At 44.5% G+C, this 90160-nt stretch carries 71 protein-coding genes; 67 read left to right on the top strand and 4 right to left on the bottom strand.

All coding sequences use genetic code 11. From position 1 onward, the window contains the following. From LKD42_RS02960 to LKD42_RS03090, 27 genes are all read left to right on the top strand, one after another. Nucleotides 1-1314, top strand: a 1314-nt coding sequence (locus LKD42_RS02960) for an ATP-binding protein (RefSeq protein WP_248834785.1), incomplete at its 5' end; no start/stop codon positions are given. Further along, complete coding sequence (locus tag LKD42_RS02965; protein ID WP_117628731.1) at nt 1314-3509, top strand: CD3337/EF1877 family mobilome membrane protein; 2196 nt, start codon at nt 1314-1316, stop codon at nt 3507-3509. The genes LKD42_RS02960 and LKD42_RS02965, both read left to right, overlap by 1 nt. Continuing rightward, nucleotides 3506-4513, top strand: a complete 1008-nt coding sequence (locus tag LKD42_RS02970) for a bifunctional lytic transglycosylase/C40 family peptidase (RefSeq protein ID WP_117628732.1) — start codon at nt 3506-3508, stop codon at nt 4511-4513. Before LKD42_RS02965 ends, LKD42_RS02970 begins: the two co-directional genes overlap by 4 nt. 16 nt (nt 4514-4529) lie before the next feature. After that, complete coding sequence (locus tag LKD42_RS02975) at nt 4530-5432, top strand: conjugal transfer protein (protein WP_117628733.1); 903 nt, start codon at nt 4530-4532, stop codon at nt 5430-5432. Nucleotides 5433-5576: 144 nt separating this feature from the next. Next, nucleotides 5577-5891 (top strand): DUF6442 family protein, encoded by a 315-nt coding sequence (locus LKD42_RS02980; protein ID WP_055267761.1) that lies wholly within the window; start codon nt 5577-5579, stop codon nt 5889-5891. A gap of 1 nt (nt 5892) precedes the next feature. Beyond that, nucleotides 5893-6102 carry a helix-turn-helix transcriptional regulator gene (locus LKD42_RS02985; RefSeq protein WP_005342572.1) on the top strand — a complete coding sequence of 70 codons (210 nt, stop codon included), beginning with the start codon at nt 5893-5895 and terminating at the stop codon, nt 6100-6102. Nucleotides 6103-6116: 14 nt separating this feature from the next. Beyond that, nucleotides 6117-6446 carry a DUF3784 domain-containing protein gene (locus LKD42_RS02990; protein WP_003061243.1) on the top strand — a complete coding sequence of 110 codons (330 nt, stop codon included), beginning with the start codon at nt 6117-6119 and terminating at the stop codon, nt 6444-6446. Between the two features lie 15 nt (nt 6447-6461). Continuing rightward, a complete protein-coding gene (locus LKD42_RS02995) occupies nt 6462-6692 on the top strand; it encodes a hypothetical protein (RefSeq protein ID WP_117628734.1) in 231 nt (76 codons plus the stop codon). Nucleotides 6693-6858: 166 nt separating this feature from the next. Next, on the top strand, nt 6859-7629 hold the full coding sequence (locus LKD42_RS03000; protein WP_117628735.1) for an ABC transporter ATP-binding protein: 771 nt from the start codon (nt 6859-6861) through the stop codon (nt 7627-7629). Then, nucleotides 7619-9586, top strand: a complete 1968-nt coding sequence (locus LKD42_RS03005; protein WP_117628736.1) for an ABC transporter permease — start codon at nt 7619-7621, stop codon at nt 9584-9586. Before LKD42_RS03000 ends, LKD42_RS03005 begins: the two co-directional genes overlap by 11 nt. 58 nt (nt 9587-9644) lie before the next feature. Then, a complete protein-coding gene (locus LKD42_RS03010; protein WP_117628737.1) occupies nt 9645-10304 on the top strand; it encodes a response regulator transcription factor in 660 nt (219 codons plus the stop codon). Then, the gene (locus LKD42_RS03015; RefSeq protein ID WP_117628743.1) at nt 10301-11305 is read left to right on the top strand and encodes a sensor histidine kinase; all 1005 of its coding nucleotides are present in this window, start codon (nt 10301-10303) and stop codon (nt 11303-11305) included. Before LKD42_RS03010 ends, LKD42_RS03015 begins: the two co-directional genes overlap by 4 nt. Nucleotides 11306-11598: 293 nt before the next feature. Next, complete coding sequence (locus tag LKD42_RS03020; protein WP_117628738.1) at nt 11599-12018, top strand: RNA polymerase sigma factor; 420 nt, start codon at nt 11599-11601, stop codon at nt 12016-12018. Nucleotide 12019: 1 nt separating this feature from the next. Next, nucleotides 12020-12268, top strand: coding sequence for a helix-turn-helix domain-containing protein (locus LKD42_RS03025; protein WP_004613734.1), 249 nt, complete (start codon nt 12020-12022; stop codon nt 12266-12268). A 434-nt stretch (nt 12269-12702) separates the two neighbouring features. After that, nucleotides 12703-12897 carry a hypothetical protein gene (locus LKD42_RS03030; protein WP_055168632.1) on the top strand — a complete coding sequence of 65 codons (195 nt, stop codon included), beginning with the start codon at nt 12703-12705 and terminating at the stop codon, nt 12895-12897. Nucleotides 12898-13001: 104 nt separating this feature from the next. Beyond that, the gene (locus LKD42_RS03035) at nt 13002-14222 is read left to right on the top strand and encodes a tyrosine-type recombinase/integrase (protein WP_117628744.1); all 1221 of its coding nucleotides are present in this window, start codon (nt 13002-13004) and stop codon (nt 14220-14222) included. 214 nt (nt 14223-14436) lie between these two features. Beyond that, nucleotides 14437-17028, top strand: coding sequence for an ATP-dependent chaperone ClpB (gene clpB, locus LKD42_RS03040; RefSeq protein ID WP_248834786.1), 2592 nt, complete (start codon nt 14437-14439; stop codon nt 17026-17028). Nucleotides 17029-17115: 87 nt separating this feature from the next. After that, nucleotides 17116-17289, top strand: coding sequence for a DUF4250 domain-containing protein (locus LKD42_RS03045; RefSeq protein WP_022118947.1), 174 nt, complete (start codon nt 17116-17118; stop codon nt 17287-17289). Beyond that, the gene (locus LKD42_RS03050; protein WP_248834787.1) at nt 17264-18169 is read left to right on the top strand and encodes a DMT family transporter; all 906 of its coding nucleotides are present in this window, start codon (nt 17264-17266) and stop codon (nt 18167-18169) included. Before LKD42_RS03045 ends, LKD42_RS03050 begins: the two co-directional genes overlap by 26 nt. Nucleotides 18170-18404: 235 nt before the next feature. Then, nucleotides 18405-19406: a fibronectin type III domain-containing protein gene (locus LKD42_RS03055; protein WP_173866319.1), complete on the top strand. Its 1002-nt coding sequence runs from the start codon at nt 18405-18407 to the stop codon at nt 19404-19406. Between the two features lie 139 nt (nt 19407-19545). Further along, the gene (gene metG / locus LKD42_RS03060) at nt 19546-21495 is read left to right on the top strand and encodes a methionine--tRNA ligase (RefSeq protein ID WP_248834788.1); all 1950 of its coding nucleotides are present in this window, start codon (nt 19546-19548) and stop codon (nt 21493-21495) included. A 14-nt stretch (nt 21496-21509) separates the two neighbouring features. After that, nucleotides 21510-22280 carry a TatD family hydrolase gene (locus LKD42_RS03065; protein ID WP_248834789.1) on the top strand — a complete coding sequence of 257 codons (771 nt, stop codon included), beginning with the start codon at nt 21510-21512 and terminating at the stop codon, nt 22278-22280. A gap of 13 nt (nt 22281-22293) precedes the next feature. Beyond that, nucleotides 22294-23157 (top strand): 16S rRNA (adenine(1518)-N(6)/adenine(1519)-N(6))-dimethyltransferase RsmA, encoded by an 864-nt coding sequence (gene rsmA / locus LKD42_RS03070; protein ID WP_248834790.1) that lies wholly within the window; start codon nt 22294-22296, stop codon nt 23155-23157. A gap of 155 nt (nt 23158-23312) precedes the next feature. Beyond that, complete coding sequence (locus LKD42_RS03075; RefSeq protein WP_173897143.1) at nt 23313-24209, top strand: DUF1002 domain-containing protein; 897 nt, start codon at nt 23313-23315, stop codon at nt 24207-24209. Nucleotides 24210-24250: 41 nt separating this feature from the next. Then, entirely contained in the window at nt 24251-29089 is a 4839-nt protein-coding gene (locus tag LKD42_RS03080) for an alpha-N-acetylglucosaminidase TIM-barrel domain-containing protein (protein WP_248834791.1), read from the top strand. Nucleotides 29090-29156: 67 nt separating this feature from the next. Beyond that, complete coding sequence (locus LKD42_RS03085) at nt 29157-29849, top strand: polysaccharide deacetylase family protein (protein WP_248834792.1); 693 nt, start codon at nt 29157-29159, stop codon at nt 29847-29849. An 88-nt stretch (nt 29850-29937) separates the two neighbouring features. After that, entirely contained in the window at nt 29938-31254 is a 1317-nt protein-coding gene (locus LKD42_RS03090) for a replication-associated recombination protein A (RefSeq protein WP_022118957.1), read from the top strand. Nucleotides 31255-31304: 50 nt separating this feature from the next. Here LKD42_RS03090 and LKD42_RS03095 read toward each other — a convergent pair whose 3' ends face one another. Together LKD42_RS03095 and LKD42_RS03100 are read right to left on the bottom strand one after the other, a co-directional pair. Next, on the bottom strand, nt 31305-31817 hold the full coding sequence (locus LKD42_RS03095) for a DUF4364 family protein (RefSeq protein ID WP_022118958.1): 513 nt from the start codon (nt 31815-31817) through the stop codon (nt 31305-31307). Between the two features lie 67 nt (nt 31818-31884). Continuing rightward, entirely contained in the window at nt 31885-32823 is a 939-nt protein-coding gene (locus tag LKD42_RS03100) for a tRNA modification radical SAM protein MnmL/YtqA (RefSeq protein ID WP_248834817.1), read from the bottom strand. Between the two features lie 194 nt (nt 32824-33017). Here LKD42_RS03100 and LKD42_RS03105 point away from each other — a divergent pair, with 194 nt between their 5' ends. The 14 genes from LKD42_RS03105 to LKD42_RS03170 all read left to right on the top strand — a co-directional run bounded on the left by LKD42_RS03105 (nt 33018) and on the right by LKD42_RS03170 (nt 45551). After that, on the top strand, nt 33018-34301 hold the full coding sequence (locus tag LKD42_RS03105; protein WP_248834793.1) for a dihydroorotase: 1284 nt from the start codon (nt 33018-33020) through the stop codon (nt 34299-34301). Between the two features lie 69 nt (nt 34302-34370). Beyond that, entirely contained in the window at nt 34371-35300 is a 930-nt protein-coding gene (pyrF, locus tag LKD42_RS03110) for an orotidine-5'-phosphate decarboxylase (protein WP_248834794.1), read from the top strand. Nucleotides 35301-35394: 94 nt separating this feature from the next. Then, nucleotides 35395-36174 carry a dihydroorotate dehydrogenase electron transfer subunit gene (locus LKD42_RS03115; protein ID WP_248834795.1) on the top strand — a complete coding sequence of 260 codons (780 nt, stop codon included), beginning with the start codon at nt 35395-35397 and terminating at the stop codon, nt 36172-36174. 8 nt (nt 36175-36182) lie between these two features. Then, nucleotides 36183-37085, top strand: coding sequence for a dihydroorotate dehydrogenase (locus LKD42_RS03120; protein ID WP_248834818.1), 903 nt, complete (start codon nt 36183-36185; stop codon nt 37083-37085). Between the two features lie 11 nt (nt 37086-37096). Beyond that, on the top strand, nt 37097-37777 hold the full coding sequence (gene pyrE / locus LKD42_RS03125) for an orotate phosphoribosyltransferase (RefSeq protein ID WP_248834796.1): 681 nt from the start codon (nt 37097-37099) through the stop codon (nt 37775-37777). Between the two features lie 22 nt (nt 37778-37799). Beyond that, nucleotides 37800-37952 carry a hypothetical protein gene (locus tag LKD42_RS03130; RefSeq protein ID WP_022118965.1) on the top strand — a complete coding sequence of 51 codons (153 nt, stop codon included), beginning with the start codon at nt 37800-37802 and terminating at the stop codon, nt 37950-37952. Nucleotides 37953-37956: 4 nt separating this feature from the next. Beyond that, a complete protein-coding gene (locus tag LKD42_RS03135) occupies nt 37957-38418 on the top strand; it encodes a VanZ family protein (protein WP_248834797.1) in 462 nt (153 codons plus the stop codon). Continuing rightward, entirely contained in the window at nt 38411-38725 is a 315-nt protein-coding gene (locus LKD42_RS03140; RefSeq protein ID WP_022118967.1) for a DUF6142 family protein, read from the top strand. Before LKD42_RS03135 ends, LKD42_RS03140 begins: the two co-directional genes overlap by 8 nt. Nucleotides 38726-38819: 94 nt before the next feature. After that, nucleotides 38820-40868 (top strand): aminopeptidase, encoded by a 2049-nt coding sequence (locus tag LKD42_RS03145; protein WP_248834798.1) that lies wholly within the window; start codon nt 38820-38822, stop codon nt 40866-40868. Between the two features lie 86 nt (nt 40869-40954). After that, on the top strand, nt 40955-41461 hold the full coding sequence (purE, locus tag LKD42_RS03150) for a 5-(carboxyamino)imidazole ribonucleotide mutase (protein WP_248834799.1): 507 nt from the start codon (nt 40955-40957) through the stop codon (nt 41459-41461). Nucleotides 41462-41489: 28 nt separating this feature from the next. Then, nucleotides 41490-42515 carry a phosphoribosylformylglycinamidine cyclo-ligase gene (gene purM / locus LKD42_RS03155; RefSeq protein ID WP_022118970.1) on the top strand — a complete coding sequence of 342 codons (1026 nt, stop codon included), beginning with the start codon at nt 41490-41492 and terminating at the stop codon, nt 42513-42515. Beyond that, the gene (gene purN / locus LKD42_RS03160; RefSeq protein WP_248834800.1) at nt 42509-43135 is read left to right on the top strand and encodes a phosphoribosylglycinamide formyltransferase; all 627 of its coding nucleotides are present in this window, start codon (nt 42509-42511) and stop codon (nt 43133-43135) included. The genes purM and purN overlap by 7 nt, the downstream gene beginning before the upstream one ends. Before the next feature lie 85 nt (nt 43136-43220). After that, entirely contained in the window at nt 43221-44492 is a 1272-nt protein-coding gene (gene purD / locus LKD42_RS03165) for a phosphoribosylamine--glycine ligase (RefSeq protein WP_248834801.1), read from the top strand. Between the two features lie 21 nt (nt 44493-44513). Then, nucleotides 44514-45551 carry a cadherin-like beta sandwich domain-containing protein gene (locus LKD42_RS03170; protein WP_147631041.1) on the top strand — a complete coding sequence of 346 codons (1038 nt, stop codon included), beginning with the start codon at nt 44514-44516 and terminating at the stop codon, nt 45549-45551. A 97-nt stretch (nt 45552-45648) separates the two neighbouring features. Here the strand turns inward: LKD42_RS03170 and LKD42_RS03175 are convergent, their stop codons facing one another. After that, nucleotides 45649-46815 carry an FprA family A-type flavoprotein gene (locus LKD42_RS03175; RefSeq protein ID WP_248834802.1) on the bottom strand — a complete coding sequence of 389 codons (1167 nt, stop codon included), beginning with the start codon at nt 46813-46815 and terminating at the stop codon, nt 45649-45651. A 481-nt stretch (nt 46816-47296) separates the two neighbouring features. Here LKD42_RS03175 and LKD42_RS03180 point away from each other — a divergent pair, with 481 nt between their 5' ends. From LKD42_RS03180 to LKD42_RS03290, 23 genes are all read left to right on the top strand, one after another. Next, nucleotides 47297-47824: a nitroreductase family protein gene (locus LKD42_RS03180; protein ID WP_248834803.1), complete on the top strand. Its 528-nt coding sequence runs from the start codon at nt 47297-47299 to the stop codon at nt 47822-47824. 3 nt (nt 47825-47827) lie between these two features. Further along, on the top strand, nt 47828-48331 hold the full coding sequence (gene greA / locus LKD42_RS03185; RefSeq protein WP_022118976.1) for a transcription elongation factor GreA: 504 nt from the start codon (nt 47828-47830) through the stop codon (nt 48329-48331). A gap of 208 nt (nt 48332-48539) precedes the next feature. Next, nucleotides 48540-49454: a diacylglycerol/lipid kinase family protein gene (locus LKD42_RS03190; protein WP_248834804.1), complete on the top strand. Its 915-nt coding sequence runs from the start codon at nt 48540-48542 to the stop codon at nt 49452-49454. Between the two features lie 110 nt (nt 49455-49564). Beyond that, the gene (gene fba / locus LKD42_RS03195) at nt 49565-50428 is read left to right on the top strand and encodes a class II fructose-1,6-bisphosphate aldolase (protein WP_147631044.1); all 864 of its coding nucleotides are present in this window, start codon (nt 49565-49567) and stop codon (nt 50426-50428) included. A gap of 226 nt (nt 50429-50654) precedes the next feature. Beyond that, nucleotides 50655-52766: a glutamine synthetase III family protein gene (locus tag LKD42_RS03200; RefSeq protein ID WP_248834805.1), complete on the top strand. Its 2112-nt coding sequence runs from the start codon at nt 50655-50657 to the stop codon at nt 52764-52766. A gap of 264 nt (nt 52767-53030) precedes the next feature. Further along, on the top strand, nt 53031-55154 hold the full coding sequence (locus tag LKD42_RS03205; protein ID WP_022118980.1) for a glutamine synthetase III family protein: 2124 nt from the start codon (nt 53031-53033) through the stop codon (nt 55152-55154). Between the two features lie 894 nt (nt 55155-56048). Then, nucleotides 56049-62252: a beta-N-acetylglucosaminidase domain-containing protein gene (locus LKD42_RS03210; protein ID WP_248834806.1), complete on the top strand. Its 6204-nt coding sequence runs from the start codon at nt 56049-56051 to the stop codon at nt 62250-62252. Between the two features lie 207 nt (nt 62253-62459). Then, entirely contained in the window at nt 62460-63548 is a 1089-nt protein-coding gene (locus tag LKD42_RS03215) for a PucR family transcriptional regulator (protein ID WP_022118983.1), read from the top strand. Nucleotides 63549-63694: 146 nt separating this feature from the next. After that, the gene (locus LKD42_RS03220; RefSeq protein WP_022118984.1) at nt 63695-64960 is read left to right on the top strand and encodes a S41 family peptidase; all 1266 of its coding nucleotides are present in this window, start codon (nt 63695-63697) and stop codon (nt 64958-64960) included. Then, a complete protein-coding gene (locus LKD42_RS03225) occupies nt 64950-65783 on the top strand; it encodes a sigma factor (RefSeq protein WP_248834807.1) in 834 nt (277 codons plus the stop codon). The genes LKD42_RS03220 and LKD42_RS03225 overlap by 11 nt, the downstream gene beginning before the upstream one ends. Before the next feature lie 213 nt (nt 65784-65996). Further along, complete coding sequence (locus LKD42_RS03230; protein ID WP_248834808.1) at nt 65997-66371, top strand: TIGR04086 family membrane protein; 375 nt, start codon at nt 65997-65999, stop codon at nt 66369-66371. 109 nt (nt 66372-66480) lie between these two features. Beyond that, nucleotides 66481-67890, top strand: coding sequence for a transcription termination factor Rho (gene rho, locus LKD42_RS03235; RefSeq protein WP_248834819.1), 1410 nt, complete (start codon nt 66481-66483; stop codon nt 67888-67890). Between the two features lie 182 nt (nt 67891-68072). After that, the gene (gene rpmE / locus LKD42_RS03240) at nt 68073-68273 is read left to right on the top strand and encodes a 50S ribosomal protein L31 (protein WP_022118988.1); all 201 of its coding nucleotides are present in this window, start codon (nt 68073-68075) and stop codon (nt 68271-68273) included. Nucleotides 68274-68481: 208 nt separating this feature from the next. Continuing rightward, nucleotides 68482-69393, top strand: a complete 912-nt coding sequence (locus LKD42_RS03245) for a DUF1385 domain-containing protein (protein ID WP_022118989.1) — start codon at nt 68482-68484, stop codon at nt 69391-69393. Continuing rightward, the gene (gene prmC / locus LKD42_RS03250; RefSeq protein ID WP_248834809.1) at nt 69390-70274 is read left to right on the top strand and encodes a peptide chain release factor N(5)-glutamine methyltransferase; all 885 of its coding nucleotides are present in this window, start codon (nt 69390-69392) and stop codon (nt 70272-70274) included. Before LKD42_RS03245 ends, prmC begins: the two co-directional genes overlap by 4 nt. Beyond that, nucleotides 70267-71340 carry a peptide chain release factor 1 gene (gene prfA, locus LKD42_RS03255; RefSeq protein WP_022118991.1) on the top strand — a complete coding sequence of 358 codons (1074 nt, stop codon included), beginning with the start codon at nt 70267-70269 and terminating at the stop codon, nt 71338-71340. The genes prmC and prfA overlap by 8 nt, the downstream gene beginning before the upstream one ends. A gap of 39 nt (nt 71341-71379) precedes the next feature. Next, a complete protein-coding gene (gene glmM / locus LKD42_RS03260; RefSeq protein WP_022118992.1) occupies nt 71380-72726 on the top strand; it encodes a phosphoglucosamine mutase in 1347 nt (448 codons plus the stop codon). A gap of 67 nt (nt 72727-72793) precedes the next feature. Next, nucleotides 72794-73693 carry a DUF2156 domain-containing protein gene (locus tag LKD42_RS03265; RefSeq protein WP_248834810.1) on the top strand — a complete coding sequence of 300 codons (900 nt, stop codon included), beginning with the start codon at nt 72794-72796 and terminating at the stop codon, nt 73691-73693. 4 nt (nt 73694-73697) lie between these two features. Further along, nucleotides 73698-74882: a pyridoxal phosphate-dependent aminotransferase gene (locus LKD42_RS03270; protein ID WP_147631055.1), complete on the top strand. Its 1185-nt coding sequence runs from the start codon at nt 73698-73700 to the stop codon at nt 74880-74882. Nucleotides 74883-74907: 25 nt separating this feature from the next. Further along, the gene (gene hisC / locus LKD42_RS03275; RefSeq protein ID WP_248834811.1) at nt 74908-75972 is read left to right on the top strand and encodes a histidinol-phosphate transaminase; all 1065 of its coding nucleotides are present in this window, start codon (nt 74908-74910) and stop codon (nt 75970-75972) included. 16 nt (nt 75973-75988) lie between these two features. Further along, nucleotides 75989-76780 carry a class I SAM-dependent DNA methyltransferase gene (locus LKD42_RS03280; protein WP_248834812.1) on the top strand — a complete coding sequence of 264 codons (792 nt, stop codon included), beginning with the start codon at nt 75989-75991 and terminating at the stop codon, nt 76778-76780. Continuing rightward, the gene (gene hslO, locus LKD42_RS03285) at nt 76777-77661 is read left to right on the top strand and encodes an Hsp33 family molecular chaperone HslO (RefSeq protein WP_022118997.1); all 885 of its coding nucleotides are present in this window, start codon (nt 76777-76779) and stop codon (nt 77659-77661) included. Before LKD42_RS03280 ends, hslO begins: the two co-directional genes overlap by 4 nt. A 27-nt stretch (nt 77662-77688) precedes the next feature. Next, nucleotides 77689-79608, top strand: coding sequence for an NAD(+) synthase (locus LKD42_RS03290; RefSeq protein WP_248834813.1), 1920 nt, complete (start codon nt 77689-77691; stop codon nt 79606-79608). Nucleotides 79609-79728: 120 nt separating this feature from the next. On the opposite strand, the gene LKD42_RS03295 is transcribed toward LKD42_RS03290, so the two are convergent. Further along, nucleotides 79729-80166: an FMN-binding protein gene (locus LKD42_RS03295; RefSeq protein ID WP_248834814.1), complete on the bottom strand. Its 438-nt coding sequence runs from the start codon at nt 80164-80166 to the stop codon at nt 79729-79731. A 218-nt stretch (nt 80167-80384) separates the two neighbouring features. On the opposite strand from LKD42_RS03295, the gene LKD42_RS03300 reads away from it, so the two are divergent. The 3 genes from LKD42_RS03300 to LKD42_RS03310 all read left to right on the top strand — a co-directional run. Further along, on the top strand, nt 80385-89462 hold the full coding sequence (locus tag LKD42_RS03300) for an MSCRAMM family protein (RefSeq protein WP_248834815.1): 9078 nt from the start codon (nt 80385-80387) through the stop codon (nt 89460-89462). Nucleotides 89463-89607: 145 nt separating this feature from the next. Further along, the gene (gene tnpA, locus LKD42_RS03305) at nt 89608-90012 is read left to right on the top strand and encodes an IS200/IS605 family transposase (protein WP_248834816.1); all 405 of its coding nucleotides are present in this window, start codon (nt 89608-89610) and stop codon (nt 90010-90012) included. 14 nt (nt 90013-90026) lie between these two features. Further along, nucleotides 90027-90160: helix-turn-helix domain-containing protein (locus LKD42_RS03310; RefSeq protein ID WP_248834820.1), on the top strand; the 134-nt coding region annotated here is incomplete at its 3' end.

Consider the following 90160-nt stretch of genomic DNA (forward strand, 5'->3'; position numbering starts at 1 on the left):
GTAAAGCTGGTGCGTCCTGCTGGGGATATGCTGGGGCTTCATTCTGAATTTCTTCCTGCCAGCAAGCGATATATCAATGATTATGTGCAGTATGTAAAATCAGACTTCTTGGCAGGGCTTGGGTTTGGTGCTACCCAGCAGTTAGGGGAAAACACGGGTATCTATATGGGTTATTCCGTTGATACGGGAAGAAATGTGTATCTGCAACCGTCCCTTGCCAGTCAAGGTGTAAAAGGTACAGTAACAAACGCCCTTGCTTCTGCTTTTGTCGGTTCGCTTGGCGGTGGGAAGTCGTTCTGCAACAATCTTCTGGTGTATTACTCCGTTCTCTTTGGGGGACAAGCGGTTATTTTAGACCCAAAATCAGAGCGTGGCAACTGGAAAGAAACACTCCCAGAAATCGCCCATGAAATCAATATCGTAAACCTTACCAGCGACAAGGACAATGCAGGACTTCTTGACCCATTCGTGATTATGAAGAATGTAAAAGACGCTGAAAGTCTGGCAATCGACATCTTGACATTCCTTACGGGTATTTCTTCTAGGGACGGCGAAAAATTTCCCGTACTTCGTAAGGCGGTGCGTTCCGTTACCCAAAGCGAAAAAGGAGGACTGTTACACGTCATTGAAGAATTGCGAAAAGAAGATACACCAGTATCAAGAAATATCGCAGACCATATCGACAGTTTTACGGACTATGATTTTGCACACCTGCTGTTTTCGGACGGTACGGTAGAAAATGCTATCAGTCTGGATAATCAGCTCAATATCATTCAAGTAGCCGACCTTGTACTGCCAGATAAAGATACCACTTTTGAGGAATACACGACCATTGAATTATTGTCGGTGTCTATGCTGATTGTGATTAGTACCTTTGCCCTTGATTTTATCCATTCGGACAGAAGCATTTTTAAGATTGTAGACCTTGATGAAGCGTGGGCGTTCTTAAATGTGGCACAAGGAGAAACGCTCTCTAACAAGCTGGTTCGTGCTGGACGAGCTATGCAGGCAGGCGTTTATTTTGTTACCCAGTCTGCCTATGACGTGTCAAAGGAAAGTCTGAAAAACAATATCGGCTTGAAGTTTGCATTTCGTAGTACCGACTTGGGCGAGATAAAACAGACCTTAGAATTTTTCGGTATCGACAAGGACGACGAGAACAACCAGAAACGGCTTCGTGATTTGGAGAACGGACAATGCTTATTGCAGGACTTATACGGGCGTGTCGGTGTGGTGCAGATACACCCAGTCTTTGAAGAACTGCTACACGCCTTTGATACCAGACCGCCCGTACAGAGAAATGAGGTGGAGTGATGAAAGAAAGGATAAAAGGTGCGTTCACAAAAAAGAAGATTTTCCACTTTCTCAAAATGGCTCTGTTCGTGGTGGCACTCTCCCTTATCCTGCTTTCACTTCTGGGGACGGTGGCTCATGCGACGGGGCTTGTGGACGATACCATAAACGCAGAAAATCTTTACTCAAAATATCCCCTTTCCAACTACCAGCTTGATTTTTATGTGGATAATAGCTGGTCGTGGCTTCCGTGGAACTGGCTGGACGGTATCGGAAAATCGGTGCAATACGGGCTTTACTGCATTACCAACTTTGTCTGGACGATAAGCCTTTATTTAAGCAATGCTACGGGCTATGTGGTGCAGGAAGCCTACAAACTTGATTTTATTAACGATATGGCAGACAGTATCGGAAAAAGCATACAGACCCTTGCAGGTGTAACACAGAACGGCTTTTCTTCTACGGGCTTCTATATCGGTTTTCTGCTTCTCATTATCTTAGTGGTGGGACTTTATGTTGCCTATACGGGACTGATAAAAAGAGAAACCAGCAAGGCACTTCACGCCGTTATCAACTTTGTGGTGGTATTCGTGTTGTCTGCTTCATTTATTGCCTATGCTCCCGATTACATCAAAAAGATAAATGAGTTTTCATCAGACATCAGTACCGCTTCACTTGACTTGGGAACAAAAATCATGCTCCCCAACTCTGACAGTGAGGGCAAGGACAGCGTGGACTTGATACGGGACAGCTTATTTTCCATTCAAGTGGAACAGCCGTGGTTACTCTTACAATTCGGGAACAGCAACGCAGAGGAAATCGGGACAGACCGTGTGGAAGCTCTCGTATCGGCAAGCCCAGAGGACGAGGACGGCAAGACCAGAGAGGAAGTCGTGAAAACAGAAATCGAGGACAACGACAACAACAATCTGACGATACCGCAGGTCGTGAACCGTTTAGGCATGGTGTTCTTCCTATTGTTTTTTAACCTAGGGATAACGATATTTGTATTCTTGCTTACGGGCATGATGTTATTTAGCCAGATACTTTTTATTATCTTCGCTATGTTTCTGCCTATCAGTTTTCTACTCTCCATGATACCGAGTTATGAAAGCATGGCAAAGCAGGCAATCGTAAGGGTGTTTAATACCATAATGACACGGGCAGGAATAACGCTCATTGTAACGGTGGCGTTCAGCATTTCCAGTATGTTTTATAACATATCTACGGACTATCCGTTTTTCATGGTGGCGTTCTTGCAGATAGTGTGTTTCGCTGGTATCTACATGAAGCTGGGCGACTTAATGAGTATGTTCTCTTTGAATGCTAACGACAGTCAAAGCATGGGACGAAGAATTTTCCGCAGACCATATCTATACTTGGCACATAGGGCTAGACGTATGGAAAGACGGCTTGCTGGTGCGGTTACTGCTGGCGGTGTCGCTGGTGCGGTGGCAGGTAGCACGATTTCAAACAGAAAACCGACAAGGAACACAGCTACAAAAGACAGTCGGGGCAATACCACTTCCAGCATGGGACAGCGTGCAGGCTCAAAGGTGGGTGCTGTCTTAGATACGAAAAATAAAGTGAAAGACAAGGCAAATGCTGTCAAAGAAAATATCAAGGATATGCCGACACAGACCGCTTATGCGGTGTATTCCGCAAAGGAAAAGGCAAAGTCCAGCGTGTCCGACTTCAAGCGTGGCATGGTGCAGGAACAGCAGTCCAGACAGACGGGACGATTGGAAAAGCAGGAACAGCATAGACAAAATATCGCTGACAAGCGTATGGAGCTTCAAAAGGCACAAGAAACAAGGCAGGCACAGCGAAAGGCTGACGGATCAGCGACAACGGGAGCTACCCGTCCCCATGAGCGACCAGCCACAGCTTCAACCATTCCAAAGCCGAGTGTTGAAAAAACGCAGGAAGTCAAACGTCCTGCCACAGCGACCACTTCAAAAGCAAGCGAGCCAGTCAAGACAAATGTTATCAAAGAGCGTCCATTATCTTCTGGTGCTTCTGATAGGAAAGCGACCCAGTCTGCACAGCCAGTACATAGGCAGAATGTAGAAAAAGTGGTATCGCAGGAAACACGCCAGAATTACACAAAAGACCGTAGGACAAAGGTTCAGCAGACGCAAACCGTCCAAAAGAACCAGCAGACAACAGAGAAAACTCGTAACCTTGTGATGAAGAAAGGACAGAAGAAAAAATGAAACTGAAACATATCGCTATCATTGGCAGTCTGTTTCCTATCCTCTTTTCTATGGTGCTTTTCTTTGGTGTGTTGATTAGTGCGGACAGCGACGACGAGAACAGCAACTTTTCTTCTGGCATTACGGGTATGAATTTGTCCGCAGAAGTCTTGAAACATCAGCCTATGGTAGAAAAATACGCCAGAGAATACGGCATTTCCGAGTATGTCAATGTGCTATTGGCTATCATTCAAGTAGAAAGTGGCGGTACGGCAGAAGATGTTATGCAGAGTTCGGAAAGTCTTGGCTTACCGCCCAACTCTTTAGATACGGAAAGCTCAATCAAGCAGGGGTGTAAATATTTTGCGTCCCTGCTTTCTTCCTGCAAAAATCAAGGTATCGACGATTTGAATGTAGCGATACAGTCCTATAATTACGGCGGTGGCTATGTGGGATATGTGGCTGGAAACGGGAAAAAGCATACCTTTAATCTTGCAGAAAATTTTGCCCGTGAGAAGTCGGGCGGTAAAAAAGTAACCTACACCAACCCGATAGCCGTTGCGAAGAACGGGGGCTGGCGGTATGGCTATGGAAATATGTTCTATGTGGAATTAGTCAATCAATATTTGACTGTGGCACACTTTGATAATGCGACAGCACAAGCGATTATGAATGAAGCGTTGAAATATCAAGGCTGGAAGTATGTGTATGGTGGCAGTAACCCGAACACTTCCTTTGATTGTAGCGGACTTGTGCAATGGTGCTATGGAAAAGTTGGTATCTCCTTACCGAGAACCGCACAAGCACAGTATGACGCTACCCAACATCTTCCGCTTTCGCAGGCAAAGGCTGGGGACTTGGTGTTTTTTCATTCTACCTATAACGCTGGTTCGTATGTAACCCATGTGGGAATATATGTGGGAAATAACAAAATGTACCATGCAGGCGACCCGATAGGATATGCAGACCTAAGTAGTAGTTACTGGCAACAGCACTTAATCGGTGCAGGACGAGTAAAACAATAGAAAGGACTTGAAAAATATGTTTAAGAAGAATAAGAAACAGACAGAAAATGTCAAAGAAAAAAAGGTGCGTACTGTCAAGGTAGGCATATATAAGAAAACCGTGATTGCGTTATGGGTGGTGCTTATCGCAAGCGTGAGCTTTGGGGTATATAAGAATTTTACCGCTATCGACCAGCACACGACCCACGAAAAAGAAATCATTGAGCTTCGCTTGCAGGACACCAACGGGATTGAAAATTTTGTGAAGAACTTCGCAAAGTCCTATTACATATGGAATAACAGCAAAGAAGCGATTGAAGCAAGGACGCAGGCAATCAGCGGTTATCTGACAAAGGAATTGCAGGACTTGAATGGTGATACAATCAGAACGGATATACCGACCAGCTCCACAGTTACAGATGTGATTGTGTGGAGTATCGAACAGTTGGGAACGGACACTTTTTCTGCTACCTACGAAGTAGATCAGCAGATAAAAGAGGGAGAACAGACAAGCAATGTGAAAGCAACCTATACCGTAAAAGTCCATATAGACGCTGACGGGGATATGGTAATCGTTCAGAACCCTACCCTTGCACCAGCAATCGAAAAATCAGACTATGAGCCTAAGACATCAGAAGCAGACGCAAGTGTAGACGCTGATACTGTAAACGACGCTACCGCATTTCTGGAAACATTCTTTAAGCTGTACCCAACAGCGACGGAAAAAGAGCTTGCTTACTATGTATTGGGAAATGTGATTGAACCTATCGGCAGGGACTACATTTATTCTGAACTGGTAAACCCTATCTTTATAAAGGACGGCGACAATGTGAAAGTCAAGGTTGCGGTAAAATTCATTGATAATCAGACAAAAGCGACGCAGGTATCGCAGTATGAGCTTGTGCTACATAAGGATAGTAACTGGAAGATTGTAGGATAAATGATATAGCGTGCATTTCCTATCAGATTTGCACGCTTTTACAAAACGACAAGAAAACTGTGCAAAAATATTGACTTGTAATGACCGAATGCTATAATATAAATGACAAGTGTACTTGGTATTATTTGAAAGGAGCGTTATATAATGGATAAAGAAAAAATACTATCACAAAACAAAAAAGAGAATCTATATCTTGATGAATACGAAAAACATATTAAACTTCAAGGGAAATCTTTTGGCTTAATGTTTGTTTTATTTATCTGCATTTTAATTCTTTTCATTAAAGCAGTTTGTAAAGAACCTTACTATGACATAATGACAATTATTGGGTCTGTGGCATTTGGCTCTATGGGTTATGAAGCACATATTTCAAAAAATAAATCCAAATTTGTTATTGCTTTATTCTTTCTTCTATTTATGGGGTATTACTTTTATAAATTTTTAATGATAGGTTTATAGAATGGACGAACATTTAATTTTGCGAAACAGATTAAAAACTGTACGAAAAGAAAAAAAATTATCACAAACAGAATTAGCTGAACTAGTCGGGGTTTCTCGGAATACAATTAGTTCTATTGAAACTGGACAATTTAATCCAACAGCAAAATTGGCATTAGTGCTTTGTATAGCTTTAGATAAAAAATTTGAAGAATTATTTTATTTTGATTAAAGGAGAGAACGATTATGGAATTAGAGGAATTGATTGTTGAAATAGTTATAGGATTGTTTTTACTTTTTACATCTTATCAAATAGGAATAAAAGAGAATATTACTTTATTACATGGTTATCATTATACACAACTTGACCCTAAAGATAAAAAGGTGTTTACAAAAAAAATAGGAATAGGCACTTTACTGGTTAGTATTGGTATTCTTGTTATGCCGATTATCAATTTAATCTCTCATTCTGAATTAGGCTATTACATAGGTCTTATTTTGATTGTTGTAGGAGTGTTTTATATCATATTCATCATTGTAAAATACAACGGAAAACTTATTAGCTTTAAAAAGTAGAATTGAGGTATGAATATGATAGGACTGAACAAAAGAGATATAAAAAAGGCCTTGAAAGCAGGAGCAAAAGCTGGCGGTGTATCATTGGCTGATGTTCGGGCGGATATTGAAGCAACGATTGATGAAGCTATGAACAGCACCGACCCAGAAGTGCAGGCAAATTTCAAAAAGTATTTTGGAAATAAACGCCCTACACCAGAGGAATACATTTATACCATTACGAAAAAGACAAAGGTAAAATTATAATAAAAGGGTCGTGGAAATGCTTCACAGAATTGTGATCTGCATTATCACGGCTCTTTTACTCTCTGTTTACTTTCAAAACTGTAAGTGTAATTGAATACTGCCCTTGCTATAATTTAATTGTATTCCAAAACAAATAAATGTGGCAGGAAGAAAGGAGCGATTTTTAATGGAACACATTTTAAATTTAGAGCAAGTAAAAAAATACTATGGGGGTAACTCTGGAAATATCACAAAGGCAGTAGACGGTATTTCTATGTATGTAGATAAGGGCGAATTTGTCGCAATCATGGGAGCTAGTGGTTCTGGAAAGACTACCCTATTAAACTGTATCTCTACGATTGATACTGTAACCAGCGGACACATTACAGTCAATAATCAAGATATTACCAAAATCAAGGATAAAGATTTTGCTGATTTCAGACGTGAAAATCTAGGGTTCATTTTTCAAGACTTCAACCTTTTAGATACATTAACGATTGAAGAAAACATTTCTTTGTCATTGGTTATCAACAAACAGAACTCTGCTGATATTGAGAAACGGGTTCATGCTATCGCTGATAAATTAGGTATTCGAGAAATTTTATCAAAATTTCCTTATGAAGTTTCTGGCGGACAAAAACAGCGTTGTGCTTGTGCTAGAGCCTTAATCAATGAACCGAAACTGATTTTAGCTGATGAACCGACGGGAGCTTTGGACTCAAAAGCTTCCAGATTATTACTGGAAACAATGTCTGAAATCAACAAGAAAATGCAGGCTACTATTTTAATGGTAACACATGACCCGTTTAGTGCGTCTTTCTGTGAACGTATTTTGTTCTTGAAAGACGGTAAAATATTCAATGAAATTTTCAGAGGGGAAAAAAGCAGAAAAGATTTCTTCAATGAAATACTGGATATATTAACCTTGCTCGGAGGTGAAGTGGGAAATGTTAGGTAAGTTAGCGTATAGAAATACAAAAAGAAATATTAAAGATTATTTGATTTATCTGATAACCGTTACTGCATCCTTTTCTCTTATATTTGCTTTTAATTTGGTGGCAAATTCTGATGAAATTGTAAAGTTATGTTCCAGTATGGATGCATTTAAGAATTCATTGTTCGCTGTAAATATTCTTATTATTTTTGTGATATGCTTTTTGATCAACTATACAACGAAATTTATGTTTGAAAAAAGAAGTAAAGAATTAGGAACATATATGCTTCTTGGCATTAAGAAAAAAGAAATTGCCTACTTAGTTGTAATTGAAAATATACTGTTGGGAATTTTAGCAATTGTATTAGCTATTCCTATTGGCTTTTTATTCAGCCAGTTTGTGTCGTTAGTAATTGTAAACTTACTGGGTATTCCAAAAACTCTCTTTATTTCTTTGAATTTTGTTTCTATTGGACTATTGATAATTTATTTTTTAACTATTTATGTTTTGGTTTTACTTAATCTATTAAGAAGAATAAGTAAAATGACGATACGTGATTTTCTTTACTTTGATAAACAAAATGAAAAGAAAATGTTCCGTGACAGTAAAAAAAGAAATGTCATTTTTGTTTTAAGTATTATTCTTGGTGCGATTTCTCTTTTTCTCTGGAATTCACGTTGTACTATGGATAATTTTAATAAGCAAGAAACACTTACTTATTTGATGGTAAGCGTAATCATGTTGATTATCAGCATTTATGGTATATCTACAACTTGTGCAGATATGTTCTTGACTGTTTTGTTAAAGAATAAAAAAATGAAATATCAAAATGATAATCTGTTTGTAGCAAGAACATTTGCTTCTAAAGCAAGAACAATGAGCTTCACATTTGGTACATTGTCTATGTTGATTTTAATTTCACTGCTGGCTCTGAATTATTCTAGTATCAACAAAGCTTCGTATGATATCAGCGTGAATTTAAATGCACCATATGATGTACAACTCTTTGATGATAAGCAGGTATTTGATGAATATATTCGAGTAATTGAAGAAGAATATACGATTGATAATACCATTGAGTATGACATTTATAAAGAACCGAATCATCAGGTACAAAATTTTTTCCAATCAGAATATTATGATTTTGACCCAGTCTTGAAGTTAAGTGATTATAATAGGTTACTAGAATTAAGAAAGATGCCGTTGCTTTCTTTAAATGATAACGAATACTATATAGTTACAAATAGCAAGTTTGCATATGAGGTTGAAGATAACAAAGACATTGAAACCATAACAGTAGCAAATAAAAATTTGAAATTAAAAGGATATGACACTAAGTCTTATTGGAACTCTATAACTAATACTGGCAGATTTGTTGTTGTACTTCCAGATAAATATGTTCAAGGACTTGAAGTATCAGAAAATCATTTGATTATAGATACAAAAGAAGATACAGACGCAGAATTAGAAAATAAGATAAAAGAAGATATGCAACATCAATTAGTAAAGGTTGATGAAAATGGAGAAATAAATGATGAGTCGTATAGAGTAAACGTAAGAGGTGCAGAAATAGAACAACAAAAAGCAATGGTTGCAATAGTAGCCAGTCTGTTTATGTACATTGCATTTATTTTGATTTCCGCAGTAGGAACAATTTTGGCAGTTCAATCATTGAGCGACTCTACTAAATACAAATATCGCTACTTGACCTTGCGAAGATTAGGAATAAATGATAAGTCGCTATTTAAGACAATCAGAAAACAATTATTGATATTATTTTGTGTCCCTGCAATATCAGCAATATTATGTTCTTTTGTGATGATGTCGTCATTGAATAATGTGTATCAACAAATTTTGGGAGATAAACACCTTTATCTAATGTACTTTGGCTTGAATTTAATTATCTTCTTCCTAATTTATAGTATTTACTGGATAGCAACGTATATCGGTTTCAAACGAAATATCAATGAGGAGAGTTAGATTTTTCTAGCTCTCCTGCTGTGAAATTATTATAATGGTAAATCAAGGGGGTGTTGAAATGAGAATAGCAATTATCGAAGATGATGAAATCACTCGTTTGGAGCTTTCTAAATTATTGAACACACAAGGATATGAAACAGTTTTATTGATTGACTTTGGAAACCTGACAGATGAATTAAAGCAATATTCCATAGAACTGGTTCTGCTTGATATTAACCTGCCGTATGAGAATGGCTATGAAGTATGCAGGAAAATAAAACAAGTCATGCCAGTACCGATTATCTTTGTAACAAGCAGAGATACAAATGCTGACGAATTGAAAAGTATTCAAGTGGGTGGGATTGACTTCATCACAAAGCCGTATGACACGCTTATTCTTCTTGAGAAGATCAAGCGTGCATTGCAGTTGTCAAACCCGAATAATTTCCGTGAGCTTGTCAAAAAAGATTGTACCCTTGATTTACATTTATCCATTTTGAAGTATCAAGAGCAAAGCATTGAACTGACAAGAAATGAATTTCGTATTTTGTACTACTTCTTTATGAACGAAGATAAAGTTATTAGCAAAGAAGAACTACTGGAAAAGCTGTGGAACGACAAATATTATATAGACGAAAATGTATTATTGGTTAATATGACCCGTCTAAAAAAGAAAATGAAAGAAATCGGTATTGTTCATTTATTGGAAAATATACGAGGAAAGGGTTGGAAACTGTGAGTTTTTTTACATTCTTAGAAGAAAAAATAACAGAGATATTGTTTCAGCTTTTCTTTCTTGCCGTAGTAGCATTTCTCTTGATTTTCTACGGTGTAGATACGCTGTTTGTTGTATCGCTGGTAATTCTGTTCATCAGCATACAAGGGCTTTTTCAATGGTGTTTGTATCGGAAGAAACGTAACGCTTCACAACATATTATTGATTTAGTAGACGGACTGGAAGAAAACTATTATATTGCAGACGTTTTACCAAAGCCAAAAGAATTTCAAAATAAAGCCTATTGCTACGCACTAAAAAAAGCCTGCAAATCTATGAATGATGAAATCGGCAAAATCACAGAGGAAAAGCAGGACTATCAAGAATATGTGGAAAGTTTCGTCCATGAAATTAAAATACCGATAGGAGCATTGTCTTTGACGTTTGACAATACAAAAAATTACACATTAAAAAAAGAAACAGACAAAATATTTCAGTTAGTGGAACAAATGCTCTACTATGCAAGAAGCGAAAATACGGAAAAAGACTATTTTGTAAAACAGTTGCAGTTAGACGAAGTGATACATAATGTCATTCTGAAATTCCGTCATTCGCTTATGGAAAGAAAAGCAATTATCAATATCCATGACATAGAAAATGTCATTTATACTGATGAAAAATGGCTGACATTCATTCTATCTCAAATCGTGCAAAATGCGATTAAGTATTTTGATAAGCAAGAAAATAAGCTGACGATATACAGTCAAGACAATGGTACAAATATATTGCTTGTGATTGAAGATAATGGTTGTGGAATAAAAGCGTCTGATTTATCCCGTGTATTTGAAAAAGGTTTTACGGGTTCAAATAGAAACAAGGCAAATGCAACGGGTATGGGACTGTATCTATCGAAAAAATTATGCGATAGGTTGGGCTTGAAATTGGATATTGCTTCTACGGAAAAAGAATATACAAGACTGACCATTACATTTCCAAAAGGAACAGTTCATAATTTTTCAGAGTAATTTGAAAATCATGCCAACATTGATACGGTGCTTTAAGGGGGCTTGCATTATGGAAAGCTTTAAGTACAATTCTTTGCAATCAAATTCCACCTAATAGCACACTATTAAAAATTGAATATGTTTTAGCTTTAAAGGCTCGTACAGACTATATGTTTTGTGCGGGCTTTTTTCATACCCGAAAAAAATTTAAAAATTTTTCAAAAGAGGTCATTAAATCACACCTTTCATTCCCTATATGGTGCGGAAAGAGGGATAAACACTTTTCAAATCATAGTGGAAAGGGGGTGAGATTGATGAAACCGTCTGACTTCCAGAAAACAGTTCAATGTCGCTTTGAAGGTTGTTTGAAGAAAGTTGTCCGTCATATTGTAAAGGACTACCAACAAGGATTGAAACGACGAAAAGATAAAGAAATTCCATTCTGTGAACTTCCAGAAATTTTCGTTGAAAATTTTGCTGTGTGGGATGACTACGAAACAGATTATACAATCTTTTCAGTATGTGGCATTGATATTCGTGTCCTTGATGATGAGCTGGCAGAAGCCTTGAAAAAACTTCCAGAAAGAAAGAGAAATACTCTGTTAATGTATTACTTCTTGGAAATGACAGAAAGTGAAATTGCCAACTTACAAAAGATTACGCAAAGCGGTGTATTTAGAAACCGACATCATGCTTTGGAAACTATGAAAAAAATACTAAAGGAGAAGCAGTAAAATGAAGCAAACATTTAAGAAGCCGTCCTACTATTTGCTTTCGCAAGCAATGGACGGGGACGAAAAAGCGATTGAAAAAATACTGGCATTTTATGACCCGTACATATCAAAGTGCTGTTTGCGCCCACTCTATGATGAATACGGCAATGTCTATATTGTTGTAGATATGGAGTTAAAGGGACTTATCCGAGAAGCACTTATCAAAATGATTTTAGGGTTTGATATTGCCTTAGAAATCGAAGAAGAATAAGCAGTTTTTAGCAGAGCATGGTTTAATGTCCCCCTCTTTCCTGCTCTGCCCTGCTTTTACATGAAAGCAACACGCTTTCGCCACAGCTCTTTGACAACTGAATAAAGCAGACAGATACGTTTGTGAGATAGCGAGCCACGGGGACTGTACGCCACGACCTTTCCAAAAGAAAGCGAGCGACTCACGCAGTGATCCGAGAGCGACTGTTGGAAAAGTCGTTTTGCCATGACCTATCCTCACAGAATAATGATACGTCCGCATGGTGCGGTTCTGCCCACAAGAATGGGAATAGTTGAGATACTAATGGAGCTTTCCAAAGCCGTCTGTCTGCTTATGTAACTTATAAATAGACACACAGTAAAGGGGGTGTTACATTATGTTAAATACTGATGTGTTAAATGATGTGATGTTCCAGCGAGGTAAGGTGTTGGAATATGAATAAAACGAAGATAAGAGCAACGGAACAGCCGATTGCTGTTGATATAGAGGGACTGTCTGCTAGGTTATCTTGTGGTCGTGCTACTGCAAGAAAGATTGGCGAGCAGGCAGGAGCAAAAATTGTGATAGGTCGCAGGGTTCTTTATTCCATAGAAAAAGTCAAGAAATACTTGTTATATTTGGAAGAATAGAGCGATTTTCTATTTATGTTCTCTGGCGTGTGTAGTATAATAAGAAAGGACAAAGCACGCTGTGAGAACAAGAAAAGAGGCTTTTTCAGAAAGGAATGGTTCTCATGGCAATTAGTAGAAAAGACCCAAAAGGAAGAAAATTAAGAGAGGGCGAAAACTGGCGTAATGATGGAAGATACAGTTATCGTTATACAGATGTAAGAACAGGCAAGAGATTGACAGTCTATGCACAAGATTTACCAGAGCTTCGAGAAAAAGAGAAGCAGATTGCAAAAGATATGGAAGATAATATATTGACAGACGGAGCAATCAAAAAAATGACGCTTAACACGTTGTTTGAGCGTTATATGGCAACTCGTGAGCTGGCTGATACTACAAGAGTTAGTTATGTTCGTGCTTGGGAAAACAGAGTAAAAGACGAGATTGGAAATATTAAAGTTGTTCAGCTTTTACCCTCACATATTAAAGCGTATTATGCGAAACTTTCCAAAGCTGGATATGCTTATTCTACAATCAAGTATATTCACAACCTGCTTTATCCTGCATTAGAAATGGCTGTTGATGATGATATTATCCGAAAGAACCCTGCAAAAAGTTCCATTAGTGATTATGGAAAACCAGCAGAGGAAAAAGAAGCCTTAACAGTTTCTCAACAAGAAAAGTTTATGGAGTTTGTAAAACAGAGCAATGTCTATAACACATATTATCCTATGTTTACCATAATGATTGGTACGGGGTTAAGATGTGGGGAGCTTATTGGTCTTACATGGAAAGATATAAACATCAAGGCAAAAACGGTTAATGTAGACCACCAGCTCATTTATAAGAATTTAGGCGACGGTTGCAAGTTCCATATCTCAACACCAAAAACGTCGTCGGGTATTCGTATTATACCTATGACACAAGAAGTTGCAAAAGCCTTTGAGGAACAAAGGAAAATCAATTTCATGCTTGCAAAGGATAAGAGCATTGAGGTGGACGGGTATTCGGGGTTTGTCTTTACAGCGAAATCGGGCAGACCGCTTATGCCGAATGGCGTAAATAGTGTTTTATATAACATTGTAGACGCATATAACAAAACCGAAGTAGAGAGAGCAAAAAAAGAGCATAGGAAAGCAGAGCTGTTACCAAAGTTTTCAGCTCATGTAATGCGTCATACAGCTTGTACCAGAATGGCAGAGTGCCGTATGGACGTAAAAGTTCTTCAATATATTATGGGACACGCTCATATAGATGTAACAATGGAAGTGTATAACCATATTGGAGAGCTGACAAGGATTGAAAATGAGATTGCAAGACTAGATAGTATGGTGTTAAATGCTTGACACCACAAAAAGAGAAATTGGTGTCAAATTGGTGTCAAAACAGAAAAAATCACAATTTCAAAAGAAATAAGATACTGCAAACCATTGATTTTAAAGGGTTTGCAAAAAAAATCTCAAAAAATTAGCACTCACCTCTTGACAGTGCTAATAATTGGTGTTATATTCTCAATATAACAAAGAAATATATAACATCTGGCAAACAGGAGGTGTTTTTATGAATATCAGTAAATTTACACAGAAGTCCATCGAGGCAGTGAACAGCCTTGAGAAACTGGCATATGAATATGGCAATCAGGAGATCGAGCAGGAGCATCTGCTTTATGCCCTGTTAAAACAGGAAGACAGTCTCATCCTCAAGATGATCGAGAAGATGGAGATTGATAAAACGTATTTTACCGAGGCGGTAGAATCTGCACTTGAGAAACGTACCAAGGTTTCCGGCGGACAGGTTTATATCGGTCAGTATTTAAATAAAGTACTTGTTCAGGCAGAGGACGAGGCAAAAGCTATGGGAGATGAATATGTTTCCGTAGAGCATCTGTTCCTGTCGATGATAAAAAATCCAAGTCCGGAGATCAAAAAGCTTTTCCAGGAGTTTGGCATTACAAGAGAACGCTTCCTGCAGGCACTTTCCACCGTACGCGGCAATCAGCGTGTGACGACGGACAATCCGGAGGCAACCTATGATACGTTAAATAAATATGGCCAGGATCTGGTGGAAAAAGCAAGAAATCAGAAACTGGATCCGGTGATCGGACGAGATGCGGAAATCCGCAATGTGATCCGTATTCTTTCCAGAAAAACGAAAAACAATCCGGTGCTGATAGGTGAACCTGGTGTTGGTAAAACGGCAGCTGTAGAGGGGCTGGCACAGCGTATTGTCCGAGGTGATGTGCCGGAAGGACTGAAAGATAAAAAAATTTTCTCACTGGATATGGGAGCACTGGTAGCAGGTGCCAAATACCGCGGCGAGTTTGAAGAACGACTGAAAGCTGTTCTGGAAGAGGTCAAAAAGAGCGAAGGTCAGATCATCCTCTTTATCGATGAGCTGCATCTGATCGTCGGGGCCGGAAAGACAGACGGAGCGATGGATGCCGGCAATATGTTAAAACCAATGCTGGCACGAGGTGAGCTGCACTGCATCGGTGCGACAACACTGGATGAGTACCGTCAGTACATTGAAAAGGATGCCGCACTGGAGCGGAGATTCCAGCCGGTTATGGTAGATGAACCGAGCGTGGAAGATACGATTTCCATTCTGCGTGGATTGAAAGACCGTTATGAAGTTTATCATGGTGTAAAGATCACAGACAGTGCACTGGTAGCAGCAGCAACCCTTTCCCATCGTTATATTTCCGACCGTTTCCTGCCGGATAAAGCCATTGACCTGGTGGATGAAGCATGTGCCCTGATTAAGACCGAGCTGGATTCCATGCCAACGGAGCTGGATGAACAGCGAAGAAAAATCATGCAGATGGAGATTGAGGAAGCAGCACTGAAAAAGGAAACCGATAAATTAAGTGCGGAGCGTCTGGAAAATCTGCAGAAAGAGCTGGCAGAGCAGAGAGAATCTTTTGCGGGCAAAAAAGCTCAGTGGGACAATGAAAAACATTCTGTAGAGAATCTGTCCGTGCTGCGTGAAAAGATTGAAAATATGAACAAAGAGATCGAAAAAGCACAGAGAAGCTATGATCTGAACAAAGCAGCAGAACTGCAGTACGGCGAACTGCCGAAACTTCAGAAACAGCTGGAGATTGAAGAAGAAAAGGTAAAAAGCAAAGATCTGTCGCTGGTACATGACCGTGTAACCGATGAAGAGATTGCAAGGATCATTTCCAGATGGACCGGCATCCCGGTCGCAAAACTGACCGAAGGTGAGCGTACCAAGATCCTGCATTTGGATGATGAGCTGCACAAACGTGTCATTGGACAGGAAGATGGTGTCAGAAAAGTGACCGATGCGATCATCCGTTCCAAAGCCGGTATCAAAGATCCGACCAAGCCGATCGGTTCGTTCATTTTCCTTGGTCCTACCGGCGTCGGCAAGACAGAGCTGGCAAAAGCACTGGCAGCAAGTATGTTTGACGATGAGCAGAATATGGTGCGTATTGATATGAGTGAATACATGGAGAAATATTCTGTGTCCCGTCTGATAGGAGCACCTCCAGGATATGTAGGATATGAAGAAGGTGGACAGCTGACAGAAGCAGTCAGAAGAAAACCGTACTCAGTTGTACTGTTTGATGAGATCGAGAAAGCACATCCGGATGTCTTTAACGTACTGCTTCAGGTACTGGATGACGGACGTATCACCGATTCCCAGGGCAGAACCGTAGACTTTAAGAATACGATTCTGATCATGACTTCTAACATTGGTTCGTCTTATCTGCTGGATGGCATTGAGCCGGACGGAAGTATCCGTCAGGAGAGCCAGGATCTGGTCATGAACGACCTGCGGGCACATTTCAGACCGGAGTTTTTAAACCGTCTGGATGAAATCATCATGTTCAAGCCGCTGACAAAAGAAAACATCGGCAATATCGTTGATCTGATGATGGCAGATCTGAACCGCAGACTCGCAGACCAGGAGATCAGGCTGGAGTTGACGGATGAAGCAAAAAGCTATATCATAGACGGTGGTTATGATCCGGTCTATGGTGCGAGACCTCTGAAACGTTTCCTCCAGAAAAATGTGGAGACACTGGCAGCAAGGATGATCCTTTCTGGAAATGTACAGACAGAAGACACCATCGTGATCGGTCTCAAAGACGGAAAACTGGCAGCGGAAGTAATGAAAGTCGAATGATGTGATAACGGGACAGAGATGTCAGGCTGGCACAGAGATTGGAAGTGACGCTCCGGAATTCCATAAGTATGCAAAAAGGAGTAAAGTATGATTCCAAAAGATCCGATGATATTGTTGAGCTATGTAAACACACAGCTGCGTGATTATTATGAATCACTGGAGGCACTGTGTACCTGCCGCGGACTGAACCGGCAGAAACTTCTGGAGAAAATGGACAGCATAGATTATCACTACGATGAAAAAACAAACCAGTTCATCTAAAAAAATAATTGCAATCTTCGCACTGTTCCTGGCGGCATTCACCTGGGGCAGTGCCTTTTGCGTATTAAAAGACACGCTGGAAAACGTCTCACCGATCTGGCTTCTGGCCTTTCGTTTTCTGCTGGCGGGTATCATTATGACTCTGGTCTGTATCCCAAGAATGAAAAAAATGAGCATCCGCACGTTAAAGCGTGGCATCATCATGGGCATTGTCCTGTATTTTGAATTTCTGTTCTTTACGGTCGGACTGCAGTACACGACCTCTTCCAAATCTTCCTTTATTATAGGATCTTATGTGGCGATCCTGCCGCTTATTTACTGGGTGATCCGCGGGAAAAAGCCGCAGAGGGCGGATATTCTGGCGGCACTTGTCTGTATTGTAGGACTTGGCTTTATTTTGCTTGGAAGTTTTGACGGGGTCAACAAAGGAGATCTAATCTCGCTGCTCTCGGCAGTGTGTTATGCGATCCATATCGTTGTGACCGGGATTTTTGCAAGGGAAGAGGACGGCTTTCTGTTAAATATGCTTCAGATCGGAACGGGCGGCATTTTGGGACTTGTGGCAGCGATAATCCTGGAGCCACATCCGGCAGCCATGTCCGGCATGAACATCGGAAGCATCGCTTATCTGGCGGTCTTCTGCACGGTTGTGCCATATCTGCTCAGTGTGTTTGGACAGAAATATGTGAAAACTTCCACAAGCGGCGTGATCCTTTCTTTTGAGAGCGTATTTGGATGTATTCTCTCAATCCTGATTCTTGGAGAACATCCGGGTGTGCGGTTTGTGATCGGTGCAATGCTGATGATGTGTTCCTTCTTGATTGTGGAAAAAATTTTCCTGCCATTGCCGAAAAGAGTAGCGGTGGAAGCAGAAAAATGATATAATGAGTCAAAGGGACAAATGGACACAAAACGGATGCTTGCATACGTGTTTGTGTCTATGGGGACCGCAAAAACATGAGAAAGCAGCCATTTTTGTAAAAAAATGAGCGGATTTCGAATGTTTTCGTGATTTTGAGAGTGCAAGGCACGGAAAAATCACGTATGACTCATTGAGTTAATTTTAAAAAAAATTCAGAACCCAAAACCACAACACAGGGCAAAGGAGGAACAATATGATAAAAAAAGGAAAAAAACTTAGTATGATGCTTCTTACGGCAATGATTCTGGCAGCAGGAAGTGTCGGAACTGTAGCAGGAACCGGAGCAAAACAGGTACAGGCAGCAGAGAATGCATATTATTATGTGTCACTGGGGAATCTTCAGCAGACAGCCATGACTAAAAACAGTGCAAGTATCACTTGGGAACAGACGTATGCAAGCTCTATGAATACACTTACAACAGAAGGATATAATATTTATCTTGGAGAAAGTTACAGTGATATGAAGCTGGTTGGAAAATCCAAGACACCATCCTATACACTGACAGGACTGAAAGATGGTAAGCGTTACAATGTGCGTGTAGAAGCTTACACATCAAATGGAACAAAAACAAGTTCACCGGTAAGCGGACAGGTTGAGACAATCCCGGCAGCCGTCCATAATTTCAGACAGGAGCGTTGGTGGTACTTTATCAACAAGCTGGAAGTAACCTGGGATAAAGTTGAGACTGCAGATCGGGTGGAAGTGACCCTGTATAACAGCAAAGGCAGACGTGTCGGCAAGACACAGAAACTGAACAGCTATGCTTACAGTGCATATTTCGATAAGATGAAAGATGAAGTTTACACGGTAACCATTCAGGCTTTCAAGACGGTAAATGGAAAGACTTATGCTACACCGAAGGCAAAGATCCAGTGTTTCAACCAGGCACGTATCAAAGAGACAAGCATCAAGGTGAAAAAAGGCAGCCTGAGCTTCCAGTGGGGAAAAGTCGGCGGAGCAAGTGGATATGATGTGTATATCTCCACAAAGCCGAAAAAAGGTTATAAAAAAGTAAAATCGGTCGGCAAGAACACCACAAAGCTGACCATCCGTAAATTTAAAGGCAAAAAGATCAACCCGAAGAAGACTTACTATATGTATGTAGAAACCAAAAAGAAAAACGGCTCCAAGGTCAATAAATCCGGAAGACTCTACTATTGGAATACAAAGAGCAAAAACTTTGGTTATTTCTAAGAAATCGTATAACCGTTCCATAACTTCACAGTCAGGAAATCTTGACAGAAAAACTGTCGTATGTTACGGTAGAAATAAGCGTTAAAAGCTGTTGGGGGCAAAAACTTGCTCCCAACATCTTATTATACAGGAGGCAGAAATGGATAAAAAGAAATTTTATATGACAACTGCGATTGCCTATACATCCGGCAAACCGCATATCGGAAACACTTACGAGATCGTCTTGGCAGACAGCATTGCCCGTTTTAAGAGAGAGCAGGGATATGATGTGTTCTTCCAGACCGGAACCGATGAACACGGTCAGAAGATTGAGCTGAAAGCAGAAGAAAAAGGTGTGACACCGAAGGTTTTTGTGGATGAAGTTTCCACAGAGATCAGAAGAATCTGGGATCTGATGAACACATCTTACGATAAATTTATCCGTACAACGGATGCAGACCACGAAAAACAGGTACAGAAGATCTTCAAAAAACTGTACGATAAGGGAGATATTTACAAGGGACATTATGAAGGTATGTACTGTACACCTTGCGAGTCTTTTTTTACCGAGTCTCAGCTGGTGGACGGCAAATGTCCGGACTGCGGACGTGAAGTGCAGCCTGCAAAAGAAGAAGCTTATTTCTTCCGTATGAGCAAATATGCAGACCGTCTGATTGAGCATATCAACACCCATCCGGAATTTATCCAGCCGGTTTCCAGAAAAAATGAGATGATGAACAACTTCCTTCTTCCGGGACTTCAGGATCTGTGCGTATCCCGTACTTCCTTTAAATGGGGTATTCCGGTAGATTTCGATCCGAAACATGTCGTTTATGTATGGCTGGATGCACTGACCAACTACATTACCGGTATCGGTTATGACTGTGACGGAAACAGCAGCGAGCAGTTCAAGAAAGACTGGCCGGCAGATCTGCATTTGATCGGTAAGGATATCATCCGTTTCCATACCATTTACTGGCCGATCTTTCTGATGGCACTGGATCTGCCGCTTCCGAAACAGGTATTCGGACATCCGTGGCTGCTGCAGGGCGACGGCAAGATGAGCAAATCCAAAGGAAATGTACTGTATGCCGATGAGCTGGTTGATTTCTTTGGCGTGGATGCCGTGCGTTATTTCGTTCTGCATGAGATGCCATTTGAAAACGACGGTGTGATCTCCTGGGAGCTGATGGTAGAGCGTATGAATTCTGACCTGGCAAATACCCTCGGAAACCTGGTAAACCGTACGGTTTCCATGTCCAATAAATATTTCGGCGGCGTGGTAGAAAATAAGAATGTAAACGAGCCGGTGGATGAAGAATTAAAGAAAGTCGTTCTGGAAACACCGAACAAAGTCATTGCAAAAATGGAAGAGCTGCGTGTGGCAGATGCGATCACCGAAATCTTTACACTGTTTAAACGCTGCAACAAATACATCGACGAGACAATGCCGTGGGCACTGGCAAAAGACGAGGCAAAAAAAGAGCGTCTGGCAACGGTTCTCTACAATCTGGTAGAGTCCATCAGCGTCGGAGCAACCCTTCTGGAATCCTTCATGCCGGAGACTTCTGATAAAGTACTGGCACAGCTCGGAGCACAGAAACGCAAGCTTTCCCAGATGGATACCTTTGGTCTGTATCCGTCAGGCAATAAAGTAACCGAGAAACCGGAAATCCTCTTTGCACGTATGGATATCAATGAAGTGATGGCAAAAGTTGCAGAGCTTCATCCGGCAAAAGAAGAAGTAAAAGAAGAGGAAAAAGGCATTGATATCGAGCCGAAAGAGGAGATCACATTTGAAGAATTCGGCAAAATGCAGTTCCAGGTAGGCGAGATCATTTCCTGCGAGGCAGTGAAAAAATCCAAAAAACTGCTCTGTTCTCAGGTTAAGATCGGCAGCCAGGTAAAACAGATCGTATCCGGAATTAAGGCACATTATACACCGGAAGAGATGGTCGGCAAAAAAGTCATGGTACTGGTAAACTTAAAACCTGCAAAACTTGCCGGAGTTCTTTCGGAAGGTATGCTGCTGTGTGCAGAGGATGAGAACGGAGAACTTTCTCTGATGGTACCGGAAAAGAAAATGCCGTCCGGAGCAGAGATCTGCTAAGAGGAAAAGAAGGTATGATTTTTGACAGTCACGCTCATTATGATGATGAGGCATTTGACAAAGACAGAGACCGCCTGCTCTCCACGCTGGAAGAGCAGGGTGTCGGTTGTATTGTAAACGTAGGTGCAAGTTTTCAGGGGGCAAAGGACAGTGTGGAGCTTTCTATGCGTTATCCGCATGTCTATGCGGCAGTCGGCGTGCATCCGGATCACGTCGGTGAACTGGATGAGGCGAAGATGCAGCAGCTCAGGGAAATGTGTGCCATGAAAAAAACAGTCGCAGTCGGCGAGATCGGTCTTGATTATTACTGGGATAAAGAGTCGCACGAGCTTCAGAAGGAATGGTTTGAACGGCAGATGGAGCTTGCAAAAGAGGTAGATCTTCCGATCATAGTGCACAGCCGCGAGGCCGCACAGGATACGTTTGATTTGATCAAAAGTGAGCACGCCGGAACGACCGGAGGTGTGATACATTGTTTTTCCGGCTCGAAAGAGATGGCAAAAGAGTATATCAAGATGGGCTATTACATCGGGGTCGGCGGTGTTGTCACGTTTAAAAATGCAAGAGTTTTAAAAGAAGTGGTGGAGAGTATTCCACTTGAGCGGATTCTGACGGAGACAGACTGCCCATATCTGGCACCGGTGCCGTTTCGCGGAAAACGCAACTGTTCTGCCTATATTTCCTATGTGCTCGACATGATCGCAGAGTTAAAGGGTATTTCCAGAGAAGAGGCAGAGCAGGTTACTTACGAAAATGCAAGAAATATGTACCGCATCACAGACTGAAAGGCAGGAAAAAATGGAGAAATTATCAAATCCACAGAAAACCATAGAAGTAATTAAAAAATATGATTTTGCCTTTCAGAAGAAATTCGGGCAGAATTTTCTGATCGATGCCCATGTGCTGAACAAGATCATCGCTTCGGCAGATATCACAAAGGATGACTGTGTACTGGAGATCGGACCTGGTATCGGAACGATGACGCAGTATCTGGCAGAGGCAGCCGGAAAAGTTGTGGCAGTGGAGATCGACCGCAACCTGATTCCGATCCTCTCCGAGACGCTGGCAGATTACGAAAATGTAACCGTGATTAATGAAGATGTGCTGAAACTGGACATTGCAAAACTTGCGGATGAATACAATCAGGGCAGACCGATCAAGGTTGTGGCAAATCTTCCGTATTATATTACGACACCGATCATCATGGGACTTTTCGAGAGCCATGTGCCGGTAAAGAGCATTACTGTTATGGTTCAGAAAGAAGTTGCCCTGCGTATGCAGGCAGGACCGGGCACCAAAGATTACGGGGCACTGTCCCTGGCCGTGCAGTTTTATGCAGAGCCATATATCGTGGCAAATGTACCGCCAAACTGCTTTATGCCGCGTCCGAATGTCGGAAGTGCGGTCATCCGGCTGACCCTGCATGAAAATCCGCCTACCACGGTAAAGGATGAAAGTTTGATGTTCCGGCTCATCCGAGCTTCTTTTAACCAGAGAAGAAAAACGCTGCTCAACGGTCTGAATAATTCGCCGGAGATCAAAGCAAGCAAAGAACAGATCCAGGCAGCTTTTGAAAAACTTAGTTTTCCGGCAAATGTACGCGGGGAGACATTGACCTTAAAAGAATTTGCGGCACTTGCAGATGAGTTTGCCGAATTTTAGAATAAGAGAGCGGACGTTTCACGGCGTTCGCTTTTTTAACTAAATCAGGCAGCAAAGCGGATTGCAAATATCCGTTTGACGAATGGTAAGAATTACTTTGTAACGGAGCAATTCGTATGGCGTTCGACTTGAATCAGACAGAAAGGGGAGAATATATGAGAAAAAAACTTACAGCAGTACTTCTGGCAGCGACGATGTTGCTTACTTCCGGTGTCACGGTCTTTGCAGACCGGGTGGATGCAGTCATCGACAAGCCATATCTTGCACTGGGAGCGGATTTAAGCCCACAGGAACAGATGACAGTTTTATCATTGCTCGGACTTAGTGACATCAACGTGGATGATTATGATATCATCAGCATCACCAATGCGGATGAACATGAATATCTGGATAAGTATCTGGATGCTTCGATCATCGGCACCAGAGCATTGTCATCGGTTCTGGTCGTTGGAAAAGAAGCCGGAAACGGCATCCATGTAACAACGAAAAATATTTCCTACTGTACCGAAGGTATGTATCGCAATGCACTTTTGACGGCCGGCATCGAAGATGCGGATATCACGGTGGCAGGACCGTTTTCGATTTCCGGAACGGCGGCACTGGTCGGTGCGATCAAGGCGTATGAGACCATGACCGGGGAAGAGATTGACGATGAGAATCTCGATGCGGCAAACGATGAACTGGTTCTGACAGGCAAACTGGTGGAGGATATCGGAGATTCTGAAAAAGCAGAAGATCTGATGGCACTGGTAAAACAGGAAGTGGCAGAGAACAAACTGACCAGTGCAGAGGATATTCAAAATGTGGTGGATCAGGCATGCGATCAGCTGGATATTCAGCTTTCCGAAGAAAATCAGAAGCAGATCGCAGAACTGATGAAAAAGATAGAGGGACTGGATCTGGATGTGGATAAACTGAAGGATCAGGCAAAAGATTTGTATCAGAAACTGGAAGATCTGGATTTCCATGTGGATAAAGAGAGCGTTGGGAATTTCTTTACACGGATCATTGATGCGATCGTAAATTTCTTCCAGGGACTGTTTGGAAAATAAAAGAGGGTAACGGAAAATAAAACAAAAAATGGAGGGAATTTATGAAAGGAAAAAAAGTTTTAAGTGTTCTGCTTGCTTCTGTAATGATGTTCACGGCAGTTCCGGTAGGAAGCATTGGGGCAATGGCTGCACCAGTCCAGAATGCACAGGTGCAGGAGCAGAAAGTGAAGACACAGGCAGAGAGCGGTCTTTCCAATATTGCAGCCGACTGTGAAATCAGCGTTCCAAGTGAGGAAGGAGCCAACGTCAAGGAAAATATGGTGGATGGAAATCCTTCTAGTTTGTGGGTGAATAACGGGGCGAACTGGCCATGTACGGTAACGTTTGCACTGCCGAAGGCAAACACGAAATGTGTGAAAAAAATAGTGCTGAAATTCGAATCCGGCCATACACCGTGGAGCGTGGATGTATCACTGAAGTATGCACTGAACAACGTAACGAGCGATCTGGTCAGTGTACCTGGATCTGCAAAGACTGCAAAATTTGACGATGGCTATACGTTTGAATTTGAAAATGCCCAGGCGATGACTCATCTGTATGTGGAACTTTCCAATCCGAAGAACAATGGTGCAACCGGCGCTTTCTGGCCGGCGATCGCAGAGGCAGAAATTTATATTGATAACGGTGCGGAAGAAACAGTTGAACTGGAAAACATCGCTGCTACCAGAAAGCAGAGTCTGACACTGAAAAGCGAAGTCAATGCATCCGCAGACAAAGCAAAAATCACCGACAACGATGAGACAACGGCATCTCCTCTTCAGGAGAAAACCTTTGCAGCCGGCAGCAGTGAGACCTTTGCAGAAGTTGGTTTTGGCGTAGAGCAGAAAATGCGTCAGATCATTCTGGCACTGCCAAAGGACAATCAAAATGCATCCTATACCTATAAGCTTTACGGAAAAGCAATAAAAAACGGCTCTTATGAAACACTGCCGTTTGCGACCGGAAACATCAATACCGGTGATGCAAACAAAGTAAAGATCAACGCAGCTGATGTGGATTCTGCTGTCAAAGATCTGGAATACGAATCCGTAAAGGCTGTTTTTGAGGCAGCAAACGATGACGGAAAAAATAACATCCTGTCTCTGGCAGAGTTCCAGATCCTTGCAAACAAAGCAACGATCGCAGAGGCGGATACTGAAAATATCGTATGGAAAAGTACCGCACTGCACAGCAACTACAGTCAGGAGACCCTGAACCGCATTGTTGACGGAAATTTAAGCAATACCTGGAGTGCAGACCAGTATCCGGCATATGTGGATTTTGATCTCGGAGCAGAGTATGATCTGTCAAGGATTGAAGTTTACACCCCGAAAAACGGCTATTCCCAGTATTCGCTGTACTACAGCAACGATGGTCAGAATTACAGCAAACTTGCGGAAAAAACCGGCACCGATGCCTGTCCGGATGGAGGAGAGGTTTATCAGGCAGAAGGAAAGAAAGCAAGCAGTGTGCGTATCCTGCTTTCCTACAATTCTGCAAGTTCCAAAGCCGTGCTGAATGAAGTTCGTATCCTCGGAACAAAGAGCGGGGAAGCAAAAAAAGCCGCATTTCAGGCACCGGTTTCCTATGTAGAATCCGCATACAATACAGAAGTTACCACGCAGGATACGATCGATGAAGTTTATGGTATTGTCAGCCGTAACCTTGGTAAGCAGTACAAAAACTGGTTTACCTTTGAAGTAAAAGACAAGGCAGAAGGTGCAGCCGATTATTATGAGATCGAAGATGTGAACGGTAAAGTGAAGATCACCGGCAACAGCGGTGTGACGATCGCAAACGGCCTGAACTATTATCTGAAATATTACTGCAAGGTGAGCATCAGCCAGGTCGGTGATCAGGTAACGATGCCAAAAAGTATTGTAAAAGTCGGATCAAAAGTACATAAAGAGTGCAAAGTGGCACTGCGTTATGCGTACAACTACTGTACGATGTCCTACTCGATGGCATTCTGGGGCGAGGATGAGTGGAGAAAAGAACTTGACTGGCTGGCACTCAATGGTGTCAACATCGTTCTGGATATCACCGGACAGGAAGAAGTCTGGAGAGAATTTTTAAGTGCACTTGGCTATACGCATGAAGAGATCAAAGATTATATCGCAGGACCTGCCTACTATGCATGGGCATATATGGCAAACCTTTCCGGATACGGCGGACCGGTCCATGACTCCTGGTTTACCAAGAGAACGGAGCTTGCAAGAAAGAACCAGCTGATCATGCGGAAACTCGGCATGCAGCCGATCCTTCAGGGATACAGCGGCATGGTTCCGGTTGATGTGCAGAGCAAGGCAAAAGGAGCGTATGCACTGACAGGCAACGATGTGATCCCACAGGGAACCTGGTGCTCCTTCCAGCGTCCGTACATGCTGCGTACCACCACAGCGGCATACGATAAATATGCAAAATTATTTTATGAGTGTCAGAAAAATGTTTATGGAGATGCAACACATTATTATGCGACAGACCCATTCCATGAGGGCGGAAATACCGGTGACATGTCCACAAGTGATGTAAGTTCAGAAGTGTTAAATTCCATGCTGGAGTTTGACAAGGATGCAGTCTGGGTGATCCAGGCATGGCAGGGCAACCCGAGTGTCGGACTGATAAACGGACTGAACGGAAGAAAAGAGCACGCACTTGTGCTGGATCTTTATGCAGAGAAGGACACACACTGGAACGACAGCAGTTACTCCGGCGGAAAAGAGTTTCAGAAGACACCTTGGGTTTACTGTATGCTGAACAACTTCGGCGGACGTATGGGACTGCATGGACATATGGACAATATTGTCAGCGGTGTTGTCGATGCGGCAAACAACAGTGAAATGCTGACCGGTATCGGTATTACACCGGAAGGTTCTCAGAACAACCCGGTTCTTTATGATTTATTATTTGAAACTGTATGGTGTGACGATGCAACAAAAACGCTGACAGAGATCGACACCGACCAGTGGCTTAAAGATTATGTGACAAGACGTTACGGAGCCAAGAGTGAATCTGCGTATGAGGCAATGAAGATCCTCGAAAACACCGTTTACAAGGCATCACTGAACATGCGTGGTCAGGGTGCACCGGAGTCCTACATCAATGCACGCCCGGCAGAAAGTATCGGTGCGGCATCAACCTGGGGAAATGCAGTGATCGGCTACGATATGGAAGAGCTGGAAAAAGCAGCAGAGCTGCTGCTTGAAGATTACGATACCCTGAAAAACAGCGACGGTTATCTCTATGATCTGGCAGATGTTCTCAAACAGGTACTGTCAAACTCTTCCCAGAAATATCACAGAGAGATGGTAAGTGCTTATCGGTCCGGTGATCTTGCGAAATTTAACGAGGCATCCGATCAGTTTTTAAGCCTGATCGACAAAGTGGAAGAAGTGCTCGGAACCAGAAAAGAATTCCTGTTTGGAACCTGGACAGAACAGGCGAAGAAACTGGCAGAGGGTGACGATGACTTCACAAAAGATATCTACGAACTGAATGCGAAATCGCTGGTAACTACCTGGGCTTCTTATCCGCAGTCAGAGAGCGGCGGACTGAAAGACTACTCCAACCGTCAGTGGGCAGGTCTTACACAGGATTTCTACAAAAAGCGTTGGACGATGTGGATCAATCAGAAAAAGGCAGAACTGAAAGGCGAAAGCACACAGAACATCAACTGGTTTGCTTTTGAGTGGGCATTTGCAAGAAGTCACACAGAATACACGACAGAGGCATCCGGCAAAAACTTAAAAGAACTCGGAGAAGATATCCTGAAAAATTACAGTTCCAAAGATCCGGCAGCAAATGGTGCAAACGATTACACCGGAAAAGTGACTGTAACAGCAGGTTCGGAAGAGACAAGCCAGGAGAACGGTGCAGCAGCCAATGTCCTGGATGGAAGTTCCGATACAATCTGGCATACCAACTACACAAATGCAGCCGACATGGCTTCCTACGAGAAACATTATCTGATTTTTACAATGGAAGAGGCAGTCAGACTTGGCGGACTTCGTTATCAGCCAAGACAGGGCGGAGGTCTTAACGGTATCATAAAAGCTTACGAGATCTACACCAGTATGGACGGTGAGAATTATACAAAAGCGGCAGAAGGAAACTGGACGGCAGACACTTCCTGGAAACTGGCTTCTTTTGACAAACCAGTTACTGCAAAATATGTGAAATTTGTCGTAAAGGATGCAACTTCCGAACAGGCTGGAAAATGTTTCAGCAGTGCGGCACAGATCAGACTGACCGTTCCGGAAAAAACAGGAGAAGACAAGCCGACTGAAACAGAAAAACCGACTGAGACGGAAAAACCGACTGAGACAGAAAAACCGAACCAGACCGAAAAGCCAAAGGACAACAAATCCGACCAGAACACTTCTGGTTCTGCCGGAAAGATCGGAGATGTGATCGCAGATGCAGCCGGAGTGTTCAACTACACGATCATCGGAAATGACACCGTGGAAGTAAAGAGCATGGCAGCAAAGGGCAAAACAAAGAAAGCCGTAAAAATTTCTGCATCGATCAAAGCAAATGATAAGACTTACAAAGTGACCAGTATTGCGGCAAACGCCTTTAAGGGCAATAAAAAGATGACTTCCGTGCTCATCGGAGGCAATGTGAAAAAGATTGGCAGAAGTGCATTTGAAAACTGCAAAAACTTGACGAAAGTTACCGTGAACGGCAGCAAACTGCAGACCATCAGCAAAAATGCATTCAAAGGCGATAAAAAGTTAAAGAACATCAGCCTGAAGAAAGTGAAATCTCTGAAGAAAGTAGAAAAGGCAGCATTTAAGGGCGTTTCGAAAAAAGTAACCGTAAAAGTGCCGAAGAACAAAAAGAAAGCTTACAGCAAGCTGCTGGCAAAAGGAGGCATTGCGGCAGGCAAAGTAAGATCATAAAACATAGCATAGAAGGATTCCGGCAGACATAGGATAGCATGAAAGAAACGGAAAGGGCGAAATTCCGGTGAAAGGATTTTTATACAGAAACTGGAAAAACATGCTTTTTCACATCTATCTGTTTGTACTGCTTGCCGGAATCGGAATCGGCAGTGTGGAATATATCCGCTGGTGTGAAAGATCACTTCCGACATCAGCGGATATTCCGCCTGAGATTGCCCTGACTTTCGACGACGGACCACATCCGGTCTATACGAAAAAGCTGCTGGACGGTCTGCGAAAACGAGGCGTAAAGGCAACCTTTTTTCTGATCGGGGAAAATATCGAAGGAAATGAAGAATTGGTAAAGCAGATGGCAGAAGATGGACATCTGATTGGAAACCATACCTGGTCCCATGTGGACGTTACAAAAATGTCGGATAAACAGGCATGTGAAGAGATTACAAAAACGAGCGAGCTGGTCAGAAGCATTGTCGGCTATGACACCGAATATATCAGACCTCCTTTTGGGGCATGGAACAAAAACCTGGAGTGCGGTTTTGAGATGTTTCCGGTGCTCTGGACCATCGATCCGCTGGACTGGAAAACAGAAAATGCGGATCAGATCGTAGAAAAAGTGATGTCTGAGGCGAAAGAAAATGCCATTATCCTGCTGCATGACCGCTATGAAGCTTCGGTGGAAGCGGCACTTCGGATTGTGGATCTGTTAAAGGAGCAGGGCTATACATTTGTAACCGCAGATAAACTTGTACTGGAATGACAGGATGTTATAGAAAGTTACTTTGTGACGGAGTTACTTGTGCGGTATCTTTCAAACGAAAAAGAAACACAGGAGGGGAGGAAGAACTTTGGATTTATTTGATTATATGAGAGAAACGAAAATGGAGAGTGAAGCACCGCTTGCTTCCAGGATACGGCCTAGGACATTGGATGAGATTGTCGGACAGCAGCATATTCTGGCAAAAGATAAACTGCTTTACCGGGCGATCAAAGCAGATAAACTCAGTTCCGTTATTTTTTACGGACCGCCGGGAACCGGAAAGACAACGATCGCAAAAGTGATCGCCGGCACAACGAGTGCGGCTTTTACGCAGATCAATGCTACGGTGGCAGGTAAAAAAGATATGGAAGAAGTCGTTGCCGAGGCAAAACAGAGGATGGGCATGTATGGAAAGAGGACGATTCTGTTTGTAGATGAGATCCATCGTTTTAACAAAGGGCAGCAGGACTATTTGCTTCCGTTTGTTGAGGACGGGACACTGGTGCTGATCGGGGCGACAACGGAGAATCCTTATTTTGAAGTCAACGGTGCTTTGCTTTCCAGATCCAAAGTTTTTGAACTGAAACCGCTTGAAAAAGAAGATATCAAAAAACTGATTCTGCGTGCGGTCACGGACAGCGAACGCGGTATGGGGGCATATGATGTCTGTATGGATGAGGAAGCGGCAGATTTTCTGGCAGAAGCGGCAGACGGCGATGCCAGGTCTGCACTCAATGCTGTAGAGCTTGGTGTGCTGACAACGGAGCGTTCTGCAGACGGGAAAATCCACTTTACGATCGACGTGGCATCAGAGTGTATCCAGAAACGTGTGATCCGCTACGATAAGGCGGGAGATAATCACTACGATACGATCTCTGCTTTTATCAAGAGTATGCGGGGATCAGATCCGGATGCGGCAGTTTATTATCTGGCAAGAATGCTCTATGCCGGAGAAAGTGTGACCTTTATCGCCAGAAGGATCATGATCTGTGCATCCGAAGATGTCGGCAATGCAGATCCGCAGGCACTTCAGGTGGCAGTTGCGGCGGCACAGGCTGTCGAGCGTGTCGGTATGCCGGAGTCGCAGCTGATCCTTTCTCAGGCAGCAATTTATGTGGCATGTGCTCCGAAGAGCAATGCAGCAACGAATGCGATCTTTTCGGCAATGGAATCGGTGAAAAATAAAAAAGCTTCCGTGCCGCCGTATCTGCAGGATGCACATTATGGCGGAGCAGGGAAGCTGGGGAGGGGCATTGGTTATGAATATGCCCACGATTTCCCGAAACATTTCTCAAAGCAGCGTTATCTGCCGTATGAACTCGGTGAAGTGAAGTTTTATGAGCCAAGTGACAGCGGATATGAGCAGCAGATCAGGAAGCATCTGGACTGGCTGCATGAAGAATAAAATGCAGGGCAGAATGGTTCTGTACTTCGAACTTCAATTCTGCCAGGTGTTCAGGAGAGCTGTGTCATCAGAAACTGGTAGACCATTTCGCATTTGTTTTTCCAGGACTTGCACATAGCCTCTGCCTGTTTTTTGTCCGGAACCGTAAGAGTCAGGTCGATCAGATCGGACTCTTTTTCTTTTATGACACAGTGTACGGCATATTCTTTTGCCGTGGTACGGTAATAATCCGCCGTGACCGAAACCTCATTTCGCAGCTCAATCTTGTGTTCCTGAAGATACTGATCGGCTTCCTCCTGGATTGCATTCGGGATGCGGTCACAGAAATAGCCAAGTGCCTCGCGTCCGCTCTTTGTCAGCTGAAACTGTGTGGTATTGCGGATGGTCTGTGGCTTAACAAGATTGGCCTCTTCCAGTTCTGAAAAAGCCTGCTGCAGCGTGAAATAGTTTGTGTAGCCGCGGTCAAGCAAAAAACTGGAAATCTGGCTGTTTGTAAGCGGAAAATCCACGCGGTCAAGCATATATAAGATGATTAATTTATAAAGCGTAAATGGTTCAGCCATAAAATGCCTCCTTATGTAAAAAATCTCTGCAAAAGCGTGTCGGGTCTCACCTGTGTCCGCTTTACTTTCATTCGGTAAACAGACGTCCCTGCCAGGTATCACGGACTTTCAGTTCGTGGTGGATATGATTGAGGACGCTGCGTTTTTTCAGGCTCCAGAGCGGTGCGATCAGCAGATCGCTCGGACCGTCCCCGGTCAGGCGGTGGATCGTGATATCCGGCGAGAGCACTTCCAGGCAGCGGATCACAAGATCAACGTATTCATCTTCTGATAAAATGTGAAATCCGGTCTGCCTATAATAATCTGCCAGATCGGTGTGTTTCAGCACATGGAGCAGCTGCAGCTTGATGCCGTCAATGTGGTGTGCATTTAAGTAACACATGGTCTCCAGGATATTTTCCGTATTTTCGCCCGGAAGACCAAGAATCGTATGAACGACCGTCTCTAATTTACGTTCCTGCAGTTTTTCAAGTGCATCTTCAAAACAGGAAAGTTTATAGCCTCTGCGGATAAAAGCGGCTGTTCGTTCATGGATCGTCTGAAGCCCAAGCTCTACCGTGACCGGTTTCTTTTTATTCAGCTCCGATAACAGATCCAGCGTCTCGTCCGGCAGGCAGTCCGGTCTTGTGCCGATCGAAAGTCCAACGATGTCTTCGTGTTCAATCGCCTCTGTAAAAATACGCTCCAGATATGAAAGCGGAGCGTAAGTATTGGTGTAGGCCTGAAAATAGGCAATAAAATGCGTTGCCGGAAATTTCGGGGAAAGGCGAGTCTTCTGTTCCTCAATCTGCTGATGAACCGGGTGTGTCCTGTCACCGGCAAAATCACCGCTTCCGCCCTCACTGCAGAAAATACAGCCGCACTTTCCGAGCGTGCCGTCGCGGTTCGGACAGGTCATGCCGCCGTCTAAAGAGACTTTGTAAATCTTTTCACCGTAACGGTTCCGTAGATGATAATCCAGCGAGCGGTACGGTTTTCCACCGAAATCTGGCGGTTTTACAGTCATAAAGCTACCTCCGTGGTATCTGCCGGCAAAATCCGGCAGCTGTTCTTTAAAACTTATCATAGCATCTGCATTTGTAAAAATCAAGGAGACGAAAAAAGGTTTGCGGCATTTCCTCTGGTATGGTAGAATGATAGAAGAAAATGCTGGGTGTGCATGGCATGCCTTGGGATGTTTTACAGAAAGGAATCCAAAAGATGAGTATACTGATAAAAAACGGCAGAGTGATTGATCCGGACACCAGAAAAGATGGCCGGTACGATATCCTGATCGAGGAGGATAAGATTGTAAAGGTAGACCAGGAGATCAAGGAAGAGGCAGAAGAAGTGATCGATGCAGAAGGCTGCTACGTTATGCCGGGCCTGATTGACCTGCATGTTCACTTGAGGGATCCGGGACAGACGTACAAGGAGACGGTTGAGACAGGAGCAGCTGCAGCGGCACACGGAGGATTTACCACCGTGCTGGCGATGCCGAATACAAAGCCGGTAACAGATGACAGACTTAATATCCGTTATGTACACAACAAGGCAAAAGCGATGGCACCGATCCACGTACTGCAGGCCGGTGCTATTACAAAAGGGCAGAAGGGAAAAGAACTTGCCGATATCGACTCCATGGTAGCAGAAGGTTCACCGGCGATCAGTGAAGACGGCAGATCCGTTATGGATTCCCTGCTCTGCAAAGAAGCGATGAAGATTGCGGCAGAATGCGGCGTTCCGGTCATGGCACACTGTGAGGACATCGACCTGATGGACGGTGGTGTGGCAAATGATGATGAATATATCCGCAAACAGGGACTTCGCGGTATCAGCAATGCGGTCGAGGACATCATCGCCGTGCGGGATGTGATGCTGGCAGGAGAGACGGGAGCACACCTGCATCTGTGCCACTGCTCCACTTACGGAAGTGTGGAAATCGTCAGACAGGCAAAGAAACACGGGATAAATGTGACTGCTGAAGTATGCCCGCACCATTTTACACTGACATCCAAAGATGTCGATGCCGGCGATGCAAACTATAAAATGAATCCGCCGCTGCGTACGAAAAAAGACGTAGAAGCATTAAAACGAGGTCTGCGAGATGACATTATGGATGTGATCGCAACCGACCATGCACCGCACAGTGAAGAAGAAAAGAGACGCTCTTTTACAGCGGCACCGTTCGGCATTGTCGGACTTGAGACAGCTGTTCCGCTTACCATCAGCGAGCTGGTAGAAAAAGAGTATCTTACACCGATGCAGATGGCAGAAAAGATGAGCTACAATCCGGCAAAAATCCTGGGACTGGACAAAGGTTCCCTTGCAGAAGGCAAGATCGCCGATGTGGTCATCATTGATCCGAACGAAGAGTATGTGATCGATAAAAATACCTTCGCATCCAAAGGACGCAACACACCGTTCCACGGCAGAACCGTACGAGGCAAAGTCAAAGTGACGATCTGCGACGGAAAAGTGGTTTACAAAGATAAACAGATATAAATTATAGATAAAAAATAAAAATGTTGTTCCATGCAGCAGATGCATGGCTGCAGAAGAAAGGATAAGATTATGATTCAGAAATTGATCCAGAAAATCCAGAAAACACATGCACCGATCGTAGTAGGACTCGATCCGATGCTTTCCTATGTACCGGCTCATATCCAGAAACGTGCGTTTGAAGAACACGGTGAGACACTGGAAGGAGCAGCAGAAGCCATCTGGCAGTATAACAAAGAAATCGTAGACCATGTGTACGACCTGATCCCGGCGGTTAAACCGCAGATCGCCATGTACGAACAGTTCGGTATTCCGGGGCTTGTGGCATTTAAAAAGACCGTAGATTACTGTAAATCCAAAGATCTTGTTGTGATCGGCGATATCAAAAGAGGCGATATCGGCTCAACATCAGCAGCTTATGCAGTAGGTCATCTTGGAAAAGTCAAAGTCGGAAACAACAGCTTTGCAGGATTTGACGAAGACTTTGTCACCGTAAATCCATACCTTGGAACCGACGGTGTAAAACCGTTTGTGGATGTCTGCAAAGAGGAGAAAAAGGGTCTGTTCATTCTTGTTAAGACTTCCAATCCATCAAGCGGTGAGTTCCAGGACCGCCTGATCGATGGCCGTCCGCTCTATGAGCTGGTTGGCGAACAGGTTGCAAAATGGGGCGAGGACTGCATGGGCGATGATTACAGCTATATCGGAGCCGTTGTCGGAGCAACTTATCCGGAACAGGGTAAAGTGCTGCGTAAGATCATGCCGAAGTCCTTTATCCTGGTACCGGGTTATGGTGCACAGGGCGGAAAAGGTGCAGACCTGGTACACTTCTTCAACGAAGACGGACTTGGTGCGATCGTAAACTCATCCAGAGGAATCATTGCTGCTTACAAACAGGAGCAGTATGCAAAATACGGTGAAGAACATTTTGCGGAGGCATCCAGAGCAGCCGTTGAGGCAATGATCGCAGATATCGGAACTGCTCTTGAGAGGGCAAAATAAGCAGCCGTTTTCAAAATGTGGGGATTGGCATTTGCAGATTTCATACAGCCGCCTGGTTTGACAGGACAAAAAGAAAAGAAATGAGGATTTTAATATGGCTGGCAAATATAAAGAACTTGCAGAAGTTTTAAAGCAGGAGTGCATTGCTCCTGACATTTACAGTATGTGGCTTCAGACAGACAAGATCGCAGAGCAGGCTGTGCCGGGACAGTTTATTTCCGTGTACAGCAACGATGGCAGCAGACTTCTGCCGCGTCCGATCAGTCTGTGCGAAATTGATAAAGAAAAGAAGGCACTTCGTATCGTTTACCGTGTGGCAGGAAAGGGAACAGCGGAGTTTGCACAGTATAAGCAAGGCGATAAGATCGAAATCTTAGGACCGCTTGGAAATGGATTTCCGCTTGAACGTGCCGAAGGCAAAAAGGTATTTCTGATCGGCGGCGGCATCGGTATCCCGCCAATGGTGGAACTTTCCAAACAGCTTTCAGGTGAAAAGACAGTGATCGCCGGTTACCGCGATGACAGGCTGTTTTTAAAAGAAGAGCTGGCACAGAATGCAGCATTTTATGCGGCAACCGAAGACGGCAGTGCCGGAACAAAAGGAAATGTACTGGATGCAATCCGTGAAAATAAACTTACCGCAGATGTGATCTATGCCTGCGGACCGACTCCGATGCTCCGTGCACTGAAAACTTATGCACAGGAACAGGATATCGAGTGCTGGATTTCCATGGAAGAGCGTATGGCATGCGGCATCGGTGCCTGCCTTGCCTGCGTCTGCCAGTCAAAAGAGGTGGACGATCATTCTCATGTACATAACAAACGTGTCTGCAAAGACGGACCGGTATTTCTGGCAACGGAGGTGGAACTGTGAGTACAAAGATAAGTACAAGCGTAAATATTGCCGGAGTTGAACTGAAAAATCCGGTTATGACAGCATCCGGAACTTTTGGCTCCGGAGCAGAATACAGTGAATTTGTGGACCTGTCAAAGCTTGGTGCAGTGGTCACAAAGGGCGTGGCAAACGTACCGTGGCCGGGCAATCCGACTCCGCGTGTGGCAGAAGTCTACGGCGGCATGTTAAATGCTATCGGACTGCAGAATCCGGGCATTGATGTATTTGTAAAACGTGATATTCCGTTTTTGAAACAGTATGATACCAAGATCGTGGTCAATGTCTGCGGAAGAAGTACGAAGGACTACTGTGAAGTGGTAGAACGTCTGGCAGACGAACCGGTGGATCTTCTGGAGATCAACATTTCCTGCCCGAATGTCAAAGAAGGCGGCATTGCTTTCGGACAGAATCCAAAGTCTGTCGAGGACATCACAAAAGAAATCAAACGTGTGGCAAAACAGCCGGTTATCATGAAGCTCAGCCCAAATGTGACCGATATCACGGAAACAGCAAGGGCAGCAGAAGCAGGCGGTGCAGATGCACTTTCTCTGATCAATACACTGACCGGTATGAAGATTGATATTAATCGCAGAAAATTTGTCCTGGCAAACAAGACCGGCGGTATGTCCGGTCCGGCAGTCAAACCGGTTGCCGTGCGTATGGTATATCAGACCGCACAGGCAGTAAAACTTCCGATCATCGGTATGGGCGGCATCATGAATGCAGAGGATGCCCTGGAGTTCATTTTGGCAGGAGCAACTGCCGTTTCTGTAGGAACTGCAAACTTTATCGATCCGATGACCACCCTCAAAGTAGCAGAAGGGATCGAAGCATATATGAGAGCACAAAATGTATCCGACATCAGAGAACTGGTCGGTGTCGTGCAGTAAGGAGATAAGAAATGGAACAGTATAAACAGGAATTTATTGAATTTATGGTAGATTGTGATGTGCTGAAATTCGGCGAATTCACACTGAAAAGCGGAAGAAAATCTCCGTTCTTTATGAATGCCGGAGCTTATGTGACCGGTTCTCAGTTAAAGAAACTGGGTGAATATTATGCAAAAGCGATCCATGATCGATACGGCGATGATTTTGACGTACTGTTCGGACCGGCTTACAAAGGAATCCCGCTTAGTGTTGTGACTGCAATCGCATACAGTGAACTTTACGGAAAAGAAGTGCGTTACTGCTCCGACCGCAAAGAAGAAAAAGATCACGGTGCAGACAAGGGAAGCTTTCTTGGAAGCAAATTAAAAGACGGTGACCGTGTGATCATGATCGAAGACGTTACTACTTCCGGCAAATCCATGGAAGAAACGGTTCCGAAGGTAAAAGGTGCCGCAGATGTGACGATCGTCGGACTGATGGTTTCTCTTGACCGTATGGAAGTCGGAAAAGGCGGCGTAAAGTGTGCTCTGGATGAAGTGAAAGATCTTTACGGTTTTGAGACCGCAGCAATCGTAAATATGCAGGATGTCGTAGAGCATCTCTATAACAGAGAATGTGACGGAAAAGTTGTGATCGATGATAGATTAAAAGCAGCGATCGATGCATATTATGAGAAATACGGGGCAAAATAATTCGGTAAAATGGAGGCTTTTCATGAACGAAAAAATTTTTAAGACAATAAGAGGTACCGGTGCGGCAAGTCTCGCAGTCGGGATCGTGGTTCTGGTGACCGGAATTTCAGCCGGCGTGATGATGATCGTAAACGGTGCAAGACTTCTGAAGTGTAAAAGTCAGGTATTGATTTAGTTTTATGAGGAAGGAAACAAAAAAGAAGGTGCGGATACTGGGAGCGGTGCTGTTTTTTCTTTATCTGCTGGCACTGACGTATTTTCTGTTTTTTGCGGAAGGATACGGAAGATCCGTGGAAGGAAGAATGTATGCCTACAACCTTCAGCCCTTTCGGGAAATCAAAAGATTCTGGATTCACCGGGAGATGCTGGGGACGTTCGCAGTATTCTGCAATTTGGCGGGGAATGTGATCGGCTTCATTCCGTTTGGGATGATCCTGCCGGTCATATGGCCGAAAACGGGGAAAGTTTTACGGATCCTGCTTCTTAGCTTCGAGTTCAGTCTGTGCGTGGAGACGATACAGCTTGTCTGGAAGGTGGGAAGCTTTGATGTGGATGACCTGATCCTCAACACCCTGGGCGGTGTGATCGGGTATCTGCTGTTTTGGATATGTAATAAGATAAGGAGAAAGATATATGGCTAAAAAGCGTATGTATTCTTTTGCAAAAGAGAAACATTCCGGCAAAGGTATTCTTTCAACGATACTTGGTACACTCTCACTTGTCATTTTTGCCGTTCTGGCATGGCTGGCATATTATCTGGACGGACAGGGCGGCGTTTACCTGGGCAGCATCGGGCTGCTTGGCATGGTATTTGCCGTCAGCAGTGTCGTGTTCGGACTGATGGGATTTGGCGAAAACAATGTGCGCTACCTGTTTCCGAAGATTGGGTCGATCCTCGGCGGCATCATGGTGGCATTGTGGGTATTTGTAGTTTTAATTGGGATTTAAGGAAATGCCAGGGACGAATTGCGGGAGTACAAAGTACGGAACAACTCGTATGGCATCACTTTACTGTAACCTTTAAAAGATTGGCGGTGGAAAGATGGAGAGAACAGTACTGGAAGAGAGAGACGCTCTCTCAATGGAACGACTTGCATCCATAACAAAAGAGCATACCGCACAGGAGCCGTTTGGGGATTATTTCAGAAAAACGGCTTCTTTTGTTATAAAAATGGATGAAGTTTACCGAAAAATAAAAGATGGAAAAACGGAAAGCTATACGCTTGAGCAGTGGCAGGCATTTAATCAGAGCCTTTATGAGGAGATTCTTCCGGAGAACTATGAGCACAGCTATGGAGATCCAAAGTATGCGGTGGAAAAACTCGGAGAAGTGCACGGACGCATCTTAAGTTTTCTGTATGCCGAATTGTATGCCCTGATCGGCTATGCTTTTGAGCAGCGGCTGCATGAAAAGGTGATCCTTCAGGAACTTCTGATCGAAGTGTATAATTGCTTTGAAGAGGAAGAGCTCCCGGGATACCGAAGGATCCAGCAGATCATCTACTGGTTTGAGAGTGATTACAGTGAGATCACGGTAGCACACCGCATTCGGGAAGCTGTTGATCCAAAGCTTGATTTTGCAGCGAAGATCGTGATGGAGTCGGATCTGAAAGACCTTCGCTATCTGTATCGCTATGGTGAGTATATCACCGAAAACGAGCGGAAGATGGCAGAATTTATGAACAGCCTGGATGAAGAGACCGTAGAAAAGATGGCATCTACGTTTACCGAAGGATACCGGATCGGATTTGTGCTTGGCGGCAAGGATCTTTCGAAAAAACAGACGGTCAACATCCGCTATATGGTCGGATTTGAGCGGATGGTGCGTCTGGCAATACGAAATTTTGAAAAAATGGGATTAAAGCCGGTCATCTATCGTGCGGCACTGGAGCGTATCAATAAAAAAGGTGTGCACCGCATCGGCTATTACGGGGCAATCCCGAACCGCCAGTTTGACTATGATCACCGGGCAGACCAGGCAATCTATCTGGACAAGGCCTTTATGGAGCGACGCCTGGGTGTTATGCGTTCGGCGTACGAAAATTATAAAACACTGGCAAACGGTCATGCAGGCCCGGCCTGCATTGATACCTTCGGGGAGCCGGAGTTTTATCCGCAGACAAAACCGGAAGCCTATTATTTGTCGGATAAACAGAAAAAACTGCAGACACAGATGGATAACGAATCCGTGCAGATCACAAACCGCTATATCATCGGCAAAGAACGCAGTTTTACGATCATCGCCTTTCCGGTCCCGGAAATCGGGGCAGACTTCCCGGAGATTTTTAAAGAGACGATCCGCATCAATACGCTTGACTATCAGCTCTATGCAGATATCCAGCAGAAACTGATCGATGCCCTGGATCAGGGTGAGAGTGTACATGTGCTCGGAAAAGGAGAAAATCACACCGATATGCACATTGCCCTGCACAAACTGAATGATCCAAAGAAGCAGACTAATTTCGAAAATTGTGTGGCAGATGTCAACATTCCGGTCGGAGAAGTCTTTACTTCCCCGATATTGAAGGGAACAAGCGGCATTCTTGAGGCATGTACGGTTTATCTGGAAGGCTTAAAGTATGAAAAACTGCATCTGGAATTTGAAGATGGTATGGTAAAAGCATATACCTGCAAGAATTTTGAGCAGGAAGAGTACAATCAGAACTATGTCCGGGAAAATGTGCTGGCGAATCATGAGACTCTGCCAATCGGCGAATTTGCGATCGGAACAAACACAGCAGCCTATGCTATGGCAAGGGAATATCATATTGAAGGAAAACTGCCGATCCTGATCGCTGAGAAGACCGGACCGCATTTTGCCGTAGGAGATACCTGCTACAGCTGGGCAGAAGATACACCGGTATATAATCCGGACAAAAAGGAGATCATCGCAAGAGACAATGAGATTTCCATTCGCAGAAAAGAAGATCCGGGAGAGGCATATTTTGGACATCATCTTGATATCACGATACCATATGACGAGCTTGGCAGCATCGAAGTACAGTGTGCTGACGGCAGAAGAATCCTGATCTTTGCGGACGGAAAGTTCGTACTTCCGGGCACGGAGGAGCTGAATCGCTTCCTCAATTAAGGTTTGCAGGTTGACAATAAAAGAAAGTATTAGTAAAATTAAAAAGATGTTAAACACTTACAATGATGCGAAAAGGAGATTGAACCATGGCAAAGGTTGGAATTGTAATGGGAAGCGACTCAGATATGCCGGTTATGGCAAAAGCTGCAGACGTTTTAGAGAAACTGGGCATTGATTATGAGATGACGATCATCTCGGCACATCGCGAACCGGATGTTTTCTTTGAATATGCAAAGACAGCAGAGAGCAAAGGCTTTAAAGTGATTATTGCCGGAGCAGGTATGGCAGCTCATCTGCCGGGCATGTGTGCAGCAATCTTCCCAATGCCGGTCATCGGCATTCCGATGCATACAACATCTCTTGGCGGCAGAGATTCTCTGTACTCGATCGTACAGATGCCGACAGGTATTCCGGTAGCAACCGTAGCGATCAACGGCGGGGCGAACGCAGGTATTTTAGCTGCGAAGATCCTGGCTACTTCTGATGAAGAACTGCTCTCCAGACTGAAAGCATATTCAGAAGAAATGAAAGAACAGGTTGTGGAAAAAGACGCAAAGCTTCAGAAAGTTGGATACAAAAACTACGCAAAATAAAAGACAAACCCCAAGGGAGGACAAAAGCATGGATTACAAGAAAGCCGGAGTGGATATCGAGGCAGGATACAAATCAGTTGAATTAATGAAAGAGCACATCAAGAAGACCATGAGAAGTGAAGTACTGACCAATATCGGCGGATTTTCCGGTGCATTTTCCATGGAAAAATTCAAAGACATGGAAAAACCGACACTGGTTTCCGGTACGGACGGAGTTGGTACGAAACTGAAACTGGCATTTATTCTTGATAAACATGATACCGTCGGCATCGACTGCGTTGCCATGTGTGTAAATGATATAGCCTGTGCAGGCGGAGAACCGCTGTTTTTCCTGGATTACATTGCCTGCGGCAAGAACTATCCGGAAAAGATCGCTCAGATCGTAAGCGGTGTAGCAGAAGGCTGCGTACAGTCTGATGCGGCACTGATCGGCGGAGAGACTGCTGAGATGCCGGGATTCTATCCGGTAGATGAGTACGACCTGGCTGGTTTTGCAGTTGGTGTAGTAGATGAAAAAGACCTGATCACAGGAAAAGATTTAAAAGAGAAAGACGTTCTGATCGGTATCGCTTCTTCCGGTGTACACAGCAACGGATTTTCACTGGTAAGAAAAGTATTCAGCATGGATGAAAAAACACTGAACACTTACCACGAAGAGCTTGGAAAGACTCTGGGTGAGGCTCTGATTGCACCGACCAAGATTTATGTGAAAGCACTTCGCAGCATCAAAGAAGCAGGCGTTCGTGTGAAAGGATGCAGCCATATCACAGGAGGCGGATTTTATGAGAACGTTCCGCGTATGCTTCCGGAAGGAGTACGTGCCGTGATCCGCAAAGACAGCTATGAGGTTCCGGCAATCTTCAAGATGCTGGCAAGAGAAGGCCAGATCGAAGAGCAGATGATGTACAATACATACAACATGGGTATCGGTATGGTTGTTGCAGTTGATCCGACAGACGTTGACAAGACTATGAAAGCGATCGAAGCAGCAGGAGAAACCGCTTACGTGATCGGTGAGATTGAGAACGGTGAGAAGGGTGTGACCTTATGCTAAAGCTGGTAGTGCTGGTGTCCGGAGGCGGAACCAATCTTCAGGCGATCATTGACGGCATTGCGGACGGAAGCATTCCAAATACCGAGATCAAAGCCGTGATCAGCAACAATAAAAATGCCTATGCCCTGCAAAGAGCAAAGGATCATAACATTGCAGCTGCATGTGTCTCACCGAAAGATTTTGCAGACCGGGCAGCATTTAACCAGGCACTTCTGGAGAAAATAAAGTCTTATGAGCCGGATCTCATTGTTCTGGCAGGATGTCTGGTCGTGATCCCGGAGATCATGGTGGATGCTTATCCAAACAAGATCATCAACATCCATCCATCGCTGATCCCGGCATTTTGCGGAACCGGATATTACGGGCTGAAAGTACACGAAGGCGTGCTTAAGCGCGGTGTAAAAGTGACCGGTGCAACGGTGCATTTTGTGGACAAAGGAACAGATACCGGTCCGATCATCATTCAGAAGGCAGTGGAAGTACAGCAGGACGATACCCCGGAAATTCTGCAGCGGCGTGTCATGGAGCAGGCAGAATGGAAAATCATGCCGCAGGCGATCCGCCTGATCGCAGAAGGAAAAGTCCGTGTGGAAAATGGCAAAACGATAATCACAGAATAGAGACGATGTCAGGATCTCAGAAATGCGAAAAGATTCGGAGACATTGTATATTCAAGTACTTTATATATAGAAAGAAGGACGCAGGATGAAAGTATTGATAGTCGGAAGCGGCGGACGTGAGCATGCGATCGCATGGAAAGTCGCACAGAGTCCAAAAGTAGATAAAATTTACTGTGCACCGGGCAATGCCGGAATTGAAGAATTTGCAGAATGTGTGCCGATTCAGGCAATGGAGTTTGACAAACTGGTCGCATTTGCAAAAGAACAGGCAATCGATCTTACGGTAGTTGGTATGGATGATCCTCTGGTTGACGGTATCGTAGATGCATTTGAGGCAGAAGGACTGCGTGTATTCGGACCGAGAAAGAATGCAGCAATCCTGGAAGGCTCCAAGGCATTTTCCAAAGACCTGATGAAAAAATATAATATTCCGACCGCTGCTTACGAAACATTTACCGATGCATCCGCAGCACTTGCATATCTGGAAAAAGCAGATTTCCCGATTGTTCTGAAAGCAGACGGACTGGCACTCGGAAAAGGTGTGCTGATCTGTAATACGCCAGAAGAAGCAAAAGATGGTGTAAAAACCATCATGGAGGACAAGAAATTCGGTACAGCCGGCAATACAATGGTGGTAGAAGAGTTCATGACCGGAAGAGAAGTGTCTGTACTTTCTTATGTGGACGGCAAGACCATCAAGACGATGACTTCCGCACAGGATCACAAACGTGCCGGAGACGGCGATACCGGACTGAACACCGGTGGTATGGGAACTTTCTCACCAAGTCCGTTCTATACGGAAGAAGTGGATGCATTCTGCAAAAAATATATCTATCAGGCAACGGTCGATGCGATGGCAGCAGAAGGAAGAGAGTTCAAAGGCATTATCTTCTTCGGACTAATGCTGACCGAAAAAGGTCCTCGTGTCTTGGAGTACAATGCAAGATTCGGTGATCCGGAAGCACAGGTTGTCCTGCCGCGTATGAAAACCGATATCATTGACGTTTTTGAGGCGTGCATTGACGGAACACTTGACCAGATCGACCTGCAGTTTGAGGACAATGCGGCAGTCTGCGTCGTACTGGCATCCGACGGTTATCCGGTGAAATACGACAAAGGTTTCGTAATCCGTGGTCTTGACAAATTCAAAGATAAAGATGGTTACTATGTATTCCACGCCGGAAGCAAACGCACGGAAGAAGGCATCGTGACAAACGGCGGCCGTGTCCTCGGTGTGACTGCAAAGGGAAAAGACCTCAAAGAGGCCCGTGCAAATGCCTATGCAGCGGTAGAGTGGATTGATTTTGAGAATAAATATTATCGTCATGACATTGGAAAAGCGATTGACGAAGCATAAACGTTTTTGAAGGGAGAAAACATGATGTGGAAAAAGACCTGGAAAATCTGGGCAGTGTGCATGATGCTCCTGCTCTGTATTTCCGGAGTGACTGTGTTTGCAAGTGGTTCCGATGACAATTCCCTTTCGGATCTTGGCATCGAGAATGCGACGAGTATTTCTCCGGATTTTGAGTACAGCACAACGGAGTATGAGGTGGAGGTTCCGGAAGGCACGACTGAACTGCAGCTAAGTCCGGTGACTTCCGACGGTGCAGCGACCTGTGAAGTTTCCGGTCAGACTCTGACGGACGGAAAGACAACGGTTTACATAACGGTAACATCCGAGAGCGGTATGCAGGCAACGTATACCCTGAATGTGCAGGCGGAGCGTCCAAATGCGGCAGAACAGATCGCAGCAGCGAACGAGACGGATGCACAGACGGAGGCAGCAACCGAGAAAGCAAAAGAGGCACAGACAGAAACAGAAACGGAGACAGAAGCCGTTTCTGATGCGGCAAATGCCGTGCTCCAGAAAGTAGACAAGATCAAATCAGATGCGGATTTTTCCATAAAAGTGATCTACGCTCTGGTGGCTCTGTCGGTTCTTCTGATCTTTCTGGTGATCAACCTGATCCTGAAAAACCGTGATCTGAAAGATGATCTTCGCGATACGCAGGAAAGACTGGATATGCAGACCAACGAGTTTGCAAGAAAAGAGTATTATCTGGCAACGGAAAATTATTATGCACCGACGCAGCAGCAGGAGGCAACCGGTATGGTTCAGGAGGAAGAACCGCAGCCAGTACATCCGGAAACAGAAGCTGCTCCGGCAGTGGAAGAAGCATTCGGTGAAAATAAAAAGACCGGGCCGGTAAAAGCAGACCGGAAAAGCCGCAGAGAGAAAAAGCGTCAGCAGAAGCAGGCAAAACAGGAGATGGCAGAAATGCAGGATGATCCATCCGGTGCACAGCCACAGGAGGCACAGGTGAAACATACACCGCAGCCAACAGGCAATGCAGCACAGCCTGCACCGAAGAAAACAAAGAAAAAAGCAGATATCAATATGATCGATCTGTAAGAAGAGATTGAAATTCAATATCGTAAAAGAAAAACGCACCCGAAATGCTTTTCAAGAGCACTACGGGTGCGTTTTTTTACGTTCGACTTGAAACAATTTATGCCATCAGAGCATCAGCCAGAGCTTCCAGCTGAGCAACATCCGCTTCTTTCATTGCAGATTTGATCGTTACGACCGGTTCTGCGTTGGTGATGTTTTTCAGCTCGCCCATGATAGCCTGCATCTGTTTTGCAGTGCAAGGAGCCCAGGTTCCGTTCTGGATGTAGCCGACGGTACGTTTCTGGAAGTTCTTTGCCTTGAGTTTACGCAGGAATGTCTCCATGCAAGGGAAGATGCCGCCGTCGTAGGAAGCAGCAGCGACCACCAGTCTGTCATAACGATAAGCATCTGCGATGGCAGACGGCATATCATCTCTGGCAAGGTCATAGAGAACCACATTTTTCTCGCCTTTTGCTTTCAGGATCTCCGCCAGTTTCTTTGCAGCGATCATGGTATTTCCGTGAATGGAAGCACATGCGATCACAACGCCCTTTTCTTCCGGTTCGTAGCTGCTCCAGGTCAGATATTTGCCTATGTAATAGCCAAGGTTTTCTTTCAGGATTGGACCGTGCAGTGGGCAGATCATCTGGATATCCAGAGTGGCAGCCTTTTTCAGAAGATTCTGAACCTGTACGCCGTATTTGCCAACGATGTTGATAAAATAGCGTCTTGCTTCGTCTTCCCATGGCTCGTCTGCATCCAGGGCACCGAATTTACCGAAACCGTCAGCGGAGAACAGGATCTTTTCGGACTGCTCATAAGCAACCATAACTTCCGGCCAGTGAACAAGCGGAGCCATAAAGAACTGAAGCGTGTGAGTACCGAGATTTACCGTATCGCCTTCGCCTACAACCACCTTGCGGTCATCGCTTAAATCCACATCAAAGAACTGTGCGATCATCGTGAACGTTTTCGGATTTCCGATCACCTTGATGTCCGGATACAGATCCAGCAATGTCTTTAAGTTTCCGGCATGGTCCGGTTCCAGGTGTGAAACAACCACATAGTAAGGCTTTTTGTCACCCAGCGTTTCCTTCAGGTTGGCAAGCCATCCTTCCGTACCGCGTCGATCTACGGTGTCCATGATCGTGATCTTGTCATCTAAGATCACATAAGAATTGTAAGAAACACCGTTTGGAACGACATACTGATTTTCAAAAAGATCAATATTCTTATCATCTACGCCAACGTATACGATAGAATCAGATATAAAAACGTCTTTCATTTCAAAGAACCTCCTGTGTATATTAAAGATCGGCATTTACCTAAAAGATTATACCGCACAAAAAATACTTTGACTACAAAAAAATCAAAAAGGTGGTATAATGTCTGTAACGCCAGGGGCAAAAGCCTGAAAGCACGATGTGCTTGCACAGGAGTGCTTTTATGGCTTAATGCCCCGCTCTGAATTCGGATAAAAGCGGGGCGTATGCCCCGCGATATCCGAATTTAGAGTAGGATTGTGAGAATGCGAAGCATGGAACAATCCGCAGGGCGTTACTGAAATAAAAAACATGAGAAAGCCATTTTTCAAAGAAAAATGTGCGGATTTCGAATGTTGCGTGATTTTGAAAGCATGAAATGCGGAAAAATCACGAAGCTATAGGTAATGCAGGATTGTGAGAATGCAAAAGCCTGAAGCAATCCGCAGGGCGTTACTGAAGTGGAGAGAATCATAATACTGTTATACACAAGGAGGCTTCATGATGAATCAGACATTACAGGATTTAAAGACAAGAAGAAGCTGCCGGAGATATCGTCCGGAGCAGATAAAAGAAAGCGAACTGGAACAAATCCTTGAGGCGGGCGTGTTTGCACCAACCGGCATGGGTATGCAGTCCCCGAAGATCGTGGTTGTTCAGGATAAAGAAACCATTGAAGAGCTGAGCAAAATGAATGCGAAGATCATGGGCGTGACATCTGATCCATTCTACGGAGCACTGACGGTGCTGATCGTGCTGGCAGACAAGAACAGAAACACCTATCTGGAAGACGGTTCACTTGTCATGGGCAATCTGATGAATGCGGCACATGCCGTTGGCGTGGCATCCTGCTGGATCCACCGTGCAAAAGAAGAGTTTGAAAGTGAAGAAGGAAAAGCTCTTCTGAGAAAATGGGGCATTGAAGGTGATTATGCCGGAATCGGTCACTGTATTTTAGGCTATGCGGCAGAGGGCGGAGAAGCCCCGGCAAAACCGAGAAAAGAAGATTATGTTGTGAGAGTGCAGGGATAAGATATGTTACATGAACAGCTGACGGAAAATGATGTCAAAAAAATCAAAGAAGAGATTGAATATCGAAAACTGACCGTCCGAAAAAATGCGATCGAGGCAGTCAAAGAGGCGAGAGCACATGGGGATTTAAGCGAAAATTTTGAATATCATGCCGCCAAAAAAGATAAAAATATGAACGAGAGCCGTATCCGCTATCTGGAGAGAATGTTGAAAAATGCCGAAATCGTATCGGATCAGTCGAAATCCGACGAAGTCGGGATCAACAATACGGTGACACTCTATATGGAAGATGATGACGAAGAAGAAACCTACAAGATCGTCACATCGATCCGCGGCAATTCCATGAAAGGCCACATCAGCACGGAGTCCCCGATGGGAAAAGCCCTGCTCGGACATAAAGTCGGAGAGAGGGTATATATCAAAGTCAATGAAAATTTCGGCTATTATGCCGTGATCCGCAAAATTGAAAATACCGATGACGGAGGAGATGAAATCCGGAAATTCTGATTTCTAAAATCTGAAAAATTCCTATGAAAGGACTGTTCTGACGACAGTAAGCTTTCCATTGTGAGGTCGCCTTCAACGGTACAGTATTCTGCACAGGAATATCAGATTTTATGAAAACTTAAGTTTTAAAAACAGTCAGGGTACTTGTCTGTTGAAAAAAATGATAGTACAATATGTCGAAATACGGTGAAAGTGGAAGGAATGAAAAATGAGACGTAAAAAAGTTTTATTTATTGTGAATCCAAGATCCGGAAAAGGACAGATCAGAAATGCACTGTTGGATATCGCAGATATTTTTATCAAAGGAGGGTTGGATGTCACGCTCTATGTGACGCAGAAACCACAGGATGCGAGCAGAGTTGTGGAGAAACGGGCTGCAAAGTTTGATCTTGTCGCCTGCAGCGGCGGTGACGGGACACTGGATGAAGTGGTGACCGGCATGATGAACAGTGAGATCAGACGCCCGATCGGCTATATCCCGGCAGGAAGCACAAACGATTTTGCAAACAGCCTGCAGATCCCGAAACGGATGACGGACGCGGCACAGTGTATCGTAGAGAACAACGCCTATCCGTGTGATGTCGGCTCTTTTAACAGTGATTATTTTGTATATATCGCTGCGTTTGGAATGTTTACCGAAGTGTCTTATCAGACAAACCAGGATGTCAAAAATGTACTCGGCCATCTTGCTTATGTTTTAGAAGGTGCCAAGCGTATTTTTAATGTTAAATCTTATGAAGTGGAGATTGAACTGAACGGTGAGAAGATCAGAGATGAATTTATTTATGGAATGATCACCAATTCAGAATCCGTAGGTGGTTTCCGCAGCATTACAGGAAAAAACATCCGGCTGGATGACGGCCTGTTTGAAGTGACGATGATCAAAACGCCACGAAACGCCATAGAACTTCAGGAGATTATTACAAGCCTCCTTCGCGGGGAGATGGACAGCAACTATATTATCAGCTATAAGACCAGACAGGTTGCCATTCGTTCCGAGATTGCAATTCCATGGACGCTGGATGGTGAATATGGCGGCGATCATAAAGAAGTTGAAATTTGCTGTCATCAGAAAGCAGTGGATATCATTGTCAATCATCAGTTTGGCGAGAGTGAAATATAGTACTCAGAAAAAAAACAGGGGATATTTGACTAAAAAAGTATTTTCTTTTTGGTGCAATTAGGTTATAATAAAGCCAACACCAAAAATCACAAAGTGTGGAGGTAAAAAATATGTTAGTTTCAGCAAAAGAAATGTTACAGAAAGCAAAAGCAGGTCATTATGCAGTAGGACAGTTCAACATCAACAACCTTGAGTGGACAAAAGCAATCCTGCTGACAGCACAGGAGAACAACTCACCGGTTATCCTTGGTGTATCAGAAGGTGCCGGCAAATATATGACAGGATACAAAACTGTTGTAGGTATGGTAAATGGTATGATGGAAGAACTGAACATCACAGTTCCGGTTGCTCTGCATCTGGATCACGGCAGCTACGAAGGATGCCTGAAATGTGTAGAAGCCGGATTCTCATCTATCATGTATGATGGTTCTCACAGCCCGATTGACGAAAACGTTGCAAACACAAAGAAACTGGTAGAAATCTGCAAAGAACATGGTATGTCTCTGGAAGCAGAAGTTGGTTCTATCGGCGGTGAAGAAGACGGCGTTATAGGTGCGGGTGAATGTGCAGATCCTCAGGAATGCAAGAGAATTGCAGATCTGGGTATTGACTTCCTGGCAGCTGGTATCGGTAACATCCACGGCAAATATCCGGCAAACTGGAAAGGCTTAAGCTTCGAGACTCTGGACGCTGTTCAGGCTCTGACAGGAGATCTGCCTCTGGTACTGCACGGTGGTACAGGCATCCCGACAGACATGATCAAAAAAGCAATCAGCCTTGGCGTTGCAAAGATCAATGTAAATACAGAGTGCCAGCTGGCATTTGCAGCAGCTACACGTGAATACATCGAAGCTGGTAAAGATCTGGAAGGAAAGGGATTTGACCCGCGTAAACTTCTGGCTCCTGGATTCGAAGCAATCAAAGCTACAGTAAAAGAAAAAATGGAAATTTTCGGCTCTATCGACAAAGCCTGAGAATTATTTCTCTGAAATTTTATAAATTTTGTAGAAAAATTAAATTATACTTGCATTTGCCAAAAATGTGGAGTATGGTAGTAGCAAAATTAAAAATGATGAGCGAGAGAACAAAGACGTTCTGCCCCGAAAGGAGCGGAGCGTCTTTTTTGATTTTCTGTAAAGAAGCAGAAAGGTTACAGAGAAATTCTGTTCCGGCTTATCACAGAAAGGATGAGAAGAAGACATGACTGAAAAGATGAATGTTGCAAAGATTTTTGGTGAAAATGTATTCAACGACAAAGTGATGCAGGAGCGTCTGCCGAAAAAAGTGTATAAAGCACTGAGAAAAACCATTGATGAGGGAAAAGAACTGGATCCGATGGTAGCAGATGTGGTGGCAGAAGCTATGAAAAACTGGGCAGTAGAAAAAGGTGCAACACATTACACACACATTTTCCAGCCTCTTACCGGTGTAACAGCAGAAAAACACGATGCATTTATCACAGCACCGAGACAGGACGGTACCGTACTGATGGAGTTCTCCGGAAAAGAACTGATCAAAGGAGAACCGGATGCTTCTTCCTTCCCGTCAGGAGGTCTTCGGGCTACGTTTGAAGCCAGAGGATATACAGCATGGGATTGTACTTCACCGGCTTATGTACGTGAAGATGCAGCAGGAGCGATCCTCTGTATTCCGACCGCATTCTGCTCTTACACAGGTGAGGCACTGGATCAGAAAACACCGCTGCTGCGTTCCATGGAAGCAATCAACGAGCAGGCACTGAGACTTCTGAGACTGTTTGGAAATACAACCTCCAAAAAAGTAACACCGTCCGTTGGACCGGAACAGGAATACTTCCTGGTTGACAAACAGAAATATCTGCAGAGAGAAGATCTGATCTTTACCGGACGTACCCTGTTCGGGGCAATGCCTCCGAAAGGACAGGAACTGGATGACCATTATTTCGGAACCATCCGTCAGCGTATTGCTTCTTATATGAAAGATGTCAACGAAGAACTCTGGAAACTTGGTATTTCCGCAAAAACACAGCATAACGAAGTAGCACCGGCACAGCACGAGCTGGCACCGATCTATGCAGAAGCAAACATTGCAGTTGATCACAACCAGCTGGTTATGAAAACACTGAAAAAAGTAGCATGCCAGCATGGAATGCAGTGCCTGCTTCATGAGAAACCATTTGACGGTGTGAATGGTTCCGGTAAACATAACAACTGGTCCATCACAACCGATGACGGTATCAATCTGTTAGATCCGGGCAAAACACCGCATGAGAATGTACAGTTCCTTATGGTACTGACCTGTATCTTAAAAGCAGTCGATGAGCATGCAGATCTGCTTCGTGAATCCGCAGCCGATCCTGGAAATGATCACAGACTGGGAGCAAACGAGGCACCGCCGGCTATCATTTCTGTATTCCTTGGAGAACAGCTGGAGGATGTACTGGAACAGCTGATCAGCACAGGAACTGCTACACACAGTAAAGCAGGCGGTGTACTGCATACCGGTGTCAAGAGACTTCCGGATTTTGCAAAAGATGCAACGGACCGTAACCGTACTTCACCGTTTGCATTTACCGGAAATAAATTCGAGTTCCGTATGGTAGGTTCCCGTGATTCCATCGCCGGACCAAACGTGGTACTGAACACGATCGTAGCAGATGCATTCTCACAGGCATGCGATGTACTGGAAAAAGCAGATGACTTTGAACTGGCTGTACATGATCTGATCAAAGAATATGCAACCGATCACCAGAGAATCGTATTTAACGGAAACGGTTATTCCGATGAATGGGTAGCAGAAGCAGAAAGAAGAGGACTGCCGAACATCAAATCCATGGTGGATGCAATCCCGTGCCTGGCAACTGATAAGGCAGTAGAACTGTTCGGCAAATACAAAGTTTTCTCAAAAGCAGAACTTGAGTCCCGTGTAGAGATTAAATATGAGAACTATGCAAAGGCTATTAATATAGAAGCAAAGACGATGATCGACATGGCTTCCAAACAGATCCTGCCGGCAGTCATCGGCTATACCAAATCTCTGGCAGATACTATCCTGGCAGTTAAAGGTGCAGGTGCACCGGCAACCGTACAGACAGATCTGCTGAACGATGTAAGCAAACTGCTGGAAGAGGCAAAGGCAGCCCTGGTAACACTGGAAGAAGTGACTGATAAAGCAGCCGAAACAGGCGATATGGCAGCTGAAGCAAGATACTTCCACGAGAGCGTTGTACCGGCTATGGCAGCCCTTCGTACACCGGTTGACAAACTGGAAGTACTGGTAGATAAGAAAGTATGGCCGATGCCATCCTATTCCGATCTGCTGTTCGAAGTATAAAAAATGTAAAGATACAGTGGTTTCCCCACCCTGTTATTCCATCCCAAAAAGTAATGAAAGGGACAGAAATCAACAAAAGATTTCTGTCCCTTTTTTGGTGTGCAGCGATTCTCTTGGGCAGATGTCAGCAGAGCCTGGCAGGATTGCATAAGTTAGTTGCAAAACAGTGAAAAATAAGGTATGATTTGGAAGGATAGACAAAAGCAAACGAAAAAAGCTTTTTGGATATGAAAAGCAGCAGGTCACGATGGAGGATTGTAAGAAATGGAAGACAAGAACAAAGAAAAGATCAATGTGGTAGAGCTTTTTGGTTCGAATGTATTCAATGACAAGATCATGCAGGAGCGTCTGCCGAAAAAGGTGTACAAAGAACTGCATAAGACCATTGATGAAGGAAAAGAGCTGGATCCGATCACAGCAGAAGTCGTAGCTGGAGCTATGAAAGACTGGGCAGTGGAAAAAGGTGCAACGCATTACACACACTGGTTCCAGCCGCTTACTGGATTCACAGCAGAAAAACATGATGCATTTATTACAGCACCGCATGCGGACGGAACGGTCAGCATGGACTTTTCCGGAAAAGAGCTGATCAAAGGAGAACCGGATGCTTCTTCATTCCCGTCGGGAGGATTAAGAGCAACCTTTGAGGCACGCGGATATACAGCCTGGGACTGCACTTCACCGGCATTTGTACGTGAAGACAGTGCAGGTGCGATTTTGTGTATACCGACAGCATTCTGTTCCTATACAGGAGAAGCACTGGATCAGAAGACACCGCTGCTTCGCTCCATGCAGGCATTGCAGACACAGACACTCAGACTGATCCGTCTGTTCGGCAATACGACATCCAGAAAAGTGACACCTTCCGTTGGCGTAGAGCAGGAATACTTTATCGTGGACCGGCAGAAATATTTAAAGAGAAAAGACCTGATTTTTACCGGACGTACACTCTTTGGTGCCATGCCTCCGAAAGGTCAGGAGCTCGATGACCATTATTTTGGAGTTATCCGTCAGAGAATTGCCGGTTTTATGAAAGAAGTAAACGAAGAACTCTGGAAACTGGGTGTTTCTGCAAAGACACAGCACAACGAAGTCGCACCGGCACAGCATGAGCTGGCACCGATCTATGCAGAGTGCAACGTAGCAGCAGACCACAACCAGATCATTATGGAGACTTTGAAACAGGTGGCAGAGCGTCACGGGCTGCAGTGTCTTCTTCATGAGAAACCATTTGCGGGAGTCAATGGTTCTGGTAAGCACAACAACTGGTCCATCACCACAGATGACGGCATCAATCTGCTTGATCCTGGCAAGACACCGCACGAAAATGTTCAGTTCCTGATGATCCTGACCTGTATTTTGCGTGCTGTAGACCGCCATGCAGATCTTCTTCGTGAATCCGCAGCCGATGTCGGAAATGACCACAGACTGGGAGCCAATGAGGCACCGCCTGCTATTATCTCCGTATTCCTGGGTGAACAGCTGGAAGATGTGCTGGAACAGCTGATCAGCACCGGCTCTGCAACACACAGCTTAAAAGGCGGAAAATTACATACCGGCGTTAAGACTCTTCCGGATTTTGCAAAAGATGCAACGGACCGTAACCGTACCTCACCGTTTGCCTTTACCGGAAATAAATTTGAATTCCGTATGGTAGGTTCCAGAGATTCCGTAGCAGAATGTAACGTGGTGATCAACACGATCGTAGCGGAAGCATTCTCCGATGCCTGCGACCGTCTGGAAAAGGCAGAAGATTTTGAGCTTGCTGTGCATGACCTGATCAAAGAATATGCAACAGAACATCAGAGGATCGTATTTAATGGCAACGGTTATTCTGAAGAGTGGGTAGAAGAAGCAAAACGCAGAGGCCTGCCGAACATCAATTCCATGGTGGAAGCGATCCCGGCACTTGTGACCGATAAAGCGATCCAGCTGTTTGGCAAATTCGGCGTATTTACGGAAGCTGAACTCCGTTCCCGTGCAGAGATCCAGTATGAAGGATACTCCAAGGCACTGAATATCGAAGCCCGTGCCATGATCGATATTGCCAGCAAGCATATCATCCCGGCCGTTATGCGTTTTTCCAGAAACCTTGCCGGTACGGTAAATGAGATCAAGACAGCCGGAGCAGATGTGACCGTTCCGATGAACATGCTTAAAGATACAACAGCCCTTCTTTCTCAGACAAAACTGGCACTGGCAAAACTGCAGGAGGCAGCAGATCAGGCGGCAGCCATGGAGAATGGAAGAGAACAGGCAGAGTATTATCATGAAGTTGTGTTTAAAGATATGGAAGAACTGCGAGTTCCGGTGGATAAGCTGGAGATGATCGTAGATAAAGAAGAGTGGCCGATGCCATCCTACGGTGACCTGCTGTTTGAAGTATAAAAGGATGTAGGAGCTACAGAGCTGTACAGTTGCCTGGCAGCTCATGCAGTCGGAGATGAAAATCATAAACGCCAGAGATAAAAGCCAAAATCATAATATACCTGTAAAAGGGTGATTTCAAAGCTGCTTGTCTCTGGCGTTTTTTATCTTAGTCGGAGAAGACTTCCCTGTGTACATAAAAAGCTGAAAATAAAAAAAGCCCTGAAAAGGGAGGATGCCAGACAGAGGGCTGCCTGGCAATTATGAAAAAAGTATATTCAAATAGTATTAAAATACTGAGAAAATGACATATGTATTAGGTGTCAATGAAATATTTCTGCAACATTTTTGACATTTTGAAGTATAAAGGGGAAAAATGAATTTGGCATGATGAGCGAATGAAAGTTTTTTGAATGTATCATGAATAAAATATGAACGTATCGAAAGACAAACGCAGAGCATTTTGCACATTCCGAGATGCCAGAAAATATCTGAAAAAAATATTTGACAAATGCTGGAAAATGTGTATACTGTTTCTTGTAAGAACAAAGGCGTTCCGTTTATACGGAGCGCCTTTTTGTTCGCCGTTTTCCAATTTCTTACATACATTTTTCAGCAGAAAGCCCCATTTCCCGGGGCTTTTTGTTATGAATGAAAAGAATAGTACAGACTTTTGAAATTTTCGACGAAAAAAGCGAAGAATTTCACAAATATTCCTGCTTAAATTGCATAAGAAACTGATTCGAGATTGACAGTAAAACAGATAAAATGTATAATAAAGGTACTTATTTCGTGAGAAAATTTGCACTTTAACAACAAAAGATTTTCTTCGAAAAATAAGAAAACGATCGACGGGCGGGAGACGGAAGCTGCATACGGATTCCCGGTGTCGAACTTATGAAAAGGAGGATTTAGATGGGAAAGAATGTGAAAAAAGTCATCAGTCTTGTACTGGTTTTTGCCATGATTTTAACAGGCATGACTTTTACCGGATTTGATGCAAAAGCAGCAGATGCTGCAAATGACACTTCTGCGACAGCAGAATATGAAATTTATCCAACCCCGAGAAGTGTTGTTTACCAGGATAGCAGTTTTACCCTGGCAGATAAGACAAACGTTGTCTATGACAGCACGATCGACGAGGCAACACAGAAACGTCTGAACGAAGTACTGGCTATTCAGAATATCACAGGAACCGTGACAGGTGCCGTAGCTTCAAACGGAATGAACGTACTGGTTGGTACAAAAGGTTCCGATGGAGCAGTTGAAAAATGGTTCAACGACCATGTTACTTATGCAGATGATCTGTTTGACAAGAGAGATGCATATGTTCTGGCTATCCAGGACAATGTGATCGCAGTCCTTGGTAAAGACACCGATGCAGCATTTTACGGACTGAGCTCTCTGAAAATGATTTTTAACCAGGTGACAGAAAAAGCCGTACGCAAACTTCAGATCGAAGATTACGCATCCGGTCAGTACCGTGGATTTATCGAAGGCTACTATGGTATTCCGTGGTCTGTGGAAGATCGTATCAGTCTGATGAAGTTCGGCGGCGATTTCAAGATGAATATGTATATCTATGCACCGAAGGACGAGCCATACCACAATTCACAGTGGCGTGAGCTCTATCCGGCAGACAGACTGGAAGAGATCAGACAGATGGTGCAGGCAGGACAGGATTCCAAGTGCCGTTTTGCATGGGCAATTCATCCGTTTATGCACAGTGCTATCACAGCCTCCACTTATGATGCAGACCTGAAGGTTATCATTGCAAAATTTGAACAGCTTTACAACGTTGGCGTACGTCAGTTTGTGCTTTCCGCAGACGACGCAGCCGGCAAAGTAAGCCTACATGCAAGACTTTGCAAAGACCTGGATGCATGGTGCAAATCCAAAGGCGATGTTTACAATCTGTGCTTCGTACCGCAGGTATACTGTGCAGGTGCAGTAAACTGGAGCAGCTGGAGTGAAGGCGAAGCTCAGACCGTTGCAAACTACTTCAAACATTTTGAAAGTCTTCCGGATGTAGAACTGATGTGGACCGGTGAATCTGTATGTTATCCGGCAAGACAGAGTACTTTCAATAATTTTAAAAATTCTTATACAAACGGCAGAGAGGCATTTATGTGGCTGAACTGGCCGGTAAATGACGTAAACCACGCACGTTTGGTTATGGGCCCTGGAGACAGTGCAATCCTTGAAAAAGGTCTGACAAACTTCATGGGTATTGTAACGAACCCGCTGGAGCAGGCAGAAGCTTCCAAGACAGCACTGTTTGCGATCGCTGATTTTGCATGGAACACAGCTGACTTTGATGCAGAGAAGAGCTGGGCTGACGGCTTCAAGTACATCGACAGCGGAGCTCCACAGTCCCTGCATGAACTGTGCAAACATATGACTAACCCGAGCCCGGGCGGTATCACAGCGATGGGTGAGTCGGTAGAACTGACTCCGTACATCAATGCATTCAAGACTGCATACAACAGCAATGCAGATCTGACGGAATCCGGAAATGCACTGATTGAACAGCTGCAGAAGATCGTGACAGCTGCAGATGATTTCCAGACAAACGGAACAAACGAAAACCTAAAAGAAGAGATGAAACCTTGGGTAGATTCTCTGAGATATCTTTCCAAAGCAAGCATCGGATTTGTCAAGACTGCAATGGGACTCAAAGCAGGCGATGACGATGCTGTATGTGCAAATTATGTAAGTGCAGAAAACAATTACAAACTGTCACAGAACTGTGCGGCACCTCAGCTGAACGGCACTATCATGGCAGAAGCCGGAGCTATGAAGATCATGCCGTTCGCAGCACAGATGGAAAATTATGTGAAGAAAGCAGCACTGAAAGTGCTGGATAATACTTTCAGTGGCGGAAATACTTCCGGCGGTGGCACAGAGACCGGCGAGAAGAGACTGATGTACAGCGGACTTGGTGGATTCTACCAGGGAAATGCAGGCAATGTTATTGATGGAAATGACAGTACCTTTGCATGGTTTAATGCAAGTGTTACTGCAAATGGATACATTGGGCTGGATCTCGGAGCAGCTTATAAACTTGGCAAAGTCCGCATCCTGCAGGGAAGAACTCAGACAGATGGAGATATTTTCTCGCAGGGTATCCTGGAGTATTCCATGGATAATGAAAACTGGACACAGGTTGATGGTACTTACGGAACAAACGAGATCAACGTGGATCTGACAAACCAGTCCCTGAAAGCTCGCTACATCCGTCTGCGTACACCGGCTGCAACAAGCAAATGGTATGCAATCCGTGAATTCCAGGCAGAGACTTTCCCGGCAGATGAGTATGCATACACCAACACAGAAACTTACAAAGAGACAATTGTAACGATCAATAAAAATGAGGCTGCAATTCCGGAAGTCAAAGATGTTATCCTGAAAAATGGTGAGTACATTGGTATTGATTTCGGAAATGTACGTGAGATCAGCACGATTGCAGCAGATTACACAAACAAAGATAAGGTAACCTTTGAGTACAGCTATAATGGATTCAACTGGTATCCGGTTGATACCGAAAAAGGCATGGATGCAAAATACATCCGCTTCATCAACAAAGGGGAAGCAGATGTAACCTTTGATATCAATTCCGTAAGCCTGACCAACACCGATGCAGACAAGACCATCTTTGCAGAACCGGCAGGCGTGGAAGGATTTGATGCAAAACAGGCAATCGATAATTCTTTAACAACCATGTTCAGGGCAGGCGAAGGTGCAGGAACTCTGACTTACCGTCTGGATGCAGGTGTAAAAGACAGCCTTTACGTCATTCAGGATGGAGAGGAGATTTCCAATGCAAAAGTTTCTATCCATACCAATGCAGGTAAATGGGTAGAAGTCGGTACTCTGTCCAAATCGCTGAATGTCTTCAAGAATCTGGTATTCTACAATGGTATCAACGAAGTGAAGATCACATGGGATGGCACAGGAGCAGCTCCGGCAATCTATGAAATGTATACAAAAGAATCTGATTCTACAGCAGAAAGTGCACTGACAGATGCAATCAGTGCAGCAAAAGAACTGGATGAAGATCAGTATACCGCAGAATCTTATGCAGTTCTGAAAGCAGCGATCAAAGCAGCAGAAGCAGTAGCAGCAAAAGAAAATGCAACCGTTGAAGAAAAAGCAGCAGCAGTCAAAGCACTGGATGATGCCATTGCACAGCTTGTAAAAAGAGAGAATCAGCCGGCAGATGACGGTTATAAAAAATTGCTTCCGGCAAATATGACAGGTGCCGCAGACAGTGAAGAGTTGACAGGCGAAGGAGCCGGAAACGGTATCATAGCAGCAGCACTTGACGGTGACAGCAGCACATACTGGCATACAAACTGGAATGACAACAGCAAACCGAAGGCACAGTATTCCAACGGAACACTGACCGGCAACAACAATTATACGATCACTCTGGATAAGGCATATGCAGTAAAAGCACTGACTTATCTCCCAAGACCGGAAAGAGACAAAAATGGTGTTATCAAAAACGGTGCCGTAACAGAAGCAAACGTTTATGTATCCACTGATAACGGAGAAACTTATACAAAAGTAGCAAATGTAACATGGTCTTATGAAGGAGAAACCATCCCGACTGAGAAGAGCGTTGAGTTCGAGCCGGTTGCAGGCGTAACCAATGTTAAATTTGAAGCAATTCACAGTGAAGGTGCAGAACCGAATATGTTCATCAATGCAGCAGAGCTGAATGTTCTTGCAAAATTTGTGGAGGCACCGAAAGAAGAAAATGTGCTCGAAGCACCGGAAATCACTGTGACTGCACCGGCAGCAGGTGAGACATCCGCAGATGCAGTCGTATCTTCATCAAAAGAAGGCAAACATTTTGAGGCAGTTGCAGACCAGGCTGCAGATCCGGCAACACTGACGCTGAATGATAACGTTCAGGTATCCTACAGTGATGGATGGGGATATTCCGGATACGTAACGGCAGAGAATGATGGAACAAACAACGGAAAATTTGATGTTTCCGGAGAAGACAAAGCAATGTTTATCCGTTTCCGTATGAAATCAGATGAGATCACAGGAAGCGGTACATATCAAATGCTTGGCAAGATGGATGAGCAGTATGGTGTTCAGCTCAAGAGCAGCGGCGTACTTGTTTATGCATGCGACGCAAAAGGTTCCTGGGTTGAGAGCAGCTGTGCGATCGATTCCAGTTTCTGGAATAAATGGCATGATATTCTGGCAGTATTTACCGGTACAAAGATGCAGATCTATGTAGACGGCAAAGCCGGAACACCGACATCCGGAAGAGCAAACGCAAGCGACAATTACGATGTAACCCTGAAATCTTACAACACAAGTACCTTTACAACTGGTTATAACATCAGCAAAGATCTTGGTTCCTCAACAACACCTCCATATACCGGACTGCTTTCTGACATCCGCATCTACAGCGGAAAAGATTACTCTGATAATCTGCAGAAATCTTATGCAGTGACAGCTCATGCACTGGATCAGGCAACACCGTCTGTAAACATTGCACTGACACCGTATACAACCAGCACAACCTGGTATAAGGACGGCAAAGAAGTAGAAGCAGGTGCAGCATTTGAGGCAAATGCAAACTATGAAGTAAAAACAGTCCTGACAGCAGTTGGCGATTATCGTTTCGCAGACAGCAGCAAACCGCAGAGCATCAAACTCTCTGACGGTACAAGTGTGAAACCGGAAGTAAATGTTGCAGCTGATTACAGATCCATGACCGTTTCCTACAGCTTTAAGACAGAGGAAGTACCATGTACCTGTGAGATCACAGATCTTGTATTTGATAACCAGACCATCCAGATGGCAGCAGCAGATACAAGCAAAACACTGAAACTGGCTGCAAAAGCAACCGCAGCAGACTGTGCAGCACATGAAAAGAACATCACTTACACTTATACACTGGTAGATGCCGGCACAACAAAGGCAGCTCTGGAAGGTGATGTACTGACAGTAAGTGCAGCAGGAACAGCAAAAGTAAAAGTAGTTGCAGAACTGAACGGAAAAACAGCAGAAAAAGAGATAACGGTTACCGTAACATCTGACAAAGCAACGGAAGCTTCCAGAACAGAACTTGGCAATACCGTAAACAATGCGAAAGCAATCGACAAAACGCTGTATACCGAGGATTCTGTAAAAGCACTGGAAACAGCGATCACAAATGCAGAAGCCGTACTTGCAAAAGAAAATGCAAGCGAAACAGAAGTAGCAGCAGCAAAGAAAGCAGTACAGGATGCAATCGATGCTCTGCAGAAAAAAGATACGGTTGACAAAGACAAAGAAGAAGCACAGAAAGCTCTGAGTGATGCGGTTACAAAGGCAGATGCTGTTTATGCAGCAGGTCAGGGACAGTACACCAAAGAATCCTGGGATGCATTTGAAAAAGCATACAAGGCAGCAAAAGAAGCAGGTGCTGATCTTACGGCAGCTGCTCTGAAAGATCTGACAGCAGCTCTTGAAAAGGCACAGGCAGCTCTGAAAACAGCAGAGACACCGGATACAGAACCAAATCCGACTCCGACACCGGCAGAGAAGAAACTGGCAGCACCGACGATCAAGTCTGTGAAAGCAAGTGCAGCAAAAGCAGGTGTGGTTGTAAAAGTGATCGTGAATGCAGTGGAAGGTGCAGATCATTATGATATTTACCGCACCGTAAACGGCAAGACGGTTCTGGCAGGAAGCACTGCATCCGGCAAGCTGGTATTTAAAGATAAAAAAGCCGCTTCTTTGAAAGGCATCAAGCGTGCATCTTACCGTGCAGTAGCAGTATCTAAGGATGCAAACGTAAAAGCAAGTGACAACGGTGCAGCTAAGACTGTGAAGTTTACAGCAAATGTAAAAATCAAGAAAGCAGCTGCTTCAGGCAAGAGTGTAAAACTGAGCTGGAAGAGAAATAAAAAAGCAACCGGTTATGTGATCTATCGTTCTACGAAGAAAAACTCCGGTTATAAACGGATCAAGAAGATCAACAACAATAAGACCGTTTCTTATCAGGATAAGAAGATCAGGAAGAAAGGTAATTACTACTACAAGATCGTGACGGTCAAAAAAGGAAATGCAAGTGCAATGTCCACTGCAAAAAAGGTAAAAGTGAAATAAAAAGTCGATAAAATCGAAGGATTTTTACCCGAAAAAGGGCTGCTGCAGCGATGCGGCAGCCTCTTTTTATGCGAAAAATATGCGAAAAGCATAAAAAAACATAATTTTCTCTTTTCTTTTTTGGTGATTTATATTACAATAATAGTCAAGTCAGATTAATAAGCGTAGTTGGTCTGGTATGAAAATGTATGGAAGGGAGAGAAAGACATGATATCAAACCAGATATTACAGTCAACCATAGAAGGATTAAAAGAAATATCGAGGATTGATTTTTGCGTGATCGATCTGGAAGGCAATGTGCTGGCTGCAACGTTTCCGGAGTCAGAAGAATATCGTTCCTCAGTAGTTCCATTTGTAGATTCACCGGCAGACAGTCAGGTGGTACAGGGACACCAGTTTTTCAAAATATACGATGAGCTTCAGGTAGAATATGTGCTGGTAGCAAAAGGAAGCAGCGATGATGTTTATATGATCGGCAAGATGGCTGCATTCCAGATCCAGAATCTGCTGGTTGCATACAAAGAGCGATTTGACAAAGATAACTTTATCAAGAATCTGCTTCTGGACAACCTGCTTCTGGTAGATATTTATAACCGTGCGAAGAAGCTTCACATTGCAGCAAATGCGAGAAGAGTGGTATTTCTGGTTGATACGGCTCAGGAGAAGGATAATGCTTCCATGGAATGTATCCGTTCACTGCTTGGAACCAAGACAGGTGATTTTATTACAGCAGTTGATGAAAAGAGCATCATCGTTGTCAAAGAGCTGGCTTCCGAAGAAGGTTATCAGGAAATGGAGAAAACGGCAAAGCAGATTTTAAATGTTCTGCCGGCAGAAAAGCAGGAAGTATCGCATATTGCATATGGAACGATCGTAGAAGAGATCAAAGAAGTTTCCAGATCTTATAAAGAAGCACGTATGGCAATGGATGTCGGAAGGATCTTTTTCGAGGAGAAAAATATCATCGCATACAGTTCTCTTGGCATCGGCCGTCTGATTTATCAGCTTCCGATCCCGCTCTGCAAGATGTTTATCAAAGAGATTTTCGAGAACAAATCACCGGATGACTTCGATGAAGAGACGCTGGTTACGATCAACAAATTCTTTGAAAACAGCCTGAACGTTTCAGAGACATCCAGACAGCTGTATATCCACAGGAATACACTGGTATACCGTCTGGATAAGCTGCAGAAGAGTACCGGACTGGATCTGCGTGTATTTGAAGATGCGATCACATTCAAGATCGCACTGATGGTAGTCAAATACATGAAGTACATGGAGACGCTGGATTATTAATACAGCCTCCGTCATAAACTGCAGCATGGACACATAAAATAGCAACAAACAGAAGAAGACCGGAGAAGCCGCGTGCAAAGCCGGTCTTTTCTTGGGTTACAGAAAAGATGCGTTTCTGTACCGGGGAAGATATAAGGAGCAAAGATATGGCAAAGGACAAGAAGTTCGGAAAAGGTTTTTTCTGTGGGATCCTGACTTCTGCTGTGGTCGTTCTGGCCGGAAGCGGGATGCTTCAGCAGGGCGGCTGGATCACAGGAGCAGATCAGAAAGAAGCAGGGGCAACGCAGGAGAGCACAGACAGTGCAGGCACACAGCTCAGTCTGGAACAGAAGAAGGTAGATACAAAGATCAAGAAGATGGAAGAGATCATCAATCAGCTCTATCTTGACAGTACGGATAACGATGCGGTCGAAGCCGGCATTTATAAGGGCATGATCAGCGGACTTGGAGATCCTTATGCTGCATATTATACACAGGATGAACTCGAAAAACTGAATGAATCCACATCCGGAGAGTACAAGGGGATCGGTGCAAAGCTTTCACAGGATACACAGACGGGGGCAATCCAGGTCGTGACCTGTTTTGAGGGGACACCGGCAGAAAAGGCAGGGCTGCTTCCGGGAGATATTCTCTATTCGGTCAATGACATCGAAGTGACCGGGAAAGATCTGACCGATGTGGTCAGCCTGATCAAGACAGCAAAAGGAGACACCGTCCATCTGACAATCGCCAGAGAGGGTGAAAAGGATTATCTGGAGTTCGATGTGGAACGCTCGGATGTTGCCGTCCCGACGGTGGCTTACAAAATGCTGGATGATGAGATCGGTTATATCGCAGTCAGTGAGTTTGACAAGGTGACGGCGGAGCAGTTCAAGAATGCTCTGGCGAAATTAGAAGAACAGGGTATGGAAAAGCTGATCATAGACCTGCGAAACAACCTTGGCGGTGTGCTGGATACCTGCTGCGAGATGTTAAAACAGATGCTTCCGAAAGGACTGATCGTTTATACCGAAGATAAATACGGGCAGAGAACAGAATATACCTGCGACGGAAACAATGAGTTCAAAAAGCCGCTGGCAGTGCTGGTCAACGGGTACAGTGCCAGTGCGGCAGAAATCTTCAGCGGAGCGATCAAGGACTATGGGATTGGTACTTTAGTCGGTACGAAAACGTATGGAAAAGGGATTGTGCAGCGGATTGTCGGAATGGAGGACGGAACGGCAGTCAAACTGACGGTTTCCAAGTATTTCACGCCAAACGGCACGGATATCCACAAAAAAGGCATTGAGCCGGATGTGACCGTTGAGCTTGATGAAAGTCTGAAAAATAAAGTGACGGTCACGGAAGAAGAGGATAATCAGTTGCAGAAAGCCATTTCAATACTTCAGGAGGAAAAAAACGATGCAGAGTAAAATTGTTTTCAGAGAGATGTTAAGTGAGCTGAAGGCACTTGCAGATGTGCAGGGAAATTATCTTACAAAAGAAGACATAAAAAAATTCTTTCCGGGAGATGCCCTGAATGAGGAACAGTTTGGACTGGTCTGCGAATACCTTGTCAGCCAGAAGATCAAAGTGGACGGGTACGAACCGGCCCAAAAGACACCGGAAACCGCACAGAAGACAGTGAAGGAGCATGCAGAGAGAGCGTCTGCTTCGAATCCTGAGACAGAAAAACAGGAAGAAAACAGTGAAACACAGGACGGGGAAGGTCCGGATTTCCTTGGCATGTATCTGGAGGAACTTGCAGAGATCGAAAAACTTTCCGAGACGGAAGAAGAACGTCTGTTTTTTGAGGCGGTAAATGGCGATTCCATGGCAAAAAGCACGCTGGCAGGACAGTATCTGGAAACGGTCTACGAGCTTGCCATGACGTATGTCGCTTCCGAGCTGCCGATCGAAGATTTGGTGCAGGAAGGCAATATCGGACTACTGCTTGCACTTGAAAATCTGGAGGCAAAGCCAAATCTGGAAGAATACCGTAAGCAGGTGTTTGACGGTATCCGGAAAGCAATGGAAGAGGCCGTTGAGATGTCACAGGACAAAAAAGACCTGGATGACGAGATCGTAGGCAGAGTCAATCACCTGAACGAGTCGATCCTCAGCCTGGAAGAGGATCTTGGACACAAAGTTTCCATGAGTGAGCTGTCGGCCTATCTGGAAATGCCACTTGAGGAGATCAAAGATGTTCTGCGTATGGCCGGTGATGAGATGAAAGATAAATCAGATGTGAGATGATTCCCGCCTCTGCAGGCGGCGAGCAACAAGCCTGTATCAGTGGCGGGATTCAATCTCCCATCTGATATAGCCTCCGGCGGATTGCAGAGGTGCACAGAAGAATATGTCATGCGATGCATGACGTGCACCTCGCAGCAAGAATGCCAGAGGCATTCTTGAAAAAATGTTCTGCCGGATGGAAGGCTGTCATATAGTATGAGCAGGGGGGATTGCATGGAAAAAATGCAGAAACGATCAAAACCAGTGACCCTGCTCATTTCACTTCTGGGTTCCTGGATCGTCACAGCAGTGCTTCTTGTGCTGCTGGCAGCTGCGATGATGAAATTTCAGTTAGAAGAAGGAAAGATCTCGGCGGCTGTGACCGTCATTTATCTGGGATCCGCCTTTTTGGGCGGAAGGATCGCAGGCAGAAGGACGGAGAACAAAAAATACCTGTGGGGGCTGCTCGCAGGAATGTGTTATTTTGCAGTGCTTTTTCTTCTGACACTGATCCTGAGACGGAACATAGATCCGTCTTCCATACAGACGATAACGACAGCCTGTCTGTGCATGGGAGGCGGAATGTTAGGCGGAATGCTTGCTTTTTAAAAGCATTTCGTGTAAAAGTTCATATAGATTTTTAAAAACAGTTATGTTAAAATAGGCAGATGTTAGATTCAGAAACAGCCATCAAAGATGGAGGAAATACAGGATAATGATGAAAGAAAAATATGAATCGCTCTCAGCGGTTGAATTAAAGGCGATTGCAAAAGCCAGAGGCCTGAAAAATCTTTCCGGTCTGAAAAAGAGTGAAGTAGTTACAAGAATGCTTGAGGCAGATGAAAAAGAACGTGAGCAGAAAATATCCGAAGAGACGGAAGAACGTGCACAGACACAGACCGTAAAAGCGGAAAGACCAGAGATGACAGAGCATGCAGAGAGATCCGAAAAGCGTCCGGAAGAGAAAACAGGGCTGGATTTTTCACAGCTTGACAGCGGTCAGACAGTGACCGGTATTCTGGAAGTAATGCCGGATGGTTTCGGATTTATCCGATCCGATAACTATCTGCCGGGTGACCATGATATTTATGTTTCGCCGTCCCAGATCCGAAGATTCAATCTGAAGACCGGAGATATCATCAGCGGCAATACACGTATCCGCACAAATACCACGCAGCAGGAGAAGTTTGCAGCCCTGCTCTATTTAAAGAGCACAAACGGCATGCATCCGGCAGAAGCTGCCAAAAGATGCAATTTCGAGGATATGACACCGATCTTTCCGAACCAGCGTATGCGTATGGAGCGTGATTCGAAAAATGTAGCCATGCGTATCGTTGACCTGATCTCACCGGTCGGCAAGGGACAGCGAGGAATGATCGTGTCACCGCCGAAAGCCGGAAAGACGACACTGTTAAAAGAGATGGCAAAGTCCATCCTTGGAAATGACCCGGATATGCACCTGATCATTCTGCTGATCGACGAGCGTCCGGAGGAAGTTACCGATATCAAGGAAGCCATTGTCGGAGATAATGTAGAAGTAATCTATTCTACCTTTGATGAGCTGCCGGAGCATCACAAACGAGTTTCCGAGATGGTGATCGAGCGTGCAAAGCGTCTGGTTGAACATAAAAAAGACGTTACGATCCTGCTCGACAGCATCACAAGACTAGCAAGAGCCTACAACCTGACGGTTCCGCCAAGCGGACGTACCTTATCCGGCGGTCTTGACCCGGCGGCACTGCATATGCCGAAACGTTTCTTCGGAGCAGCGAGAAATATGCGTGAGGGCGGAAGCCTGACGATCCTGGCAACGGCACTTGTCGATACCGGAAGCAAGATGGACGATGTCGTATACGAAGAGTTCAAGGGAACCGGAAACATGGAGCTTGTCCTTGACCGCAAGCTTTCCGAAAAGAGAGTTTTCCCGGCACTGGATATCCAGAAATCCGGTACCAGAAGAGAGGATCTTCTGCTCGATCCGGAAGAGCAGGAAGCAGTGTACATCATGCGAAAAGCATTAAACGGTATGAAGTCGGACGAAGCCGTCGAGAACATCCTGAATATGTTTGTACATACGAAAAACAATAAAGAACTGGTACAGATGGTCAAAAAACAGAAATTTATATAAAATCGTTGCTTTTTATAAAGATTTATGGTATAATTCAAACGCTGTTTAACAGACAGTTTAACTGTAGGGACTTACAGGGATAGTCCGGGGTATCTTGCCGTGGAAACATCAGGAGCGGCATTGACCGGAAATCGACCGAGAAAGGTAAGCAGTTCACAAAATAAGAAAAAGAGGTGAAAATCATGAAGGAAGGAATCCATCCAGAGTACTATCAGGCAACTGTAACTTGCAACTGCGGTAACACATTTGTAACAGGCTCCACAAAAAAGGATATCCATGTTGAAATCTGCTCCAAATGCCATTCATTCTACACAGGACAGCAGAAAGCAGCAGCAGCACGCGGACGTATTGATAAATTCAATAAGAAATACGGCATCAAATAATAAGCGTTTTGGGTACAGGAGTATACAGATGTCCTGCGAAAGTAGGATGTATATGCTTAAGATAATGAGAGGGGTTGAGGTTGAAAAATCTCAACCTTTTTTATCACACGGATTTTTTGTGTGGATATTTTGAACGCAGAGAAGCGGATTGTGAATGTCCGCTTTACACAAAAAGTTTCCGGGTGTGGAAGTTGGAGGAAGCAGCAGTATGAAATCATCCAATATAGGCGGTCAGGCGGTCATGGAAGGCGTGATGATGCGAAATGCAGATAAATATGCAGTCGCAGTCCGCAAAACCGACGGCGAGATCGTTGTGAAAACAGAAGAATATAAAGGTATTGTTCAAAATAAAAAAATACGTTCTCTTCCGATCATACGAGGTGTGTTCAGCTTTATAGATTCCATGGTTCTTGGTATGAGTACACTGACTTATTCTGCATCTTTTTTTATGGATGAGGAAGAAGAGGAGAAAGACGAAAAGAAGGAGTCCGTAATGATGGGGCTGACGATTGCATGTTCAGTTGTGATGGCAGTAGCCATTTTTATGATACTTCCTTATTTTTTGTCACAGTTGTTTCGAAAATTTACAGATTCTACTACTTTGATCACACTGCTTGAAGGTGCAGTCCGTCTTGTGATTTTCTTTGGGTATATTCTGCTCATTTCCAGAATGAAAGATATTCAGCGTGTGTTTATGTACCATGGTGCAGAACATAAGTGTATTAACTGTATAGAGCATGGCATGGAGTTAAATGTGGAAAATGTGCTGAAAAGTTCCAGACTGCACAAACGCTGCGGAACCAGTTTTTTGTTTATCGTTATGATCGTCAGCATTATTTTCTTTTTGTTCATCCGGATTGAATCCCCGATCTGGCGAGTGGTATTCCGGCTTTTGCTGATCCCGGTGATCGCAGGCGTTTCGTTTGAGTTTATCCGTCTGGCGGGAAAGAGCGAAAATAAACTGGTAATTCTTTTATCAAAACCGGGTATGATGCTGCAGAAGCTTACAACAAGGGAGCCGGATGCTTCCATGGCAGAAGTAGCAATCGCATCGGTAGAGGCTGTGTTTGACTGGAGAGCATATCTGAAAGAAAATTTTGGGTGGCAGGAGAAAGTATGACGTACGAAGAAGCACGAAAAGAAGCAGAACAGATTCTGAAAGGGGCAGAAGTTCCGGATGCGGCTCTGGATGCCTGGTATCTTCTGGAATATGCGATACGGAAGATTGAAAAAAAGGAGACCGGGCGAACCTGGTATCTGATGAACCGAAAGGAAAGCATTCTGCCGGGGACACTCTTATACTATCAGGAATTGGTCTCCCGAAGAAAACAGCGGATTCCGCTGCAGCATCTGACAGGAGAACAGGAGTTTTACGGTTATCCATTTTATGTCAATGAACATGTGCTGATCCCAAGGCAGGATACGGAAGTTTTGGTAGAAGAAGCACTGAAGCGAAAAAAAGAGGGCATGAAGGTGCTGGATCTGTGTACCGGTTCCGGCTGTATTCTGCTCAGTATTCTGAAAAATCTGAAGCAGGGAACGGGAGTCGGCATCGACATCTCAGAACAGGCACTTGAGGTTGCAAGACGAAATGCGAAAAGGCTGGGGCTGGAAGCAGCAACAACTTTTGTTTTAAGTGACTTGTTTGAGAAGGCACAGGGACCGTACGATATGATCGTCTCCAATCCGCCTTATATTGAAACGGAAGAGATTGCACAGCTGATGCCGGAAGTGCGGGATCATGAGCCGCGTCTGGCACTTGACGGAATGTCTGATGGGCTTTATTATTACAGAAGTATCGTTTCACAATGCAGGGATTATTTAAAAGAAGACGGTGCACTGCTGTTTGAGATCGGTGCAGGGCAGGGAGTGGCAGTGAGTGAACTGCTCAAAGAAGCCGGTTTTGTGTCCGTCCAGGTAATAAAAGATCTGGCAGGGCTTGACCGGGTAGTTGCAGGAAAAGCAGGTACAAAGAAAGGAAAACAAGAAAAAGATGTTTGATAGACTGGAAGATTTGCTGATTCGATTTGAAGAGATCATGAGCGAACTGAATGAGCCGTTTGTCGTCAACGACCAGACCAGATTTCAGAAGCTTATGAAGGAGCAGAGTGATCTGCAGCCGATCGTAGATGCATATAAAGAATATAAAGAGAGCAAGCAGACGGTAGAGGACAGCCTTTCCATGCTGGAAGAAGAGTCCGATGAAGAGATGCGAGAAATGCTCAAAGAAGAACTGAATGATGCAAAGAAAAATATCGAAGAACTGGAACATAAGCTCAAAATTCTGCTGCTTCCGAAAGATCCGAACGATGAGAAGAACGTTATCGTCGAGATACGTGCCGGAGCAGGCGGGGATGAGGCGGCTTTATTTGCAGCTGAGATTTACCGCATGTATGTGAAATATGCGGATATGCACCGCTGGAAAACAGAGATGATGAGCTTAAATGAAAACGGTATCGGCGGTTTCAAGGAAGTAACATTCATGATCACCGGACAGGGTGCATACTCCAGACTGAAGTACGAAAGCGGTGTACATCGTGTACAGCGTGTACCGGAGACAGAGTCAGGAGGGCGTATCCATACTTCCACGATCACGGTTGCGATCATGCCGGAAGCAGAAGAAGTAGACTTCCAGCTGGATATGAACGACTGTAAATTCGATGTATTCCGTGCATCTGGAAACGGCGGACAGTGTGTCAACACGACAGACTCCGCAGTACGTCTGACACACATCCCGACCGGTATCGTCATCTCCTGTCAGGATGAGAAATCTCAGCTGAAAAACAAAGACAAAGCACTGAAAGTACTGCGTTCCAGACTTTATGAAATGGAACTTGCAAAACAGCACGATGCAGAAGCAGAAGCAAGAAGAAGCCAGATCGGAACCGGTGACCGTTCCGAGAAGATCCGTACTTACAATTTCCCGCAGGGACGTGTGACGGATCATCGTATCAAACTGACACTGCACAGACTGGACGGTATCTTAAACGGCGATCTGGATGAGATCATTGACAGCCTGATCGCAGCAGATCAGGCAGCGAAACTTGCAAACCTGCAGGAAGCTTAAAAGTGATTGTATATAGTATAAGGAAGTGAGGTTTGTATTATGGGTAAATATTTTGGAACCGATGGTTTCCGAGGGGAAGCCAATGTAACTTTGACGGTAGAACATGCATTTAAGGTAGGACGTTTTCTTGGCTGGTATTACGGACAGGAGCATAAGCCAAGGATCGTCATCGGAAAAGACACCAGAAGAAGCAGTTATATGTTTGAATATGCACTGGTAGCAGGCCTGACCGCATCCGGAGCAGATGCGTACCTTCTGCATGTGACAACCACACCGAGTGTTTCCTATGTGGTAAGAACCGATGAATTCGACTGCGGTATCATGATCTCCGCAAGCCACAACCCATTTTATGACAATGGGATTAAAGTGATCAACGGAATGGGATGTAAACTGGAAGCAGAAGTTGAAGCTAAAATTGAGGCATATATTGATGGCGAGAGTGGAGAACTTCCGCTGGCGACAAAAGAAAATATCGGCCGCACGGTAGATTATGTTGCCGGAAGAAACCGTTACATCGGCTATCTGATCTCTCTTGCAACCAGATCCTTCAAAAATTACCGCATTGGGCTGGACTGCTCGAACGGAAGTTCTTCTGCAATCGCAAAGAGTGTTTTTGATGCACTGGGAGCGAAGACTTATGTGATCAACAATGAGCCGAACGGAACCAACATCAATACAAACTGCGGCTCCACACACATCGGTGTACTGCAGCAGTATGTAAAAGAAAAAGGCCTGGATGTCGGATTTGCCTATGACGGTGATGCAGACCGGTGTATAGCAGTCGATGAAAATGGCAATGTTATTGACGGGGATCTGATTCTTTACGTGTGTGGAAAATATTTAAAAGAGCAGGGCAAACTGAAAAATGACACGATCGTAACGACCGTCATGTCCAACCTCGGTTTGTACAAAGCATGCGACAAAGCCGGCATTCACTACGAAAAGACAGCTGTTGGTGACAAGTATGTCTATGAGAATATGACACAGAACGGCCACTGCCTGGGCGGAGAACAGTCCGGACATATCATTTTCAGTAAACATGCGACAACCGGTGACGGTATCCTGACTTCTCTGATGATCATGGAAGTGCTTACCGAGAAAAAACAGACACTTGGAACGCTGGCAGGAGAAGTGAAGATTTATCCGCAGCTGTTGAAAAACGTGCGTGTTGCCGACAAGAAGACAGCAAGAGAGAATCCGGAAGTACAAAAAGCCGTCGATCAGGTGGCAGAAGCACTTGGAGATGAAGGACGTATTCTGGTGCGTGAAAGCGGAACCGAGCCGTTGATCCGTGTTATGGTAGAAGCAGCAGAAGACGCACTCTGCGAAAAATATGTAGATCAGGTCGTAGATGTTATGAAGGCACAGGGACTGGTTGTAGAATAAGAAAAAAGTGTGGGCTGTCCTTTTTCAAACAGGGCAGCCTTTTTTATAAGAACAGGAAACAGAAGGTATGATAAATTTTAGAAAAGTAGAGCTGGAAGATCAGAAAGCGTACAAACCTTATATGGCACAGCAACAGTGCAGAAGCTGTGAGTGTACCTTTGCAAATCTGTACCTCTGGTCCAGATTTTATGCCGTTACGGCGACGGTGGAGAACGGGATGTTGCTGACAAAAAGTGAGGAAGGCGACTATCTGTCTTATGGATTTCCGATGGGAAAGCCAAAGTATTTAAAAGAGGCGGTGGATGCACTTTATGAGTACAGTAAAGAGAAGAAACGCAAGTTTCAGATGCACAATGTAACACCGGAACAGTTTGCACTTTTAGAAGAAATCTATCCGGGAAGATTTCAGATCGAATACCGCAGAGACTATGCAGATTATGTCTATGAAGCAGAAAAGCTTGCAAAATTATCCGGAAAGAAATATCATGGAAAGAAGAATCATACGAACAAGTTCAAAAAGCTCTATCCGGACTGGCAGTATGAGAGACTGAATGATTCGAACGTGGAAGAATGTTTTCAGATGGCACTGAAATGGAGAAACAAAAACGGCTGTGAAGAAGATACGGAAAAAAACAGCGAGATGTGTGTGACTTTAAATTCACTGAGACTGTACAAGGAACTGGATCTTTGCGGAGGTGTACTTCGTGCAGAAGGAAATGTGGTTGCATTTTCCATTGGAGAACCAGTCTCTGATGACACCTTTGTGGTTCACATTGAAAAAGCATTTGCTGATGTGCCGGGTGCTTATCCGATGATCAATCAGCAGTTTGTGGAACATGAAGTGCAGGGATTTTCCTACGTGAATCGAGAAGAGGATATGGGCGAAATGGGACTTCGCAGTGCCAAAGAATCCTATCACCCGATTTTTATGGTGGAGAAAGGCATTGTGACAGAGAAAGGGGAATAACAGTATGATTTCAGAGAAGATGAGAGGATATGTGGAGAACAGTTCTGCAATCCGTGCAATGTTTGAAGAAGGCAAAAAGATGGCAGATCAGTTCGGAGCAGAAAATGTATACGATTTCAGCCTCGGTAATCCGAATGTGCCGGCACCTGCCGAAGTAAAAAATGCAATCGAAGAAATCCTGAAAAACGAAGATGCACGGATGGTGCATGGCTATATGAACAATGCCGGATACGAAGATGTCAGAGAGGCTGTTGCAGCGTCGTTGAATCAGCGTTTTGGCACAGCATTTCACAAAGAAAATATTTTAATGACAGTCGGTGCGGCAGGCGGCATGAATGTCCTGATGAAAACCCTGTTAAATCCGGGCGATGAAGTGCTGACCTTTGCACCTTATTTCGGAGAATATCGTGCTTATGTGACGAACTACGACGGTATTTTAAAAGAAGTGGAGCCGGATACCGAAACTTTCCAGCCAAACCTGAAAAAATTTGAGCAGATGCTCAGCGAAAAGACAAAAGCAGTCATCGTCAATACACCGAACAATCCGACCGGAGTTGTCTATTCTGAAGCAACCATTCAGAAAATGGCAGCGATTCTGGAGACAAAACAGAAAGAATTCGGTACAAGCATCTATCTGATTTCAGACGAACCTTACCGTGAGCTGGCATATGACGGCGTGGAAGTGCCGTATCTTACCAAATACTACCGCAACACGATCGTTGGTTATTCTTTCAGTAAATCTCTGTCACTTCCGGGAGAGCGTATCGGCTATCTGGTGATGCCGGATGAGCTGGACGGTGCAAAAGATATTATCGCAGCAGCAGCCGTTGCAAACCGTATCCTCGGATATGTCAATGCTCCGTCTCTGTTCCAGCGTGTGATTGCAAAATGTCTGGATGCAAAAGCAGATCTGGAGTACTATAACCGCAACCGTGAGACACTGTACAACGGACTTCAGAAGGCAGGACTTACCTGCATCAAACCGGAGGGAGCTTTCTATCTGTTTGTAAAATCGCCGATTGCAGATGAAAAAGAATTCTGCCAGAAAGCAAAAGAATACCATCTGCTGATCGTTCCGGGAAGCTCTTTTGCATGCCCGGGCTATGTGAGACTGGCATACTGCGTTTCTTATGAAACCATCGTAAATGCACTGCCAAAATTTGAAGAACTGATGAAAAATTATAAATAAACGCACGGACGAGGAGGAACGAAACATGAAGGCATGGGAAAAAAATGTCAGAACAGTGGTACCGTATGTACCTGGAGAACAGCCAAACCAGATCGGGATGATCAAGTTAAACACCAATGAAAATCCGTATCCGCCGGCTCCGGGAGTGCAGGAAGCAATCAAAAGCCTGGATGATAAAAAGATGCGTCTTTATCCGGATCCGACCGCAGATCTGCTGGTGAGTGAACTGGCTGATTTTTATCATCTGGATAAAGATCAGATTTTTGTCGGTGTTGGATCCGATGATGTACTGGCCATGTGCTTTCTGACCTTTTTTAACTCCGCACGTCCGATCTTTTTTCCGGATATCACTTATTCTTTTTACGATGTATGGGCAGATGTATTTCGCATTCCGTATGAGTGCCAGCCGCTTGATGAAAATTTCTGCATTGTAAAAGAAGATTATTACCGGGCAAACGGCGGTGTGATCTTCCCGAATCCAAACGCTCCGACCGGAATTGCACAGGATCTTTCTGATATCGAAGATATTCTGCAGCACAACCAGGATGTGGTTGTGATCGTGGATGAGGCGTACATTGATTTCGGCGGACATTCTGCACTGGAGCTGATCGACCGCTATGAGAATCTGCTGGTTGTGCAGACGTTCTCAAAATCACGTTCTCTTGCCGGTATGCGGATTGGTTATGCTTTCGGAAACAAACAGCTGATCAAGTATCTGAACGATGTGAAATACTCTTTCAATTCTTATACGATGAACTATCCATCTCTGGTGATCGGGAGAGCGGCACTTGCAGACCGTGCTTATTTTGAAGAGACAAGGAATAAGATCATTGCGACCAGAGAGCGTGTCAAAAAAGAACTGGCAGAACTTGGATTTATGTTTGGAGATTCCATGGCAAACTTTTTGTTTATCACACACGAAAAAGTGGCAGCCAGAGAACTGTTTGAGGCATTGAAGATCAAGAAGATTTATGTACGTTATTTCAATAAACCAAGGATCGACAATTATCTGCGTGTGACGATAGGAACGGATGAAGAGATGGATGCACTGCTTACATTCTTCCGTGACTATCTGAAGAAAAAAGCCTGAGAAGGGGAACAGAGAAATGGATGAAAGAAACGAAGATTACGATATCTATGGAAGCTTTGCCTGTGTATATGATAAATTCATGGATAACGTGCCTTACAGGGCGTGGGGTGAATATCTGAAATCGCTGCTGGAAGAACAGGGGGTTTCGGACGGGCTGGTGCTGGAGCTTGGCTGCGGCACAGGAAGCCTGACAGAGATCCTGGCAGATTCCGGATACGATATGATCGGTGTGGATCTCTCCGCAGATATGCTTGATATTGCCATGGAAAAACGGGAACAGTCCGGAAACAACATTCTCTATCTTTTGCAGGATATGCGGGAATTTGAGCTGTACGGTACAGTTCGGGCAGTGGTCAGCATCTGCGATTCCATGAATTATCTGCCCTCAGAAGAGGATTTTCTGCAGACTTTAAAACTGGTCAACAATTATCTGGATCCGGAGGGTGTATTTATTTTTGATCTGAACACGCCGTACAAATACCGGGAACTGATCGGGGATGCGACGATCGCAGAGAACCGTGAAGATGCCAGTTTTATATGGGAAAATACATGGTATGAGGATGAACAGGTCAATGAATATGATCTGACGATCTTTGCAAGGACAAAGGGAGAATACTATCAGAAATTCTTCGAAACACATTACCAGAAAGCTTATGAACTGGAGACAGTAAAAGAGCTGATCCAAAAGTCAGGGATGGAATTTGTGGCAGCTTATGATGCATTTACAAGGGAACCGGTCAGAGCGGACAGCGAACGTATTTATATTATAGCGAGGGAAAAAGGAAAGAAAGGAACCAAGCAGATATGACAGACTATATTGTAAGAGCGACGGCAGCGGACAGTCAGATCCGTGCCTTTGCCGCCACGACAAGAGAAATGACAGAATATGCAAGAAAAGTGCATGAAGAAAGCCCGGTTGCCTGTGCAGCACTGGGAAGACTGATGACGGCAGGAGCCATGATGGGAGCGATGATGAAAGGAGATAAGGATCTTCTGACCCTTCAGATCCGGGCAGACGGTCCTCTTCGCGGCATGACCGTGACGGCCGATGCAAAAGGAAATGTCAAAGGGTTTGCCGGAAATCCACAGGTGATGCTGCCTCCGAATGCTCTCGGAAAACTGGATGTCGGCGGTGCAGTCGGTCATGGCATTTTAAATGTGATCAAAGATATGGGCATGAAAGAGCCGTACGTCGGACAGGTTGGGCTGCAGACCGGAGAAATTGCAGAAGACTTAACTTATTATTTTGCAACTTCTGAGCAGGTTGCTTCTTCGGTCGGACTCGGCGTACTGATGAACCACGACAATACGGTTCGTCAGGCAGGCGGATTTATCATCCAGCTGATGCCGTTCACCGATGAGAAAGTGATCGATGCTCTGGAAAAGAAGCTTTCCAGTGTGAAATCGGTGACAAGTATGCTTGATGCCGGTATGACACCGGAAGATATTTTGCAGGAGCTGCTCGGTGAATTCGGTGTGGAGATCACCGAAAAGACGGAGACACGTTTTGCATGTAACTGTTCAAAAGAGCGTATGGAAAAGGCTCTGATCAGCATCGGCAGAAAAGACCTGGAAGAGATGATAAAGGACGGAGAACCGATTGAGATGAACTGCCATTTCTGTAATTCGCATTATCAGTTCAGCGTAGAAGAACTGAAAAAAATTCTGGCACAGGCAAAGAAAAGATAACGTTCAGAAGAAAAGGAGGCGAAAGGCATGAGAGATGGTTTTATCAAAGTTGCGGCAGTCACACCGGATATCCGTGTGGCAGACTGTGAATACAATGCAGAACAGATCTGCAAAAAAATGAAAGAAGCGGCAGCCCTTGGCAGTAAGATCATTGTATTTCCGGAGCTTTGTATCACCGGTTATACCTGTGAGGACCTCTTCTGGCAGGAGGTACTTTTAAATGGAGCAAAAGACGCACTGGATCAGATCAGAAAAGAAAGCCGTGAAATCGATGCATTGGTTTTTGTCGGACTTCCGTGGGAATGGAAAGGAAAGCTTTACAATGTTGCAGCGGCGATCTGCCATGGCAGACTGCTGGGACTGGTGCCGAAAAAGAATCTTCCGAATTATTCTGAGTTTTATGAGATGCGTCATTTTGAGCCGGCAAACGAAGAACTAGATTACATTGAATATCCGGGTGAAGAAGAGCAGGAATGGATTCCGTTTGGCATGCAGCAGATCTTTTACTGTCCGCAGATGGAGGGTCTTACTGTTGCAGCGGAAATCTGTGAAGATCTCTGGGTGCCGCAGCCTCCAAGCATCACACATGCCATTGCAGGAGCCAATGTGATCGTCAACCTTTCTGCGAGTGATGAAATCACCGGAAAGGACAGTTACCGCAGAAATCTGGTTGGCGGACAGTCGGCAAGACTGGTCTGCGGTTATATTTATGCAGATGCCGGAGAAGGAGAATCTTCTACGGATCTTATCTTTGCCGCACACAATCTGATTGCAGAAAACGGAACAATCCTTGCACAGTCAAAACGTTTTGAAAATGAGATCGTGACAGCAGATCTGGATATCCACAGGATTCGTGCAGAACGCCGCAGAATGACGACTTATCCGACTACGCAGAAAGAATACGAATGGACGGAGTTTGAACTGAAAACGGAAGAGACAAAACTGGAGAGAACGTTTGCACAGACGCCGTTCGTTCCGCAGAATAAAAATGACCGGGAACGTCGCTGCGAGGAAATCCTATCCATCCAGGCACTCGGTCTGAAGAAACGTCTGGTGCACACAAACTGCAAAAGTCTGGTAGTCGGAATTTCCGGCGGACTGGACTCTACCCTGGCACTTCTGGTGGCAGCCCGTGCCTGTGATATGGCAGGCATCGGAAGAAATCACATTCTGTCTGTGACAATGCCATGTTTCGGAACGACAGACCGCACCTATCAGAATGCCTGTGAGCTGACCAGAAGACTTGGAGCTACCTTAAAAGAAGTGGATATCCGAAAGTCCGTGACATGCCATTTTGAGGATATCGGTCAGGATATCAACTGTCATGATGTCACCTACGAAAACGGCCAGGCGAGAGAGCGTACACAGGTACTGATGGATCTTGCAAACAAGAGCGGCGGTATGGTGATCGGAACTGGTGACATGTCAGAACTTGCACTTGGCTGGGCAACCTACAACGGTGATCACATGTCGATGTACGGCGTGAACGCTTCCGTTCCGAAAACACTGGTACGCCATCTGGTGCGTTACTGTGCCGATACCTGTGAGGATCGCAGACTGGGAGAAGTACTGTATGATATTTTGGACACGCCGGTCAGCCCGGAACTTCTGCCGCCGGAAGACGGAAAGATTTCACAGAAAACAGAAGATCTGGTCGGACCTTATGAATTGCACGATTTCTTCCTGTACTATGTGCTTCGATTTGGCTATGCACCGGGCAAAATTTACCGTATTGCCGGAAAATCGTTTGCCGGTGTGTATGACGATGAGACGATCCTGAAATGGCTGAAGAAATTTTACTGGAGATTTTTTGCACAGCAGTTCAAGCGTTCCTGCCTGCCGGACGGTCCGAAGGTCGGATCCGTCGCAGTATCGCCGAGAGGAGATCTGCGTATGCCAAGCGATGCCTGCGTGCGTCTGTGGCAGAGAGAGCTTGAAAAGTTATAAATCACATAAATATTAAGTTGAAATATAAAATAATATTTGACAGAAAAGCAATCTTTATGTATACTTCTATACAGAGAGCAACGAAAGAGGGAAAGCAAAAGGGGGTGCCTGTGACAGCACCTACCTTTGTGCTTTTGCCAGAGAGTTTTTGATTGCCTGAAATAATAATTCAGAAGTATATTTATTCTCACGGGAGCAAGTGATCCCATCTAAGGACTGTTTCTGACAGATCTGTTCGGACAGTTCATCCAAAGAAGGTTCTACGAGCGGAAAGGCAGTAGTGACCGAATCCCCAAGATTTACAAGGCGAATAGAATCAATCTGATCCCTATTTAACGTAACTTCAATATCCGCATAATGGTTGTTCAGAATCAGGGAAGCCGTATAGACTCCGGGCTGATATCCGACGGAATCTGCATCAGCGGAAGAAGAAAACGTTGTTTTTGTTTCTGTATCCGGTGTATTTGATGCATCGTGTGGCCAGAACATCAGAAAAAGCAGGATCAGAAGTACCAGGATTAAAAAGATAAAAATGGCAGTGTAGATCAATTCTCTCATGTGCAGGACGACAATTTTAGGTTTGGACATCGGTGTTTCCTTTTTTGTTTTTACCAGTATATTTCGCAATGCTTCTCGATATGACGTTTGACTTGAATCAAAAGAGGTGGTTTGTATGAAAAACGATGTAGGGCGTGCACCTCGCAGTAACGATGCCAGAGATATTCTTAAATCTCAGGAAATCTCTGCATGCAGGAAAAGAAAGGAGAAGAATTTGGATGAACACAGACAAATGGAAAAGGATACTGGCAGGCTTTCTGGCGATACTTTGTCTTCTGACGTCGCCGATGTCCGTCTATGCATCCGGGATGCAAAAGAGCAGTTTTGCGGGAAAGAGACAGACAATGAGCAGTGAGAAAGCAACAGAAGCGAAGAGTGCTCAGAGCGAAATACTACAAAGACAGACCGAACAGCAGATGCAGACGGAAAAACAAAAGCAGACCGAACAAAAGCGGGAGGAAGGTCTGGAGTCAGAGTCTGCATCGAAGAAAAATCCGGAGATAAAACAGGAGTCCGAAGAACAGAAAAATCCGGAGACAAAAAAAGATCCAGGCAATCAGGAGAATCTAGAATCGCAAAGGAAACAGGAATCGAAAGAAAATACGGTTCAGGGCAGTTCGGATCAGACGGAAAAGGTGATGGATTCGATGAAAATTTCACAGACAGAGCGGCAGAACCGAAAAGTGTCCGGAGAGGAAGAAAACGAAAAAAATCCGAAAGTGAAAAAGCAAAGTGCGAAGAACGAGGCGAGAGCTGCATCAGACAGCATTTATCTGACGGTGCGTTCCAGTGCGGTGACGCTGGATAAAGCATCCGGTGTGAAAGTTGGAAATGTCAAAACACAACTGCCGGATGGATACGAAGGCTACATTCGAAGGACTGCCAAATGTGAGACGAACCTTGGCAGTGATGTTTTTACAGCCGAAGGCGGACCGCTGGATGGCAGGGAGGACTGCAAGACACTTACGGCAAAAGACAAGAATAAGTATTATGCCTGGTACCGGAAAGGGATGTATTATCAGGGAAAATGGGTGGACATCAAAGTGACACTGGTTGATTTCGAACTGCGGGACGGAGCATTTTTCCGTTTTGTGACGGATCGGCCGGGGATTGAGACCTGTAAAGTAGAGTGGGCAGAGACAAAAATGGAGTTTTTCCGCTCAGATAATGGAAATGCGATCGATGTCAAGGGTTATATCACATTTCAGGATATCGATCTTTATCAGGGAATCCTGATGAAAAATGGTTTTGGAAATGTTTATGTGAAAAGAGCAGCACTGGAAAATCTGAAAGCAGCAACGGTGAAGGGCAAAAATTATTACTTTGACACGTCCGGTCTGAACCAGAGCGGAAGTGATACCGGCTTTATGCTGTCGGTACTGATTTCGGGAAAGGCGGCGACAGCGGTCTTTACATTTGTCAGGCCGGAAAACAATCTTGGAACCTCTACAACACCGTCCGGCGGGCTTGTGGCAAAAGCTTACAAAATGTTTCCAAATGCCCATCCGCATATCGAAAAATATGTTTCGGACAGTGACGAAAAGATGACGTCCGAAAACCGCCTTTCCACCAGAGAAGAGACATACACCTATACGCTTCGCACGATGGTTCCAATCGAAAATGAAGAAACCTGTTACCATGATCTGAGCATTTCCGATCAGTTGGATGATTTTCTGGAGATTAAAAATGTCACTGTGACAAACGAAAACGGGGCAAATGCAGAAAAGTTCTGGACGATACAGAAAACAAATGCGTTTGTGGCTCGATGCAGTGATATCAAAAATACCAGTTTTTACGGCCATACGTATGATTTTCAGATCACGGTCGGCGTGAAAAAAGATGCCGGTCTTGAAAAACGCTGGGATCCGGCAAAGAAAATGGCAAGGATCAAAAATCAGGCATCTGCCTCTTCTGACGGCAACACGGTTCGATCACAAACCGTAGTGACAAATATTGCACCGGTGAAATCTTCCGTTTCGGTGGAAAAGAGAGATGGCAAAACAAAAGAAAAACTTCCGGGGGCCGTCTTTGCCGTATACGAATGGAACGGCAGCAGATATGCATCAACACCTCTGTTTCAGCTGAAAAATGAAGCAGATGGAGTGTATGAAAGTGCAGAAATACTTTCTTATACAGATGAGAACAAGGGAAAATTCAAGATCATAGAAGAACAGTCGCCGGAAGGCTACACAAAGAGTGGATGGGAGAAGGAATTTGTTATCTCACCGTTTGAAAGTAAAAAAATCACGTATCACGGTGACAACGCCTGTTTCAATGAACCGCTGTGGATCACCGTGCAGATTCAGAAAAAGGATCTGGAGACAGGAAAAGCACTGTCGGGTGCGAGATTTGCGGTATACGAATGGAATCAGGAACAGCAAAATTATGTGCCGTATGCAGCTCAAACGGAGCTTGTGACAGCCATAAACGGAGAGGCAGTCAGCAGTAAACTTTACTATCAGAAAAAGAACGAAGGAAAATTTCGACTTCAGGAAACACAGCCGCCGAAAAACTATTTTGGAGATTATGTGGACGGTGAGAAAGAAAAAGGGCTGAAATTCTATGATTTTCGCGTCACTGCCCAGAATGCAGGACAGAGCCTGGAGCTGACCAACAACGGGAAGCAGACGGGATTTGTCAATACACCGCAGATGGCATCGATCGCGGTGAAAAAAATCGGCGAGGTCTTAACAGAAGCCAGAGATTCGGCGGAGGGTGTGATATTTCTCTATGAAAAGCAGCCGCTTGCCGGAGCAAAATACGAGATTACAGCGGCAGAAGATATCTATAAGGCCGACGGAGTGACACTGGCTCTGAAAAAGGGTGCAGTGGCACAGCAGCTGGTAACCGGAAAAGATGGTACGGCAGTCAGCAGGAAGTTGTATCTTGGCAGGTATCATGTGACAGAAACCGAGGCACCGCAGGGCTATGTGCGAAAAGATACGGTAGCAGGAAATACCAGAACAGTGACACTTTCCTACCGCGGACCGGAAATCCGGGAATATGTAAGCGAAGAGCAGGTCTTTGAAAATGAACGCCCAAAGATGCAGGTGACGGTTTTCAAACACTCCGAGAACACACAGAAGGGACTTGCAGGAGCACGGTTTGGATTGTATGCGGGAGAAAACATTCTGTCGGATGGAAACAGGATCGCAGCAAAAGATACGCTGCTTGCTCTGGCGTACAGTAAAAAAGACGGAAGCTGTCTTTTTGATGCGGATGTTCCATGCGGTTACCGCTATTATGTAAAAGAAATCCAGGCACCGGAACATTACTATAAACAGGTGAAAAAAGCACGTTATGAGTTTCGGTGGATTTATCAGGATGATAAAACACAGCTTTACACATTCCCGAAACCTGGAAGCGAATCAGAAGCCGTTTTTCTGAACCAGGAAGTAACAGCAGAAGTTACGGTTCAGAAAGTGGATGCACAGAGCGGACTTTCCAAGCCACAGCAGATGGCATCTTTAAAAGGAGCCGTGTACGGCATCTATGCAAAAGAAGCGATTACATCGGCAGATGGCGATGGAGAGATTCTCTATGAGAAGAATGCAGAAGTCATGCGAAAAGAGACGGATACAGAGGGCAGACTTTGTTTTACAGGACTGCCACTTGGAACGTACTATGTAAAAGAAATCAAAGCTTCGGAAGGATACCTTGCCGATGCCGCAGTTTATACGGTGGACTGTGCCTATGAAGGACAGGATATTCTTGTGATCAAAAAAGAAGTGTTCAGTAAAGAACGCATCAAATCTCAGCCATTTACTTGCTTTAAACTGACCGGAGACAATAAAGAGACGGATCTGGAATGGATGAGAGGTGCCGGATTCTCTGTGTACAGTGTAAAAGAGCTGGAAGAAAAAGGGCATCTGAAAAAGGGCAGTGCACAGCTGGAAGATGCAGTCCTGATCCAGGAAGTAATCGATCAGTATCGGGATAAAGATACGCTTCAATATCAGAAAATGAAAGCCCTAGAAACGGCAGCTTATTATGATGAGGCAGGTAAGATGCAGCGTCTTAAGGAGCAGTTTTCCGATGAAAACGGAGTTCTGAATATCCGGGCACTTCCATATGGCAAATATCTGCTGGTCGAGACAACCGTTCCAGAAGGAAAGGTGGCGGCGGCACCGAAAGTGCTGAATGTCGATTCGGATGAAAAAGACGGACTGGTGGACGGCGACGGCAAAGGGACATTGCAGATGGGATCTGCCATCTGGGATCAGCCGCAGACCAGTTATCTTAAAATCGTAAAGAAAGACAAAACAACCGGGGAAACGGTAGCGAAACCGGGAGCAAAGTATGTGATCCATGATGTCGAAGGAGCCTACTTTAACTGGTATATGGAAGATAAGACCAGTGAGGAAAAAGTCGATTATATCAATCGCTTTGGAAATCTTGTCGTTGCCTATACAAACGGAGAGATGCTGGGATCTTATGAAAATCCTTATGTGACTGCAGAGCGAAAGGACAGCGACGGCAGAGTGCTCGGCACTTATGTCTCCACGACCACGACACTGCCGCAGGGACTTTATATTTTAGAAGAAGTGCAGGCACCGGAAGGTTATGTACGCCAGGGAGCAGAAGGAAGATACCGCAAAAGAAACGGACAGTATTTCTTTGAAGCTTCGGCAAAAAAGCTGCCGGGTATGGAAGCGATCCACGCACTGAAAATCACAGAAGAAGCGGTCGGAACCTGGGAACAGGCAGACATTGCTTCTAAAGATTACCGGGTGCGGGTGCAGATCGGTTCGGATGAGGCAAAGACAACGTATGACAGACTGGCAGGAGCCTTTGTGACGGAAGCGGTTCAGGAAAACGAGGCGGCAGTCGGCAAACTGAGCATTTATGCAGAGGGAGAAGTACTGACCGGATACGATCTGAAAAAGGGATTTGCCTATACCTGTAAGCCGCTTGCCGGCAATGTTTTTGTCGTGCGGGCAGCAGAAGATATCTTTTCCGGTGAAGGAAAGGGAGGACAGACTTTACTTTTTGCAAAAGGAAGTGTTGTGACCACACTCACTACCGATGAAAATGGAAAAGCATGGACTGAAAAAATAAAAGCAGCCGGCTGGGAATGGTATGGACTTCCGCTCGGCACTTATACGCTGGAACAGATAAAAGCAGCCAAAGGCTATGCACTTTCCGGGGAAAATCAGGCGGCAAGAACATTTGAGATCCGATATGCCGGACAGGAAGTTCCAATCCGGTATCAGAGTGAACTGTATGAAATTCCAAGACAGAGAGCACAGATCCAGATTGAAAAGAAAGATGCAGAAACAAAAGAAAAACTTACAGGAGCAAAGTTTGGGCTTTATGCGGCAGAAGATATTTTGGCAGCTGATCAAAAAAGCATCCTGGTAAAGAAAGATACCAGACTGGCGATCGCAGAGACAAAAGAAGCGGAAAACGGTATTATGGATGCGGCCTTTGACCTGGATCTTCCGATGGCACACTATTATGTCAGAGAAGAAAAAGCACCGGATGGATATTATCGGTCTGATAATACAGAAGAAATTTCCTTTACAGCTGAAGATGACAGATCCGAAGATAATATGGCAAACAGGACAGAAAATGACAAGAAATCAAATGCCAAAACAGACACACAGCATGATGCTACAATCAAATCGTATGTACGCACGTTTGAAAACTATAAAACAATGCTTCAGATTAATATCATGGACTATGATACAGAAACGGAGCTGGATGGAGTAAAATACAGTATCGTGGATTCGAAGGGTGAGATTGTGCAGGAAGCAGTCAGTATACATGGCAACAATGTGCTGATCCGGGGGCTGAAAGTCGGAGAAACTTATCAGATCAGGGAGACAAAGGCAAGAGAAGGATATAACTGGCAGATTCTGGAAAAAGAAGGTTATAAGTCCCCGCATGTAAAAGAAGGATACGAACAGGGAAATCGTTTCTTTGAGGGAATCGCAAGTAAGGTATTTCGGTGTCAGGAAAATCAGGCAGAGATTCGGCTGGAAGACAAAGAATGTGTACAGGTTGTCAGCCTGTTTAACCGTTCCATTTCCGGAAAACTGAAGATCCGAAAAGAAGGAGAAGTGCCGGAAGCGGAGATCAAAGATCAGAAACTGCAGAAGATAGTCTATGAGACAAAAGGGTTAAAAGGGGCAGAATATGACCTTGTGGCAGCAGAAACGATTCCGCATCCGGATGGTTACAGCAAAGACCTTTATCTGATGGGAACGACCATTGCCCATGTGATAACCGATGAACAGGGAAAAGCGATTCTTTCGGATCTGCCGCTTGGAAGGTATGAGATCAGAGAGACAAAAGCTCCGTCCGGCTACACGCGAAAGCAGAAAGATGCAAAACGAAACACAGAACTGTTGTGGAAAGACAGTGCAGATCTGGAAATTACCGCAACAGAAACCTTTTTCAACGAAAGACAGAAGATTGATATCGGGCAGGAACCGGATGGCCCGGAGGTGTCTCCGACGGTACCGGAAGAGCCGGGAACAATCATCGGAGAAGAGTGGAAAGGAAGGACCGGTGTCTTTAAGAAATGTGTGGACGGAGAGAAAGAAAACAGGCCGGAAGGAGCAGAATTCACACTTTATGCGAAAAAAGATATTACGGACGCAAACGGAAGTGTTGTGCTGCCGGCAGGAACGGAGATAGAGCGTGCCATTTCAGATCAGAGCGGAAGAGCCGTTTTTCAAACAGATCTGCCGCCTGGCACCTATGCAGTAAAAGAAACAAAAGCACCGGATGGATATTATCGATCTGATACGGAGCGGATTTTTGATTTTGAACCGTATAAAGACCAGGATCACATTTTTATCATCCGTATGAAGAGCGAGATCGAAAATGCGGCAGTAAAAGTAAGACTGTTTCTGAGAGATGATCTCACGAAAAAAGAGTTGGCAGGTGCGAAACTTCAGATCCTCGATGAAGATGGAAAAATTCTGCATGCAGTCAGCACAGAAAATACGGAAGGAAAGGGCTGTCTGATCCTGGGGCTGAATCCGGAAAAAACGTACCGCATCGTGGAAGTTCTTCCGAGAAAAGGCTATAAAAAAGAAATCCTGATCCCGGATTCCATGAAAGACATTCTGAAACAGGAGCAGAAACAGGAGGTTACTTTTTCTGTTTCACAGCAGTACACAGAGGAAACGATGGAGCAGATGCCGGAAGAAGTAGTTTTCAATCTGGAAAATGCTTTCATGACCGGAAAGGTGAAAATTTCAAAGACAGGAGAGATCTTAAACGAAGCATCCAGAAAGCTTGGAATTGTACAGGGATTATGGAACCAGATCAAAACCTGGTTTGGTTATCAAACAGGAAGCGTAAAAGGTGTAAGCTTTACAGTAAAAGCGAAGGAAGATCTGTATCACCCGGATGGCGTGACCGGTCTGATCTGCAAAGCGGGAGAGGTTGTTCCGTATCTGGTACGAAGTCAGAAGACTGCGAAAGCAGAAGGAGATACTGATCAGGATGGAAGCCTGGTGTTTGAACAGATGTATCTTGGAACATACGAGCTGGAAGAGATAAATATCCCGGAAGGATATCAGAAGAAAAAAGATAAGGTTTCGTTTGTGCTGGCAGAAACCTCAGATGGAAGTGAAGCAGATGTCACAGAAGCAGAGGTCCCGGTATACAACGAACGCCAGAAAGTGGAGATCCGGGTGACAAAATGCGATAAAGAAAATCCACAGAAAATGCTGGAAGGTGCAGTTTTCGGACTGTATGCGGCAGAGGATATCAAAACAGCAAAAGGAGAAGTTCTTCTGGAAAAAGGAACTTTACTGGAAACACAGAAAAGTGATAAAGAAGGAAACCTGTTGTTTGTCAGCGACCTGCCACTTGGAAAGTATGAAGTCCGTGAGATTGCGGCACCGGATGGCTATATCCGGACAGCACAGACAGAAGAGATTGATGCATCCTGGAAAGAAGACGGGATGGCAGTACAGAAATTCCAGGTTATCTTTGAAAATCAGATCACAAAAGTGTTTGTGAAGAAGACGGCATCCGATACAAAAGAACTGTTAGAAGGAGCAAAACTGGCCATTTATCAGGAAAATACCTGTATCGAAAGCTGGATCACAGAGAAAGAAGAGCATTGCGTGGAAGGGCTGGAAGTCGGAAAAACCTATACCTTGCGGGAACTTTCACCGGCACCTGGCTATGCAACAGCAGCAGAACAGGTATTTCAGATGGAAGATCATAAAGAGGAAGATGGCACTTATCAGGGACAGAAACTGGAAATGCAGGACCCGCCGACGGAAGTTCATATCACTGTCTTTGAAAAAGACGGAGATAAAAAAGTTCCGCTTGGAAATGTAAAAGCTCACCTGGAGACACCGCAGGGCGAGACGCTCCTGAAAGAAAACAGTCCGATGGAACGGGACGGCATCTGGGAGTCCGGAACAGAACAGGCAGAAATCTTTAAAAAAGTGGCGATCGGGCACTATAAGATCGTAGTGGATGAAATTCCGAAAGGTTATGTACATCCGGATGTGACAGACATTGAGGTGAAAGATACAGCGGAAGTACAGAAATTTGAAGTTCTGGTGGAACCAATCTGTATCCGGATTACCGGCTATGCATTGTCTTCAGCAGCAGAAAAGAAGCAGACAAGAACGATCCGGTCCGGGATTTATGTACATATCAGAGATCTGTTTGAGGAGCGGTCACTGGAACTTCCGGAAGCCTATACACGTGTTCCGTCTGGCAGTTATCAGGTGAAAACAGACCGTGTACCGGATGGCTATGTACTTCCGGCACAGACGAAGATCACGGTAAGAGAAGATACGTCAGAAATACAGGATTTTGAGGTAGAGATCCGTCCGACAGTGATTAAAATCGAAGCCGTTGACAAAAAGACGCAGACACCACTGGAAGGGGTAAAGATCAGTGTGGTTAATGAAAAAGGAAAGAAAATCTGGAAACATGTGACACTTACTGCTTTGAAAGAAAAAGTAATCCCATCCTGGTATACCATTCAGGTCGAGAAAGTGCCAAAAGGTTATCAGAAACCGAAAAATCAAAAGATTAAAGTCAAAGCAGTTGCAAATGTCCAGAAATACAAGGTGGAACTGACGAAAGAAGCACAGGTGCAGACAGAAAAACGTGTGGATACCGAGAACTTTGATAAAACAACCGGAAACGACCATTCAGGATTTCCATCAGATAATACATCGGATAATGAAAACGCTGTGACAGCAGCCAAAACAGGTGATGCATCCTGGATGGAAATGTGGATCTTCGCAGGTCTGATGGCAGCATCGAGCATGATATTATGGTTTTTCAGAAAGAAAAGACATATCAGATAAAAATAAGTAAATATTAGTAAAGAAGCCCGGAATCGACTGCCGGATTTCAGATAAGTATGACTTGAAATAAGGCTACCGCAATCCCACTGGCTTTAGACGGTGGGCTAAGGTAGCCAAAAATCAGAAATTATAGTATACTCATGGCATGGGAACCTGGAAATCTAAAAACAGACACAAATACTTATTACAATATCACATTATTTTTGTCTGCAAATATAGGAAGAAATTACTGGTTTCGAGGCAGATATCAGATGATATAAAGCAGTTTTCATATGAGATATGTCAAAGGCACAGTGTTATTATCAGATATATGGAAACAGATAAAGACCATATTCATTACATGATAGAGACAGAACCGACAATGTCTATTAGTAAGATTGTAAACCTGATGAAGAGCTATACAACATACCATATATGGAAAAGTTATCCCCAATATTTACGAAAACAATTTTGGAAAGAACATACCTTTTGGAGAGATGGATATTTTGCATGTAGTGTAGGAAATGTATCAGAGGAAATGCTGAAAAAGTATATAGAAAATCAAGGTTAAGGAGGCGGCAGTGGATGTTAAAGGCATATAAATACAGAATATATCCTAATAATGAGCAGAAAATACAAATTGCAAAAACATTTGGCTGTTGCCGTTTTGTATATAATCAGACACTGGCATACCGGAAAGAAGTATATGAGAAAGAGAA

It is taken from the genome of Hominisplanchenecus faecis, from assembly GCF_020687205.1.
Taxonomy (GTDB): Bacteria; Bacillota; Clostridia; order Lachnospirales; family Lachnospiraceae; genus Hominisplanchenecus; species Hominisplanchenecus faecis.

Bases quoted from the DNA above. Each gene is read 5' to 3' on its own strand.
- prfA (WP_022118991.1), top strand. From the start codon at position 70,267: ATGTTTGATAGACTGGAAGATTTGCTGATTCGATTTGAAGAGATCATG.
- tnpA (WP_248834816.1), top strand. From the start codon at position 89,608: ATGGGAACCTGGAAATCTAAAAACAGACACAAATACTTATTACAATAT.
- rho (WP_248834819.1), top strand. From the start codon at position 66,481: ATGAAAGAAAAATATGAATCGCTCTCAGCGGTTGAATTAAAGGCGATT.
- LKD42_RS02985 (WP_005342572.1), top strand. From the start codon at position 5,893: ATGGACGAACATTTAATTTTGCGAAACAGATTAAAAACTGTACGAAAA.
- purM (WP_022118970.1), top strand. From the start codon at position 41,490: ATGGATTACAAGAAAGCCGGAGTGGATATCGAGGCAGGATACAAATCA.
- LKD42_RS02965 (WP_117628731.1), top strand. From the start codon at position 1,314: ATGAAAGAAAGGATAAAAGGTGCGTTCACAAAAAAGAAGATTTTCCAC.
- clpB (WP_248834786.1), top strand. From the start codon at position 14,437: ATGAATATCAGTAAATTTACACAGAAGTCCATCGAGGCAGTGAACAGC.
- rpmE (WP_022118988.1), top strand. From the start codon at position 68,073: ATGAAGGAAGGAATCCATCCAGAGTACTATCAGGCAACTGTAACTTGC.
- pyrE (WP_248834796.1), top strand. From the start codon at position 37,097: ATGGAACAGTATAAACAGGAATTTATTGAATTTATGGTAGATTGTGAT.
- fba (WP_147631044.1), top strand. From the start codon at position 49,565: ATGTTAGTTTCAGCAAAAGAAATGTTACAGAAAGCAAAAGCAGGTCAT.
- glmM (WP_022118992.1), top strand. From the start codon at position 71,380: ATGGGTAAATATTTTGGAACCGATGGTTTCCGAGGGGAAGCCAATGTA.
- LKD42_RS03145 (WP_248834798.1), top strand. From the start codon at position 38,820: ATGGAGAGAACAGTACTGGAAGAGAGAGACGCTCTCTCAATGGAACGA.
- LKD42_RS03135 (WP_248834797.1), top strand. From the start codon at position 37,957: ATGAGGAAGGAAACAAAAAAGAAGGTGCGGATACTGGGAGCGGTGCTG.
- LKD42_RS03300 (WP_248834815.1), top strand. From the start codon at position 80,385: ATGAACACAGACAAATGGAAAAGGATACTGGCAGGCTTTCTGGCGATA.
- LKD42_RS03095 (WP_022118958.1), bottom strand. From the start codon at position 31,817: ATGGCTGAACCATTTACGCTTTATAAATTAATCATCTTATATATGCTT.
- metG (WP_248834788.1), top strand. From the start codon at position 19,546: ATGGATAAAAAGAAATTTTATATGACAACTGCGATTGCCTATACATCC.
- LKD42_RS02975 (WP_117628733.1), top strand. From the start codon at position 4,530: ATGTTTAAGAAGAATAAGAAACAGACAGAAAATGTCAAAGAAAAAAAG.
- LKD42_RS03005 (WP_117628736.1), top strand. From the start codon at position 7,619: ATGTTAGGTAAGTTAGCGTATAGAAATACAAAAAGAAATATTAAAGAT.
- LKD42_RS03055 (WP_173866319.1), top strand. From the start codon at position 18,405: ATGATAAAAAAAGGAAAAAAACTTAGTATGATGCTTCTTACGGCAATG.
- LKD42_RS03175 (WP_248834802.1), bottom strand. From the start codon at position 46,815: ATGAAAGACGTTTTTATATCTGATTCTATCGTATACGTTGGCGTAGAT.
- LKD42_RS03045 (WP_022118947.1), top strand. From the start codon at position 17,116: ATGATTCCAAAAGATCCGATGATATTGTTGAGCTATGTAAACACACAG.
- LKD42_RS03245 (WP_022118989.1), top strand. From the start codon at position 68,482: ATGAAATCATCCAATATAGGCGGTCAGGCGGTCATGGAAGGCGTGATG.
- LKD42_RS03205 (WP_022118980.1), top strand. From the start codon at position 53,031: ATGGAAGACAAGAACAAAGAAAAGATCAATGTGGTAGAGCTTTTTGGT.
- LKD42_RS03270 (WP_147631055.1), top strand. From the start codon at position 73,698: ATGATTTCAGAGAAGATGAGAGGATATGTGGAGAACAGTTCTGCAATC.
- LKD42_RS03180 (WP_248834803.1), top strand. From the start codon at position 47,297: ATGAATCAGACATTACAGGATTTAAAGACAAGAAGAAGCTGCCGGAGA.
- LKD42_RS03030 (WP_055168632.1), top strand. From the start codon at position 12,703: ATGAATAAAACGAAGATAAGAGCAACGGAACAGCCGATTGCTGTTGAT.
- LKD42_RS03020 (WP_117628738.1), top strand. From the start codon at position 11,599: ATGAAACCGTCTGACTTCCAGAAAACAGTTCAATGTCGCTTTGAAGGT.
- greA (WP_022118976.1), top strand. From the start codon at position 47,828: ATGTTACATGAACAGCTGACGGAAAATGATGTCAAAAAAATCAAAGAA.
- LKD42_RS03140 (WP_022118967.1), top strand. From the start codon at position 38,411: ATGGCTAAAAAGCGTATGTATTCTTTTGCAAAAGAGAAACATTCCGGC.
- hisC (WP_248834811.1), top strand. From the start codon at position 74,908: ATGAAGGCATGGGAAAAAAATGTCAGAACAGTGGTACCGTATGTACCT.
- LKD42_RS03215 (WP_022118983.1), top strand. From the start codon at position 62,460: ATGATATCAAACCAGATATTACAGTCAACCATAGAAGGATTAAAAGAA.
- LKD42_RS03200 (WP_248834805.1), top strand. From the start codon at position 50,655: ATGACTGAAAAGATGAATGTTGCAAAGATTTTTGGTGAAAATGTATTC.
- LKD42_RS02995 (WP_117628734.1), top strand. From the start codon at position 6,462: ATGATAGGACTGAACAAAAGAGATATAAAAAAGGCCTTGAAAGCAGGA.
- LKD42_RS03035 (WP_117628744.1), top strand. From the start codon at position 13,002: ATGGCAATTAGTAGAAAAGACCCAAAAGGAAGAAAATTAAGAGAGGGC.
- LKD42_RS03105 (WP_248834793.1), top strand. From the start codon at position 33,018: ATGAGTATACTGATAAAAAACGGCAGAGTGATTGATCCGGACACCAGA.
- LKD42_RS02970 (WP_117628732.1), top strand. From the start codon at position 3,506: ATGAAACTGAAACATATCGCTATCATTGGCAGTCTGTTTCCTATCCTC.
- LKD42_RS02980 (WP_055267761.1), top strand. From the start codon at position 5,577: ATGGATAAAGAAAAAATACTATCACAAAACAAAAAAGAGAATCTATAT.
- purN (WP_248834800.1), top strand. From the start codon at position 42,509: ATGCTAAAGCTGGTAGTGCTGGTGTCCGGAGGCGGAACCAATCTTCAG.
- LKD42_RS03025 (WP_004613734.1), top strand. From the start codon at position 12,020: ATGAAGCAAACATTTAAGAAGCCGTCCTACTATTTGCTTTCGCAAGCA.
- LKD42_RS03000 (WP_117628735.1), top strand. From the start codon at position 6,859: ATGGAACACATTTTAAATTTAGAGCAAGTAAAAAAATACTATGGGGGT.
- LKD42_RS03115 (WP_248834795.1), top strand. From the start codon at position 35,395: ATGGCTGGCAAATATAAAGAACTTGCAGAAGTTTTAAAGCAGGAGTGC.
- LKD42_RS03225 (WP_248834807.1), top strand. From the start codon at position 64,950: ATGCAGAGTAAAATTGTTTTCAGAGAGATGTTAAGTGAGCTGAAGGCA.
- purE (WP_248834799.1), top strand. From the start codon at position 40,955: ATGGCAAAGGTTGGAATTGTAATGGGAAGCGACTCAGATATGCCGGTT.
- LKD42_RS03050 (WP_248834787.1), top strand. From the start codon at position 17,264: ATGAAAAAACAAACCAGTTCATCTAAAAAAATAATTGCAATCTTCGCA.
- LKD42_RS03295 (WP_248834814.1), bottom strand. From the start codon at position 80,166: ATGAGAGAATTGATCTACACTGCCATTTTTATCTTTTTAATCCTGGTA.
- LKD42_RS03265 (WP_248834810.1), top strand. From the start codon at position 72,794: ATGATAAATTTTAGAAAAGTAGAGCTGGAAGATCAGAAAGCGTACAAA.
- LKD42_RS03190 (WP_248834804.1), top strand. From the start codon at position 48,540: ATGAGACGTAAAAAAGTTTTATTTATTGTGAATCCAAGATCCGGAAAA.
- LKD42_RS03210 (WP_248834806.1), top strand. From the start codon at position 56,049: ATGGGAAAGAATGTGAAAAAAGTCATCAGTCTTGTACTGGTTTTTGCC.
- purD (WP_248834801.1), top strand. From the start codon at position 43,221: ATGAAAGTATTGATAGTCGGAAGCGGCGGACGTGAGCATGCGATCGCA.
- LKD42_RS03075 (WP_173897143.1), top strand. From the start codon at position 23,313: ATGAGAAAAAAACTTACAGCAGTACTTCTGGCAGCGACGATGTTGCTT.
- LKD42_RS03280 (WP_248834812.1), top strand. From the start codon at position 75,989: ATGGATGAAAGAAACGAAGATTACGATATCTATGGAAGCTTTGCCTGT.
- prmC (WP_248834809.1), top strand. From the start codon at position 69,390: ATGACGTACGAAGAAGCACGAAAAGAAGCAGAACAGATTCTGAAAGGG.
- pyrF (WP_248834794.1), top strand. From the start codon at position 34,371: ATGATTCAGAAATTGATCCAGAAAATCCAGAAAACACATGCACCGATC.
- LKD42_RS03290 (WP_248834813.1), top strand. From the start codon at position 77,689: ATGAGAGATGGTTTTATCAAAGTTGCGGCAGTCACACCGGATATCCGT.
- LKD42_RS02990 (WP_003061243.1), top strand. From the start codon at position 6,117: ATGGAATTAGAGGAATTGATTGTTGAAATAGTTATAGGATTGTTTTTA.
- rsmA (WP_248834790.1), top strand. From the start codon at position 22,294: ATGGAGAAATTATCAAATCCACAGAAAACCATAGAAGTAATTAAAAAA.
- LKD42_RS03010 (WP_117628737.1), top strand. From the start codon at position 9,645: ATGAGAATAGCAATTATCGAAGATGATGAAATCACTCGTTTGGAGCTT.
- LKD42_RS03065 (WP_248834789.1), top strand. From the start codon at position 21,510: ATGATTTTTGACAGTCACGCTCATTATGATGATGAGGCATTTGACAAA.
- LKD42_RS03230 (WP_248834808.1), top strand. From the start codon at position 65,997: ATGGAAAAAATGCAGAAACGATCAAAACCAGTGACCCTGCTCATTTCA.
- LKD42_RS03170 (WP_147631041.1), top strand. From the start codon at position 44,514: ATGATGTGGAAAAAGACCTGGAAAATCTGGGCAGTGTGCATGATGCTC.
- hslO (WP_022118997.1), top strand. From the start codon at position 76,777: ATGACAGACTATATTGTAAGAGCGACGGCAGCGGACAGTCAGATCCGT.
- LKD42_RS03130 (WP_022118965.1), top strand. From the start codon at position 37,800: ATGAACGAAAAAATTTTTAAGACAATAAGAGGTACCGGTGCGGCAAGT.
- LKD42_RS03100 (WP_248834817.1), bottom strand. From the start codon at position 32,823: ATGACTGTAAAACCGCCAGATTTCGGTGGAAAACCGTACCGCTCGCTG.
- LKD42_RS03080 (WP_248834791.1), top strand. From the start codon at position 24,251: ATGAAAGGAAAAAAAGTTTTAAGTGTTCTGCTTGCTTCTGTAATGATG.
- LKD42_RS03220 (WP_022118984.1), top strand. From the start codon at position 63,695: ATGGCAAAGGACAAGAAGTTCGGAAAAGGTTTTTTCTGTGGGATCCTG.